Here is a 114,566-nt window from a genome sequence, read left to right on the forward strand (position 1 = left end):
GGGGCCAACGGGGTGGTGTGTGTTTCCTGGCAGCAGGTCTCGGTGGGCAAGCACCATGCCGGCGCGCGCTGTGACGTCCAGGTCGGGGAGGAACTGCTGCAGTTCTGGATCGGCAACGAACTCTGCAAGTCCGTGGCTCGCACCAGTCGAGGGGAGGTCCGCAAGAAGCGGGCATCAGTCCCGCACCAGACGACCTGAGCGTCAAGGATCAGCCGAAGACGATCCGTCAACCATCAGCCGACGCTGGACAGCCCCACCGACTCACCGCGAGCCGATGTAGCACTGCGCTTCCGACCACGTCTCCTGCTTCTGGACGCAGCCCGTGATGACGGTGGCGCTCGCGTCGAAGGTCAGGTGGATGCCCGGGCCGTAGTGCTGCACGAAGAGGTCGGCCGGCACCTCGAGGACCTCTGAGCTCATCGGTCCGTCGGGTCCGGCGAACCATCGGCGGATCACCCCGGCGCTCTCCAGGACGAACAGCTGCTCCGCCGACCCGTAGGCGATCGGCTCCGGGGCCGTCGCCAGGTCGGGGTACCGCAGGTAGGGCCCCCTCTCCACCCAGCCGGAGGCAGCCGACCACACCGGACCGGGAGCGGTTCCTCCGCCCGCGTGGACGCCACCACCCCTGCACGTCCACCCGTAGAGCTCGTCATAGGTCAGGCCTCGACCGGCGTCCGGCACCGGCGCCCACGCGCCGTCGACCAGTCGCCGGATCTCGACGTCGTACACCGGGCCGGGACCCTCCGCGGGGATGAACAGTTCGCCTGCGAAGTAGTCCTCGTCGACCACCACGAGGGTGTAGAGCCCGTCCGCCAGGGCGCACACCTGGCCGCCCGGCTCAGCCGCTTCGGCGACCGTGGTTCCTCCGGTCGTGATGTCGTAGCCGATCAGCTGCCCAGCGTTGCGGACCCAGACGACGTCGTCCTGGACGCCGATCAGCTCGACCCCGGGGCCTTCGCCGCCGCTGACCAGACCGCCGAACTCGCGCGCGAACTGCCCCTCGGCGAACGTCGCTCCCCCGCGGTCCACCACGGAGACCTCGACTGCGGTCTCCTCGCAGTCCTCCGCAGCACAGGCGCGGCGCGTGACGACGACGCCGCCGCGGTAGGGCGCCAGCTCGAAGCTCTGACCGGGCAGGCGGACGACGTCTGTGGAAGCACCCGTGTGGTCGATCCGCGACAGCGCCGCGCCGGATCCATCCGGCGTCAGCACCCATGCCTGCCCGTCCCCCGCGACCAGCCCGATCAGCGACTCGACGTCGAAGGTCGACGTGAACTCGTTCGGCGCTTCGGCGACAGCCCGTTTTTCCCCGCCGCGCTCGTCTGCGGGGCTCCCACTCCCGGTGCACCCGGCGACCAGAGCGACCACGAGGGCGCCCGTTCCGAGCGCGAGCCGGCCGGCCCCACGCCGAGTCATCGCACCGCGCTCACTGCGAGTTGATGGAGCACGAGGCCGGCGGCGGGGGCCATGAATCGCCGAACTTCAGGATGCATCCGACGAGGACGGTCGAACTCCTGTCGACCACCAGCCGCGGAACCGGTTCGAACTCCTGGAAGAAGATGTCGGCCGGTACGTCCAGGGTGTCCACGCTCATCGGCCCCTCGGGTCCGGCGAACACCCGGCCGATCACTCCGGGGTTCTGGAGGACGAACCGTTGGTTCCCCTGGCCCTCGGCCACTGCCTCGGGTGCCACCGCGACATCCGGGGGCGCCGTGTAGGGCTGCGCGTCCTCCCAGCCGGAGGCCGGCGACCACGCAGGGCTCGCGGTGTCGGGCTCACCGGTGCGCAGGGCGTCGCCGACGCATTCGCTGTTCAGGAACTGCAGCAAGGGGAAGGTTCGCTGCGTGTCGGGGACCGGGGTCCACTCGTCGTCGACCATGCGACGGATGGCGGTCTCGAACGAAGCGTCTGCCTCCAGGTTGTTGAGGTCCTGGTCAGCGGGCGGCGGCCAGTCGGGCGACACGAGGGTGTAGAGGCCGTCGGACAGGAGACACACGACCCCCATCGGACGCTCCGCCTGGCCGGCTGTCCGCCCGGCCTCCGGGTCGTAGCCGATCAGCCCCTCGGCTGACGTATCCATCCAGATGACTCCGTCGAGGACGCCGATCAACGTGACCGAGTCGACCGTCCCTGACTCGTTGTCGGGAGGGCCTGGTTCGCGCGTGATCTCCTCCTCGGCGACAGTCGATCCGTCGCCGTCCAGGACGAGGACCTCGGTGACCGTCTCCTCGCACTCATCGCCGTCGCAGGCGACATGCGCGACGACGACACCGTCGCCGTAGGCCGCGATGTCGTGCGACTGTCCGGTCAGGCTGACGAGCTCGGTCACCTCGCCGGTGTGATCGACCCGGGACAGCGCCGCACCGTCCTCGTCCTCGTTACCGGTCAGGACCCACGCCTGCCCCTCGCCCGCGACCAGCTCCATCGGCAGCTCGACCTCGAAGGTCGCGTCGAAGTCCGGGGGCGCGCTGGGGCGGGCCTCGTCCTCCGCGGCGTTCCCGTCCCCACCGCACGCCGTCACCAGGGCGAGCACACAGGCAGAGAACCCCAGCGTGAGCAGGCGCGTACCTCGACGGGACATCGGACCTCCGCAGTCGCCGGGCACCAGTTCTACCGCGCCGCCCCACCGGAACGCCTGGACGATGCAGAACCGCAACCGGGAAAGACCAGGCCAGGGCTGCGTTCAGGGCGCCGGAGCTCTCGGGAGGCGAGGAGAGCCGACTCGGGCGAAGCTGCAGTCATGATGACCACGCCTGAGAACGACACCCCGCAGCCGCGCGACATCGCCCTGGAGATGGAGACCCCGGAACAGGCCGCCGAGTTGGAGGAGCAGAGCGAGGCCGAGGGCGACGCAGAGGGTCGCTCCTAGTCGGTCCGGTCTGGTCAGTCCGGCCGGGGGCCGTACTTCTCCTCCAGCGGTGCCCGCTCGGACTCCTGGCCGAAGCTGACCACGCGGCTGACACCGGCCAGCGGTTCCACCGGGTCGTTCACGTACACGGCGAACGAGGTCAGCGGATCGAGGTCGCTCTCCCAGATCAGTCGCGAGCCTTCCTCCGAGAGCGCCTGCGCGTCGGCGCCGGGCGCCACGGTGATCCGCGCGGTCACCGTCGACGGATTCGAGAACTCGTCGAGGTAGTCGACCTCCGCCTCGGCGACGTCCTCGCGCGCCGCGAGCGTCTCCTCGATCTCGGCGGCGATCTCCTCGTTCGACGGCCCAGGCCGGTCCGGCTCCTCGTCCGCGCAAGCCGTCACGAGCAGCAGCGTCGCCGACAGGACGACTCCGCTCAGCAGGCGCGGGGCCACGGGCATGGTCGCTCACTTCCGGCCGATCGCGTAGACGTGCGCCACCACGGTGACCTCCTCGCCCGGCCGGACCAGGAACGCGTCGGCACTCGCCCGGTACGCGGCGATCGAGGGGTCCTCGCTCTGGTCCACGGCCTGGGCGCCGATCCGGTAGGCGTCGCGGATGCTGTGGTTGCGTCCGACGTCCCCGTTCTGGAGGTCGAAGGTCACCGTGGTGACGTTGGCGTCGTCGTCGTTGTCGCGCCCGTCGAGGTGCGGGACGACGTCGGTCGCGTTCTCCAGGGCCAGCACCTGCACCGAGTCGGGGATGCCCGCACGGGCCACCGGTGAGCCGGCCGTGACCACGTTGGTCACGTTGAAGTCGAAGTCGGCGGTGCCGGCGTCGTGCGCCGCCTGCGCGGCGACCATGCCGCCCTGGCTGTGGCCGACCAGCATCACCGGGTCGGTCGACGACGCCCCCGCCCGCCGCAGCGCCTCGGCGATCGCCGCCTGCCGGGTCGTCACGTCACCCCCGAGCACCCGCACGTTGGTGCCCAGATCGTTGGTGGCCGGGTTGACGCCGCCGCCGGGCATGGTCCAGTCCTGCGTGCCGGGGATGTCGACGATGTAGGCCCTCGTGCCGTCGGCCCGGGTGAGCACCCGCACGCCGATCTGGTCCTCCCCCGCGGTCGCTCCCTTGCCGTTGCGCGCGTCGAGGCCCCGCATCAGGTCGGCGATCCCCCGCGGCGGGGCGACGACGTCGAGGTCCGTGTCGTCCGGGAGCGTGGTGACGACGGGGCTCCCGTCGGGCCAGAGCCGCCCCAGCCGGGCGGCCGCGGCGCGGACGTCGCTGCCGCCCAGCCACGGGAGCCCGGGCACCAGCGTGCCCACCAGGCCGGCGAGGCCGGGTGCGGCGTTGGCCGCGGCGTCGACCAACCCGGGGTGCTCGGTGAGCCAGCGCTCCGGGTCGTCCAGGAAGGTCGCGACCTCGAGGGTCGCACCCACCGGGTCGTGCGCGGCGGCGCCGAGGAGTCCCAGCAGCAGGGCCGGCACGGTGACCGGCGCGAGGTAACCCGCCGCCCAGTGCAGCCCGTCTGCCAGTTCGGCCAGGGCTGCGTCGGCGGCCTCGTACGCGGCGGCCGCGGCCTCCAGCGTGACGGCCCGGGCGGTGAAGGTCAGCGCCAGGACGGTCAGCCCGCGCGGTCCGTCGAGCGCCTCGAGCAGCGCCGCCTGGAAGCGCGCCGTGCCCACCGGGTCGAGCAGCGCCGAGGCCAGGACGTCCGGGTCGACCAGCACCCCGTGGCAGCTGACGCCGGTGGAGGCGAGCAGCTCGGCCAGGTCCGCACTGCTGCGGGCCAGCGTTCGCAGGTCGGCGAGCTCCGCCTCGATGCCTCCGGCGCCGCCGCTGACCGCGAGCTCAGGACTGCTCATCGGAGCCCTCCAGCAGCGCGGCGAGGGTGGGCGCCAGCCAGGTGCCGAGGTCGGCGGGTTCCACGGGCACCAGGTCGACCATCCGCTGCGGCGAGCCGTCCGGGCGCGGCCGCAGTCCGACCCAGCCCGCGTCGGTCGCGAGCCAGGAGACCTGCCCCGCCCCCACCTGCTCCCCCGTGCGCCCGAGGACCAGGCAGGTCAGCGAGCCGGCCGTCCGCCGCTCCAGGTCCTGGACCAGCGCCAGGTCGTCGGCGTCGGCCGCGCGGTGCGCGTCCGGCTCGTCGGCGAGCACCACCCACGGAACGCGCCCCGCCGGTGGCCGGGATCCGGCGGACTCCTCCCCCGCGCCGGTGACCGAGGCGGCGTCGGGCACCGCCCGGGCCAGCTCCTCGCCCAGCCGCACCGCCGGAGCCACGGACAGCTCGACGCCGCCGTCGACAGCCGTCAGCACGCTGACCACGACACCGGAGCCCACGGCGATCCACGTTCGCCGGGCACCGCCACGCCCGTCCACGTCCAGTCGCACGGTCACCGCCGGCCGACGCAGCACCACCAGCTGCGCGGCCACCGCCGGCACCGGCTCCGCGTCCGGGGTGATCACTCCACGCTCGACCAGTGCGGCCACCGCGGCCCCCGCGTCCACCCGCTCGATCTCCGCCGGCCCGAAGCCGGGGGGCGCGTCGGGCAGGCGCCCGTCGGCCAGCACCGTCCACTCCGCGGCGCTCAGGACCAACCGCCGGGCAGGCCGCGCCTCCGTCGACGGGCGTCCGACGCGCAGGGACGGCAGCGGGCCTCCGGTCGGTGCGCTCACCACAGCCCCCTCCTGCTCAGCTGCCCGGCGAGCCCGCGCCAGGCGTCCGCGCCGGCCTCCGGCAGCGCGCCGAGCAGGTCGCCGACGTCCTCGAGCTCCTCTCCACCGCGCTGGACCTGCTCGGAGAGCCATCCACGGACGGCCTGCTCGGCGCGGGCGACCGCGGCGAGCCGCTCGCGCACATCGTCGGCGTGCCGGCGCAGCAGGTCCGCGGCCGCCTCCAGCTGGTCCGCCGCGGCGTCGACCGTCGCGCAGTCGGCTGCCAGCTGCCGCCGGTAGGCGGACGCGGCATCGGAGACCCAGCGGGCGCGATGGGCCTGGGCGCGGTGCTCCTCACCGGCCGCGCGCACCTGCCGGGCGCGCTGGTCGAGCTCGGCGGCGAGCGCGTCCAGGGCAGCGGGATCGCCGTACAGCCCCATCGCCACTCCCTCCCGCTCGGACGCCGGGGAGCCTATGTGGATACGGCACGGCACGCGGTCGGATCACCGCCTGCCTGGGGACGGCCGGAGCCTGTCCACAGCGCACTCGTTCGCGCCCCGCACGCGTCCTGAGCACCTGGTTCGGGTAAGGGGCCCCCGTGAGCGCTGACACCGGACCACCGCCCCGCGTCGTGGCGGGCCGCTACGCGCTCGGCGAGATGCTCGGCCAGGGAGGCATGGGCACCGTCTGGCTGGCCACCGATCTCGTCCTCGAGCGGCAGGTGGCCGTCAAGGAGGTGACCTTCTCCATCCACGTCACCGAGGAGGAACGGGCCCTCCTGCGCGAGCGCACCATGCGCGAGGCGCGCGCCGCCGGCCGCCTGGAACACCCGCACGTCGCGACCGTCTACGACGTCGTCGAGGAGGGCGGCAAGCCGTGGCTGGTCATGAAGCACGTGCAGGCGCGCAGCCTGCAGGAGATCGTCGAGGAGCGCGGCGCGCTCCCTCCGGCCGACGTCGCCCGCATCGGGCTGGACGTGCTCGACGCCCTCGGGGCCGCCCATGCCATCGGCATCGTGCACCGCGACGTCAAGCCGGCCAACGTGCTCGTGGGGCCGGACGGCTCGGGGTGCCTCACGGACTTCGGTATCGCGACGACGACGGGTGACTCCAGCCTCACCACGCAGGGCGCTCTCATCGGCAGTCCGTCGTACATGGCGCCCGAGCGGGTCAACGGCGCGGAGCCTCGGCCACCCGTCGACCTGTGGTCCCTCGGCGCGACGCTCTACGCCGCCGTGGAGGGTCGCCCGCCGTTCGACCGCGGCGACGCCTGGCCCACCCTGATGAGCGTCGTCTCCGAGCATCCGGCGCCGATGCTGCGCGCCGGCGCCCTCGGACCGGTGCTGCTGGGCCTGCTGACCAAGGACCCCGCGCAGCGCACCACCGCCGCCACCGCCCGGTCACAGCTCCGCGCTGTGGTCGACGGGCGCGCCCCGGCGCCGGCCGCGGCCCCGGCGCCGGCGCCGCCACCTCCACCGCCGCCGGGACGGATTGCCGGGAACTCCGTGGAACGGATCGACGCCGCCGACCTGCTGGCTCTGGCGTCGGCCTCCCGCTCCCTGCTGGGTTCGGTGGCCCGCGGCGCGCGGGAGCAGGTGCGCGACGCGGCCGACCGGCGCCGCGACCGCAAGGCCGAATCCGCCCCGGCGCCGCCGATGCCCGTCCTCGCGCCCCCGCCACCGCGTGGTCGGCGGTTCAAGCGCCGCTGGGTCGTCGTCCCGGTCGTCGTCACCGTGATCCTGCTGCTGGTCCTCCTGATCGGAGTGGCCCTCGTCCTGGGCGAGTTCTTCGAGGTGGACGACGTCGGGGACCTGGACTAGTCCGGCCGTGCCCCACGTCGCCTCGGGGGCGATTCCGATCCGCACACCGAGCGGCCTGCCCCGCGGCGTCGTAGCGTCCGGCTCGTGAGCGAGCCGAGCACCGACTTCTACGCCCTCGACGATCTCCTCGAGCCCGAGGAGATCGAGATCCGCGACCGGGTGCGGGCCTTCTGCGCCACCGAGGTCACCCCGCACATCAACGAGTACTGGGACCGCGCCGAGTTCCCCTTCGAGATCGTGCCCAAGCTCGCCGGGCTCGGGATCGTCGGCGGGACGATCGAGGGCTACGGCTGTCCGGGCATGAGCGCGGTGTCGGCCGGACTCGTGGCCGCCGAGCTCGCCCGCGCCGACGGCAGCGTCGGCACGTTCAACGGGGTGCACAGCTTCCTCGCGATGCAGTCCATCGCCCTGCTCGGCGACGAGGAACAGCGCGAGCGGTGGCTGCCGGCGATGGCGCGGCTGGAGACGATCGGGGCCTTCGGGCTCACCGAGCCCCAGCACGGCTCGGACGCCGTCGGCCTGGAGACCTCCGCGCGACGGGACGGCGACTCCTACGTGCTGAACGGTCAGAAGAAGTGGATCGGCAACGGGTCGATCGCCGATCACGTCATCATCTGGGCGCGCGGCGAGGACGGCGCCGTCGGCGGGTACGTCGTCGACAAGGGGACTCCCGGCTACGAGGCGACGGTGATGACCGGCAAGACCGCGCTGCGGGCGGTCTGGCAGGCCGAGATCACGCTGACCGACGTCCGGGTGCCGGCGGAGAACAAGCTGGCCAACTGCCACTCGTTCAAGGACGTCTCCCAGGTGCTCGACCGCACCCGCTACACCGTGGCGTGGCGGGCGCTCGGCCTGGCGACCGCCGTGTACGAACTGGCCCTCGCGCACGCGATGCAGCGCGTCCAGTTCGGCCAGCCGATCGCCGGCTTCCAGCTGGTGCAGGACAAGCTGGCCCGCATGCTGGCCGAGATCACCTCCATGCAGCTCATGTGCTGGCGGCTGTCGCGGCTGGCCGACGCGGGCAGGATGACCGCCGCGATGGCCTCCCTGGCGAAGATGAACCACGCGGCCAAGGCCCGGGCGATCGTCGCCGACGCGCGCGACATCCTCGGCGGCGACGGAATCCTCATCGAGCACCACGTCGCCCGCCACCACGCCGACATGGAGGCCGTGTTCACGTTCGAGGGAACCGATTCGGTGCAGGCGCTCATCGTCGGCCGGGAGATCACCGGCCTGTCGGCGATCAGCGGCCGGAAGCCGAGCTGATCGGCGACGCCTGCGTCAGCGGGCGGAGGTGAGGGTCCTGCCGACGGCGGTCAGCCGCGCACACGTGGGGCAGGCGGTGCGCCCGGCGCCCACCCGCTCCCAGCGCTGGGATCCCCAGATCTGCACGATCGCCCCGCAGATGGCCAGTTCGATCTCCCCGTCGAGCTCGGCGGGTGCGCGGTGCGCCTCCACGGCGTGCCAGGGGTGCTGTTCCTCGGCCGGCTCCCCGCCGGACCAGCGGTCCGGGCGGGCGAAGCCGACGGCGTACGTGTCCACGAAACCTTGTGTGCCCGGCTTCACAACTGGTCAACCCCCGTACGAGGGCGAATTCGGCTCCGGTCCGTCCGCCCCGGCGCCAGGGCAGGATCGCGGGCGCGCAGTGGCACCGCCGCGCTACCGTCGGAGCGGCCGGCGAAGGGAGTGCGCACGTGGATCCGCTGACACTGCTCGTCGGTGGCGCGCTGCTCGCCTCCGGTTTCGTCGCGGGCCGGCTCGGCCGCAGACGGCCTGCCCCGCCTCCCCCGGTGGCCCCGGTGTGCGGCTGCGGCCACCCGCTCAGCCAGCACGACCGCGACACGAACACCTGCTACGCCGAGCTCAAGCGCGACAGCTACGACAAGCGCGGCCGCTGGGCCGGGCACAGCTGGGTGCCCTGCACGTGCCGCCAGTACGTCGGCCCTCGCCCGATCGACGAGGTCTTCGCACCTCGCCTGCTCCCGCCGTCGGCCGACTGACGCCGTGACCGAACGCTCCGCGGTGCCGCCGCGACGACGTCGTCGTCCGGGTCTGCTGGCCGCCACCGAGCCCGTGCGGGCGCTGGCCAGCGCCGGCGCGTTCGCCGCCGGCCTCCCACTGCTCCAGCTCGCCCCGCGCGGGGAGCCGCACCCGGTCCTCGTGCTCCCCGGACTGATGGCCTCGGACACCTCGACCCGGGTGCTGCGCATCTGGCTCCGGCGGCTCGGCTACCCGGTCGTCGGGTGGGAACTGGGCCGCAACCGGGGCCCGACGCAAGAGATCGTCGACGCCCTCCCCCGCCTGCTCGACCGGCTGGCCGCGGAGCACGGGACGGCGGTCAGCATCGTCGGCCAGAGCCTCGGCGGGATCTACGCCCGCACCCTGGCGCGGCGGGTTCCGCGGCAGGTGCGCCAGGTCATCTCGCTGGGCTCACCGTTCGGCAGCGGGAACGTCGACGACACCGCCGCCGCGCGGGTGTACCGGCGCTACTCCTCCCAGCACGCGCCGAATGCACGGACGACGCAGCGCCGCTCGACCGCCCGGGGCTCCCTGGCCGGCCCCCTGCCCGTGCCCAGCACCGCCGTCTACTCGCGGTGGGACGGCGTCGTCGACTGGCGGGCGTGCCGCCAGGAGCCCGGCCCGCGGAGCGAGAACGTGGCCGTGCACGCCAGCCACCTCGGCATGGGCCACGACCCGGCCGTGCTCTGGGTGATCGCCGACCGGCTCGCCCAGCCCCGGCACGAGTGGCAGCCGTTCCGCCGGCCCACCCGGTTCGGCCTGGGCGCGCTCTTCCCGCCGGAGGGCTGACCGGCTCAGCGCACCATCGTCAACGACCCAGGCGCCGCGCCAGCTTCCGCACCCCGAGGACGGCCGCACCGGCACCGGCCACCCACGGCCCGGCGACGATGACCGGATCGACCAGATGGTGTCGGGCGTCCACCCGGCCCTTCCGCGAGCGCAGGCCACCGTGGGTGAACTCCGCTCGCACGCCGGTCTCGGTGATCGGGTTGTCCGGCCTGGTGGTGGCGAAGGAACGCAGGTGCTCCTCCATCGCGTCCACCCGGTCGCCGAGGACGAGCAGCAGCCAGTGCGCCAGGCGCCCCTCGCTGAACCGCGCGTAGGAGAGCCTCCGGATCGCCCCGGAGAGGCCCTTCGGGGGCTGCCCCGTCCCGAACACCGGGGTGACGAACGCGTGCTCGATCGACCGTTCCCGCGGCCACTTCTCCGGCTGCCGCTCGGGGAAGTCCCAGTGGGCGCCGGTCGTCTCCGGTGCGTAGTGCAGCTTCGGGTGCGAGGGGCGGTCCGCCGGGTCGAGGTCGACGCCCCATCCGGGGATGCGGGCCCGTAGTTGCTCTGGGGTCTCGCGGGTCGTCCGCTTGTCCCTGACGTACGCGCTCGGGATGCCGGGCTCGGTCATCGTCGCTCCCTCAGGCCGCGCTGGGCAGGATCAGCGGCTTGATGCAGCCGTCGAGCTTGTTGGAGAACACGTGGTAGGCGTCGGCGATCTCCTCGAGCGGGAACCGGTGCGTGACCATGTCGGCGGGCTTGAGGTAGCCGTTGCGCACGTGCTCGAACAGCCGGGGCCACTGCCGCTTCACCGGGCACTGGTTCATGCGCAGCGTGAGCCCCTTGTTCAGTGCGTCACCGAACTTGACCGCGTTCGGGATCGGCCCGTAGGCGCCCATCACCGAGACGGTCCCGCCCTTGCGCACCCCGTCGATCGCCCAGTTCAGCGCGACCGCCGAGCCACCCTGCAGCTTCAGCTTGGCGCCGGTCACGTGCTGCAACAGGTTGCCGTCCGCCTCGGCGCCCACGCACTCGATGGCGACGTCGGCGCCCAGGAAGTCGGTCTGCTTCTTCAGTTCGACGACGATGTCGTCGTATTCGGCGAAGTTCAGCGTCTCGGCGTGGGCGAACTCGCGCGCCTTCTCCAGCCGGTAGTCCAGGTGGTCGACGACGAGAACCCGGCCGGCGCCCATCAGCCAGGAGGACTGCGCCGCGACCAGCCCCACCGGGCCGGCCCCGAACACGACCACGGTGTCGCCCTCGGCGATGTCGCCGAGCTGGGCGCCGAAGTAGCCGGTCGCCGTCGCGTCGGTGAGCAGGACGGCGTCCTCGTCGCTCATCCACTCGGGGATCTTCACCGGGCCGACGTCCGCGAAGGGCACCCGCACGAACTCCGCCTGCCCGCCGTCGTAGCCACCGGTGGTGTGCGAGTAGCCGTAGATGGCGCCGACCGCCGTGGCGTTGGGGTTCACGTTGTGGCAGTTGGAGTACAGACCCCGGGCGCAGAACCAGCACGAGCCGCAGAAGATGTTGAACGGCACCATGACGCGGTCCCCGACCTGCAGGTTCTGCACGGAGGAGCCCACCTGCTCGACGACGCCGATGAACTCGTGGCCGAAGGTGTGCCCGACCCGGGTGTCCGGCATGAGGCCGTGGTAGAGGTGCAGGTCCGAGCCGCAGATCGCCGCCAGCGTGACCCGGACGACGGCGTCGTTCGGGTGCTCGATGACCGGCATCGGCTTGTCCTCGACCCGGATCTTGTACGGGCCGCGGTACGTCATCGCTCGCATGCAGCGGTGACTGTCCCCCGACACCGCGCGCTAACCCTGCTCCGGGAGGGAACCTCCGGCAGGGCCGGTCAGCGCAGCCGCTGCGGCAGCCCCGCGGTGACCAGCCACACCCGCTGCGAGTGCGCCGCGACGCGGGTGTTGAGGACGCCGAGCTCGTCGCGGAACCGCCGTCCCGAGGGGGTGGCCGGCACGATGCCGCTGCCCACCTCGTTGCTGACCGCCACCACCCGGCGGCGAGTGCCGGACCACGCGGTCACCAGCCCGTCGACAGCAGCGGCCAGCCGCCCGTCGGCGCCCGGCGTCTCCGCCCACACCCCGCACTCGTCCATCGTCCCGGCCAGCCACGTGGTCAGGCAGTCGACGAGGACCGGCGGGCCGGAGCGGTCCAGGACGTCGGGCAGGTCGAGCGTCTCGACCGTGCGCCAGGACGCCGGCCGGCGCTCCCGGTGCAGCGCGACGCGATCGGCCCACTCGGGATCGTCGTCGTCCGGCCGTGCTCCGCAGGCGACGTAGTCGACGGTCCGCTCCCCCGTCAACAGTTGCTCGGCGTACGAGGACTTGCCCGAGCGCGCCCCACCGAGCACGAAGACGCGGCGTGGACGGCGGAGCAGCACATGCGGAAGTCTGCCGCACGCGTCACCGGGACCTCGTTTGCCCACGACGACGGCGAGGGCATGGAGCCGGGATGCATGCGGAGCAGGTGACCGACCCGGTGGCGTACCACGGGGAGGGACCGGTGTGGTCGCCCTCCTGGGGCGGGCTGCGCTGGGTGGACATGCTGGCGGGCGACGTGCTGTCCCTGGCCGAGGACGGCTCGGTGGACCGCAGGCACGTCAGCGACGTCGTCGCCGCGATCCGGCCCCGCCGGGCAGGTGGCGCGGTCCTCGGGATCGAGCGGGGCTTCGCCCTGGAGGACGCCGACGGCGAGCTCACCCTGCTCTCTCCGGTCTGGGACGACGAGCGGATCCGGATGAACGACGGGGGCTGCGATCCCGACGGCCGCTTCTACTGCGGCTCGATGGCCTACGACCAGCGTCCGGGCGCCGCCACGCTCCACCGGCTGGACCCCGACGGCACCACGACCGCCGTCGTCGGGGGCGTCACCGTGTCGAACGGGCTGGACTGGAGCCCGGACGGCTCCCGCGCCTACTACGTCGACACCGCGACCCATCGGATCGACGTCTTCGACTACGACCGCGACCGCGGGCTGCACGGCCGGCGGACGTTCGCGGAGGTCCCCGATGGCGGCCTGCCCGACGGACTCACCGTGGACGAGCACGGCGGGATCTGGGTGGCCCTCGCCGACCGCGGCGAGGTGTGGCACTTCTCCGCCGCGGGCGTGCACGACGAGGTGGTGGAGGTGCCCGTCGGCATGGTCACCGCCTGCACGTTCGGCGGCGCCGACCTCGACCAGTTGTTCATCACCACGTCCCGGGAGAACCTGCCTCCCGGCGCCGATCCACTGGCCGGCTCGCTGTTCCGGGCGGCGGTCGGGGTCCGGGGACTTCCCGTGCGCGAGTTCGGCGGCTGATGCCCGCCCCGGCCCGGCCCGATGTGCCAGGCTGCTCCGGGTGAGCGACGTCCAGGTGATCACCAGTCGTGATGTTCCGCTGGGTGGGCCGCGCGCCATGACCGTGCGCCGCACCCTGCCGCAGCGGGCGCGGTCGCTCATCGGTGCCTGGTGCTTCGCCGATCACTACGGCCCGGACGACGTCGCGCACACCGGCGGGATGGACGTGCCCCCGCATCCGCACACCGGCCTGCAGACGGTCAGCTGGTTGTTCAGCGGCGAGATCGAGCACCGCGACACCACCGGCGCCCACGAGATCGTGCGCCCCGGCGAGCTCAACCTGATGACCGGCGGCTCCGGCGTCGCGCACTCGGAGGTGTCCACGCCGGACTGCGGCACGCTGCACGGTGTCCAGCTCTGGACGGCGCTGCCCGAGTCGGCCCGGCACGCCCCGCGGTCGTTCGTCCACCACGTGCCGGAGGTGCTGCAGCTCGACGGCGCCACCGCCCGGGTGCTGCTGGGGACGCTGGCCGGACACACCTCGCCGGTGCCCACCCACAGCCCGCTGCTCGGGGCGGAACTGGTGCTCGAGCCCTCGGCGACGGTCGTCCTCGACGTCTCCCCCGACTTCGAGCACGGGGTGCTCGTGGACGAGGGTCCCGTCGTCTTCGGCGACGTCGAGCTGGCCCGGGCGGAGCTCGGCTACCTGCCCCCGGGTTCCGCGCAGCTGAGCACCCGCAACCCCGGGGACCGGCCGGCGCGGGTGATGCTGCTCGGCGGCGAACCGTTCCGCGAGCCGGTGGTGATGTGGTGGAACTTCATCGGCCGCACCCACGAGGAGATCGCCGGCTACCGCGCGGAGTGGGAGGCCGGCTCCGCCCGGTTCGGGCAGGTCGAGGGGTACGGCGGCGAGGTGCAGCACCTGCCGGCTCCGCCGCTGCCCACCGTGCGGATGAAGGCCCGGATGAACCCTCCGGCGCCCGGTGACCCCAGCGCCTGGGGCTGACCTTCCGCCGGGTGCGCCGCGCCGGCTACTTCGGGACCTGGCGCATGAAGATCGACGGGTGCAGCCCCTCGGCCAGGGGGCGGAACTCCTTCTCCATCTGCTGCCCGAGGTCCTCGAGATCCCACGGCCCGTCGGAGGAGATCGAGGCCCGGACCTCGGGGTTGTTCCACAGCGTCACGCCGTAGCCGGCCGCGCCGAGAGTGCGCCCGGAGATCCAGTCCGAGGCCTCGCTCGCCAGGTAGCTGACGAGCGGCGCGATGTTGTCCGGCGACCTGGAATCGTCCTCTGCCGGCCGGTCCCCGCTGAGCCGCTTCTCCTGCGGGATGGTCGCGGTCAGGCGGGTGGCCGCCCCGGGCGCGATGGCGTTTGCGGTCACGCCGTACCGCCCCAGCGCGTTGGCCACCGAGGCGGTCAGGCCGATGATGCCCATCTTCGCCGCCGCGTAGTTGGGCTGACCCGGTGAGCCCTGCAGGGCCGAGTCCGAGGTGAAGTTGATGATCCGGAAGTGCCCGTCCGGGTTGCGCTGCTGACGCCAGTAGGCGGCGGCCGGCTTGATGGTGCTGAAGTGCCCGCGCAGGTGGACGCGGATCACCGCGTCCCAGTCCTCGTCGTCCAGGTTGAAAATCATCTTGTCGCGGAGGATCCCGGCCACGTTGACGACGACGTCGAGCTTGCCGTAGGTGTCGAGCGCCAGGTCGACCAGTCGCTTGCCGGTCGCGGTGTCGGCGATGTCGCCGCCGTCGCTGACGGCCTCTGCCCCGCCCCGCACGATCTCGTCGGCGATGTCGCGTGCCGGGCCGTCGTCGCCCCCCGTGCCGTCGGGGCCGGCGCCGAGGTCGTTGACGACCAGCTTCGCGCCCTGCTGCGCGAACAGCCGGCTGATGGAGGCACCGATGCCCCGACCGGCCCCGGTGACGATGACGACCCTGCCGTCGAGTGTGCGGCTCATGAGAACACGTTCTACTACTTCGTGACGGCGGCCACAAGGGTGCCTCCGGGCGATTGACAGCCCGCGACACGAGCCCGGATGCTTCGGCAGAACTTGTTCTCTTTGCGCTCGTCGAAAGGACGGCCGATGCCCGGGCCGACACCCGTTCCCACGCCCGACACCGCCCCGTACTGGGACGGTGCGGCGGCCGGCGAGCTCCGCATCCAGCAGTGCACCGGCTGCACCGAGCACTACTTCTACCCGCGGCCGTTCTGCCCGCGGTGCGGCTCGGCGGACGTCGAGTGGAGGACCACCAGCGGCCGGGCCACCCTCGTCTCCTACGTCATCAACCACCGGCCGCTGCCGCCGTCGGAGGGGCCGCTGGTCATCGCCCTCGTCCAGCTCGAGGAGGGCCCCCGGATGATGTCCAACGTCGTCGGGGTCGAGCCGGAGCCTGCGAACCTGCCGCTCGGGATGCCCTTGCGCGTGACGTTCGAGCAACGCGGCGAGCACGCCATCCCCGTGTTCACCCCGGCGGAGGCGGCCCGATGACCTCGATGCACGGCGGTGACATCGCGATCGTCGGCGCGGCCGAGACCACGGAGATCGGCAGCCTGCCCGGCGTCTCGATGCTCAACCTGCACGCCGACGCCGCCCGGAACGCCCTCGCCGACGCCGGGCTCACGGCCAAGGACGTCGACGGGATCGCGACCGCCGGCCCGCTGGCGATGGAGGTCTCCCACCACCTCGGCATCACCCCGCGCTGGCTGGACGGCACGATGGTCGGCGGCTGCAGCTTCATGCTGCACGTCCGCCACGCCGCCGCGGCCATCGCAGCGGGGGCTGCCGACGTCGTCCTGGTGACGCACGGGGAGTCGGGGCGGTCACGCGTCGGCGTGGGGCCCCGCGGCCCGAACCCGTCGTCGGCACAGGGTCAGTTCGAGGCCGTCTACGGCGCGCAGACCCCGTACTCGACCTTCACGGTGCCGGCGCTGGCCTTCCTGCAGGAGCGGGGCCTCGAACGGGAGGCGCTGGCGCAGGTCGTCGTCGCCCAGCGCGCGTGGGCGGTGAACAACCCGCGGGCGTCCCGCCGGACGCCGACCACGGTGGAGGCGGTCCTCGACCAGCCGCCGATCGCCTGGCCGTTCACCAAGGACATGTGCTGCGTGGTCACCGACGGCGGTGGCGCGCTCGTGCTCATGAGCGCCGAGCGGGCGGCGGACCTGCCGGCCGCCGACCGGGCCGTGTACCTGCTCGGCTCGGGTGAGTCCGCCGAGGCCCCGATGGTCTCGCAGATGGCCGATCCCGGGTCCTTCGAGGCGTTCCGTCGTGCGAGCGCCGAGGCCTTCGCGACGGCGGGCATCACGCACGCCGACGTCGACCACCTCATGGCCTACGACGCCTTCGCGCACCTCCCCCTCTACATGCTCGAGGACCTCGGCTTCGTCGGGCGGGGCGAGTCGCGCGACTTCATCGCCGACGGGCACACCGGCAAGGGCGGCAGCCTGCCCATGAACACCAACGGCGGCGGGCTCTCCTACACCCACACCGGCATGTACGGCATGTTCGCCATCCAGGAGGCGGTCCGTCAGCTCCGGGGCGAGGCCGTCGAGCAGGTGCCCGGGGTCGGGATCAGCTTCGTGCAGGGCGTCGGCATGTTCTTCGCCGCCGCCGGCAGCCTCGTCCTCGGCAACCGCCGGCCATGACCGAGCAGGTGGAGGAGCGTCTGTCCGGGCGCACGTCGGAGGCCCAGGCGGCCCGCACCGACCGCATGATCCGGGCGGCGATCGAGCTCGCCGGGCAGGGCGGGTACGAGGCGGTCCAGATGCGCGAGGTGGCGCGGATAGCCGGCGTCGCCCTGGCGACGCTCTACCGCTACTACCCGTCCAAGAACGAGCTGCTGCTCGCGGCCGTGCGGTACGAGATGGGCAAGCTCAGCGACGACGTCCACACCCGCCCGCCCCGGGCCGCGACGCCGGAGCGGCGGGCGGGTGAGGTCTTCGCCCGCGCTTTCCAGGCGATGCGCAACGACCCCGGCTTCGCCCACGCCGCCCTGTCCGTCCGCCAGTCGCCGGCCCCGTTCGGCGCCCACGAGGCGACGCAACCGGCGCCGACCGGCACCGAGTACACGTTCGTCGACATGGCCGCCCGTGCCGCGTGGGGCCGCGGCCACCGGGTGACGGCGGCGCAGCGCCTCGCCCTCCAGATGGTCGAGTCGCTGTGGATCAGCGGCACGATCGACTGGCTCAACGGCCGGCTGACCGCCGACGCTGCGGTCCAGCGCATCCGACTCGCCGCCGAGAAGCTCCTCACCTGACCTCCACCGCGGGCTCCTTGACAGCCCTCGGAGCCGGTATGACGATGACCACAACCCCGCAGGTAGAACGCGTTCTATCAATCCCGCAGGAAGGCGCCACCAGCATGTCGACCGAAGAGTTCCGGGCCAAGGCCCTGGCCTGGCTCCAGCAGAACGCCAAGCCGTTCGACGAGAACGAACCGGGCGGCGGTGGCGCGACGCTCGAGGAGTCCAAGGCCTTCCAGAAGGGCCTGTGGGAGGCCGGCCTCGCGGGCATTACCTGGCCGAAGGAGTACGGCGGCCAGGGACTCGGCACCGCGGAGCAGCTGGCGTTCAACGAGGTGGCCGCCGACTTCCGGCTGCCGGTCGGCCCGTTCGTCATCGGGCTCGGCATGCCCGCGCCGGTGCTGCTCGAGTTCGGCACCGAGGCGCAGAAGAAGCGCCACATCGAGCCGATGCTCAAGGGCGACGAGATCTGGAGCCAGCTGTTCTCCGAGCCCAGCGGCGGGTCGGACGTCGCCAGCCTGCAGACCTCCGCGACGAAGGTCGAGGACGGCTGGCTGATCAACGGCCAGAAGGTGTGGACGTCGGGCGCGCAGTACAGCGACTTCGGCGCCGTGCTGGTCCGCACCGACCCGACGCGGCCCAAGCACCAGGGCATCACGATGTTCATCGTCGACCTGCACCACCCCGGTGTCACCGTGCGCCCGCTGGTCGTGGCCACCGGCGACGCGCCGTTCAACGAGGTCTTCTTCGATGACGTGCACGTCCCCGACGACGCGGTCATCGGCGAGGTGAACAACGGCTGGGCCGTGGCCGTGGCGATGCTGCGCTACGAGCGGGTCACGATCGGCACCGGTGTGCGCGGGCGCTCCAACCCGCTGGGCTACGACGCGCTGGTCGAGCTGGTCCGCGCACGGGGTCTGGACTCGGACCCGTCGGTGCGCCGGACCCTGGCCCAGGTGTACGCGAGGGAGAGCGCCATGCGCACGTACGCCTCGGTGCTGCACCAGGAAGCGAAGGCCGGCGTGCCGATCGGCGCGCGCGGATCGGCGGCCAAGCTCGCCGGCGCCACCTTCCCGCTGTGGGTCTCCGACCTCGTGCAGGACATCTTCGCCGAGGAGCTCGCGCTGCAGACCCCGGACACGCTGCCCCTGACCCGGGCGATCCTGGCCGCTCCGGGCTACGCGGTGGCCGGTGGCTCCAACGAGATCCAGCGCAACATCATCGCCGAGCGCGTCCTGGGCCTGCCCAAGGACGCCGGCGTCGACAAGAACATCCCTTTCAACCAGCTGAAGCTGTCCAAGTGACCGCCGCGCCCGCCCGAGGAGCAAGCGACGTGACCCTCATCGACACCGACGACCAGCGCGACCTGGCGAGCAGCGTCTCGCGCTTCGTCTCCGGCCAGGCGCCGATGTCCGCCGTCCGGGAGACGCTCACGTCGGGGGCCTCCTTCGACCCGGCCATCTGGCGCCGGCTCAGCCAGGAGCTCGGCGTCGCCGGCCTGGCCATCCCCGAGGAGTACGGCGGCGCCGGAGCGTCGTGGTCCGACCTCGTGGTCGCCGTGCGCGCGCTCGGCGCGGGGCTCGTGCCGACGCCGCTGCTGGCGACCAGCGTCCTGGCCGCCGGCACGCTGCTGACCCTCGACGACGAGGACGCCCGGCGCGAGTGGCTGCCCCGCTTCGCCGAGGGCACCGCGATCGGCACGCTCGCCGTCAGCGAGGGCGGCCGGGGCTGGACGCCCGCCCGCTCGTCCGTCGTCGTGTCCGACGGGGCGCTCACCGGCACCAAGACCGGCGTGCTCAACGCGGCGGAGGCCGACGTCCTGCTGGTCAGCGCGGCCGACGGGATCTACCTGGTGGAGAAGGACGCTCCGGGTCTCACCGTGGCGCCGGTCGAGGGCCTGGACCTGACCCAGGGCCTCGCGACCGTCACCCTGGAGAAGACGCCGGGACGACTGCTCGCCGGGGACGCTCCGGCCGCCCTGGACTCGGTGCTCGACGTGGCCAACCTGGTGCTTGCCAGCGAGCAGGCCGCCGCCACCAAGGCCTGCCTGGACATGACGACCGAGTTCGCCAAGATCCGCTACAGCTTCGGCCAGCCGATCGGCATCTACCAGGGCGTCAAGCACCCGCTGGCCAACATCTACACCGACTGGGCGCTGACCGATGCCGCCGTCCGGAAGGCGTCGGAGTCGCTCGCCGCGCGCAGTGAGAAGGCCTCGCTCGACGCGGCCGTCGCCCGGCACCTGGCCTCCACCGGATACGTCGAGGCGGCCAAGCAGACGATGCTGCTGCACGGCGGCATCGGCTTCACCTGGGAGCACGACGCGCACCTCTTCTACCGCAATGCGATCACCGGCAACGTGCTGCTCGGCGGACCGACGTCCCAGCAGGACCGCATCGCCGAGAAGCTGGGGGTCTGACACCCATGTATCCCGGAGCCTGGGCGCAGAAGACGCCGGAGAAGACCGCGATCGTGATGACCGGCTCGGGCCGGTCGCTCACCTATCGCCAGCTCGACGACAACAGCCGACGGACGGCGCACTTCCTGCGCGACACCGTCGGCCTGCAGACCGGCGACGCCGTCGTGGTGCTCAGCGACAACGTCCCCGAGGCGCTGGAGCTGTACTGGGCCGGCGTGCGCATCGGTCTGTACGTGACGTTCGCGAACAGCCACCTCACCGCGGCCGAGGCCGACTACATCATCGAGAACTCCGGTGCGCGGGTGCTCTTCGTGTCGGCGAACCTGGCCGACCTCGCGTCGCGGCTGCAGGCCCCGGGCGTGCAGCACCGGCTCGCCTTCGGCGGCGAACTGGCGGGCTTCGAGAGCTACGAGTCGGTGCGGGACGCCTCCTCCGACGCGCCGATCGAGGACCAGCCCCGCGGCGACACGATGCTCTACTCGTCCGGCACCACCGGGCGGCCGAAGGGGATCAAGCGCCCCCTGAGCGGTCAGCAGGTGGACGAGATGAGCAACATGTCGGCGGTCCTGCAGCTGCTCTACGGGATGACCGAGGAGACGGTCTACCTGTCGCCGGCGCCGGCGTACCACGCGGCGCCGATGGCGTTCATGGCCGCGGTCCAGTCGCTCGGCGGGACCGTCGTCATGATGGAGAAGTTCGACCCCGAGGGTGTGCTCGAGGCGGTCCAGCGGTTCGGCATCACCGAGACGCAGATGGTGCCGACGCACTTCGTCCGGATGCTCAAGCTGCCGGAGGAGGTCCGCACCAGCTACGACCTGTCGTCGCTGAAGATGGTCATCCACGCGGCCGCGCCGTGCCCGCCGGACGTCAAGCGGGCGATGATCGACTGGCTCGGGCCGATCATCATGGAGTACTACTCCTCCACCGAGGCGGCCGGATCGACGTTCATCGACTCCGCCACCTGGCTGGAGCACCCGGGCTCGGTGGGCCGCCCCACCACCGAGGGCTCGCTGCACATCTGCGGTCCGGACGGCAGCGAGCTCGGCCCGGGCGAGGTCGGGATCGTCTACTTCGCGTCCGCGACCGGTGAGCGGCCGTTCAGCTACCACGGGGACGAGGAGAAGTCCGTCAGCGCTCAGCACCCCGAGCACCCGGGCTGGACCACGGTGGGCGACCTCGGCTACGTGGACGAGGACGGGTTCCTCTACCTGACCGACCGCTCGACGTTCATGATCATCTCGGGTGGGGTCAACATCTACCCGCAGGAGATCGAGAACGTCTTCACCCTGCACCCCAAGGTGTCCGACATCGGCGTCATCGGCGTACCCGACGACGAGATGGGCGAGCGCGTGGTGGCCTTCGTGGAGCCTGCTGCCGGTGTCGTGGGCGATCCGGAGCTGGCCGCCGAGCTCGCCGCGTTCGCGCGCGAGCACCTGTCCGGCTTCAAGGTCCCGCGGGAGTTCCACTTCCGCGACGCCCTGCCGCGGACGCCCACCGGCAAGATGGTGAAGGGCAAGCTCCGGGACGAGTACGCCACCACGGTGGTCTGACCCCCGTCACCGGCCTGCTGGCCGCGGCCCTGCGCCGCGGCCAGCAGGCCGAGGGTGAGGACAGCGGTCAGGCGCTGCGGACCATGTCGGTCTCGTGACGATGCCGCGGAGCCCGGACGTGCACAACCGATGTTCGGTAGGTTCGCGATCCAGGTCACAGCTCGCGCCGCCGATCGGAGACGCTCGTGCAGGAGTACTCCAGCCCCGCCACGTTCGACGTCCCGCCCACCGCCGCACTGCCGGACGCGGTCACCGAGCACGCCGCTCGGACGCCCGAGCGGGTCGCCCTCAGCCGCAAGGTCGGCGACCGTTGGGCGCCGGTGACCAGCGCAGAGTTCGCGAGCCAGGTCACCGACCTGGCTCGCGGGATGATCGCCGCGGGCGTCCAGGCCGGCGACCGGGTCGGCATCCTGAGCAGAACCCGCTACGAGTGGACCCTGAGCGACTACGCGGTCTGGACCGCCGGCGGCGTCCCGGTACCCATCTACGAGACGTCGTCGGCCGAGCAGGCGCAGTGGATCCTCTCCGACTCCGGTGCGGTGGCGGTCGTCGTCGAGAACGCGGCCCACCAGGCGCTCGTCGAGTCGGTGCGCGCGGAGCTGCCCGGCCTCCGCGAGGTCTGGCAGATCGAGGCCGGGGACCTCGACGCCGTGTCGGCCCGCGGTGACGGCGTCGGACCGGAACAGCTGGCCGAGCGGCGGGCGACGCTGTCCGTCGACTCGCTCGCCACGATCATCTACACCTCCGGGACGACGGGGCGGCCCAAGGGCTGCGCGCTCACGCACGGCAACCTGCTCTACGTCGCCGAGTTGGCACCCACCGTCATCCCGTCGATGACCGACACGGACGCGAGCTCGCTGCTGTTCCTTCCCTTGGCGCACGTCTTCGCGCGGATCATCGAGATCAGCTGCGTCCAGAACGGCGCCCGCCTCGGCCACACCAGCGATCTCGCCGACTTGCTCACGGACCTGGACACCTTCAAGCCGACGTTCCTCGTCGCGGTCCCGCGAGTCTTCGAGAAGGTCTACAACGGCGCGCGCCAGAAGGCGCACGCCGGCGGCAAGGGCGCGATCTTCGACCGGGCCGAGCGGGTCGCGGTGTCCTGGTCGAAGGCACAGGACGCCGGGGGCCCCGGCCTGCTCCTGAACCTGCAGCACAAGCTGTTCGACGCCCTCGTCTACGGCAAACTGCGGGCGGCCATGGGCGGTGAGGTCCGGTACGCGCTGTCCGGTGGGGCCCCGCTCGGCGAGCGGCTCGGCCACTTCTTCCGAGGCATCGGCGTGACCATCCTCGAGGGATACGGGCTCACCGAGACCAGCGGCCCGGCCACCGTCAGCGGACCCGACGCCCTCAAGGTCGGGACGGTCGGCCGCCCGGCACCGGATTCGGCGGTCCGCATCGCCGAGCACGGGGAGATCCTGGTGCGCGGCCCCCAGGTGTTCCCCGGCTACTGGAACAACGAGAAGGCCACCGCCGAGACGATGCGCGATGGCTGGTTCGCCACCGGCGACGTCGGCGAGATCGATGCCGACGGCTACGTGAGGATCACCGGCCGGATCAAGGAACTGATCGTCACCGCGGGCGGCAAGAACGTCTCCCCCGCGGTCCTCGAGGATGCGATCCGTGCGCACCCCCTCGTCAGCCAGTGCATGGTCGTGGGCGACAACCGGCCGTTCATCGGTGCGCTGATCACCCTCGACGTCGAAGCGCTCCCCGGCTGGCTGGAGAGCAAGGGGCGCCCGGCGGGCACGGCACTGACCGAACTGGCACACGACCCGGAGGTCGTCGCGGAGATCCAGGCCGCCGTCGAGACCGCCAATGGCCGGGTGTCGAAGGCCGAATCCATCCGCTCCTTCGAGATCCTGCCCACCGAGTGGACGGTGGAAGGCGGTCAGCTGACGCCGTCGTTGAAGCTGAAGCGCTCGGTCGTCATGAAGGAATTCGCCGACGAGGTCGAGAAGATCTACGCCGGCTGACAGCGCCCTCGGCGGGAGAGGACCGACGCTGGACCGGGGTCGTGGCACCTTCCCGCGTCCGCCAGGGCATCCGCACGCCCTGGCCGTCGGTAGGGAGGTCGTCCCGGCGAGCGTGGATCTCCCGGGGTGCGGCACGATCGCGAGATGTCACCTGACCCAGAGACTTCGTCGCTGCCGTTGCCGGAGTTCGTGAAGTGGTCGATCTTCCCGTTCGAGGGTGAGCTCCGGGTGCGACAGCCCAAGCCGCTGTACCCGACGGACCGGCCACGCACGGGCGAGCCGGGCGGGGGACCCTGTACCGCCTGTACCGCTGCCGATGACGAGTACATCTGGGTCGATCAGCACTGGCGGGTCAGCGCAGCCAGGCCCTCAGGGGTGCCGGTGCAGGTGTTCCTCGAGACCCGTGAGCACCTCGACATGGACGACCTCGACGACGAGCGGGCCGGCGAAATGGGGCAGATGATCGTCCGGCTCGACCGGGCGATCCAGGCCATCGGTGGCATCGGCCGGGTCCATGTCGCCCGCTGGGGCGACGGTGGCTCGCACTTCCACATGTGGTTCTACGGCCGACCCCGCGGCGCCGGACAGATGCTCGGCTTCTGCCTGCCGATGTGGGCGGAGATCCTGCCGCCGACCCCGGAGGAGCTGTGGCAGGCCAACATGGCGGTCGTCGCCGCCGAGCTCGCCACGGTGAGCGGCACGGCGATCGCCAGGCCGTAGCGGCGGCGCTCCAGTGCCCCCACGGGGCCTGCCAGGTGACGGGACTGCGGAAAAAGCCCCTGATCGGCGTCTCCGCCGGCCAGAGGCTTGCCTGCTCCCCCGACTGGACTTGAACCAGTAACCCTGCGATTTGATCTTGAGGCGTTTGCTCGCGTTGACCCGCGCTGAACGCGCAGGTCAGAAGCGGTTGGGAGCGTTGGCTGCGACGGTTACGCGCGGCTGCTTGCGGGAGTATTGGGTGCCTAAAGAGTGCCTGTGGCAGGCCCCCGATGCCAGTGACGATCACCGGCCCGGTGCCTTGGTGAGCCGCCGTGGCTCCACTCATCACCACTGACTCCACCCCTTCCTCGACGGGCTCCTGCGGGACGCAGCGTGATACCAGCGACTGACGTCCCGTCGTTGCGACCGAGACGGATCCGGAGCCCGCGCCGGCGCTCCGCTCACGGACCTCGAAGGCCTGACGTCAACCACCCCGACCGCAGCTTCGACACACATCTGGTTGAGCGCCTGCCGCATTCAATTCTCCGCGGGGTGTCACCAAACGGCTCCGAATAACGCCTTCTCCCGGTGAGAGCGATCACTCACCAGCGGGAGCAGGGATGTGCGGTCAGCCGGGACGACGGACAGGGGCAGGCCTTGCGTCGGCACCGTCCCACGTCTCCTCTGCTTGCTGCGGCGTGCTGCAGAGCCTCGTCGACAGCTACGGCGGCGACACCCACCGGCTGCTCACCGACCTGGCCGACGCAATCGGCGCCAGCATCGCCTACGTCGACCGGCCCACCGTCGAGGCCCACCTCGAGCGGCCCCTGTCGGACCGGGAGTGGGCCGCCACCGCTCAACGGTTCACGGCCATGGCCTTCGACGACCACGTCGGAGACGCCGGCTGCCTCCGCACCGACTGGATCGAGGACGTCCTCGCCCGGGCCGGCGTACCCGGTTGTGGCCACATCGGTCAGTCGGTCGCCGCATCTCCATTGGGCGGGGCATGAGCGCCACCCGGGCCTGCCCGGCCTGCGGCTACAGCGGCACGTACGCCAGCGACGCCCTCGCCGACGTCCACCACGCGCGCCATTCCTGTGCGAAGCACCGGCAGGCCATCGAGCGAGCACGTCGCCGCGTCCAGCGCACCCAGGGTCGGGTAAGACGGGACTGCACTCATCCGCGTGCTCGGCACGTGCACGGAACCCGTGCCGCCTATGTGAAGGACCGCTGCCGATGCACCGACTGCACTGCCGCCAACACCGCGGCCGGCCGTGCCGTGCAACGCGCGCAGACCTTCGGCCGATGGCGGCCGTTCGTAAACGCCGCCCCGGTGCGCGAGCACATCCGCGCGCTACGCGCAGCCGGCATCGGCGTCGAGCAGATAGCCGTGCTCGCAGGCATCTCTACCAGCCACGTCCGCGAGCTGGCCGACCCCGGGCGCAACGGCAACCCACGCATCCGGCGGGTCCGGCCCGAGACCGCCCACCAGGTCTTGCGCATCCGAGTCGACCAGGCCAACCGGGCGCCGCGCAGTCACGTCATCGCCACGGGCACTCGTCGCCGGCTGCAGTCCCTGATCGCCGTCGGCTGGCCTCCCGACGAGCTGGCCGCCAGGCTCGGCCGAAGCTCTGCCGGCCTCCGACGCAGCATGCTCAGCCGCTCCGTCACCGCGCAGACCGCGCAGGAGGTCAGCGCCCTCTACGAGCAGCTATGGAACCTGCGCCCACCGCAGTCCACCGACCATCAGCGCGCCGTCGTTGACGCCGCCCGAGCCTTCGCCGCGGAACACGGCTGGCTCCCACCTCTGGCCTGGGACGACATCGACACCGACCCAGACCCCCGACACCACACCGAGCACGCTGAGACGGACGACGGCCTCGACGAGATCGCGATCGAGCGCGCCCTCGCTGGCGACGGCGTCCGCCTCGAGCACCTGACCCCGGCTGAGCAGGACGAGGTCGTCCGGCGCCTCACCGAACGCGGCAAGTCCATCCAGGACATCGCCCAACAGCTCGCCACGACCAAGCGCACGATCTCTCGCCGGCGTGCCTCCATCAAGGCCGCATGACAATGTCCCGACCAGGTCGCCTTGGGATGCCGGTAGCACGGTGCTAAGCGCGTGCTCGCACTGGCTCTGCCCGGAGTTCTCGGAACCGCTCGAGCAGCCAGGCGGCAGCGACTCTGGCGGACTGTTCGACGTCAGGCATGTCGGCGTACCGAACCCCATCGGCGGCGTACTTCCAATCCAGAGACAGGGACGGTAACGGCCACCGACGCCACCTCTAGCCCGGCCGGGCGGCCAGCAGCACCCGGTGCAGGAGCTGGGCGTCGGCGGGCGCGGCGGCCAGCCACTGGTCGAAGGTGCACTCGGGCAGGCCTGCGGCCCGTTGCGCGGCCGCCAGGTGGGCGGTCAGCGCCGCGCCGGCCGGCCCGCAGCAGGGGTCGGGGTCGCCGCTCATGCGCAGCAGCTGGTCGGCTTGTCGCCGCGGTAGAGCCCGGCGGCGATGCGCAGCGCCTCGCTCATCGTCAGATACGGCGCCCAGGTGTCGGCGATGTCGTCGATCGTCATGCCTGCCTTGATCGCGTAGGTGGCGGCGAGCATCACGTCACCGGCGCCCTCCAGGGCGGCGTGCACGCCCAGCACCCGCCCGGTGTCGGCGTCGGCGACGATCTTCAGCGCCCCCAGGGTGTCCTGGTTGGTCAGCGACCGCGGGATGTCCTGCCCGCCGAGCACCCGGCAGTCGCAGGCATGCCCGGCGGCCAGCGCCTGCGCCTCGGTCAGCCCGGCGCTGGCCAGCTGCGGGCGGGTGAAGATGACCGCCGGCAGGCCGGTGTAGTCGACCTCGTGCTTGCCGCCGAGGGCGTTGACCGCGGCGGCGCGGCCGGTCGCGGCGGCGACGTACACGAACTGGGGTGCGCCGGTCACGTCGCCGGCCGCCCACACCTTCGGGTTGCTGGTCTGCTGCCGGGCGTCCACGGCGATGAACCCACGCTCGTCGACCGCGACGCCCGCCGCGGCCAGGTTCAGCCGGTCGGTCTGTGCCCGGCGTCCGGTGGCCACCAGCAGCCGCCGGCCGGTCACCGTCTGCCCGGCGTCGGTGACCACCTGCACCCCGCCCGCGGCCGCGGCCACCCGCACCGCGTGCTGCTCGAGCACGGTGATGCCGGCCCGGGCGAACGCCTGCCGCATCAGCTCCACCAGCTCCGGCTCGGCGCGCGGCGCGAGTCGGCCGACCAGGGTCACCCGGGTGCCCAGCCCGGCGAACAGCTGCGCCTGCTCCATGCCGACGTAGCCACCGCCGATGACGATCAGGCTGTCGGGCAGCTCGGCCAGCTCCATCGCGGTGGTGGAGGTGAGCGGGTCCGTCTCGGCGATGCCGGGCAGGTCCGGGTTCGCCGGCGCGGCGCCGGCGGCCAGCACGTAGGCGGCGGCCGGCAGCGGCCGCCCGTCGACCAGCAGCGTGTCCGGATCGGCGAACCGGGCCTCGCCGCGGCGGATCTTGAAGCCGTGCGCGGCCGCCACGTCCACGTACTTCTCCGCGCGCATCCCGGCGATCAGCGCGTCCTTCTGCGCCACCACCGCGGCCAGGTCGACCGGCCCGGCGCTGGTCGGCACGCCGCGGAACGGGTTGTGCAAGGCGTGCGCGCGCTGCCCGCCGGCGGCCAGCAGCGTCTTGCTCGGGACACACCCGATGTTGACGCAGGTGCCGCCGACCACGGCCCGCTCCACCAGCACGACCGACCGCCCCGCCCGGCGGGCGTGGATGCCGGCGGCCATCGCCGCGCCGCCGCTGCCGACCACCACCAGGTCCAGTTCCTCGCTCATGCCCGGACGCTAAACCCTCCCCTGCGCTAGAGGGTCAAGCCGTAGTCTGGGCGCATGCGCATCGGTGAGCTCGCCACCAGGACCGGGCTGACGGTCAAGGCGCTGCGGTTCTACGAGGCCGCCGGCGTGCTGCCCGCGCCGGAGCGCCGGCCCTCGGGATACCGCGACTACGACGAGGCCGCGCTGACCCGGCTGCGGTTCGTCAGGGCCGCCCAAGCCGCCGGCCTCACCCTCGCCGAGATCCGGCAGATCGTCACCGTCCGCGAGCACCACGGGCCGCCGTGCCGCCACGTCACCGCCCTGCTCGAGGACCACGCCGTCGACCTCGACCGGCGCATCGCCGAGCTGACCGCGCTACGCGAGGAGGTCCGGCGGCTCCGCGACCGCGCCGACCGCCTCGACCCGGCCGACTGCGACACCACCGCCGTCTGCCACGTCATCCCGACCGACGGGTGAACGGGCGGGGCGCCCGGCACATCCCGTGCGGGCGCCGTCGGCGAGCGGTCATCGACCGCTACGGAGGGACAGCTGGCGGCGGTGGTGCTCGAAGTGCCGGGTCGGGTAGCGGTACACCTCCGCCAGCGTCAGGTACCCGAAGTACGGATCCCAGCCGGCCGGGAACGGCATCCCGCGGCGTAGTGCGGCCTCCGGCTCCCGCGCCAGGTGCCGCTGCAGCGCGGCGATGGTGCGGTCGGCGAGCGGCCCCATCCGGACATAGTTGAACACCCGAGCCGCGCCGACCGACCCCCAGAAGTTGACGACGTGGAACGGCCGGGTGGCGGAGTTCAGCAGCGCCGCCCAGCCGCGGCCGCCACGATCAAGGCAGCCATCGAAAGCAGCGCAACCACGTCGCCCTCCTCGCCTTCCGACGGGATCAGCAGGGACTGGGCCGCGAGCGGCACAGCATCCGCACGAACGTCCGGGTGTGGCCGACTGTAGGGGTGGCAGAGGACGTTCGCGCGGCGACAACCGCCCCCGCCTGGCAACTGCGCCGGACCCGACACGCCAACTGTCAGTCGTCGTCCGGCGCCGCTTCCGAGAGAACGACCAACTGACGCAGGCAGTGCTCTCGCAGTGGCTCGGGGAACCCCTCTGCCAAGCGGTAGTACACGACGCGCCCCTGCTTCCGGTTGGTCACCAGTCCCGCCGTGCGCAACAACCGGAGCGCGTACCCCACGGCGTCCTCGTTGGCCTCCAGGGCCAGCGCGAGATCGCCGACGCAGAGCTCTTCGACCATGTCGAGGGCGAACAGGACCCGGGCCCGGGTGGGGTCGGCCATCAGGCTCAGCACGCTGGTCAGCTGGGCGGCTTCCTCTCGGCTAGGCAGCCGGGCTCGGGCATGCGCGACACGCTCCGGGTCGACCGGATGGGCGTGGCCAGGTTCAGTCATTCGAGAAACACCTCCGGACCATTCATACCCGTACGGGTCTGCGGGTACGCCGAGTTCGTCGGCGACAGTCCCGAACGGCATCCGAGCCGTTCGGCGCCGGGAACCCGAGGAGTAGCCATGACCGTGGCAGCCCAGATGCTCGACACCTACCCCAAGGACCTCGGCGGGGTGGACAAGCAGAAGCTGCTGGTCTGCATCGAGGCCTGCTTCGAGTGCGCCCAGGCCTGCACCGCCTGCGCCGACGCCTGTCTCAGCGAGGACATGGTCGCCGAGCTGACGAAGTGCATCCGCACCAACACCGACTGCGCCGACATCTGCGACACGACCGGCCGCGTGCTCTCCCGGCACACCGGCTACGACGCCAACCTCACCCGCGCCGTCCTCGAGGCCTGCGTCGCCGCCTGCAAGGCGTGTGGTGACGAGTGCGAGAGCCACGCCTCGATGCACGAGCACTGCCGGGTGTGCGCCGAGGCCTGTCGGCGCTGCGAGCAGGCCTGCCGGGATCTCATCACTTCGCTGGGCTGACCCACCACGGGCCGACGGGGCGCCCGACAGCACGCTGTGCGGGTTCGGGCGCTCTGAAACGCTTACGCCCCCGGCCGTGACTGCTTTGGCCGGTGAACCTCCTGGACTCGACGAGGGGCGATTACGAACGCCGAGATTAGCGGTGCGGTCTGGCAGCCGGCCGCTACTGGAACTGGCTCCGGCCGGTCGTCTCGTCGCGAGGCCGCGGCAGCGGAGGCGCCAGATCGGGCGCGCTACGGGGCGCGTAGTCGAGCCGTGCCCACACGTGCTTGCGGTCGTCCTGAACCATCCAGCCGTGCGCGGCACTGAGCCGGGCGACGAGGTAGAGACCCAACCCACCCTGGGCAGCGTCCCGGCCGACCGCCAGCGTGGGCGGGCGGTCGGCCGCGGCGTCGCTCACGTCGATCAGCCGCCCGGTTTGGATGGTGGTGACCACGACCCGCACCGACGTTTGCCCGTGCCGCAGCCCGTTGGAGGTCAGTTCCTCGAAGACCAGCAGCAGTCTCTCGATGTCCGCGTCGTCGGCGTCACCACGGCGGGCGGCATCAGCGAGCCCTCGCGCAGGTGCAGGCGCAACTCTGTGACGTCGGCGAGAGTGCCGGGTTGCCCGTCCCAGACACCGAGGGAGTCCACGGGGCCGGCAGGCAACGGCCGCCGCTGGCTCCACATCGCTTCGTTCATGGACCTCTCCCGGGTCGAGCTCACCCCACCTGGGCCTCTATCTCTACTGACCGGCGACGACCGTGACAGGAAATCCTCCGGCACCTGAGCAGTGTGTCCGATCCACCGCTCGGTTGTCCCGAACCCAGAGCGACTGGGCGGCGGACGGCCGCGCCCGGGCCGACGGCCGAACTGGCTCACTGCGTTTACCCGTACGACCGTACGGGCATGCGGACGGCCCGGCATGACCAACACCGCGCACGGGGCCCGACGTCCGCATTGAACGTCGCCAAGGCAACCAGGCGCATGCGCCTTCACCGGGCGCGGCGAACGGCTCTCGTGGCGATGAAGTGACTGACCTGCGAATTCCTCGCCAACCGACATCAAGGACGGAGATTCGATCCATGGCGACGAAGAAGAACGACGAGGCAAACGAGCACGGTGACGGCGGCAAGATGTCGCCCGACATCAAGATGTACTTGCGCTTTGGGGCCATGATCTTGACGGCCATGGTCGTGATGTACGGGGTCATGTTCGTCAGCTCTTATGAGTGGAGCCACATCCGCTTCAGTCAGAGCCGCATGTTCATGGCGATCACCATGGGCGGAACCATGGGGCTGGTCATGCTCGGCTGGATGCTCAACATGTACAAGAACATGAAGGGCAACATCGCCATCGTGGCGGCGAGCCTCGTGCTGCTGGGAGCGGGAGTGTTCCTCGACCGCAGTCAGACGACCGTCCAGGACGGCTCGTGGATGAGTGCGATGATCCCTCATCACTCGATGGCCATCACCCGGTCCGAGCGAGCCGAACTGTCCGACATTCGCGTATGCCAACTGGCCGTTGAGATCAGCGAGGCGCAGCGGCGGGAAATCGACGAGATGGACTGGCTGATCGAGGACATCGAGCGCAACGGAATCGCCAGTACGCCCGAGGAAGCCGAGGCTCGACCTGTCCCTGACTTCCAGGCGTCCGCAGAGCGGAACTGCCCCCCAGAGTGACCGCGGCGGAACCAGATCAGCGACGTCCGAGCGTGGCCGGCTCTTTGGCAGACGTCTTCTGGCGCGGCGACCCATCCGTCCCGGCTGCGGCGACGCTGGCCTCGGGGCTCAGGTCGAGGCGCCGCAGCAGCTGGGCGTTGAGGGCGACGACGACGGTGGACAGCGACATAAGGATCGCGCCGACCTCCATCGGGAGAATGAAACCGATCGGGGCGAGCACGCCCGCGGCCAGCGGAACCGCAGCGAGGTTGTAGCCGGCGGCCCACCAGAGGTTCTGCTGCATCTTGCGGTAGCCGGCCCGAGAGAGCTGGATGACCGAGAGCACCGAACGGGGGTCGTCGGAGGCAAGGATGACTCCGGCCGAGGCGATCGCGACGTCGGTGCCCGCGCCGATCGCGATGCCGACGTCGGCCTGCGCCAAGGCCGGGGCATCGTTGACCCCGTCGCCGACCATCGCCACCGCACGACCCTGGTGCTGCAGCGCGGCGACCTTTTCGCTCTTGTTCTCCGGTCGTACGCCGGCGAAGACCTGGGCGATGCCCAGCTCGGCGGCCACGGACCGGGCGACCGGCTCAGCATCCCCGGTGATCATCACGACCTCGACGCCGAGGCGGTGCAGGGCGTCGACCGCCTCCCGGGACTCCTCGCGGATCTCGTCGGCCAGCGCCAGCGCCCCGACGACGGCGCCGTCGACGAGGACGTGCAGCACCGTGGCCCCGGCCTCGACCCAGGGCTGCGCGGTGGGCAGCGGCGGCAGGTCGTGTTCGGTCAGCAGGTGCGGGCCTCCGACGGCCACGGTGCGACCGTCGACGGTGGCGGTCACCCCGACGGCGGCCGATGCCCGGAAGTCGGTGGCCGGCTGGATGCTCAGCCCGCGGTGCCGGGCTGCGGCGACGATGGCCCGGGCGAGCGGGTGCTCGCTATCGGCCTCCGCCGCTGCGGCCAGCGCGAGGACCTCATCGTCGGGGGCGCCGGTGGTGGCGACGTGGTTCAGCGCCGGCTCACCCTTGGTCAGCGTCCCGGTCTTGTCGAACAGAACGGTGTCGATCGTGCGCATCCGCTCCAGCGCAGCGCGATCCTTGACCAGCACGCCGCCCCTGGCTGCGCGCTCGGTCGAGATGGAGACGACCAGGGGGATCGCAAGGCCCAACGCGTGCGGGCAGGCGATGACCAGCACCGTGATGACCCGGACCAACGCGCTCTCCGGAGCCCCGAAGGCCGACCAGACGACCGCGGTGATCACCGCCGCCACCACGGCGTACCAGAACAGCCACCCGGCGGCCTTATCCGCCAGCAGTTGCGCGCGGGTGGAGGAGGACTGGGCCTCGGCGACCAGCCGCTGGATCCCCGCCAGCGCGGTGTCCTCTCCCACCGCGGTGACCCGCACCCGGATGGCAGTGTCGGTGGCCACCGTGCCGGCCACCACCGAGTCGCCCGGTGCCCGACGGACCGGCTTCGACTCGCCGGTGATCATCGACTCGTCCACGTCGGCGGTGCCCTCTACGACCTCGCCGTCGGCGGGCACGCGCCCGCCCGGCCGGACGACGACCACGTCGCCGGTGACCAACTCGGCAGGGGCCACGCTCACGACGCGGTCGCCCTCGACCTTCTCCGCCTCGTCGGGTAGGAGCGCAGCCAGCGAGTCCAGCGCGGAGGAGGTCTGCGCCAACGAGCGCATCTCGAGCCAGTGCCCGAGCAGCATGATCACGATCAGCAGGGCGAGTTCCCACCAGAAGTCCAGCTCATGGGAGAGCACACCCAGGCTGGCACCCAAGGACGCGACGAAGGCCACCGTGATGGCCATGCCGATCAGCAGCATCATCCCGGGCTTGCGGGCCCGGATCTCCCCAACGGCGCCGGTCAGGAACGGGCGCCCGCCCCAGACGTACATCACCGTGCCCAGCAGCGGGGCAACCCACGTCAGGCCGGGGACGTCTGGCAGGGAGTAGCCGACGATCGAGGCGAACATCTCGCTGAGCAGCACCGTCGGCACCGAGAGCGCCAGCATGATCCAGAACAACCGCCGGAACATCGCCACGTGGTCGTGGGCGCCGCCGTGTCCACCGTGCCCGCCGTGCCCGCCACCGCCTGTGTCGCCGTGGTCCCCGTGACCGCCTTCGTGCGCGGCGGGCATATCGCCGTGAGCGTCGCCGGTGTGCCCGGCCGCTGCGTTCAGTGGATCCTCGACTTCCGAACCGACAACGGCCGCGTCGGCCGTGTCCGGCATGCCCTGCCCGTGGGTGGATCCGTGATCGCCTCCCGGCGTGGCTTCATCCCCGTGCCCCGAGTGCTGGTGACCAGAACGGCTCGTGCGTTCAGACATGACCGTGCAACCTTCGCGTTGAGAGTCTTCGATCCGATGAGCTCCCCGTGCCGACGATCCGGCTAGGGGTGCTGCCGAGGTTTTAGGGGCGTCGACCGGTCATCGTTCCGCCTTCAACCCTGGCGGTGCCCCGTGACCGGCTTCCGGGCGCAGACTGTCAGCTGCAGCCGCAGCCACACCCGGACGTCTGGCCGCCAGCCTCTGCGAGCAGGTTGGCGGGCTCGGCTACCTGATAGCCGGCCTCTTCAACGGCGGCGCGCACGGCACCGTCGTCCACATCGGCCACCGTGCTGACGGTGAGTCCACCGGTGGCGAGGTCGACGTTGACGTCGGTGACGCCGGGAACCTGGCTGACCTCTTCGGTCACGGAGTTGACGCAGTGGCCGCAGGTCATGCCGACGACCTTGTACGTGGCGGTGCTCATCTCGGATGGTCCTTTCGATTCCTTGTGGGCGTGCATTGCCGTGGGTGTTGGTTCGGGTGGTTCCGTCTCAGGAGCGGACCAGGCGGGCGATGGCCTCGGTCGCCTCGCGGATCTTCACGTCGGCTTCGGCGCCGCCGACTGCGGCCGCCCGCACAACGCAATGAGTCATGTGCTCCTCGATCAGTCCGAGCGCGACTGATTGGAGAGCCTTCGTGGTTGCCGACACCTGCGTGAGGATGTCGATGCAGTACTGCTCCTCTTCGACCATGCGCTGGAGGCCTCGAACCTGCCCTTCGATCCGGCGAAGGCGCTTGAGGTAGTCGTCCCTGCGCTGGATGTAGCCGTGAGCACTGCCCGCCCCTGCGTGGTCCATCTCATCCTCCTGCGCCGGTTCGGATACCCCCCACCGGTATCGGCAAGGCGAACGTTATACCCCCGGGGGGTTAAAGCGCAAGACACTCTCAGCGCTCCCCGAGGAGGACCCGTGCGGCACGGTCCCGGAGGGCTTGCGCGGGCGCCCTGCAAGGCGCCCGGCGCCCCGCCATGCCTCAGTTCTGCAGGACGACATCGAAGGTCAGTCCGCCGTCGTCCGACTCCATCAGCGCCGTGGTCGTGACGACGGCGATCCGCAGCGAGCCCCCCGCCGAGGAGGTCGCCGCCACTGCCTGAGGGGGTGATTCCAGATCGGGCCCCGCCTGCCAGGTCACGGCTCCGTCGGCGCTCGTCCACACCAAACCGGAGGGGTCCACCCCCGCGACGTTCATGCCGTCGTCAGCCCAGTCGACCACCTGGAGGAGCGGCGCACCGTCGTTCCGGACCCACGAGCCCCCGCCGTCGAGGGAGCTGAAGAGACCTCGTTCAGTGGTGGCGAGGACCGTCCGACCGTCCGGTGCGGCGGCGAGTGTCGCCGGAGCTGCCGGAATCCGTAGTTGCTCCCACTCGTCGCCGTCAGAGCTACGCACGAGTGAGCCGTCGTAACCGAGGACCCCCGCGTCGCTGACCGTCAGCGCATGAAAGTCGGACTCGCCCTGCCGGGATCGCGGTTCCCACGTCCGGCCACCGTCCGTCGACTCGATCAGCCCGACCGGCTCTGGCAGGTCCACGTCCGGTCCGGGATGCCCGGAGGCGAGGAAGTGCCCCGGTCCGCGGACTGCGAAGCCCATCAGGTCGATGACCGGCCCGATATGGGTCGACTCTCCGTCATCGCCCACTTCGAAAAGCCCGTCGTGCGTGGCCAGGAGCAGTCGCCCGTCAGCTGGGTCGATCGCGACACCGTGGATGTGGCTGGACGGCAGCATGCCGGCCGCCGCTCCAGTTGCCTCGGCTTCCGACTGCGCGGACGAGGAGGTGCAACCAGCGACGAGCAGCGCGGTGGCGGCCGCTGCTGCCGTCACCGCCAAGGGGCGCCGCAACATCCCCGCCAGCGAGTACTTGTCGGTCACAGAAATGACTCTCCCCATCCCGTGGCCGCGAGCCATGCCCGAAGCCAGAACATCAATCCATCCCAGTACCCGCTGACGAGCAGTAGGCCGAGCACGATCAACAGGCCGCCGCCGATCCGTGTCACGGTGCGAGCATGTCGACGCGCCCAGGCCGACACGCCCACGACGCGGCGGGCACCGAGCGCCATCGCCACGAAAGGGATTCCCAAGCCGAGGCAGTAGGCCAACCCGAGCACTGCACCGCGAAGCGCGGAGGCCTCTGCGTAGGCGAGGGTGTTGACTGCGGCGAGCGTGGGCCCCAGGCACGGCGTCCACCCCAGCCCGAAGACGACGCCGAGCACCGGCGCGCCAGCCAGGCCGCCGGAGGGCCGGTGGTGCAGACGGCGTTCCCGCTGCAGCCAGGGAAGCGCGCCGAGGAATGCCAGCCCCATGCCGATGGTCACGACACCGGCCACCCGGGTCAGCACCGGTGCCCACTCCAGCAGGAGCCGACCCAGGCCACCGAACAGGGCGCCGAAAGAGATGAACACTGCGCTGAAGCCGGAGACGAAGAGCAGGGATCCGATCAGCATCCTTCGTCTGCCGGGGCTGCGGACCGCCGTCCTGACGGCGCCCGTACCGGCCTCAGCAGCTGCGGCTACCGGTGTTCCTGTCCCGGGAGCGGGTCCGGCCCTCCTCCCCCCCGGTTCTTCCGCTTCGACGGCCGTTCCGGCAAGCCCCGCGATGTAGCCGACGTACCCCGGGACCAGGGGCAGACAGCAGGGGGAGGCGAAGCTGATCAGTCCGACCAGCGCCGCCACGGCGAAGGCCACCAGCAACGACCCATCGGTGACGATGCCGGCGAACATGTTTCCGAGCTCGGTCATCCTCCGGTCTCCTGCAGGAGGCTCGACAGCACCGACTGAAGGTCTTCTCGTGCCACGGCCCCGGTATAGACACCAGCCACTCGTCCCTCCGTGTCGAGCACGATGGTCGACGGGACGACGTTGGCCGGGAAGCCACGGAAGGCCATGGCGACCTCGCCCCGCGGGTCGAACATCGACGGATACTCCGCGCCCACCTTGGTCATGAAGGCGCTGGCCATCTGCCGGTCGTCTTTCACGTCTACGCCGAGGAACTGCACGCCTTCGTCACGGCGCTCGGCGTAGACGTCCTGGAATTCGGGAGTCTCGACGCGGCAGGGCGCGCACCACGATCCCCAGAAGTTGATCACGGCGATATCCCCAGCCAGGTCGGCCGAGTCGAACGGGGTGCCATCGAGAAGTTCGCCACTGAAGGAAGGCGCGACCGCGCGACTGGTGGCTTCGATCGCCTGGCCAGCAGGGGTAGCGCCGTTGAACTCGTACCGAGTCCCGGGCGTCGTCTGGTCTACGTCGCTGGACGAGCAGCCGGTGAGGGTGACGAACAGGGCCGAGACGGCCACGAGTGCGAGACGGCGAGACGCACGAACAGATCCAGCTGGGCGACGCATGTCAGCGCGCATGGGTAGTCCTTCGAGACGGAGAGGCCGACGTTGAGGGAGCGCTCCGGCTCTTCGGCCGAAGCGCGCGAAGCTGTCGACGGGTGGCGCTGTCCCGAATCCGGAACAGCGCCCCCCGTCGCGGCGTCAGCCGCCCAACTCGGTCAGCAGCGTCTGCATCTCCTCGATCTCAGCGGTCTGGGACTCGACGATCTCCCGGGCCATATCGACGGCGTCCGGATTGGAACCGTCGGCGATCTCGGTCTCGGCCATGTCCACGGCGCCCTGGTGGTGCGGAATCATCATCTCGAGGAACATGCGATCGAACTCAGCGCCGGAGGTGGAATCCAGCGCTGTCATGTCCTCCTCGGTCATGCCTTCCATGTCCATGCCGCCGGAGCCGTGGTCCATGCCGCCCATGTCCTCCTCGGGCAGCGGCTCGCCCCACTCCTCGAGCCACCCGGTCATCGTCTCGATCTCCGGCCCCTGCGCGGCCTCGATGCGATTGGCCAGGTCGATCACCCTCGGGTCGTAGGCCCGGCCATCGGCGAGCTGAGCCATGCGGAGGGCCCCCTCGTGGTGCGGGAGCATGCCCTGGACGAAGGCCACGTCGGCGTCGTTGTGGGCGGTGGCGTCGTCGGCCGAGGTGTCGGCGGCGGCGCTGCTCTCGGAGCTACTCCCGGTGCTGGAGCCTTCGCCGTCGTTGGAGCAGCCCGCCAGCACGATGGCGCCTGCCATGAGGCCGCCGGCAAGGCGGACAAGTCGAGCGGTGGTGCGCGTCATTGCAAGTCTCCTGGGTTGGTGTCATAGGCGTGCAGAACGGACCCGACCGAGCACATGGGCTGGCGGGTCTGGGCACTCGGCCTAGATCCGGAGGAGACAGAGAGCGGAGAGATCCGGTGGCCGCGGGAGCCTGGACCACCAGGTGTGCCACAGCGCAGAAGGCGCCCTGGCGCGGACGATGGACACTGGCGCTCGTCGGACCAGCGCAGCCACGCCGAGCAGGACCACGCCGGTCAACAGCACCGCGAGACAGACCGCCCCGACGGCGGCACCGGGCATCAGCGGATTTTCGTGCGGCAGACCGGACATGGCGGCGACGGAGACCCCGCCCGGGACGACGCCGGACAACTGATGCCCCACGACCGCGGACGCCGGCCAGAACGGCTCTGCCAACGCGGCGCCGTGGACCACGGTCATCGCGGATGCCGCCGTCCCGTGGCCGGCGTCCATGTCGGCCGCCATGCACTGAACACCGTGCATGGAGAAGACAGCAGCGAGCAGCAGCAGCACCCACATATGTCGCGCCGACATGCCACCTCCCAAGACCGCCCCAGACTACTAGGCCGCGTAGTACTTACATCGCCAGGAGGCGGGCCGGCGAGGCGGTCCGTCGTATGGCGACTGTTCTCGGCCCGGCCCTCAGACGATGCGTCGCGCCCCCGCGTAACCCGACATGTCGACGGAGCCGACCTTGACGGGTTCACCGAACGTAGATGCGTGGACCATCTGTCCACCGCCGATGTAGATGCCGATGTGGCTCACCGGGCTGTAGAAGTAGACGAGGTCCCCCGCCTGCAGCTCGGCCCTCGAGACCGCCTGACCCATGGTGGCCTGCATCCTGCTGGAGTGCGGCAGCGAGATCCCCGCTGCGGCGAAGGCGTATTGGGTCAGCCCGGAGCAGTCGAAAGAGTCGGGTCCCGCTGCGGCCCAAACGTAGGGGTCCCCGAGCTGGGCCATCGCGGTGTCGACGGCAGTTTGCGCCGCAGCGCTGTTGGCCACCACTTCACTCGGCGGCGGTGCCGCCAGCGTCCGTCCGCCGTGCGCGGCGTCGGCCTCTTCCTGCTGAGCGGCTGTCAGCGCCGTGTACCGGGCCTGGTACTCGGCGATCTCGGCCTGGAGGTCCGCCTGCTTCGCGGTCACCTCGTCAACGTGCCGCTGAGCCTCGGCTGCGGCCCGCTCGGCCGAAAGCTGCGCTTTCTCGGCCACAGCCTGGGCGCTGGCAACCCGGTCGACCACATCGTTGTGGTGACCCGCCACTGACTCCAGGAGGGCGACTCGATCGAGGAACTCCTCGGGGGATCCGCTGGTCATAAACGCCCGGAGGGCGCCGAATCCGTCCCCGGTGTATGCGGTCTGTGCGACGCCTGCCAGTTGCTCACCGAGCACGACTAGCTCCGCCTCCGCCGCGGCGACTTCGTCCTCGGCCGCCGCCGCGGCGGCCTGCTGGGACTCGAGGTTCTCCCGCGCCTCGTTGAACTGCTCGGTGAGGACTTCCAGCTGATGGCCGCGCTCGGCGACGAGAGAAGCTGCATCCTCGGCTGTGACGGGGTCACCCGGGGCCGCTGCGGCGGCAGGGGCGGAAGCGAGATCGATCCCGACGACGGCGATGACAGCAAGCAGCAGGCTGCGCTTCCGCCAGTGTCGGGTGGATCGGAGAGAAGGCGTGCAGGGGCGGTGGGCAGTCGCCACGATGGGCGGCTCTCCTGTCTTCCAGTGCCGCCTACCGAGTTAGCTGACGGATTCGGGCTGGAAGACGCCCTACCTGCGGCCGGCAGTTCGGCGCGCAGGATTCACCCCAGTACTGCGATGGGTCCCCGGTCCCGGACGGTCGCCCATCCTGGGTTCGGCGGCGCCCGGACGGGCCTCCATGTGCGGAGGACGACTGCCGAACCGGGCTTGGCCAACATAGGTCCGTGACCGTTCCGTGACAACTATGCGGGGCAAATAGTTGTCGCTCAGTTCGCCCGAGTTTCGCGACCGCCCTGTGCGTCCCGCCGAGGCCCTCTTGGGATGAGGTCCTCTCTCACTGACTGCCAGTAGGGTGCGACGACCGATGAACCGCCGGGCGCACACGCCCGATCCGGACACGACTCCACCGCTCCATCGCATGGAGAGCGTGCTCGGGCACTCACGAAGGAGCACCGGTGCCACCGCTCGGCAAGCTGGAGGCGGCCGTCATGGGCGTCCTATGGTCGGCCGACGGCGCACTGACTGTGCGGGAGGTTCTCGAACGGCTGCCCGTGAAGCGGAACCTGGCCTACACGACGGTCATGACGGTGTTGAGCACGCTGCACCGCAAGGGGATGGTGGATCGCGAAGCGGTCGGCCGCGCGTACAGCTACCTCCCGGCACGGAGCCGGGAAGCAGCGGCTGCGGCGTCACTGCGAGAAATTCTCGAGGCGTCGGAGGATCCCCGGTCGGTCCTCCTGCACTTCGCCGAAACCGCGACCGACGAGGAATCCGAAGTCCTGCGTGACGGCCTCGCCAAGCGGAGCTCCGAACTGTGACCGGGCTCGTTGCTCTCGTCGCCGGCACTCTGCTGTTCGGCTGGCACGGCCACCGCGTGCTGATGTGGCTCGCGGATCGGCGCCTGGATCCAACGATCCTGCTCACCGGCTGGGTTCTGTCGACGCTGGGCTTCGTCGCCTCGCTGTTCGTCATGCTCAGCCTGGTGGCCCTGCCCGTCGACGAGCATCATGCCGGCGCCTTCGGTCTGGCCGGAAACTGCTGGATGGCCCTCTCCTCCGGAGTCCTGCCGGGGACCGCGGAGGCTGTCGCCGCCGCGGGCGTGGTGACTGCCACGTTCGTCCTCGTCAGAGTCGGCCTCGTCATCCACGGGAGACTTCAGCGTCGGCGACGCAACGCCCCATACATGCAGCAGCTTCGCCTGCTGGCCGCCGGCTGCCGGGCGCATGACCCACTCTGGATCGAGGACGAGCGCCCCATGGCACTCTCCATCGGCGGACGCTCCGGTCTGATCGTCATGAGCCGGGGATTGCGGGATCAACTGACGCCCGCGGCCGTGCACGCCACCCTCGAGCACGAGCGCGCCCACCTCAGGGGCCGACACCACCTCATCCTGGCCATCGTCGAGACGCTCGCCCTGGCTCTGCCGTGGTGCCCTCTGCTGCGTGCAGCGCCCGAAGCGGCGCGGGACCTCGTCGAACTGGCCGCGGACAGCCGGGCCGCCCGCACCTGCGGGCCGTCCGCGGTCCGCGAGGCCCTGTCTCGTCTGACTGGTCAGCCGCTGCCCGTCGGAGCTCTCGCCATGGCCGGGCGCCTGACTGCGGCGCGACTCCAGCGGCTCGCCACAGGCAGCATCGGGGGAAGCGGCCTCAGCCGTCTGGCTGGCTGCTCCGCGGTCGCGGCCGGCGCACTCCTGTTGCCCACCGCCGCGGCAACGCTCGCCGTGAGCGCCGTGCAGTGTGCCTTCGCCTGACCCACCCCGCGCTCCATTCGACCGGAACGGCCTGAACCGACACTCGAGTCACCTCAGCAGCCCGTGCGCCACTCGGGCGGCTCGGGCTCCGGCTGCGGCCGTCAGGAAGTCAGCGTCGCGACCGGCTGTGCGGCAGCGGGCGATGGTCGGTCGGCGGCCTTCACCAGCCGCCGAACCTCGGCGGTGTCCAGCTCCAGTAGGGCGGCTGCCCGCTCTGCGGGCACGTCCTCAGCGAGCAAGGAGCTCAGCGTCTCGCCGAGCGCCGCCGTCGCCGTCGCCAAGGCCCGCTCGGCCTCGTTTCGCGCCTCCAGGGCCACCAACGCCTCCGCCGTTGCCTCCTCGACCCGACGGTCGTGCTCATCGCGGGCGGCGTCCAACGCCCGTCGTCGCTCCCGCGCCTTCGTCAGCGCCGCCGCCTGCCGACTCACCGTTCTGGCCACCGCTTCCTCCGCTCGTCCAGCTGACCGACCGCCGGATCGTCACACGGCCTCATGACACGGCTGCCGACCCGAGCGTCACCCCCAACAGCCCGCCGACCGGAGCAGACGTCACCCCACCCCCTCCGACCTGACACACCTCATGCATCTCAGGTAAGGATGGCCCTCGCCCCGGCGCGGTCGGGGTCCGCGCCGCCGTCGGGAAGGCTCTACCTTTTGCTGCCCGGCTTCGGCCGAGGCTCTCTTGAATGGGTGCCTCCCGGCGGCGGTTCAGTCCGGGCAGGTGACGCTCGATAGAGGCGTGGGGGCGCCAACCGTGACCCCTTGAGATGCCTGCGCTCTGCCCGGCAGCGGTTCTTCCGAGCAGTGGAGGTTCGGTGTTCGCAGGGATCGATAGCCACAAGGACACGCTGGCGGTCGCGGTGATCGACACCGCCGGGCGGGTGGTCACCGCGCGGCAGATAGCTAACGAGCCCGACGGCTTCACCGTCCTGGCCCACCTGGTCGCCGAGCACGCGGTGGTGCGGGTCGGGATCGAGGGGTCGACCAACTTCGGCTGGGCCGCCGCCATGCACCTGGTCGCCGCCGGCGCGACGGTGGTGGAGGTGCCGCCGCTGATGACCTCCCGGGAACGACTCTCCCGCCCCGGCCAGGGCAAGACCGACCCGGTCGACGCCGTCGCGATCGCGCGCATCACCGCCCGGGAGCCGTTCCTGCCGCCGGTGCGGCCGATGGACGGGCTGCCCGCCGACCTTCGGGTGCTGATGGACTACCGCGAGCAGCTCATCAACGAGCGCACCGCGCTGGCCAACCGGATCCACGCCGACCTGGGCTGGCTGCGCCCGGGCTACCAGCACAAACTCCCCCGGCTCACCCAGCCCGCGCATCTGCAGTCCGGGCTGGCGCTCCTGGAGAACGACTCGAGCATCCGGGCTGCGGTGACCCGCCGCCGGCTACAGCGGATGGTGGAGATCAACGCCGAGCTGGCCGGCCTGCGCAGCCAGATCGCCGAGCTGGTGCAGCAGTCGGGCACGACGCTGACCGGCATCTACGGCGTCGGCGTGTTCGTCGCCGCCCGCTTTCTGGCCGAGGTCGTCGACGTTCGCCGCTATCCGACCCGGCACGCCTTCGCCGCGGCCAACGGCTCCGCCCCCATCCCGGCCTCCTCCGGGCGGACCGTCCGCCACCGCCTGAACCGCGGCGGCAACCGGCAGCTCAACCGGGCGCTCTACACGATCGCGATCACCGAGATCCGCGCCGACACCGAAGGCCGCTCCTACTACGAGCGCAAACGCGCCGAAGGCAAGACCAGCCGCGAGGCGCTGCGCTGCCTCAAGCGCCGGCTCTCCGACGTCGTCTACCGCACCCTCCGCGCCGACCAGGCGGCCGACAGACCGCTTCCGCTGGCCGCTGCCGCCTGACCTCTGGGGCGGTGGACGCGAGGTCGGCAACGGGACGCGACTAACGGCCAAGGCCAGCTGCGCGACAGGACTTGCAGTCCCGATCCTGCTCTTCGCTCAAGCCAGACACCCGCGCCCACCGCGGTTTCAACCTAGACCGGAACGGCGCTAGACATAGAGGCCCATCACGGCCCGATCCGCCCCTTATCGATGCGCCGCGGCGCCGGAGCGTGGCAGAGGTGCTCGCGAATGTCGGGTCGTGATGACGCTGCACAAGCTCACCGCGGGGGACGGATACACGTATCTGACCCGCCAGGTTGCTGCGCACGACGCCACGACCCGCGGGTTCGACAACCTGGGCGACTACTACAGCGAGAAGGGCGAGGCTCCGGGCCTCTGGATGGGACGCGGGCTTGCCACCGTGCCTGATTATCCGGTCGGTGACAGGGTCACCGAGGCCCAGATGGTCGCGCTGTTCGGGGAGGGGCGGCACCCGAACGCCGATCAGATCGAGCGCGACGCGCAGCTGGCCGGCAGGGACCCCCAGCAAGTCGATCGGGCGAGCCGCCTGGGCGCGCCCTACCGCATCCACGAGCAGGCCAACGCGTTCCACCGCCGCTCGGCCGGGGCGTTCCGCGACCACAACACCGCGCTCGGCCTGCCCGCCGACACTCCCGTGGCGGCCGAGGAACGAGCCCGCATCCGCACCGAGCTGGCGTCGACGATGTTCGTCGAGACCTACGGGCGTCCGCCGGCCGACGCCCGCGAACTCTCCGGTCATCTGGCCCGCATCTCCCGGCAGGCGACCACCGCGGTCGCCGGGTACGACCTGACATTCAGCCCGGTCAAGAGCGTCTCCACGCTGTGGGCGATCGCCCCGCCAGAGGTCGCAGCCGTCATCGAGCAGGCGCACGCCGACGCGGTGGCAGACGCCCTGACCTGGTTGGAGGACCACGCCGCCTACACCCGCACAGGCCGCAACGGAGTGGCGCAGGTGGAGGTACGCGGGCTGATCGCGGCGGCGTTCACCCACCGCGACTCACGCGCCGGCGACCCGGATCTGCACACCCACGTGGCCGTCAGCAACAAGGTGCAGACTCGCGACGGGCGGTGGCTGGCTTTGGACGGTCGACTGCTCTACAAGAACAACGTCACAGCCTCCGAGCGGTACAACACCCGCCTGCAGGCCCTGCTCACCGAGCGGCTCGGCGTCTGCTTCGCCGACCGGCCCGGTGCGGATCCGAACAAGCGGCCGGTGCGAGAAATCGTCGGCGTCGACGGTGAGCTCCCCCGCCTCTGGTCGTCGCGGCGGGCCTCGATCGCTAACCGCCGCGCGGTGCTGTCGGCACAGTTCCAGGCCGACCACGGGCGACCGGCGACGCCGAAAGAGGCCGTATTCCTGGCGCAGCGGGCCAACCTCGAGACCCGGCAGCGCAAGCACCAGCCCCGCTCCTACGCCGAGCAGCGCGCCGCCTGGCGCAACGAGGCGCTGGCGGTGCTGGGCGGGGAGACCGGCCTGAGCGACTACCTCCGCGGTGCACTCAGCCCCCGCCGCGGACCCCAGGCGAAGCGCCCGACGCGTAGATGGGTCGACCAGACCGCCGAGCACGTGCTCTCGACGGTGCAGAGCTCGCGCGCGACCTGGCAGGTGAACAACGTGCGCGCCGAGGCCGAGCGGCAGGCCCGCGCCGCCGCGATCCGGCTGACCGACCTCGACCGAGCCATCGACGCCGTCGTCGACAGGGCGCTGTCCCTGTCCACGCCGTTGGGCAGCCGCGAACCGGTGACCGAGCCCGCGGCGCTGCGCCGCTCGGACGGCAGCTCCGTCTACACCGTGGCCGGCTCGACGCTGTACACCTCGACCACGATCCTCGCCGCAGAGCGGGCCATCCTCGCCGCGGCCGGACGCCGCGACGGACGGGTGGTGCCGGCCGCGACCGTCGACGTCGCGCTGCTGGAAGCCACCGCCAACCAGGTCGAGCTCAATCCCGGCCAGGTGCAGCTCGTCCGCGAGCTGGCCACCTCCGGCGCCCGTGTGCAACTGGCACTGGCCCCGGCAGGCACCGGCAAGACCACCGCCCTTCGCGCGCTCGCTGCGGCGTGGCGGGCCGACGGCGGGAACGTGGTCGGCCTTGCTCCCTCGGCAGCTGCGGCGGCGGTGCTGGGTGAGCAAGTCGGCGGCGACACCGACACCCTCGCCAAGCTGATCCACGCACTGGCTACCGGCAACGCCGTCCCGCCCTGGTTCGAGCGCATCGGCCCGGACAGCCTCGTGGTCATCGACGAAGCCGGCATGGCCAGCACTCCCGACCTGGCCCGGGCGATCGCGTTCGTCAACGAGGCAGGCGGGTCGATCCGGCTGATCGGTGACGACCAGCAGCTGGCCGCGATCGGCGCCGGCGGAGTGCTGCGCGACATCGCCGTCACCCACGGTGCCGTCACCCTCTCGCAGGTCCTGCGCTTCACGGACCCCGACACCGGCGCCCCCGACCACGCCGAAGGCGCCGCGTCCCTGGCACTACGCGACGGTGACCCGGCCGCCCTCGCCTACTACATCGACCATGGACGGGTACACGTCGGCGACCTGGCCACGGCCACCGACGACGCCTACACCGCCTGGTCGACCGACCGAGCCGCCGGCCGCGACGCCATCATGCTGGCGCCCACCCGCGAGCTGGTCGCCGAACTGAACAGCCGCGCCCAACGTGACCGCCTCGCCCTGCAGGACGGCCCGGCCGGATCCCAGGTCACCCTCGCCGACTCGTCGCAAGCCTCCGCCGGCGATGCGGTCATCACCCGCCGCAACGAGCGCACCATTGCCATCAGCGCCACCGACTGGGTCAAGAACGGCGACCGGTTCACGGTCACCGACGTCCGCGACACCGGCGCCCTCGACGTCGTCCACCAGCGCACCGGACGGCGCGTCACCCTGCCTGCCGACTACGTCACCGACCACGTGAGCCTCGGCTACGCCACCACCGTGCACGGCGCACAAGGCCTCACCGCCGACACCTGCTACACCGTCGCCACCGGCGAGGAGTCCCGCCAGCTGCTCTACGTCGCCCTGACCCGAGGCCGGCACGCCAACCACCTCTTCCTCACCACCGCCGGCGATGGCGACCCGCACAGCGTGATCACCCGCGACGCGCTGCTGCCGCCCACCGCCGTCGACGTCTTGACTCGCGTGCTGGCTCGCGACGGCGCCCCGACCTCGGCCACCAGCCAGGCTCGCGAACTGACCGATCCCGCCGCTCTGCTCGCTTGCGCCGCAGATCGGTACTACGACTCGCTCAATACCGCCGCGAAGGACCGCCTCGGGCGGAAGGCGCTCGAAGCCATCGACGCCGCCGCCGACGCTGCGATACCGGGCCTGACGACGCAGGCGGCCTACCCCGTCCTGCGCGCACACCTGGCGCTGTGCGCCGTCTCCGGTCGTGACCCCTCCGACGTCCTCCGGCAGGCCCTGGCCTCGGATCGACGTCTGGACGACGCCCGCGATGTGGCCGCGGTCCTGGACTGGCGTATCGACCCCACCGGGCGACACTCACCCGCGACCGGCCCCCTGCCGTGGCTGCCTGGCCTTCCAAAGACGCTCGGCGACGACCTCGAGTGGGGCCCCTACCTCGCCGACTCCGCCGACCAGGTCAGCTCACCGGCCGTCGATGTCGCCGCCCGTGCACGCGCCTGGACCCCCACCAGCGCTCCCGCGTGGGCGCTTCCGCTCATCGACCGCGATCCCCAGCTAGTCGCCGATCTCGCCGTCTGGCGCATCGCCCACGGCGTTGACGACGCCGACCGCCGTCGCACCGGCCCGGCGGTGCCGCGCGCCACTGACGCCCGCGCCCAGCGGGCGCTTGACGACCGCGCCACGCGGCTGCTCGGCGACGGGCGCGCGCTCACCGCGCGCTGGGCGCCGCTCGTCGACAGCATCGACCCACGCATCGCCGGCGACCCCTACTGGCCGGTCCTCGCCGAGCGGCTCGCCGCCGCCGACCGCGCCGGCATCGACATCACCGCGCTCACCCGGGGCGTCGCCGCCGAACGTCCCCTGCCGGACGAGCAGCCCGCCGCCGCGCTGTGGTGGCGACTGTGCGGGCACCTCTCCCCTGCCGCGATGACCGCCACCGACTGCTCCGTCTCCGAGGCGCTGCGCCCGGACTGGATCCCGGTTCTGGCCGACGTCGTCGGCCCCGCAGCCGCCGAGCGGGTGGTCGCCGACCCAGCCTGGCCCGCGCTGGTCGCCGCCGTCACCTCTGCCGGCGACGCCGGCTGGCAGCCCGACCAGGTGCTGTCCACAGCACATGACCTGCTGCCCGCCGGTCATCCCGACGACGACCAACTGCGCCCGGACGAGCTGGCCACCGCCCTGGTGTGGCGCGTCGGCGTGCTCATCGACCCGGCATCCGCCGCACGCCCTCACGCGCCGACGCCGCCGGCCGACCTCGACCAGCTGCCCTCTGCAGATGGAGTTGCCGACGACGACTGGCTGGCCAGTCTTGTCGAACCCGACGACATCGAACTGCTCCACGAGGAGCTCGACGGCGACGACCCAGCCACTGCCGAGCATCCCGTCTCGACAGAACTCAACGATCGAACTGTCGACGCCAGTCGCCCACCCGCAGCCGACAGGGCGGACGAAGAGGGCATCGGATTTGGCAGGGAGCGCCTCCTGCAGCTCAACCATCAAGCAGCCGACTTCTTCACCGCCCGCTACCGCGGTTCCTGGGCACCGGCCTACCTCACCGACCGGCTCGGCACCGATCTGTCGGGAGACGACCGGTTCACCGTCGGCTACGCACCCGATCGCTGGACCGCACTGACCAGCCACCTGCGCCGCCTCGGCGCCACCGACGCCGAGATCGTCGCCGCCGGCCTGGGTAGCTACGCCTCCACCGGACGGGTCATCGACCGCTTCCGCGACCGGCTCGTCTTCGCCATCCGCGACGGCGACGAGGTCCACGGCTGGATCGGCCGCCGCAACCCCGACCACGACCAGGACGGGGACCGCGCCGTCCCCAAGTACCTCAACACCGCTGAGACCGAGCTGTTCACCAAGGGCCACAAGCTGTACGGCCTGACCGAGGGCGCAGCGGCGCTAACCGCCGGCGCCATTCCTGTCCTGGTTGAGGGCCCCTTCGACGCGCTGGCAGTCACCCTGGCCGGCGACAGCGACTACGTCGGCATCGCCCCACTGGGCACCGCCTTCACAGACGCGCAGGCCGAGGCGCTACGCGCATTTCTCGGCGACGGAAAGCCTGGCGTCATCGTCGCCACAGACGCCGACCGGGCCGGACAGCAGGCCGCACAGCGCATCTTCTGGCAGCTCGCCGCCCGTGGCGACGATCCCCGCTCCCTCGACATCCCGACCGGCAAGGACCCCGCCGAGCTGCTGCAGACGACCGGCGCCACCGCTCTGCGTCAGGCCCTCGCGGCCTCCCCCAGCCTGGCCAGCGCGCTCATCGACGGCCACATCGACGCCTACGCCGACCGGCTGGACACCGTCGAAGGCCAGGTGCACGCCGTCCGTCGCGCCGCCGAGGTCATCGCCGTCGTTCCGTCCACCAGTTGGCCGGCGCACCTCACCCACGTGGTGGCCCGCACCGGCATCGCGCCCGACATCGCGCTGTCAGAAGTCTTCGACGCAGCCCGGGGTCGGACGAAGGATGTTCACGCGCCGGCGCGCACAGCGCTGCGCGGCGGAACGCCCACACCTTCTACTGACCCGGGGACGGAGCTCTCCACCTCTGTGACATCTGCAGCGGAGCTAGGGCGAGGGACGCTGACCGACAGCCAGCAGGCGGCCCGGCGTGCTGCTGCCGCAGCACGCCGTTCGCGCGTCTCAGCCCCGCCGAGGCCACCCCGACATTAGAGGGATCGGCTCAGAGCATCAGTCTGCTGTGAGTCGCCTCGGGTAGGAATGTCGGCCCCGCCTGGTACGACTGCAGCCGTGCCACGTCCTCCGCTCACTGACCGCCCGGCATGAGGTTCCTGCGCCGTCGTCCTCACGGCCGCCCTGCTCCGGAGCCGATCCCCGACGACGTCCCGGTCGAGGTTGATCCCGCCCGCCCGTGGGAGGTGCTCAGCTTGGTCAACGAGTGGGTCCGCCATGCAGAGGCCAAGGCGGGCACGATTCTCGCGGCGGCCGGCGTCGTGGCTGGCGTGCTCTACAGCTTGCTCGACAAGCAATCCCAGCCGCCGTGGACCTTGACTGTTCCGGCCGCAGCCTGCGGGCTACTGGCAGCTCTGGCCGGATTCATGTCGATCATCGCGCTGTGGCCTCAGCTGCGGGCACGGGAGGCGCCGACGAGCCTGTTGTATTTCGATCACATCGCGCGGGCTTACAACACCCCGGAGGCGTACGGGCGAGCCTTGCGGGGATTGGTCACCTCCGGCGAAACCGAGTTGCAGCAGGTGGCTCAGCAGGTGTGGGTCAACGCAACGGTCGCTCGACGCAAGTACCTCTGGGCTGGCCGCGCTCTCGTCTTACTCATCGCATCGATCGTCGCCTGCAGCTGGACAGGGACATATCTTGCTCTCAATTCGATTGGACTGATCGGTGGATAGCAACTACAAGACCTACAGCTACACCAACTCGTTCAACCGACTGGACCAGTACCTCGATGCACCGGCAGGCAACTACGAGGAAACCGACTCCCTCCCGAGTCGGGACAAGCTGACGTACGGCAACGGCTACTACGCCAATTGCGCGGCAATGTTCGTCGATCTCCGTGATTCATCGAGCCTGCCGGCTAGCTATAAGAGACCCGTCCTGGCCAAGATTTATCGATCGTTCATCTCTGAGGTCGTCGCAATCATGAACAGCGACCTCGATGCGCGAGAAATCAACATCGTTGGAGACTGCGTCTGGGGGGTCTTCGATACGACCTTGAAGACCGACGTCGACGACCTCTTCTCAAGGGCGGCCGAAGTCAATTCGATGATGAAGGTGCTGCGCTACAAGATGGAGAAGAAGGATTACAAGACTCCAGTCAAGGCGGGCATCGGGCTCTCATACGGCCGCGCGCTCATGATCAAGGCCGGCTACAACGGCAGCGGCATCTCCGATGTCGTCTACATGGGGGACGTGGTCAACCAGGCAGCCAAGCTGGCGGCCCAAGGCTCCAAGGGCTGGAACCAGCCCATTTACGCCGATGGCGTCTTCTACCAGAACCTTAACGAGTACAACCAGGGCTTGCTGAAGCAGATCACCTGGGGCGGCCCCTACTCGGGATGGGTCGTGAATATCGCGATGGAAAACTGGTACACCGAGAACTGCAAGTAGCGCCTAACTACGAGGCGGAGTGGGGATGGCCACACGAGCGAACTCGCGGCAGCTGCGATGGTCCCGTAGTAGAATACCGTGGGTACACGCTGTCGATGTGGATGCGATCAGCCAGAGCAGTCGATAGTCGTACCGTCACAAGCGCCATGGATGGATGGTCCTGGGGTCAGGATGCTTAGGGAGGACCATGCTCCCTCGAGCCAGCTCACGGTGTGAGACGAGTACAGCTGGTACGCCCTGGCGCGCAGCCCCTACGGCCGGCTGGTCAGCAGGTTGGCCACCGTGCTGGTCGCCTGAAGGTGCTGGCCCAGTTGGGCATCGAGACGGGCGGCGAGGCCGAGCATGTCGGCCAGCCGACCAGCGACGTCGGTGGACAGCAGGGGTTCGTGGTGGGCCACGCGGTTGCGCAGTTCGTGCAGGCGGCCCACCGGGCCATCGACATGAAGGGCACGGTCGGTGCCCGGCGGGAAGGCGCGGTGCAGCGCGGGCACCCACAGCGTCTTCTCGTGCGCCGCGGAGCTGAGGTAGCGCCAGAAGCCGAACATGAGCTCGGCGACGATCTTCCCTGGCGGGGCGCCCGTACCGCCCGCGTTGGCGATGGCGTGGCGCAAGCTTTCCCGCGGCCTTTCGTTGACGTCGACGCGGCGTCGTCCGCGCCTGCGATAGACCGGAGCGAAGACGGCGTCTGCAGCCAGCGCCCAGTGCGGAGGCCCGGGCCAGTGAGCGGACAGTGCACCGTCGTAGGCGTTGCGCAGCCCGACCTCCACGTGCGCCAGGTCGTGCATCAGCGCGGCGCTGAGCTGGGCGTTCCACTCATACAGGGCCAGCGCCCGGTCTCGGTCCACGCCTGTGGCGGCAAGGTAGACCGAGAATCGCGGGCTGCTCAGCCAGGCCTCCACCCAGGGACCGGCTGGTGGGAGGCCCGGTGGCGTCGGCATTGTCATCCCGCCCCATCCTGGCGTAGAGTGGCCGTGAAAGCCCCGGTGGACCGCTGACCTTTGGTCATGTCGCCGGGGCTACGTCTTTTCCTGGGCTCCGTCCGCCCTCGCCCTCGCGTTAAGCCGTTGGCGCCTGCGCTGATCGTCCAGGGGAGGCGTCGAGGAAGGCGGTGTAGCGGCTTTCGGCGGGCCAGTCCTGGTGCCGGCCGGTGCGGCAGGTGCTCTCCCCGAGTCGTTGGGCCATGCGGTCACAGAACATCGGGAAGGCGTAGCGGTTCCACTCCTCCATCAGCTGAGGACCCGCGGCGTTCTCTGCTTCCCACCGCAGCACCGCCAGAACGGGCAGCTCCCGGGCGATGTGGGCGTGATGGGACCAGCAGGCCGGGACCATCTGCGCGGGCCGCCACGCGTACTCGTGATTGATCCATGCGACGACGTCGCGACACCAACTCCAGACCGCTGCGCTGAGCTCGCCGCTGCAGCTGGCCGGCTCCCAGGGGCGCTCGAGGTCAGCCACGCCGCCAGCCTCTGCCACTCCCCCGCGAATACTTTGACGCGCGCTTTCCAGGAGCTCCAGCGCACGCAGCAACGCGAAGGGTGGCGCCGGGAACGGCAGGACGATCACCAGGACCGCGTCCCGGAGTGCGGTGCGGCCGGCGGGTCGGCCGGATCGACGTGTCGGCTCGGGACGAGCCGGTGGTCGCGGGCGTAGGCCAGCGCAGCAGCCGTGCGCTGCTCGACGTCGACATCGTCGGCACGGGCACCGTCGACCCGGGCGCGGGCGGCGTCGAGCTCGGTGGCGAGCTGCTGACCGGCCTTGCCGTCGAGGCAGCGCCTCAGCCGGGCGATGATCGGCGGCGCGGTGCCTGCGACGACGAGAGCGTGCCGCTCAGGGATGCGACGGATGTCGCCGGGGCGCAGCACCCGCACGTCTTCACCCGAGCGGGACGTGCCGATGCCGCCGGGCCCGTCGGTGACGGTCCGCCGGCTGATCCGCACATCGTCGAGCAGGTCGGACAGTTCCCGGTAGAAGTGGACGTCCTTGCCGCCGCCGAAGATGACGAGGTTGTTGGTGAGCCCGAACAGCGAGCGGGCCTCGTCCTCGCCGTAGGAGACGACCATCTGTTTCCAGGTCTGGGCGGCGTAGATGAACGACAGACCGAGCGCGCGCTCGTTCGCCATCCGCACCCGCAAGGTCGGCAGCGGCGTGGTGGACGGCAGTTCGTCGAGACACGCCAGGAAGGACGGCGTCAGCCGCCCGTGCGGCGAGGTGGTGGCGACGTGCAGGGCGGTGTCGAGGACGTGCTCGGCGACCGCGGTCATCAGCGGTGCCGCCGAGGCGTAGGGGTCCTCCCGGCCGAGTAGGTACACCGTTCCCTGCCGGGCGATCAGGTCGGCCAGATCGGTCGTCGGCCGCCCGCGCGAAGGCACACAGCGAGCCCTGATGTCCGGCTGGAAGAACAGCGCCATCGCTTGCTGGACCGTGGTCACCGTGTTGCCAACGGTGTCCGGGCTGCCGTGTAGGGCGCCGATCAGCAGCCCGTCCCAGAACCGAGCTGCGTGCGGATGCTGCTGCAGGATCTCAGCGGGCTGCTCGGCGGCGACCGGGTTGGCGACCCACTCCAGGACGTGCTCCAGGGTGCGGCCGGTGAGTGCCGCCGCGTGCAGGAATCCCTGCAGAACCTTGGCTGTCTCCGCGGCGTAGAACCGGGCGGCGTTGTCCTGCCGGCCTCCGGTGACCGCGCCGGCGACGGTGCCGGCGGCGAACGCCTTGGCTCGTCGCTCGGCGATCCGAGGATCGACGCAGCCGGCGACCGGATCCCACACCAGCTCCGGCAGCCCCGGGGCAGCGCCGAAAGGATCCAGGACCGCGACCGGGCGCGACGGCTCGTGGGGGCCAGAAGGCCGCTGCCGCCGCCCGGCGGTCAGCAGCAGGTCGTCGACCTTGGTCAGCGTCGCCAGCCCGGCGCCGCGGTGGGCCAGGAGGGCGGGAGCGAGCAGGTCAAGGGTCTTGCCGGAACCCTGCTCGCCGTAGACGCCGGTGGTGCGGTCGAACCGGCACCACAGTTCCACCCCGTGCGGCTGGACGGAGCGGCCCAGCCGCCAGCCGACGTCGTTCGGGTCGAACCCTGATCTGAGCATCCGACTCCCCTTTCAGCGTCCCCGGCTGGGCCCGGGCCGCTGGGCTCGCGCCGCCTGCAGCTGCTGGTGGGCCTGCTGAATGGCCACGCCGAGCGCGACCGGCGTCTGCGGGTCGTCCAGCAGCGCTCGATTTGCAGCCCAGGCCCGGCGCGGGAAGCCGGCCGTCGTGCGGGCGTCCGGACCGGCTGCCCGGTCGGCGACGGCGAGGGAGAGCAGTCGGGCGTTGTGCAGAGCGCCGGCGACCGGTTGCAGGTCGGTGGCGTTGACGCGGACCAGCCCGCCGGGCTGATATCCGCGCAGGTAAGCGGCCACCCGCTCGTCCCGCGGAGGTACGTCGCGGGCGTAGGCAATCAGGGATCCGTTGTCGGCCCAGGATCGGACGGTGCGGTACAGCAGCTGCGTGGCGAGAGTGGGCAGGTGCTGGGCTGCGGACGTGACCGATGCGCGCAGGGACGCCGTCCAGGTGGCCGGGTCAGGTTCGGCAGAGCGGAGAGCGGCATGGAGTCGACCGGCTGCGGTGACGCCGGATGGTGCGTGCTGGTGGAAGTGGCGGCTGCCGTCGTCGTACGGACGCAGGGATGCTCGGACGGCACGCCAGGCGTCGGCCGCCGTCGTCTGACCTGCGAGTGGTGGCGCGTCGGTGGAGCCGAGGCGCTCCGCGGCTGAGCTGAGTGTCTGGGCGGCGATTGTGTAGGCCAGGACCTCGGTGACCGACGGCGGATCATTGGCGCGGGCCGTGGCCTGGAGAAGGACGCCGATGGCGTCGGGGACCACGCGTGCCGGATCCGCGGACGTAACGACCGCGGGTCCTGGAACGGGGCGGTCGAGGATGGCGACGTCGGCACGCGTCGGCGGTTGCAGCGCGGCTGACTGCTGGACCAGAGCCGCCTGGCGCTCAACCTCGGCGTGCCACTGCGTCGCCGGACCGGCAGGCAGGCGGTGGGCGACCACCTCGGCCAGCGGCGTCACTGTCTCGGCCACGGCGGTGGCGACGGCCCACCGGCTGGTCACGGAGGTGTGGTCGTACAGGACGCCGACGGTGTCGGCGGCGGCCGCCGCTAACCGGGTCAACGCCGACTCGGTCGCTGGAGCACGGACGCCGAGCTCGGTGCAGGCGACAGCCAGGGCGGCGACCTGCTGTTCCCGGCGGTCGCCGGCGAATGGGGAGACGCCGTCGTGGCGCAGGTGAGCCAACGCCCGGCCCAAGTGGCCCAACGCGGTGCCTGCATCGGCGCGCGCGGCTGCGCTGTCGTCCGTGGTCCGCGCTGTGTCGGCGAGGGCGTCGAGCAGCTGCCCGAGCGAGGTAGCCATCAGCGTGGCGCACGCAGCGCTCGGTGGCCGTGCTGAGCGGCGGCGAGGACGTCGGGGTGCGCGAAATCAGCGGCAGGCAAATTGCCGAGGATGCGCAGCGCCTGCTCGACGAGCCGGTCGGGGTCGATGGCGTCGTCCGTCGCGGGCACGGGGGCGCTGGGCGCGCGGAGGGCGGTGGCGGCGGCAAGGCAGTGCAGCTGCGCCGTCGGCCCTGCCTGGTCGTTGCGGGAAGCGGCGGCGAACAGTGCCGCAGCCTCGGCGCGGGCGGCCAGTAGGTCGGAGTTCTGGCTGTCGTCGGTCGAGCTCATCGCGGGTTCTCCTTCACGGTGCGGACGGGTGATGCCTGGGTCGACGGTGCTGGGAGGTCGGTCGGGAACTGGGGCTCTGGGCGGATCTGTGGGTACGACCGCGGATCGCGCCGCCGCCTGTGGACAGGAATCGATGAAGGCGTCCTTGTCTGCCTCTCGACGGGTAGCGGTCCGGGCGGATGACCGCTCGCCCGGCGCGAAGCTGGCGCAACCCCAGGGCTTGCTCGGCCTCCCTGCGGGTGGCCATGCCGCCGCGGGCGTCGCCCGGGCGTCGGTAGCGGGTGACCAGGGCAGCGGTGATGACCGCGGCGGTCAGCAGGACGAGCTCGGCGGCGGCAACGCACGCGTACACCGGGATGGGCGCCGCGACCTGACCCAGTTGGTCGGGCGGCAGGCCGCGGCCCGGTTTCCCCTCCAGCAGTCCGCCGAGGACGCGGGTGATCGTCTCGGTGCCCCGCGGCCACACCCAGCCACCGCCCCACAACGCCGAGGCGAGCCCGAGGCCGAGCAGGGCCGTCAGCGCGACAGCGATCAGGGCGCCGCCGGCCGCGGCGACGGCCAGTTCCCATCCCCGGGCGATCGGCTGCGGATCGCGACGCCGGAAGGGCGTGGTCACGCGGCGACCCTGGGTCGGTGATGGATGTCCACGTCTTGATTCCCTCTCTGCCGGTCAGCCCGCGACGGTGGCGGCGTGCAGGTCGACGCCGCGGTCGGCCAGCCACGGCACGGGATCGACGGACGCGCCGTCGAGGCGGACCTCGAGGTGCAGGTGGACGCCCGTGCTGTTGCCGGTGGACCCCTGGAAACCGAGCAGCGCCCCGGCGCTGACGCGCTGCCCGGCCGTAGCGGTGTAGGCCGATAGGTGCGCGTAGCGGGTGGTCACCCCGCCGCCGTGGTCGAGTTCGACGAGGTTCCCGTAGCCGGCCAGGCTCAGGCTTCCGTCGCGGTCGCAGTAGGCGCTGGTGCACGCGGCGGTGACGACGGTGCCGTCGGCTGCGGCGTAGACCGGGGTGTCGCGGGGTCCGGCGATGTCGACCCCGGCGTGCAGGGCGCCGCCACGGGGCCCGTAGCCGGAGGTGACGCTGCCGGCGGTGGGGCGGATCCACGACCCGGCAGGCACCGGCAGGTCCGGGCAGACGCCGGCCACCGTGCCGCCCGGGTCGGCCGCGGTGGCCTGGGCGGCCGGCCACAGCATGGCGGTCAGCTCGCGGGCGAGCTGCGCCCAGCGAGCGTAGGCGTCGCCGGCAGCCGAGATCTGCACGGCCTGTGCGGCCTGAGTGAGCGGGACGGTCTGCCAGTCGGGCACCTCGACCAGCCGACGGTAGAAGGCCTCGGCGGCGTAGACGGGGTCCATCAGCTCGGCGACGGTGCCCCAGCCGGCGAGCCACCGCTGCTGAAAGGTGTTGACGCTGTCGTGGTCGGAGCCGAGCCCGTCGTGCGGGTACTGCAGGCTGGTGGCGGTCACCGCGGCCTGCTCGCCGGTGAGTTCGTGGCTGCTGCCGTCGTTGGCCAGCATCCGGATGCGGGACTCCTGGTAGGCCGTGGCCAGCGCCACCGTGGCCGCGTAGGCATCGAGCCCGCGGGCCGCAGCGACGTCCGCGATGGTTCGCGCGTGGCCCATCTGGACGGCGTCCAACTCGATGCCGGCGACGGTGGCGCCGGTGCCGCCGATCGAGCAGGCCGCCGACGCCGCCGCCGTCGACGCCGCCGGAGCGGCGAGAACCGCGAGAGGGATCAGCAGCAGCGTCAGTACGCAGAACATCGGGACGGCGACGGGAGCGGCGGCCTTCCACAGCCACCGCTTCGCGTACGCCCGCGCCAGTCCTGCCGCCGTCCCGCTCATGCCGGAGGTCCTGTGAGGGCGTCGTTGGTGTCGGTCAGGGCCAGCTCGGGCGCCGTGAGGACGGTCTGCACCTTGAAGGCCCGGTCGCCGACCAGCCACAGGGCACGGCCCTTGCCGGCGATCGCCCAGCCGGTGACCACCCGCTGGGCGATCGGGGCCAGCCCGAGCATGCTGCCGAGCTCGTCGGCGACGGCCTGGTCCTGGCCGTGCAGCACCTTGACGTCGCACAGGTGCAGCAGGTCGCGGGCGATGGCCACCGCCTGGGAGGAGGCGTCGCCGGCGGTGAGCATGTCCGAGGGCTTGTGCGCCAGCAGGATCTGCACGTCGGCGTCGCGGCGGGACAGCCGCAGGTTGGCGTCCAGGCTCTTCATCGCCTCGGCGCCCAGGCGCATCTGCCGCCACGTCTCGTCGCGGACGACGATGCGCAGGTCACCTGGGTCGGCGATCTCCCGCATCGCCTGTCCCCAGGAGTTCAGGCAGGTCAACGCGATGCCGACGGCCTGGTCACCGAGCGGCTCCAGGCGGGACAGCGACAGCGACTGGATCGGCGCGCGCCAGTCGACCTGGATCGACGTGTGGTCGTCGAACAACCCGGTCAACGAGCCCTTGACGAGGGAGCCGAGAGCATCGCGCAGGGTTCGCGTGGCGTCGAGAAAATGCCGCCGGTCGGCGTAGCGGCAGCAGACGACGAGTTCGTCCGTGGGCTCGTCCAGGGCTTGCCACAACTGCGGGATGGTGGGCTCGGTCAGCCGGGTGGCTCCGCTGCGGTAGCCGGTGAGCAGTCGCAGCGCCTCGCCGACGTCGGTCTCCTCCACGGGGCCGAAAGGGACGTTCTGCGAGCCGACGAGGCCGCGGATCAGCACCAGCCAGCGGGCGAACATGATGGCCTCGCGGCGGCGGGCCTCGGCGGCGCCGAGATGCTCCCAGCCGTGGCCGAGCGGGCCGAAGGCCAGTGGGTTGACCCGGGCGGAGAGTCCGTGACCGATGACGAACGGCTCCACGCCCAGCGCGCGGCACAGCGGCTCGTACTCGTCCTTGGTGTCGCCGAGGACGAGGGTGCGGTAGCCGTAGGCCAGCATGCGCAACGCGAAGGCCTTGACGGTGGCGGACTTGCCGCGGCCGGGCTTACCGAAGACCACGACGTTCGGGTTGGTGACCGGGATGTCGTCGTCGGTGACCCAGCCGACCGGATCGCAGTAGAACGCCCCGCCCGACAGCAGGTCGATGCCCATCTGGGCGCCCGTAGGCGGTAGCCCGCTGCTGGCGATCAACGGCCACACCACCGGCGTCTGCTCCGACGTCATTCGCCACACCGACAGCGGCGCCGGTGTCGCCGCCCGGCCGCGGCCCCGCCCACGCGGCCCACGGCGGGGCACCAACTCGATGAACGGCCCGCGCTCTCGTCGCCCCGCCTCCACGGCGGGGACGACGGGGAGCCGGTGACCGAAGTCGTCGAGCAGGACGGCGACGTCCCGGCCCCGGCGAGAGCCGCGGCGGTTCATCGTCGTCCCCTGCGATCGGGCAGCCCGACGCCGAGGGGAATGGCGGCGGCGGCGAAGCCGGAGTCCTGCGCCAGGTCCAGCCGCAACGGCACGAAGCCGGCGGCACGGATGGACGCGGCGAGCCGGCGGCCGTGCTCGTCCACCGGCCAGGACGCCGGGACGGTGACACAGGCTGCGACGGCCGGGCGGACCAGCGCACGCCCGGCGGCCAGCTTCTCGTCGGCGGCACCGATGCGCTCGGTGTCGCGCCGCTGTCGGGCCCGCTGCCGAAAGCCCATGCGGGCGCGCAGCTCGTTGCCGGTGGTGGCACTCATGTCCTCCCGCCCGACCAGCCGGGTGGCCCGGTCCAGCGGCAGCGGGGCGAGGAACACCGTCAGACAGCGCCGCTCCCCCGCCGTCGTCGGCACCAGCACCGGGGCCAGTGCGCCGAGCACCGCGCCGGAGTCGGGCAGCAGGATCGTGTCGGTGACCGACGCCCACGCGTCGTGCACGTAGTGCCGCACCTCGGCGCGAGCCTGGGTGGGTCCGGCGGCGGCCATCGGCACCCCGGTCGCCATGTCCGGGTTCTGAGCTGCGGCGAGGTCTGCGGCGATCATCTGGCCCCGGTCGCCGGGGGCGAAGCCGGTGCGGACCGCGCCAGCGAGTGCTGCTGAGTCCAGCCAGGTCACCGCGGTGCAGCCGACCGGGCCACGCAACGCACTCTCGACCTCGGCCATCACCCCGTGCAGCACCCGGGCGCGGCCGTCCACCCCGCCGCCGGACTCCTTCGCGGCACGGCCGATCCGTCCCTCGCCGACGACGACGGTCACGAAGGCCTCGGTACGCACCGCGGCCGCGGTGAGCGTGGCACCAAGCAGCGCATTCACCCGGACGGCCAGAGGGGCGGCGTCGGACCGGGTGCGGGCTCGTTCCCACGCGGCGCGCTCGGCCCCGTCGTCAGGCACCGTGCGCACCTGCAGGGCCAGCACGTCGATCAGTTCGGTGCGCGCGGCGATCTCGCACAGCTCGGCCAGGCCGGCGCCCATCCGGTCCCGCTCGCCCGGCTCGGCCAGGCCGATGCCGGGATGGTCGATCCGCGCCACGGCCGCCCACGTGCGCGCCGCGGAGTTCTGCACGATGACTGGACGGGTGAACAGCTGCCCGTAGGGCGGTCCGTCGTGAGTGCGGATGCCGGCGAGCACTCCGGGCAGGTCCGCCTCGGACAGGTCCTCGGCCGTCCCGGACGCGGCCCGGGAGCCGAACAACGTCCAGCCCGTCGCACCTCCGATCGCGTGCAGGCAGAGATCGGCAACCCAACGGCCCGCGGCCCGTCCTCGGATGGAAACCAGCAGCACGGTGGCCAGCAGCGCCCACACCGGCAGCCAGATGGCGAACAGCACCCATGCCTGCCCATTCAGGGCCAGCAGCGCCGGTACGCCCGCGAGCGTGACGAGGGCCAGCTGGGCACCGGTCATCCCGAGGAACCAGCCTGAGACGTCGCGGGAGTAGTCGCCGTAGCGAACGGCGTTCATCGGGCGTCGTCCTGGTGAGGACCGCTCGGACCATCCTCGCCGGGCCGGTCTGGTGCCATGCCATCGAGGCGTTCGACGGGCCAGCTCGCCGGAGGGCCGTCCTCGAGGTGCTGGCCCCGCCCGTTCTCGGTCCGTCTCGTCGGCATTGTTCCGCCGTCGTCAGGACGATGGCCACTGCCCTGCCCGCCGCCGGTCGCCGCCCCTCCGGCGGCGCCGTTGGCGCGCGCCGCCACCCGGGCGGGCAGCGGCTGCCCGTAGTAGGGGTGGGTGTGCCCGACTCCGGCGCCCGACAGCACGTCGGACGCCGAGGCGGCCACCCCCGCGGCCAGTCGGCCGGCCGTGGAGGTGCCGGTGGTCAGCGCACGCAGCGCGCCTGCGAAGCGGCCGCTGGTCGCCGCGTCTGCGGTCGACTCGCCCTGCGCGCGGTCACCGGCCTGCTGCGCCGCGGCGCCTGAGGCAGCCACCCCACCGGATGCGGCACCCGCCGCCGCGGTGGCCACGGCCGCTTGCCCGCCACCAGCCTTCTGCAGCGCGCCCATCACTCCGCCGGACGCGGCCAGCGAGGAGCGCAGCGCCGCACCACTCGACGTGCCCGGGTCGACGAAGGCCAGCAGCCGGAACAGCGCCAGCGGACAGATGGCGCCGAGCAGGATCAGCAGGCAGCCCACCACCGCCATCCCGACCGCGGCCTCGGTGCTGGTCTCCTCGGCCCCGGTGACGATGCCCTCCGTAATGGTCACTCCCACGCCGAGCACGAGCACGGCCACCGGGGCGACCAGCAGCGCGGCCAGGAACCAGCGCAGGCTGCGCCAGAACCAGGTGCTCGAGGACTGCGCGAGCAGGCCGCCGGCCGAGATGGCCGAGGTCGCCGCCAGCACGATCAGCGCCGCCTCGCGGACCAGCATCACCAGCAGGTAGCCGACGCTGGCGGGCACCAGCAGGAAGATCGAACTGACCCCGAGCACCGTGGCGACCGTCCCGTCGACCAGGTCGCGGCTCACGCTGATCGACGGGTCGAAGGCGGCCATCGTGTCGATGTCCAGCAAGCTGCGCAGCAGGGCGGTGGTCAGTCCGGAGACGCCGGTGACCAGCAGCGCCGCCACGCCGACATAGCCGGCCCAGACCAGCCCGAACTGCACCAGCCCGATCAGCAGCCGGCCCAGGGTCTGCCCGTCCCGGCGCACCGCTGCCGCGCCCAGCTGCACCATGGCCATCAGCGCGGCCACGGTCGCGCCGATGCCGAAGGTCACCGGGTATACCGCGGCAAGCGGACCGCCGGCGGACAGATCCGGAGTGGCCAGAGCGTCGATGACCGAAAAGGCCAGTCCGAGCAGCCAGAGCCCCGCCTCCCACAGCGACAACATGGCGTTGACCCAGACGTCCTCGACCACCGCGCCGGCTGCTTCACCGACCGCGCAGAACGGATTGATCGGCAGGCACGGCAGCGAGCCGCCCACCCCTGGAACCGCTGGGAAGGCCATCACCGTCTGGTCCGCGGCCGCCGCCGGACCTGTGGACATCAAGCAGATCGCCAGCGCCGAAAGAAGCACCGCTCCCACTCGGGGACACCAGCTGCTACGCCCTCCGCGTCGCTGCTCAGACATGGCGCAGGTCCCGATAGCCGGCTGCGATGGCCGCGTCGGTGCCTGGCCAGACCGAGGGGGCCGGCGCTGGCTCCTCCCCCGGGCCGATGAGCCACCGGTCCCCGACCCAGGCCATGCGCTGGCAGTCGGCGATCGCGATCCGAGACGTCTGCTCAACGGTGACGGTGAACTCAAAGTTCACGCACACCACCGCGAAGTCTTCGCCCACTGTGCCCTTGATCAGCCCCATCACCGGACGGACGACGATCGCCAGCTGCGGCGACCCCGCACTCGACAGGCCGGCTGCAGACAACAGGTTGGCCATTCCGTCCGCCCCGGACCACGTCTCTGAGGTCGGCCCGCCAGGAGCGGCCCACTCGGCGATCACCCGCCGCACGCCGTCCATCGAGCCGCTCTGCATCGCCGTCACGTCGATCGCCGCCAACTGCGCCAGCGCACCCTCCGGAGTTCGCGGAAAGCCGGTGGGCACGTCCGCGGGGCCTACGCCGGTGGCGCGCGGCAGCTCGAGAACGCCCGCAGCCTGCCTGGATACGGGGCCAGGCAGCGCCTCATCAGGGTCGGCGGTCGGCATCGGCGCCGCGGCCAGCGCATCCTGCCGCGACATGTCCGGTGAAGGAGCCGCAGCCTGTCGTGCGGCGTTCCTCTCATCGGGCGCCTCGATCAAGCCTCCGATAACTGCCAACACCAGGCCGGCCAGCACCGCCAGCGCCACCACCGCGCTGACCACGAGCACCACCAGGAGACGCGCCGGGCTCCACTCCGGCGCACCGCTCCCCCGGACGTCGGGACGGCGGCGCATCAGGTGCACCCACTGCCGGTAATGGAGTCGAGGATGACCAGGATGACCGTGTAGGTGATCGCCACCATCACGACCACCGCGACGCCCATCGCCCCAAAGCGGGAAGCATGCGGATGGGAGAACATCCGGCCAACCAGGACCGAGCCCAGCGACACGACCGCGGCGATTCCGATCAGCGCCAGCACGCCCCACTTCACCCACGCCGTCACTTGATCGGCGAACGCCTGCACTCCCGGCGGTGCCTCCGGGCAGACCGCCGCAGTGAGCTCGACCGGCGCGGCGGTGGCGGGCCCCGCCGTCAGCACGACCAGACCCACAGCGACGAGCGGGACGGTCGAGACCGCCCGTACCGCTGCTTTCCTGTAGGGGCTCACTGGGTCTCCCCCGCCGCGCCCGGCTGGACCGCTGCCGCCCGATGCCGATGCCGATGCCGCGGTGGCACGGCCGGCATCAACAGCGCGGCCAGCGACCGGCCCGCGGCCTCCACTCCTCTGGGCAGCCGGTCCCCCGTCAGACCGGCGGTCTGCAGTCGTCGGTCGATCGGAACTCGGACCACGCGCCCCTGCGACCGCAACTCGCGAAGCCGCGGACCGCAGTTGGCGTGCACCGCCGGGGGCCAGCGCGCCGGGCCCACGACGGCCACCACCACCGGCTGCTCGGCGAGCTGGCTCAGAGCGTGCTCGGTCAGTCGCATCCCGGGCACGGTCGGCCGACAGACGACGACGGTGCGCGTGCGGGCGGCGGCCAGTTGGGCCAGGTTCTCCGGAGCAGGCAGCCCGAGATCGAGGACAGTGACCGTCGGCTCCTCGCTGATCGGGAGGGCCGGCCAGCCGCCAGGCTCCACGTCCGCGACGCAGCGGTCGATCGTGACGCGGCCGCGGGAGCCACGTCGCCACGCGCCGGCGGCGTCGGTGCCCAGCTCCGCCGACGCCGCGGCAATCAACCCCGACCGGCGGGGATGCGCGGTCTCCACCAGGTGCACCCGCCGGTCGGTGGTCGCGGCAGCGTCGCTGATGGCCAGCGCCACCGTGGAGGCGCCGGCACCGGCGTGTGCCGCTATGACCGTGATCCAGCCGGCCGCCAGCACGTCGATGTCACCCCTGCGTAGACCAGCCGCGGGTGCGCTGTCACCCCTGCTCACGCCTCGCTGCAGCGCTCTGTCACCGCTGCCAGTCCACAGCTCTTGGAGACGCGTCGGCGCGGCCGGCCTGCTTGCGGCAGGTCGCGGACGATGGGCACGCAGCTCGCGGAAGGCCTGCTGGATCTCCGCAATCGACAGCAGTCGCTCCTCTGGGTCGACGTCGCCGCCATTGGCAACACCGCCCGTCACGGCGTAGGCCTCATCGACGTCCTGCAGCAGAGGGCTCACGCGACGGCCGCCAGATACTGCGGAGCCACACCGCGCAGGGCGGTCAGCGTGCGGTTCCGCCGGCGGTACAGGGTGCGCGTCGTGATGCCGTGTGCGGCGGCGACCTTCTGGTCGGCGCGCCGGTGTCGACGGTCGCGGTTGCACTCGGTGGCAATCAGCAGTGCAACGTCCTCGGGGTCGACCCCTGAGCGCACCGCCCACTGCAGCAGGTCGACGACGTCGAGGTCCTCCCCCTCCTCGCCGGCGGTGACAGATGCAATCCGAGTGATGTCCCCCGTAGCGGTCAGGACCTCGACCCGGTCGGGGTGGTAGCGGCTGCTGGGGCGCAGTTCGGCGAGTACCGCCCGCCGGGTCTCGGCGCGCAGGTTCGCCGCGATCGCACGGGGCCGGCGTCGCCACGGGTAGCGGCGGATCTGGCAAGCGAGTTCGCCGACGACCACGGCGAGGATGTCGGGGTTCAGGTCTGCGAGCTGCCTGGCCATCGTCCGCACCAGACCGCTGAGCAAGTGGAGCGTCAGCAGTAGCGCGTCGTCGTCGCGACCATTGTCGACAGCGGCCAGCCGGACGAGCGCGGCGAGCACGACGTCGCGGCGCTGCTCCCCGCTGCCGTCGGCCCAGACTGCGAGCAGGTCATGGACGCTGCTCAGCCCGGCGAGGGCCGGCTCGGTGGCGGCCCAACGGACGAGGATTTCGTCGCCGTCCAGGCGTGCCGCGAGCGCCGGCCAGCTGCCGACGATGGTGGGGTCGTGAAACATGTGCGGTCCTCCGGCATCGGTGTGATGCCGTCGACGCTCCGCAGAGACGTTCAACGAGCCGTCACCCTCGGCAGGGGTGACAGTGCTGGTCACGTCATCGCGCGACCAGTTGTGTGCCGCTATTGCGTCCGGGGACGCCTCGGCGTCCGCGGACGAGGGGTGACGCACGCCGAGGCGTGACGACTAAGGCGGCGCGTCTAGGGGTGACGCTCCACCGTGTGCGAAGTCGGCGCGTCGCCCTATACGCCGAAGGTTGCTCGCCTACGGCGATACCCGATCGGCGCTGCTGCACGACCGAGAAAGAGGGCGGCCCCGATTGACATCTGACACCGGCCGATGTGACATGCACTAGTGCGAGTAGTAGACGATCGGAACATCAGTGCCGGTGCTCTCGATGCCATCCTCGCCGTTGACGGGCTCGCCGTCATCGGAACGATCGGCTTCTTCGGGCCAGCGGCCGTCCTCCTCGCAATCGTGACGGGCGCAGTAATCCGGGACCGCCGTCTGGCCGCACGCGAGAACGCGGAAGCCGAGCAGCGCAGCGAGGCGCTCGAGTGAACCGGAATCTGCTACGTGCCATCGTCGAGACTGTTCTGGAGCCCACTCAATGACTGCCTCCACCGCCCGGTTCCGCCGTGTGCCGGCGGCCCTGCTGCTCGCGTCCGTCGTTTCCCTCACCGGCTGCGCTGGAACCGACGAGTCGGAAGCAGGCGCGCAGACCAGCGCTAGCCCGCCGGCCAGCTCTGCGGCGAGCACTACCCCATCGGCTACGTCAGCCGCCCCCAGCACCACCCCTGCGCCGGCAGGCACGAACGTCGCCGTGTCATACATGGGCGGCCAGGTGACCGGAGATACCGGCCGAATCCCGGTCGCTTCTGGGGACCAGGTGACGATCACCGTCACGAGCGATGCGACGGACGAGATCCACCTGCACGGTTATGACCTCTCCGCGCCTGTCGGGCCGGACGCGCCGGGCACGTTGACGTTCCAGGCGTCGATTCCGGGAGTCTTCGAGGTGGAGCTGGAGGAGCTCGGCACGCTCCTGTTCACCCTTCAGGTCGGATGACGCTCCTCGCCCACGGGGTCGGCTCCAGAACGGACCTGCCCATCCCACTGGGACTCGCGCTCTACGGCGGCGGGGCTGCTGTCCTGATCAGCTTCGCCGCGCTGCTGCTCTTCTGGCGCAAGCCCAAGATGGGCGGATCGTCTTCCGGTCGAGCGCTGCCAGCCGCGGTACAGGGGGCCGTGGACAGCCCGGCTGTACGCCGGGTGCTCCAAAGCATCGCGCTGGCGGCCGCAGTCTTCGTCACGGTCGTCGCCTTCGCAGGGCCGGACGAGACCTCCCGCAACATCGCGCCGTGGGCGGTCTACGTCACCTTCTGGGTGGGTCTTGTGCCCGTGAGCCTGCTGTTGGGTCCCGTGTGGCGGATCGTCAATCCGCTGCGGCTGGTTCACCGGGTGCTCCGTGGCATCGCCGGCCCCGCTCGCGGAGCTGAGACGCTTCCCCGGCTGGGCCTGTGGCCGGCAGCCGTGTCCCTGGCGGTCTTCGTGTGGCTCGAGCTCGTCCCGCCGCAGCGTGCCGAGCCTGCGACCGTCGGCTGGTTCCTGGTTCTGTATGCCGCCGTCCACACCGCTGCCGCGCTCTGGTTCGGCGAGGGTTGGTTCGCCCGTGGTGACGGCTTCGAGGTGTACTCGGCTCTGCTGGGTCGCCTCTCGCCGTTCGGACGGCGGGACGACGGGCGCTTGGTGTTCCGCAACCCCCTCACCAATGTCCTGACGACGCCGGCCGAGCCGGGCCTCGCCGCCGTCGTCGTGGTGCTGCTCGGCTCCACCGCCTTCGACGGCCTGTCGCGAACGGTCTACTGGCAGACCGGCCCCGGGGAAGCGGACGACGTCTTGTCCGGAACCCTGGGTCTGCTAGCGATGATCGCCCTCGTCGCTGTGCTCTACGTGGTGGGCACGCGGCTGTCCGGCCGCCTCGGTCGGGTACCGCTGGGGCCGCAACCTCGCCTGTTCGCGGCCACGGTCATCCCGATCGCCCTCGGCTACACGATCGCCCACTACTTCAGCCTGCTTCTTCTCGACGGCCAGAGCACGTGGATCCTGGCGAGCAACCCCTTCGGCCTCGACGGAGTCGACCTGTTCGGGACCTACGGCAACCGAGTCGACCTAACAGCCGTGTCAGCGGACACGATTGCTTATGTGCAGGTCGGCGGGGTGGTCATGGGCCACGTCCTGGGAGTCACGCTGGCGCACGAGCAGGCCCTCCGTGTGGCGCCCCGCGCCCCGGCCTCTGACCAGTTGCCCCTCGTGGTCGTGATGGTCATGTTCACGTTCGGCGGTCTGGGACTGTTGTTCGGCTTCTGACCCGGCCGTGCGCAGCAGTACCCAGCACTCGCGTCACCTCCGGCGGTGCGCTGTGGCTGCTCCGCCGGAGGTCACGCGATAGCGACCCAGCCGGTTCAGGTCGTGGTGTGCCGCCGAGCCGAGAGCGCCAACACGAGCCCTGTCAGCCCAGCCAGTAGTCCGGCGCCGCCGACGACGAGCGCGGTCACCGCCAGTCCCGAGCCATCAGAGTTGTCGGCGCTGTCGCTCCCATCGGCCTCGGTCGCCACCCCATCCGCCTCGTCGCCGTCAGCTGCGCTGTCCACGAGGGACAGCACGGGTGCCGGGTCCTCGGGCTCGGGCTGGCCGTCGAGCGTGGGCTCGATCCACGCGGACTCCTCACCGTCGTCGTAGGTCTGCAGCGTCGGGAAGGTGATCGTGTCGACGTCCGGGAAAGGGCCGCCGTTGATGGCGAAGGTCTGATACTGACCCGGGCCGATGCCCGCCCCGGGGTCGGCGGTCCAGACGATCTCCGTGACGGCTTCGCTGACCTCGGTGCCGTGCACGTCGACCGGCGGATCGATCGGGCTCCGCGTCAGGGTCGCGGTCCACCCGGGAACCGGCTTCGTCCGCACCGATGCCAGCGGCGTCTCGGCCGGGATCTGGACCCGCAGCGAGATGGTGGAAGCCGTCTGGCTCTCGTTGGGCACCCGGAGGGTCACCTCACCGAAGCCGCCGGGCGCAGCGTCAGCGGAGCTGACGCCCACGTGAGCTGACGCGGAGGTCACACCGAGGGCCAGCACGGCCGACATCGAAGCAAGGCCGACGGTCATCGTCCGGGCCAGTCGGGTTGTCACGAGTGCGCTCCTTCGCCTGAGTCGGACCCGGCCGGCCGCCGAGCCCGTCCTACTAGATCAGTTAGTCGCTGCTGCTCACGAAGCAGTTCCCGCGATGACTCAGATGTGATGCAGGACATGCCGCCTGGCAGGATGTGACATCGAGAGGTGTCACATTGATGGGCACGGGGTATCTATGACTCACGTTCACGTCTACATAGGCGTTACCACTATTGAGACGAGAGGCAGGCACGATGACCGCCGCCGACATCGCCACCACCACGACGCGCGAAGGCTCCGTGGCCGAACGCCTATTGGCATCGAGCGCCACGCTCTCCTACGACCCGAGTGTCGAGGTTGACTGGGACAGCCCCCTTGACCCCGGCCACCACGGCGCCAGCCCTGAGTGGTCGACGCTCTACGGAACTCCCTACTGGCAAGAGCTGAGCGAGAGCCAGCGGGCCGAGCTCACCCGTCAGGAGTCAGCGTCGGTCGCGTGCACCGGAATCTGGTTCGAGATCATCCTGCAGCAGATGATGCTGCGGGACATGTACACCGCCGACCGCACGTCGCCGGAGTTCCAATGGGCGCTCACGGAGATCGCTGACGAGTGCCGCCACTCGATCATGTTCGCCCGTGGTGCGGCGAAGCTGAATGCACCGGCCTACCTACCGAAGAGGCGGGTCGTGGAACTGGGACGTCTGTTCAAGACGATCGCCTGGGGCGAGACGGCCTACGCCGCCATCCTGGTCGCCGAGGAGGTGCTGGACGTCATGCAGCGCGACTGGATGCGCGACGAGCGGGTGGCACCGTTCGTCCGGACGATCAACAACATCCATGTCGTCGAGGAGTCCCGGCACATGAAGTTCGCCCGGGATGAGGTGGTCAAGCGCATGCAAGGCGCTGGGCCTCTGCGCCGGCAGGCCACCGCCCTGCTCGTCGCTGCATCCGCGTACCACATCGTGACGAGCATGGTGAGCGACCGCGCCTACGCCGAAGCGGGCTTGGACGTCGCACGCGCCAAGCGGGAAGCGGCCGGCAACGAGCACTACAAGTCGATGCTTCGCTCGAGCTGCCGGGGCCTCATGGAGTTCCTCCACTCGGCCGGACTGCTGACCGGCCCTGCGTCGGCGATCTACCGGAAGGCCAACCTGCTGTGATTTCACGCTGCGGCGCGGGATGCGATCTGGGGCCCCGGCACTCATGACCTACGTCATCACGCAGAACTGCTGCAAGGACGCCTCCTGCGTCGCGGTCTGCCCGGTCAACTGCATCCACCCGGCACCCGGCGAGAACGCGTTCGGGTCCACGACGATGCTCTACATCGACCCGAAGGTGTGCATCGACTGCGGAGCGTGCGCCGACGCCTGCCCCGTCGACGCTGCCCTGCCCGCGGACGTCCTGAGCGGCGCAGACCGGATCTACGTCGACCTCAACGCCGAGCACTTTGCGCGATCGACGGAGCCTGCGGGCCAAGGCGCCTCTCGCACAGACCCTCTGTTCCACGCATGGGATCGACCGGCCTTCGACTGGTCCCTGCCCAGTGACTTCCGCGGCCTGGACGTCGCCGTCGTCGGGACCGGCCCGTCCGGCCTCTACGCGGCCGAGCTGCTGCTGTTGCACACCCGCTCGCGCGTCACTCTCATCGACCGGCTGCCGGTGGCGGGAGGCCTGATCCGGTACGGCGTCGCGCCGGACCACCCTCGCACCAAAGGCATAACTCACAACCTGGGCCGGCTCTACACGCATCCTCGGGTCAGGCTGCTGCTGGGCATCGATGTGGGCGCTGACCTGAGCGTGGACACACTGGCGCAGCACTTCGACGCGGTGATCTACGCCGTCGGCGCGGCCAGTGGCAAGCCGCTCGGCGTCCCAGGGGAGCGCCTACCCGGTAACCACACAGCTCCTGAGGTCGTCGGCTGGTACAACGCCCACCCGGACATGCCCGCCGACGCAGTCCGCCTGAGGGACGAGCGGGCGGTCGTCGTCGGCACGGGCAACGTAGCTCTCGATATCGCCCGGATTCTCAGCCGCGATGCCGACGAGCTGGCACGCACCGACATGGCAGACCATGCGCTCGCGGCCCTTCGGGCAGCGTCAGTGCGCGAGGTGGTTCTGCTCGGCCGGCGCGGTCCAGAGCACGCCGCCTACTCCGCGCCGGAGCTGCTCGCGCTGCGCCACCTCCCTGGGGTGGAGCTGGTCATCGACGACACCGATCCACGCACCGGGGAGGCCATCGACGCCGCGCCTCAGGGCAGCCAGCAGGACCTGCTTCGCGGGCTTCCGCGCGCGCTGCTCGACTACTCATCCAGTCCTCAGCCGGGACGGCGCATCGTCCTGCGATTCCACAGCACCGTCGAACGCGTACTGGGTGATTCCGTCGCAGAGGGGGTCCGCCTGGTCGACGGCACCGATGTCCTGGCCAGTCCGGTCGTGAGCGCCATCGGCTATGGCGGTCGGGCGATCCAGGGCTTGCCCTTCGAACCCTCCACCGGACGGGTTCCGCACGTGGCGGGCCGAATCGACGGGGCTCCGGGAGCCTATGCCGTTGGTTGGTTCAAGCGCGGGTCCACCGGCGGCATCGGAGACAACCGAGTGGATGCCGCCGAGACGGTGCGCACGTTGCTGGACGACGCGATCGCCGGCCGGCTATCCACCCCTCAACGGACACCACGTGCCCTCATGAGGTCCGTCCGTCGTTCTCACTCGGGCCTGGTCGACGCCACCGGGCTGGATCGGATTCTCAGCCGCGAGCGTGCGCGCGGACAGGCAAGCGGCCGACCCGCCGTCAAGTTCGCCACTGTCGAGGACCTGCGGCGCGCCAGCCGTCAGCGTTGACTCCGCGTGGGGCACGGCCGTGTCGCGGGCGCGCCAGCAAGGACAAAGAGCAGCCACAGGCCGATCACGGCGGTAGATGGAGCCGCCGGGTCGACGTCCCCCGTAGTCAGGTCTCCCGGCGGAACATCGACGTGAGTCCCATGACGCCCAGCATCTGGTCGAAGTAGGGGTTGTCGCCTCGGATGACCGCGTGGCCGCCGGCCCGAGAGGTGCGCTTGGCCCACCGCTGCAGGGGTGGGAACGCCACGGAGTCGATGTAGGTCAGTCCGCGGACATCGATGGCCACAACCGCCAACTCCTCCAGACGCCGCTGGAGCCCTAGTCGGTCGACGGCCGGAGCGTCGATCTCACCCCGCAGGTGAACCACCCAACCGTCTCGCTCCTGTTCCACAGAACTGGGGGCCTGCTCGACGGGAGCAGCTTCCCGCTCGACGGCGACGACGTCGCTGCGGCGCTCGGACAGCCAGCTGACGTGATCCGGCAGCTTGGCCAGCTCCGAGTCCACGGTCTGCTGCACCATCCGCTGCATCGCCTTGCGCTGCAGCACCTGCCGTAGGCGATTGCCGCCCTGGGAGTCGTGAGACACGGTCACCGTGACGCGCGTGACACCCGGCGAGGCGTCAGCGAGTTCGACGCGGGTCTGCCAGTTCTCCGACGCCAACTCCAACCGGGTCCCGATGCGTTCCTCCGCGACCCATTCGACGACTTCCCCGCTGACCGCGCCCGGAGGCGGCGGCATATCGTCCAGCCGCCCCTGCGCGCAGACGAAGCGAGTCCCCTTGCCCATGACCGCGTCCGCGTCTGTCCCTACGCCCTCCGAGAAGACGTAGGAAACGTCGCACACCGGGCAGTACGCGGTTAGGGCGGTCAGTGCCCGCCACACGGACTGCCGAGCGAACGGAACCTCGCGTGTTCCTGAGGCGGTCGTCATCCCGTTCCTTCGACTTCGAGGGGCCGGTCAGATCTCTGGGCCGGCACTAACAAGACTAGTAGGAGCTGGCGACACTCCCCTATGCCGACTCTCGCTCGTCTACGATCCACGTTAGGAGAATGTGGATCAGCGCCGTGGAGGAGGTTCCGTGGAGCACGGGCGACACTCGGGCATGTGGGTGCCCGACGAGCCACCGACGTGGGGGCGGATGTTCCTGCCACACCTGGAGGCCTCGTCGGTCCTGGCAGTGCTGAGCCTCGTCGCGCTGGTGGTGTACCTGGCCGCGGTCATGCGGTTGCGCCGAACGGGCGTCTCCTGGCCCTGGTGGCGAACGCTCTCCTGGCTCGCCGGGACTGCGTCTCTGTTCGCCGTCACCGGCACCTGGTTGAACGGCTACAGCATGGTGCTGTTCAGCGTCCACATGACCCAGCACATGGTCCTGTCACTGATCACGCCACTGCTGCTCCTGGTCGCCGCACCGGTGACTCTCGCGCTGCGGACCCTGCCCCGAGGCCAAGGCGTGTCCGGCGTCCCGCGGGCACTGCTCCTCAACGGGCTACACAGCCGCCTGGCACGGCTTCTCGCCCACCCGCTGTTCTCTATCCCGCTGTTCCTTGCGAGCCTCTACGGCGTCTACTTCACGCCACTCTTCGACGCTTTGATGAGCAACCCCGCCGGGCACCAGCTGATGTTGGCGCACTTCGTCGTCACCGGGATCCTGTTCTTCGGGCCGATCGTGGCGCAGGATCCCTGGCCCCGGACGCTGAGCCACCCCGGCCGGATGCTCGAGCTCTTTCTGCCCGTGCCGTTTCACGCGTTCTTCGGCGTCGCGATCATGATGGCCAGCTCACTGGTCGTCGACACGTTTGCCCAGCCCCCGGCCGGTTGGGGCATCGACCCGCTGCGAGACCAGGGCGAGGCCGGCGGCATCGTCTGGGCCTTCGGAGAACTGCCCACCGTGCTGGTACTGGCAGTCGTCTTCTTCTCCTGGGCCAGTTCCGACGAGCGGCGCGGCAAGGCCCTGGACCGGGCAGCCGACCGGACCGGTGACGCCGAGCTGGCGGAGTACAACGCTCGACTTCGCGCCATGGCGTATTTGAACAGGTGAGGCGCGGCGGCGCCGTTCCAGACAGACGGGCAGATTCGAGACCAGGACTTGGCCCCCGCCGGGATCCGAGCCCGCGGGGTACGTCAGCCCCCGCAGGCACCGACAGAGATCCCACGAGCGTTCAGCCACGCAGCCGGGTTTGAGGCTCCGCTGTACATGGCCCCGTTCGGATGCACCTCGAAATGCACATGCGGCCCGGTCGAGTTACCCCTGTTTCCCACCTCGGCGATCTGCTCGCCGGCCACCACACGGTCGCCGGCGCGGACGAAGTAGTCGTTGATGTGCCCGTAGACGTACACGGCACCGTCGTCGCCGAGCAGGTAGACAGCCAGCCCGAAACCGGTGGCCGGCCCAGCACGCTGGACGGTTCCCGAGATGGGGGCGTAAAGCGGCGTGCCGATGGGAGAGGCGACGTCTAGCCCGTTGTGCGAGGTTCCCCAGCGTGCGCCGAAGCAACTGGTGACGCGTCCGGAGAAGGGCGCGGTATAACCGGAAGACCCGCCGGAGCCAGCATTGCTGGGCCTGTTGCTCCGCGCCGCCGCCGCGGCCTCGGCGACTTTCCGGGCCGACGCCTCGGCTGCGGCAGCGGCGGCGGCCTCCTCGGCCTGCTTTTGGGCCGTCCACTGCTGATAGGCGTTCCGTGCCCCCTGCAGCTCGAGAACTCTGATCTGGGCGGCCTTCAGGTCCACCTCGTGCGTCGCCCTCTGTGCGGCCACCTCGGCGTAGACACCTTGCTGGGCGGTCAGCTGCGCGTCCGCCTGCGCTTTGGCGGCCTGGGCCGTCTCCTCGGCGGCAGCCATCTCGTCGCGGGCGGCGCGAGCGGAGGAGTCGGCGTTGGTCTGAGTCACCTTGGCGAACTGGAGCTGGCCGAGAACGTCCACCTCGTTGACTGCGACGTAGTCGAGCAGAGCGGCGCGCTGGATCAGTTCGCCAGGTCCCTCGGAGCTCAACAGCGCGGCCGTCCTGGAGATCGTCGACCCGTTCATGTAGCTGTCACGGGAGAATTGGGCGATGCGAGCTTCCGCTACGGAGACGGCAGCCGCCGCTGCTTGGAGCTCGGCTGCTCGCTGTTCAGCCATCGCCTCGGCCTGCAGGAGCGCTTCCTCGGCGATCATGTAGGCGGTCCCTGCGGCCTCGGCCTCGATGCCGACGCGTTCGAGCTGGGCTTCGGCGACCGCTACCAGGCCGGCGATACGGCCGACCTCGGCCGCCGCAGTCGCCTGCTCGGCCTGCGCGGCACCGATCTGGCCGTCCGTGGGGTTGGGAGGCGCGGGCGCGGTGAGACCAGGCGTTGCCAAGCCGACGAGCGCAATGCTGGCGAGCACACCGATCAGCGTGCTCCGCACCGGACGGCGACAGCCCGGACGACTCACTGTCGGCCAGCGGTGACCTGGCCGTCCAGCGACTGTCGGGCCGGCCCGTCGGAGAGAACGGTGATGGGACATGGCTCGCTCCCTGGGGAAGAGGGTGGCGGTATGGATGAGCCAGAGCAGAGTCCCACTAACTCAGATAGTAGCGATGGCAACACGCGGCACACATGTCACTCACTTCCCACCGCTGAGTCACGCCTTGGGCACTCAGAGTGGCCGCCATACCGCGTCGGCTGCCCCGGGGTCCTGCGCACACCCGTGCGACCCGGTGCCACGTCGTCTCTCGACGTGGCTACCGATCAGCCACAGCCGCCACCGAGCGTGATGCCGCGGGCCCCCAGCCACGGCGTTGGATCGACGCGGTCCTGGTAGAGCCCATTCCGATGGGTCTCGATGTGCAGGTGGGGTCCCGTCGACTGCCCCCGGTTGCCCACCTCGGCGATCTGCTGACCGGCAGTGACCACCTGACCCGCGTTCACGAAGTACTCGTTGATGTGGCCGTACACGGTGATGGTGCCGTCCCCGTGCTGGATGTAGACGGCCAGGCCGAACCCGCTCGCAGGCCCCGCGTCCAGCACCACTCCGTCATCCGGTGCATAGATGGGCGTACCGATGGGAGCGGCGATGTCCACGCCGTTGTGCTTGGCGCCGGACCGGCTTCCGTAGCAGGACGTCACCCGACCGGCCACGAGCGCGGCGGTGCCGGCGCGCGCCATCGCAAGTTCGCCTCGCTGCTGCTCGTCCCGCGCGGCAACCGGATCTGCCACTCCCTGCGCCCCCAACAGCTTGATCTCCGCGTCGCGGAGCTGCGCGTCGAGGGCGAGCTTCTGGCCAGCAGCAGCGTCGTACGCCTGCTGAGATGCCGCGAGCTGCGCCTGGGCTGCAGCCTCCGCCTCGACCGAGGCGCGCACGGCCGCATCGCGCTCCGCGACCGCAGCCTGGGCCGCCCGATCAGCGCGCTCCTGCCGCCCCTGGATCACCTCGAACTCCTCGAGCCGCTCGGCGCGGTCCTCACCCAGGAGGTCGAGCATCGCAGCCCTCTCCAGCACCTCGTCAGGTCCGGCCGCGTCGAGCAGCGCGGCCGCATCGCCCAGCGAATCGGCACCCATGAAGGCATCGCGGCCGAGAGCGGCAATGCCGCCCCGAGCGGCATCGACCGCCGCGCGAGTCGCCTCCAGCTCAGCGGCAGCGGCAGCGGCTTGCGTCTCTGCATCCACAAGCGCAGCCTGCGCAGCGCGGGAGGCGTCGGCCGCAGCCTCCGCTTCCACGGTGGATCTCTCCAGATCCTTCTCAGCCGCGGTCACCAACCCCGAGATCCTCTCGACCTCAGTACTCAAAACAGCCTCCTCCGACTGCCCTTCGGCGGGGGCAGCAAGTGCCGTCACGGCCGACAGTCCGATGACAAGCGCTGCCGTGGCGGCAACAAGGCCGGTGCGCCGGTGGCGGATGATCGCGGAACCGACTCCGGGGAGACCCGTTCGACTGTCTCGGCGGAGTCGATCGGAGCGGACTACGGACGGGACGACGGACGTGCGGACGGATCGGTTGTGCAGCGTCGCCAAGGCGGCGGATCTCCGTTCTTCCTCGCCGCCTACCGGGTTAGCTGACGGGTTCGGGCGGGAAGGCGCCCTACCCGCGTGCTCGCAGTCGCGCTCACGCGGGATTCACCCCAGGGGAACGGTGGGTCCCCGGTCCGTCCGGCCGTGTGGCACGGGCAGTTAGGCGGGGTCCGACCGAGGCTCTCCGGTCGAGAGGCACAGCTCGGTAGGACCGCCCGGAACCGTAGTACGAAGTTCCTTAGTTGTCACGGTTGCATAACGACGGCTGACGAAGCTGCTGGTCAACAACACCTGCACCGAGGACATCCCAGGGGCCGTCGCGCTCACGAGACGCCGCCGTAGGAGTGCAGACCGGTCGACACCAGGTTCACGAACAGCAGGTTGAAGACGAGGCTCGCGAAGGCGACCAGGTTCACCCACGCGGCCGGGCGGCCTCGCCACCCGGCGGTGGTTCGGGCGTGCAGGTAAGTCGCATACAGAGCCCAGGAGATGAAAGCCCAGGTCTCCTTCGGGTCCCATCCCCAGAACCGCCCCCAGGCGCTCTCCGCCCAGATCGCGCCGGCGATGACCGCGAACGTCCAGACGGGGAAACCGAAGACCGCGGTGCGGTGCGCCACCCGGTCGAGCACGGCCACACTGGGCAGCTTGTCGGCGATCCCCCCGCTCCTACGGCCGCCGTCCCCCAGCGTCCTCTCGCGGTGGACCGCGACCAGGTACAGCGCACTGGCGACGGCGCTGACGATGAAGATGCCGAACGAGATGATGGCCGCCGAAACGTGCACGGCCAGCCAGTCCGAACGCAGGGCGGCAATCAGCGGACCGGATTCCGCGTAGAGGTAGAGCCCGATGAGAACCAGCCCGAGCACCACGGGCCCGAGCACAAAGGCTCCGATGCGTCGCACCGCCGGCACCCGGACTGCGAACACGAGGTAGGCGACCACGCCGGCGAGTACCGAGGCAGTTGCGAACTCGTACATGTTGCCCCACGGCACCCGCCCGGTCGCCGCGCTGCGGGCGACGAGCACACCGGCGTTGGCGAGGGCGCCGGCACCCGTGAGCCCGACGCCCAGGAGCCCCCAGCGGCGACCGGCCGAGCCGGACGCCGCCGCCGGCGGCTGGGCTCCGTCCTCCGGAGAGGACAGGGACGTGCCGACACCGACGGTGGCCAGCTCCTGACTCGGCCGGAAGGCGCGCCTTCCGAACGCGAGCTCGCCACAGAAAGCGAGCGCCGCGAGGGCATAGATGATGATCGAGGCGCTGAAGAGGGAGTCGGACAGGGCAGAGAACTGGTCGGATGTCATCGGGATCCTTGCTTGTCGGTGTGGACATCGCGTGGCACGGTCTCGTGGCGAGCGCTCGAGGGCACGTTCGACCGATGTGGCTCACGTCGGCGGAGCACGACGGCGGCGAGCAGCGCGGCCAGGCCCGTGGCGGTGGCGGCCCACTCGGCGCCGGCGCCGATTCGGCTCGCCAGGGTGGTGTTCTGCCGCAGGGCGATGGCGCCGCTGAACAGGTAGGGCGTGAAGAGTTCGGACCGGTCGATGACAGTGCCGTCGGGTGCGACGACCGCGGAAATCCCGCTCGTTGCGGCGACGATGACCGTCCGGCCGTGCTCGATGGCACGCAGGCGGCTCATCGCCAACTGCTGCTCGCTCTCGGCGGTGTAGCCGAATGTCGCGTTGTTGGTCTGCACCACCAACAGCGAGGCGCCGCCGTCCACGACGTCGGACACCAGTCCGTCGTAGGCCACCTCGAAACAGATGAGGTCTCCGATCCGCACTCCCCCGACGTCCAGAACGCCGGGCTCATCCCCCGCGACGAAGTCCCGACGCAGGCGATCGACCTGATCGCTGAACAGCCGGAAGAACGAGCGGGCCGGCATGTACTCGCCGAACGGCACGGGATGCCGCTTTGCGTAGCGCTCGCCAGGACCCTCCACCGGATCCCAGACCACACCGACGTTCGTCAGCTTCTCCCCGGGCCCGTCCAGGACGGCACCGATCAGGATCGGCACGCCTACTGCGCGCGCCGCTCGGTCGATGGCGGCTGCCGCGTCCGGGTTCTTGTAAGGATCGATGTCGGAGGAGTTCTCCGGCCAGATCACGAGGTCCGGCCGCGAGGCCGTGCCGGCAGCTACCGCTTCGGCCAACTCCAGCGTCTGCTCGACGTGGTTGTCGAGAACTGCGCGACGTTGGGCGTTGAAGTCCAGGCCGGCCCGGGGCACGTCGCCCTGGACAACAGCGACCGTGGCCGTCGGCCCGCCGGCCGTCAGGCTGGACCCGGGCAGCGGTAGCCAGGCAAGCGCCCCGACCACCGGGACGAGTAAGGCTGCAGCGACGAGTATCGCGACGGCGCGAGGCTGGCCGGCGCGGCGTTCACGTCGCCCGAGCAAAGAGCGCCAGACAGCGCGGGCGAGCAACGTGCCGGTGAGCGCCACGGCGAAGGTCACCAGCGCCACGCCGCCGTACGCGGCGAAAGAACCCAACGGCCCGTCGGCCTGACTGAACCCGAGTCGTCCCCACGGAAAGCCCCCGAACGGAATGCGGGAACGGGCGGCCTCCTGCCCCACCCACAACGCCGCCATCCAGACCGGAGCCGCCGGAAGCCGACCGACCAGTGCCGACGCGCCCCCCAAGGCGGCGTAGAAGACCGCTTGGAAAGTCGACAGCGCCAGCCAAGGAAGATCGCCGACGAAGACGCCGGTCCAGCTCAGCAAGGGGAACAAGAAGCTAGAGCCGAGCAGCATCCCCAGCGCGGCGCCCCACCGTGCACTACGGCCGCGCGTCGCCAGCGCGAGGGCGAAGGGACCACCCACAGCGAGCGGCCAGAGTCCGTACGGCGGGAAGGCCAGCCACAGGCACACCCCGCCGCCCGCGGCCAGGAGAGCGGCCACCGGCCATGGGACCACCGCCTCGACCCGGCCCTCGTGGGTCCGCACGTCACCCCCGTCCGCAGCACGCCTGACGCCTTCACCTCCAGACATTCCTACGTAGGGTAGTAGATGCGATCGACACGCAAACGCCCACGAGCAGACTGGCGACGAGCCAACCGCCTGTACCCTCCTAGGCAGCTTCGTAGAGCGGAGCTTCCAGCTAGTCGGCCGGCTACACCCGCCGGATGGCCGCGGTCGGCGCTCGATCCGCCGGACCGGATCAACGAGGAGAGCGGTTGAGCACCAACCTGAAGATTTCCGCCGCGCTGGTGGCGGCCTTCGTCGTGACCGTCGCCGTCCTCCTCGGGGTGAACAACTCCGGGGCGGACGACACCGGCACGGCCGAAGCAGGCGGCGCGCCCGTCGTGCGCGAAGACAGCCACCAACTCTCCGCCGCCGCCGACGACAGGGTCACGCTGGTGGAGTTCCTGGATTTCGAGTGCGAGGCCTGCAAGGCCGCGTACCCGTTCGTCGAGCAGCTTCGCGACGACTACGACGGGCGGGTCACCTTCGTCGCCCGCTACTTCCCGATGCCGGGCCACGCCAACGCGGAGAACGCGGCCGTGGCGGTCGAGGCCGCAGCCCGACAGGGCCGGTTCGAAGACATGTACCACCGCATGTACGAGACGCAGACGGAGTGGGGGGAGCGGCAGGACTCTCAGGCGGATGTCTTCCGCGGCTTCGCCGAGGGAATGGGCCTCGACATGGCCGACTACGACGCAGCGGTCGGCGATCCCACCACTCTCGAGCGGGTGCTGCGGGATCGCGAGGACGGTCTCGCGCTGGGCGTGGAGGGCACACCGACGTTCTTCCTCAACGGGGAAAAGGTCGAGGCGCAGACCACCGACGAGTTCATCGAACTGATCGATGCTGCGCTCGCCGACTGAGACGACCCTGACCGTCACCCCCACTGAGCACTCGAAGCAGCTCTCCGGTTCGAACGGCCGGGAGGCGCCGTCGGAGCGCGGGCTGGCTTGGCTGCTCCTGGTCGGCGGGCTGCTCGGGCTCGTTGCGTCCTTCGTTCTCGCCGTCGAGAAGTACGCGCTCCTGGCTGATCCGTCCTACGTGCCGACGTGCAGCCTCAATCCCGTCCTGAGCTGCGGCTCCATCATGTCCAGCGCTCAGGCCGAGGCCTTCGGTTTTCCCAACCCGCTGCTCGGCATCGCCGGCTTCGCCGTCGTGGCCTCGACCGGCGCGGCCCTTGTCGCCGGGGCACGGGTCGCGGGCTGGTTCTGGGGCGGCCTGCAGGTCGGCGTATCCCTCGGCGTCGTCTTCGTGCACTGGCTGATCTTCAGCAGCCTGTACCGGATCGGCGCACTCTGCCCGTACTGCATGGTCGTCTGGGCGGTGACGGTTCCGATGTTCTGGTACGTCACCGTGCACAACGCCACCGCAATCACATCGCGATTGCCGCCTTGGCTCGCCCGCGCGGTGGCGCGGGCACGAGCCCATCACGGTGTCGTGCTCACGATGTGGTTCCTCTTCATCACCGCCGCCATCCTGGAGCGGTTCTGGCTGTACTGGAGCACTCTCGTTGACTGACATCGGATCCCGTCGCGGAAATCTGGCGCTCTGCGGCCTGATGATCGCCGCCGCCCTGGCCGGCTGCTCCGGAGAGAGCGCTACCAACGCCAGCACGGCCACAGAGAGCTCGGGAGACTTCGACTTCGCGGGCAACACGCCGCTCGGCGAGGTCATCCCTCCGGCAGAGCGGGAATCGGCGCCGACCTTCACCGGAGAGCTCCTCGACGGGACTGCATTCGAATCCGCGGAGTTGGCCGGCGAGATCACGGTGCTCAACTTCTGGGGATCGTGGTGCGCGCCCTGCCGCGTGGAGACGCCGGAGTTCCAGGCCGTGTATGCCGACGTTGCCGATTCGGGCGTGGAGTTCCTCGGCGTCGACGTGAAGGACAACCGCCAGATGGCGCAGGCCTTCGTCGAATCCGTGGGAGCGGAGTACCCGTCGCTCTTCGATCCACGAGGAGAGGTGGCGATGGCCTTCCGAGGCTTCCCGGCCAACGTCGTGCCCAGCACCATCCTCATCGACCCCGCCGGCCAGGTGGCCGCCGTCTACGTGGCGGTCGTCCCGGAAGACGACCTGCGGCGGGCGATCGATCGACTCCTGGCCGAAGAGACCCCACGGTGAGTGAGCTCGGCGACGCGTTCGCCACCATCGTCAGCGACGGCTCACTGCTGCTCGCCGCAGGAGTCGCCGCACTGGTCGGCCTCATCAGCTTCGCCTCGCCGTGCGTGCTTCCGCTCGTCCCCGGCTATCTCGCATACGTCGCCGGCCTGACCGGCGCCCAGACCGGCGCCGCTGCAGCACCCGCCGTCAACCGCAGCGAGGCCACCGCGGCGGGCGACCGTCCCGGCTCGACCATCACTGCACCGCCCGGTCAACGGCGCCGAGTGGTCACCGGCGCCCTGCTCTTCGTACTGGGTTTCACCGCAGTCTTCGTGTCCTTCGGAGCACTTTTCGGGGGCCTCGGCCGCCTGCTCCTCGAATGGGCTCCCCTGCTGACCCGACTCATGGGCGTCGTCACCATCATCATGGGGCTAGCCTTCCTCGGCGGGCTCCACTGGCTGCAGCGCGAGCGACGCATCACCCGGCGCCCTCCGGCCGGCCTCCTCGGCGCCCCCGTACTGGGCGTCGTCTTCGGGCTCGGGTGGACGCCGTGCCTAGGGCCGACGCTGTCGGCGGTCAACACGCTGGCCTACACCGAGGCCTCGGCCGCCCGGGGCGCCGTTCTGGGTCTCGCCTACTGCCTCGGCCTGGGAATCCCCTTCGTGCTCGTCGCACTCGGCGCCCGCCGCGCCCTCACGCTGTCCTCGTGGGCCCGCCGGCACGCCCAGACCGTCATGCGGATCGGCGGCGTGCTCCTCATCCTGCTCGGCATCCTGCTGGTCACCGGCGGCTGGGACCACATCATGGTGTGGCTGCGCTCCTGGCTGGCTTCCACCGGCTTCGGCACCTCTGCCTTCTGACCGTCGAGCGCGCGGTCAGGACACGCCCACTACTAAGCTGCTTAGGTTACCGTTCGATCACGGTGTGCTGTTATCTCTCTCGGAATCAACGGCGAGAGCATCGGGACGGTGAGCGGTGATCGGGCGACTGCGCAGGCCGGCGATTGCGACATCCCGGCACTCCCGGCCCGCCCCCGGCCTGCGTCAGCGGCCGCGACTCCTCCTCAGCACGATCGTCGTCGGCGCTGTAGCAGCAAGCCTCTGGGAAGGCGGCTGGTGGCTGGACACTCCGGTCGCGCACGCCCACGAGGGTCCGGCCGGGTCGGTGGTGCTCACAGAAGGAACGCTCGACATCCTGGCCGACGAAGCCGCTCGGCCTCAGATCGCAGAAGCCCAGATGGCTGCGCGCAGCCAGGAGCTAGCCGCTTCTCGTGCTGCGCGGGAGGAGGCAGCGCGACCCAAGGCTGTCATGCCCGTGGAGGGGCGCCTGACCAGCGCCTACGGACGCCGATGGGGCTCGATGCACTACGGACTGGACATCGCGGCGCCCATGATGACCCCGGAGTACGCCGCCGCGGATGGCGTCGTCCTGCGCGCAGGGTCCGCCCAAGGTTTCGGGCTCGCGGTCTACATCCTCCACGACAACGGTGATGTCACCGTGTACGGCCACATGGAGCAGATCCTGGTCGACGACGGCCAGACCGTCAGGGCCGGTGACACCATCGCCCTGCTCGGCAATCGCGGCCAGTCGACGGGCCCGCATCTGCACTTCGAGGTGTTCGAGGGTGGGCTCGACGGGCGCCGCGCTGATCCGGCCTCATGGCTCCGCGAACGGGGCGTCGACATCTAATAGGTCTCGAGGGAATCGCAGCCGGATAGACCGCAAGGACAGTATTGGCTGTATTCAGCTAACGCTGTACGGTGATGTCGTGATGCCTGTGCTGCACGCTGAAGTGCTCGCCCGCTTCGGCCACGCCCTGTCCGACCCCACCCGTACTCGTCTCCTGCTCGCGCTGCGCGAAGGGCCGGGGTACCCGTCCGAGCTGGCCGAGATGCTCGGCGTGACGCGACAGAACCTCTCCAACCACCTGGCTTGCTTGCGCGGGTGTGGCTTGGTTGTGGCGGTTCCGGAGGGCAGGCGCTCTCGGTACGAGTTGGCGGACGCCCGGCTCACTCACGCCCTCGGTGATCTGCTGGGCGTCGTCCTGGCCGTGGATCCCGACGCCTGCCCGACCGCGGCGACGGACGAGTGCTGCTGATGCTCCCTGCGCCCCGGTCAGGCACCGATCGCTGGCTTGTGCGGCTCACAGGCAGCGGCCGACGGTCTCATCCGGTCGGGGCCGCAGGTCATTTCAGGTCCGCCGTCCGACCCGGCGACGTCCGATCCGGCCGGGATGGCTGCGCAGGCCCCGCCGACCTTCAGGGGGTATGACATGTCCGACCTCTGCTGCGGTAGCGACGACGAGCGCCGCCCGGCCGTCGGCACAACCGGGCGAACGAGCACCAAGACCGCGATCTCGCTCGGGCTCGCGCTGAGCCCAGCAGTCGCCGACGCGCCGCCCGGCTCGGAAGGCTGCGCGGACGGCTGTGCCTGTTGCGGCCCGACAGCGACGCGGCCAGGAGACACGCGGGTGCCCCCCGCGCAGGGCGGGGACGGCTGCGGGGACCCCACCTGCTCGGCGCCGGCACCGGGCGGCGATGAGCAGGCGGAAGCGACCACGCTGTGGCGGTCGCGTTCGGCGCAGCTGGCGGGCCTCGCCGGGTTGCTGTGGCTGTCCGCTCAGCTTCTCGCATGGGTGACCGACGACGGGGCCGCCGCTACGGCGTCGACGGTGCTGGCGGCAGGTGCAGTGCTCAGCGGCGGTGCAACTTTCGTGCCCGGCACTGTCCGCGCGCTACGGCGTGGCCGGCTCGGCGTGGGCACGCTGATGACCGTGGCGATGGTCGGGGCGATCGCGCTGGGTGCCATCGGCGAGGCCGCGATGCTGGCGTTCCTGTTCTCCATGGCCGAGGCGCTGGAGGACTATGCGGTAGCCCGGACCCGCCGCGGGCTGCGCGCACTGTTGGACCTGGTTCCGCCCCGAGCGACGGTGGTGCGCGCCGGGGTCGAGTTCGATGTCGATCCGGCCGAACTCGTGGCCGGTGACGTGCTGGTGGTCAAGCCCGGTGAGCGGCTGGCCACCGACGGGCTCGTGCAGACCGGGCGCTCCGCAGTCGACACCTCGGCCGTCACCGGGGAATCGGTGCCGGCCGAGGTGGGCCCCGGTGACGAAGTATTCGCCGCCTGCATCAACGGCGGCGGCGTTCTGCAGGTGGTGGTCACCGCCGGGGTGGCAGACAACTCCTTGGCCCGCGTCGTGCACATCGTCGAGGAGGCCCAGGAGCGCAAAGGCGCCGCGCAACGTCTGGCCGCCCGCATCGCCCGGCCGCTCGTGCCTGCCATCTTCGTCGTCGCGACCGCGATCGCCGTCCTCGGCAGCATCCTGGGCGACCCCCAGGTGTGGATCGAACGCGCTCTGGTGGTGCTGGTTGCTGCCTCACCGTGCGCTTTCGCGATCGCGGTCCCGGTCACGGTCGTCGCCGCCATCGGCGCGGCTACCCGCGCCGGCGTGCTCATCAAGGGTGGGGCAGCGCTGGAGGCCCTCGGCGGAGTGCGCGCCGTGGCGCTGGACAAGACCGGGACGCTGACCCGCAACCGGCCTGCCGTGGTCGCCATCGAAGCTCTGCCCGGGTACGACCAGCGTCGGGTCCTCACTGTGGCGGTGGCGCTGGAAGCGCGGAGCGAGCATCCCCTGGCCGGAGCCGTGCTGGCCGCCTGGCCGGCGGACGAGCCTGCAGTCGAGCCCGCTGCGGACACCCAGGCGCTGGCTGGCAAGGGCGTCACCGGCTCCATCGACGGACGATCGGCACGCCTGGGCAAGCCCGGCTACATCGACCCCGGACCGCTCGCCGCGGTCGTGACTGCCCACCAGGACGCCGGAGCCACGGTGGTGCTCGTGGAGCTCGACGGTCGTCTGCTGGGAGCGCTCGCTATCCGCGACGAGCTCCGTCCCGAAGCTGCCGAGGCCGTCCGTGCACTGCACCGGCTGGGCATCAGCACCAGCATGCTCACCGGGGACAATGGCCGCACCGCCGCGCAACTAGCCACCGCCGCTGGGATCGAGCAGGTGCACGCCGAGCTTCGTCCTGAAGACAAGGCCACCCTCGTGGAGCAGTTGGGCCGCCACGGCAGGGTCGCGATGGTCGGCGACGGCATCAACGATGCACCCGCGCTGGCCACTGCCGACGTGGGCATCGCCATGGGCGCCATGGGCACCGACGTGGCGATCGAGACCGCCGACGTTGCGCTCATGGGCGAGGACTTGCGCCAGTTGCCCCGGACGCTCGCGCACGCCCGTCGGGCGCGGCGAATCATGCTGCAGAGCCTGCTGCTGTCGGCGGCGATCCTGGTCGTACTCATCCCGCTGGCCGCCTTCGGCGTCCTCGGACTTGGCACTGTCATCGTCACGCACGAACTTGCGGAGGTCCTCGTCATCGCCAACGGCGTACGCGCCGGCCGGCCGCAGGCCTACCGGCGGCCACTTGCCCACGCGTTGGCGCCGACCACCGCCTACGTCACCCAGCGGCAGCCCGCCAGTAACGGAGTTCCCCAGTGATCGCTCGACCCGGCACGTCAGCTGCACTGCTGCCCGCGCGCCATGACGTACTGAGCAGAACATGGCTGGCGACGGCGGTAGCAGCCCGGTGAGCGGCGGACATTCCCACGGGCACGACCACGGAGGGACCGCGGGGAACGCCGCAGGTCACCGTCGCAGGCTCGCGATCGTCCTGGCTCTCACCTCCACCGTCCTCGTGGTCGAGGTGATCGGTGCACTCATCTCGGGCAGCCTGGCGCTCCTGGCAGACGCCGCACACATGCTCACCGACGCTGCCGGGCTGGCGATCGCGCTCATTGCCGCAACTCTGGCGATGCGCCCCGCCACAGCGAAGCGCACGTGGGGCTACCGCCGCGCGGAGGTCCTCGGCGCCACGCTGCAGGCGGCGGCGCTGTTCGCCGTGGGCACGTACGTCCTCATCGAAGGCGTCAGACGACTCTTCGAGCCCGCGGAGATCGCTACGACACCGGTCCTCGTCTTCGGCGTCGTCGGCCTCGTCGCCAACGCGATTGGCATCGTCATCCTGACCAGGGGCGGACGCAGCTCGAACGTCAACATGCGGGCGGCGTTCCTCGAGGTACTGAACGACACCCTTGGCTCGGTGGCCGTCATCCTCTCCGCCATCGTGATCGTGCTGACCGGATGGCAGCAGGCGGACGCCGTCGCCTCCTTGCTCATCGCCGTGCTGATCATCCCGCGGACGATCAAGCTGCTGCGGGAGACCATTTCGGTGCTGCTCGAGAGCACGCCGCCGGGGCTGGACCTCGTCGACGTCCGTGGTCACCTGCTGGGTGTTCGGCACGTGCTGGACGTACACGACCTGCACGCTTCGCAGATCACCAGCGAGCTGCCCGTGCTGACGGCGCACGTGGTGGTCGAGGACTCCTGCTTCCAGGACGGGCACGCGCCGCAGGTGTTGGACCAATTGCAGGCGTGCCTGGCCGAGCACTTCGACGTGAGCATCGCGCACTCGACGTTCCAGCTGGAGACCCCGGCGCACGCCTCACACGAGCTTGCGGCGCACGACTGAGCGTGACCTCGTGAAGCTGTGGTCACCCTCGCGCCCTTCGGGGAACAACGCGACGTCTTCCCCGTTGACGCGACACCGGCACGCATCAACGGCAGTACACCTGCCGCCGTTCATGCCAATTGCCGAAACGTCGGGGTCGCGCGAGGTGTAGAGCTCGGTTGGCGAGACATCGGCTCTACCAGAAAGGGCGCCGCGCAACTGCGATCACAAGACCGCATCGCTGCCGTAGGAGACGGGCACCTGCTCGGCCGCAGCCGCGGTCGCGTCGACAACGGGCGGGGGCGTGGGGGTGCGCGCCAGCCCGACGGCGAGCCCGATGGTGGCGGCGAAGAGGACCACTTCGACGCCGGCCAGTCTCAGGAACGCCCGCGGTTGACCCGCCCGCAGCGCCGGAAGGGCCCGCCGGCGGTGCCATGCGGCCAGCGCCAGCAGTCCCACGAAGGCGACGATCTTCGCCAGCAGCACGATCCCGTAGCCGGTGTCGACCACCTGGCCGAGGCTGGAGAAGCGCGTGAAGGCGGTGGCGGCGCCGCTGCCGGCGACGACCACGGCCAACGGTGCGGCGAGGCGGCTGAACCGTTCGACCGCGGTGGTCCGCGCCGGGCCGGTGAGCCTAGCGGCGAGCATCAGCGCCAGCAGGCCACCGGCCCACAGCACGACGCCGAGCACGTGCACAGCGACGGCGGTGACGGCGAGGTCGTGGTCGGCCTCGTCGGCGGAGTGCGAGGTGAAGGCCGGCGGAACAGTCGCGGCCAGGGCTACGAGGAGCAGCACCCGCGCCCCGGCCGGGCGCCACACGGTTCGGGCGAAGATAGCCACGACGGCGGCGAGGGCGGCGACCACGACCAGGTCCCGCCCCTGCTCGACGCTTTCGACGAAGCTCCAGACGCTGCGCAGCGAGATCGCCGAGAACCCCGTGCCGAGGAAGTCGGCCAGCAGCACCGGCAGAGAAGCCAGCGAGGCCAGGCCCCACGCGACTGCACCCCAGCCGGCCAGCCGCACCCACCGGTAGCCGACCGTACTCAGAACCGTGTCTCCCGGCACGAGAACCACGGCTCCGAACAGGCAGCCCACGGTCAGTACCGCTGAAGCGTCGGCGATCAGCCGCAGGGCGGGGACCAGCCAGGCGACAACCGCCGGCGGGGCCGGAATGCCGGGGACCGAGACGACGGCGGCCGCGCCGCCGGCCCACAGCGTGAGCGCACAGACCGCGATGGCCACCAGCGCGGAACCGAGGACCAGGAGGCCTCGGCGCACCGTCGCCGGCGGCGAGGAGCTCTCGTCCACCCGCGGCTCAGCCACCGGTGTCGCTGCGCCGGCGCAGCGCGAGCCACGTGGCCACGATGAACAGCAGGCCCACCGCGGCGAGGAGCAACCACAGGCCCCAGCTGCTGTCTGCGTCGCTGTCGACGGCCGGGGAGACCGCGCTCGCCGTGTCCGGGCTGGGAGCGGGCGTGGTCGCCAGAGTCGGCTGAGCCGGGGCCGTCTCCGTCGCCGCACCGCCGGAGCCCGTCAGGGTGAAGGTGAGCTGGCCGGACACGGGGTGGCCGTCATCAGAGACGACCCGGTAGGCCACCACGTAAGCGCCGTCACCGCTCGTGCTGACCGGCTGTGACACGACCGCACCGTCGATGGCGGCCTCCCCGGAGGTGACCGACTCCCCATCCGGGCCGGTGACAGCCACCTGGGCGAACTCCGAAGCGACCGCCGAGGAGAACGTGAGGCTGATCGCGTCCGGAGCGACGGTCAGCGTCTGCCCGTCAGCCGGCGTCGAGGACTGCAAGCCGGTGTGGGCCGCAGCCGGACCGCCGCTGAGGACGAGCAGTAGCGAGGCGAGGACCGTCGCAGCGGCTAGAACGAGACTGCGTGGAACAGACGACACCATGGGGGCCTCAGTAGCGTTTCGGATAGGAGCGGGCTGAGCGTGAACGTGATCTGGCGAGTGGAAGCGGTCTGGCTACCTGCGTCCGTGACGTCAGGCTGACGTGACGGTCATCGTCCCGATCTGGCCCAGAGCGACATGGAACGAACACTCGAACTGGTAGTCGCCCAGCTGGTCCACGGGGAACTCCATCGTGTCGCTTTCGCCCGGTGCCAGGATGGGAATCTCTTCGGCGATCTCGGCCGGCCCGACGCCGGGCGTGAACCGGAAGTTGTGCGTCAACTCCTTCGCCTCGCTGATGAGGGAGAGCCGCACCCGCCCGGTGGTCACCGTGAACGCGGCAGGGTAGAAGTCGTAGTCGTCGCGCACCAGCACTGTGACCTCCTGGGTCCCGTCCGGGGCGATGGAGACCGTTCCGTCGACCGCCACGTCAGCCGGCGCGTCGTCGGACGACTCGTCCGGGTCCGAGCCGCAGGCGGACAACGCCATGGCGCCCACCCCCGCCAGACCGGTCAGCAGCACCGTTCGCCGGCTCACGATCAACTCAGCCATTGGTCACTGCCACCCCGGTCGCTGTCACGGGATGTTGCAGATGTCGCTCAGCGCGGCACACACGGCGGGGTAGCCGGCGATGAGCAGCGGCGCTACGACGACGGTCAGTGCACCGACGACAGCAACGCGGTACCGCCACGGATTCAGCGGCGGCTCCGGGGACAGGAGGCGTGAGACACGAAGAACCGCCGCATCCTGAGCCATCGCCAGGGCAGCAGCAGGTGCCTTCATCTCGGCAAGGCTCACGATGGCCGAGGCCAGGTTGACCCGGTCGACCCGCTGCAGCGCCGCGTCGTCCGCCAGCAGCTCGATCAGCTGCCGGGTCTCCCGGGTGGCCACCTGGAACAAGCGGACACGAGGGAAAGCGCGCGCCAGGATCTGCGACAGCGCCACAGCCAGGTTGTGGCGGCCACGGAGGTGAGCCGCCTCGTGGGCCAGCACCCCATCCAACTCACAGCTGGACAGATTGCTCAGCGCTCCCCGTGTGACCACGATCTGCGCCGACCGTCCCGGCAGGCAGAAGGCGGCAGGGGCGGGCGTCTCGATGACGGAGATGCCCAAGCCGGCGTCCGTCTCGGTGATGAGGCTGAGAGAACGGCGTAGCTGACGGCGACTCCACCAGCCACCGCCCAGAACGCGCACTCCACAGATCAGCACCCACATCGGGAGCGCACCGGCCAGAAAGGCACCGAAAAGCTTCCCCGGCAGCAACTCCGACTCGCCATAGGCGTCCGCGACACTCATGGCACAGGCGTGCACGACTGCGCCGAGATCGCCGGCAAGCGCCGTGATCGGGATCAACAGGGTGACGCCGGCGAGGACGACCGTGATCACCGCGCTGATGGTCAGAGCCTGCCAGGTGAAGATCGCCACGCGCGGTGCCTGCCGGGTCCAGGGCGCCGATGCCAGCCGCGGACCCACCAGGAGGATCGCGGCCGCCACGCAGAGCAGACTCAGGCTGGCGATCATGGTCCGCCGCCCTCAGCCTGCTGACCGCGCCGGCGCGCGCTCTCCACTGCCGACCTGAGCTGGGTGACGCTGTCGGAATCCAGGTCGGCGACGAAGTGCATGAGCACCTCCTGCCGATCTGCGGACTCCGCCAGCACGTCTTGAAGCAGGGCCGCTGCGTGCTGGGCCTGCGTGCGCACTGGCCGGTACAGCCACGCCCGGCCGCTCATCTCACGGGTCACCTGACCCTTGCGGTGCAGGTTGTCCATCACCGTCATCACGGTCGTGTAGGCGAGTTTGCGGGACGTGCTGAGCGAGGCCAGCACATCTCGGACGGTCGCAGGCTCCGCTCGCTCCCACAGATCCCGCATGATCGCCGCCTCAAGTTCTCCGAACGGTCGCATGGACCCACTTCCTCTCGCCGCGACTCCGCCGAAGCACCGTGACGGCCGCACGCAGGGGACGCGCCCCTCGTCGACCCCTTCTACGATCCTACTTAGGAGATACCTCTACGATTCAGCTTAGAAGATCGATCAGCTCGCCGGGCGCAGCCCCAGCTGATCGTCGGCCCCCGCCTCCGTGAAAGTGAGCCGCGACGATGACGATCGCCCCAGCCCCGATCGTTTCCCGGCCAAGTCTGGCTCCGCCACCGACCAAGGGGTCGCGACTGACCAGCCTGCTGCGAACCACCGACCACAAGACCATCGGCCTGATGTACATGGTCGCGTCGTTCGGGTTCTTCATGATCGGTGGCCTGATGGCCATGTTGATGCGCGGCGAGCTAGCCCTTCCGGGCCTTCAGTTCACTTCCCCCGAGCAGTACAACCAGCTGTTCACCATGCACGGCACCATCATGCTGCTGATGTTCGCGACGCCACTTTTCTTCGCGTTCGCAAACCTGATCATGCCGCTGCAGATCGGTGCCCCCGACGTAGCGTTCCCACGGCTGAACGCGCTGTCGTTCTGGTTGTTCCTCTTCGGCAGCCTGATCGTGGTCTCCAGCGTCGCCACCCCCGGCGGGGCCCCGGACTTCGGCTGGACAGCCTATGCACCGCTGTCGAGCGAGCTGCACTCCCCGGGCGTGGGCGGTGACCTGTGGATCACCGGCCTGGCGGTCAGCGGTCTCGGCACGATCCTGGGTGCGGTCAATTTCATCACCACGATCGTGAGCCTCCGCGCCCCCGGCATGACGATGTTCCGGATGCCGATCTTCGTCTGGAATACGCTGGTCACCAGCATCATGATCCTGCTGGCCTTCCCGATCCTGACCGCGGCGCTACTCGCCTTGCTCGCCGATCGCAACCTCGGGTCCCTCATCTTCTCGGCCGAGAACGGCGGGCCGATGCTCTGGCAGCACCTGTTCTGGTTCTTCGGCCACCCCGAGGTCTACATCATCGCGCTGCCGTTCTTCGGCATCGTCACCGAGATCATCCCGGTCTTCGCCCGCAAGCCGCTGTTCGGCTACAAGGGCATGGTCGGGGCGACTCTGGCCATCGGCTTCCTCGCCCTCGCCGTCTGGGCGCACCACATGTATGCCACCGGCGCGGTGCTGCTGCCCTTCTTCGCCTTCCTCACCTACCTGATCGCGGTACCCACCGGGCTGAAGTTCTTCAACTGGATCGGCACCATGTGGCGGGGTCAGATGACCTACGAGACGCCGATGCTGTTCTCCATCGGTTTCATGGTGACCTTCCTGCTCGGTGGTCTGACCGGTGTGCTGCTGGCCTCCCCGCCGCTGGACTGGCAGGTGCACGACTCCTACTTCGTCGTGGCGCACTTCCACTACGTCGTCTTCGGCACCGTGGTGTTCGCCGCCTACGCCGGTATCTATTTCTGGTTCCCCAAGATGTGCGGCCGGATGATGGACGAGCGACTGGGCAAGCTGCAGTTCTGGATGACCTTCGTCGGCTTCCACGGCACGTTCCTCGTGCAGCACTGGCTGGGCAACCAGGGCATGCCGCGCCGATATGCCGACTATCTGCCCACTGATGGGTTCACCACGCTGAACATGATTTCCACAATCTTCAGCTTTGTGCTCGGCGCCTCGGTGATCCCGTTCATCTACAACGTGGTGCGGTCCTGGAAGTACGGAAAGCTCGCCCTGCGCGACGACCCGTGGGGTTACGGCAACTCGTTGGAGTGGGCGACGTCGTCCCCGCCGCCGCGGCACAACTTCGTGGAGCTTCCGCGGATCCGCTCCGAGCGCCCCGCGTTCGAGGCGCACTACCCGCACCTGGTCGAGCGGCTGCAGGACGAGGCGCACGCGGGCAAGCGCCACGCCCCCTACGTCAGCGAGCTCATCCCAGGCACGGGAAAGCGTCAAGGCCCGAACGACCCTGACGTCACCTGAGCCACTGGGAGGAACGACACCGACCATTCGCCGGCGCCCCGGTCCGCCTGTCTCGCCCCGGGTTCAGTGGAGACTCGGAACTGACGCGGCGACGGTAGTCGCCACGGGGTTGTGCCGGTAGAACTGGTCCTCGTGCTCGGCCGGTGGGATCAGGCCGATCTCGCCGTGTAGGCGTCGGTGGTTGAACCAGTCGACGTATTCGGCGACGGCGATCTCAAGGTCGTCGATGCCCTTCCAGGGGCCGCGGTTGCGCACCAGCTCGGCTTTGAACAGCGAGTTGAACGCCTCAGCCAGCGCGTTGTCATAGGAGTCGCCGGTCGAGCCGACCGACGCGACCGCGCCGGCCTCGGCGAGGCGCTGGGTGTAGCGCACCGCGACGTACTGCACGCCCTTGTCCGAGTGGTGAATGAGGCCGCCGAGGTCCCGGCCGGTCCGCCGGCGGGTCCAGATGCCCATCTCCAGCGCGTCCAGCGCGAGGTCGGTGCGCAGCGAGCGGGACAGCTGCCAACCGACCACCCGGCGGGAGTAGACGTCGATGACGAAGGCGGCGTAGACCCAGCCGGAGAACGTCCGGCAGTAGGTGATGTCGGCAACCCACAACTGGTCCGGGCCGGTCGCGGTGAACGCCCGATCGACCAGGTCCGGGCGGGTGTCCGGGCCGGAGCCGGGCACGGTGGTGCGCGGGCCCTTGGCCCGCGTGATGCCGCGCAGGCCGGCGGAGCGCATCAGTCGCTCGACGGTGCAGCGAGCCACGGCGTGGCCCTGTCGACGTACTTCGGCATGGACCTTGCGGGCGCCGTAGACGCCGTAGTTGTCGGCGTGGACCTTCTCGATCACCGCGGTGGTTGCGGCGTCGGTGACCGCCCGCGCCGACGGCGGCCGGGTGCGGTGGGCGTAGTAGGTGCTCGGGGCGATCTTCGCGCCGGCCTCGGTGAGGACGCGGCAGATCGGCTCGACCCCGTGTTCGAGCTTGTGCTGATCGATGTAGTCGACGATCAGCGGGAGGGGCGGTCGAGCTCCGCCGCGAAGAAAGCCGACGCGCTCTTCAGGATCGCGTTCGCCCGGCGCAGCTCCCGGTTCTCCCGTTCGAGCTCGGCCAGCCGAGTGGCGTCATCGGTCGTTGTCCCGGGCCGGTGCCCCTCGTCGACCTCGGCCTGGATGACCCAGTTGCGCAGCGTCTCGGGGTTGATGCCCAGCTGCTCGGCGATCCGCTTCAACGCTCCAGTCCGAGTGGCCGGGTCACGCCGGGCGTCGACCGCCAGCCGGATCGCCCGCTCCCGCAGCTCGTCGGGGTACTTCCTCGGTGCCGCCATGACTCTCATCCTCACGTGGATTGAGAGCCTCCATCAAACCCGGGGCGAGACAGCCTTTCGAGACGGGGTGGGTCGCTGCAGGCCCACCCCGCCCGCTCGACCCGCTGCACGGGCATTGACTGCGTCCGCCCCGTGGCGCCTGCTGTTGACCCCTCGGTAGCGCCTCGGCAAACCCGTGGCGTAGGCGGTCAAGCCTCGAACAGAGTCCTTCCCCACCAGTCGTCGGCATCGCGAGCTCCCGGCGGGCAGGCGAACACGGCGGAGGACCTGTGCTGGATGAACCGGTTGAGCGCATCCGCGGCAAGGTTTCGCTGCACCTGCACGAAGCCGGTATCCGGGTTGCGCTGGTAGGCAATGAAGAAGAGGCCGGCATCGAGACGGCCGGAATCGTCTGTGCCGTCCACGAAGCTGTACCCACGCCGCAACATGGCCGTTCCTGAATTGGTGGGATGAGACAGGAATACATGCGAGTTATGCGGGATGGCCGGACCATCGCCCCTGACGGCGCCGAAGTCGGTCGGGTCGAATTCCTTTCGCTGACCCAGCGGCGCGCCCGCGGTCTTCGTGCGTCCGATCACCGCCTCCTGGTGGGGTGCGGGCACCTGGTCCCAGTCCTCGATCAGCATGCGGATCCGACGGGTGACCAGATAGGAACCGCCGGCCAGCCAAGCGACGTCGTCCTCCCCCACCCATACGAACTGCTCGAGTGCGCTGCCGTTCTCGGCCTTGAGGTTGGCCGTGCCGTCCTTGAAGCCGAGGAGGTTGCGCGGCGTCGCCTGCGCCGTACTGGTGGATGACGTGCGGCCGAACCCGAGTTGGGTCCAGCGCACACGCACCACCCCGACGCCCAGGCGCACCAGGCTGCGCACGGCGTGCACCGCCACCTGGGGGTCGTTGGCGCACGCCTGGACGCACAGGTCCCCCCCGCTGATGGAGGGATCGAGCGCGTCGCCTGGGAACACTGGTAGCTCGACCAGGGATTTCGGGCGACGAGCCGCCAGTTCGAAGCGGTCGACTCCATCGCCCGTCATGAACAGCGTCGGTCCGAATCCGACGGTCAGCGTGAGGCCGGACGGCGGTAGTCCCTGCGCCTCACCACTGTCGTCCGGGCCGACGATCTCACCGGCGGTCAGTCGCCGGGCGGCCGCCGTCCACGACGCCAGCATTGCCACGAGCGCCTCACGGCTGTCGGTGACGACGTCGAACGCGACGAAGTGGAGCCGGTCCTGCGCCGGCGTCACGATCCCCGCCTGGTGAGTACCCGTGAACTCGACCGGCGTGGGAGACTCCCGCGCTGTCGACGGCGACACGACGGGCGACGGCGGCCTCGCGGCGGTCGTGCGACCTACTACTCCCCCGACTGCCCCGGACGCCAGGACGCCCGCGGTCCCGAGCCCCGCCATGCCGAAGAGCTTTCGACGGGACAGGCCGCGCTCCTGCCTCTCCGCCGGTCGGTCCGCCGGCGGCGACTCGTCAGTCACGACAGGATCCGCGGAGCTTCGCACGTTGAAAACTGAAGGGCGCACACCACGGCCAGGCTACTATCCGACATAGGAGTCTGGTCCGCTCGGCACCCAGACTTAAGGCGGGCTGATGATCGGGTCGGGCAACGCCGAGGCCAGTTTGGCAATCGCGACAATCCGCGACCGCGGATTCGTGCGGTGACCTGCGTTGCGGGCTGCGACACGCCGCGGCCCGCTCTCGGCCCAACCAGAGAGGAACGCCGGCAGCGAGCCGTGCCGGCGTGCCGCATCGACGGCTACTACCTTGACTAGTCGTGACGTCTACGCACTCCAGGACGATGGGACCCACTTGTTCCGGCAACACTTGGGCCTACCTCGACGCTGACCTGCGGACCGGTGCACGACAGCGGGAGACCTGATGATGGATGGAATGTCGCAGGTGCAGTCACGCATCGCCGAGATTCAGGCGCAGCTCGCGCCACTGGGTGCGCGACCGCGCGCGACCGCGGCCGACTGGATGTCCGCTGCGACCGCTGCCGGTCTGGTGGACGCCTCACGGCCGCCGGCTGTGGCCACGAGTTCGCCTGCCGGCGCGACCGATGCGGCGCCGATGGTCGCCGGAACGGACCGCGAGTCCGCCATCACGGGAAAGGCGCTCCAGTATCTCGGAGTGCCCTACCTATGGGGCGGCACCGACCCCTCGAAGGGTCTCGACTGCTCCGGATTCACACAGTTGGTCTACAAGAGTCAGGGCGTAGACCTCCCCCGCGTCTCCTCTCAGCAGGCGACCGCTGGACGAGCTGTCCCGTCGATGGCGGAGGCCCGCCCGGGGGATCTGCTGTTCTTCGACTACTCGCCCGAGAGGCCAGGTATCGACCACGTGGGGATCTTCATGGGTGACGGCAAGATGATTGCCGCGCCACAACCCGGCGAGGTCGTCAAGATCCAGTCGGTGGGCGATCCCACCGTGATTCGCCGGGTGCTCTCGTAGGCAGTCGCCTCGAGCGAGGAGACAGCTTCGTCGGACGGCGCTGACAGCAGGTCCCGCCTCTGCTCGCTGGCGCAAGTCTGCTCACCTCGCCGAGACGCTTCTGGTCGATGAAGACGGCCCACCGCTGCATCCCGCCACACCGACTGCGTGCACTTCGGCTCTGCGCTCCAGCGATCCCGCCCGCAAGTCGCATCGAACCGATGGACCGCATCGGTGCCGTCTGCGCGGCTCGCCGTCGGTAGCTGATGACCCGTCGCTCCTATCTACTAAAGCGCATCGTAATCTATCGGCGGTCGGCACTCCCACCAGCGCTCGACCACGCCGTCGGCCACGGTCCGCATGGACCGCGGCGCGCGCAGGCAGCCTGCAAGAAGGAGCCGCAGTGAGTTGGTGCTCGAGCGTCCGGACGAGTTCAACGACCCCTCTTCAAGGCACGGGTACAGCGAGGACGGCATGACCGACCTGCAGACCCAGCCCGACCGAGCATCGGTCGCCGCCCATCAGAACTCGGTGCTGCGCCGACCTGGACGGTGGCTGGTGCGCCGCTGGCGGTGGTTGACCAGCATGCGGACGGCGGTGGTGCTGCTGTTCCTGCTGGCGCTGGCGGCTGTGCCCGGCTCGCTGTTCCCGCAGCGGTCGTTGACCCCCAGCGCGGTGGCCCGGTACTTCCGAGAAAATCCCGACCTGGCGCCTGTCCTCGACAGGTTGTGGATGTTCGACGTCTTCGCCAGCCCGTGGTTCTCGGCGATCTACCTCCTGCTCTTCATCTCGCTCATCGGCTGCCTGGTCCCGCGCTGCACCGAGCACCTGCGGGCCCTACGGGCCGAGCCGCCGCCCGTACCTCGGCATCTGCACCGGCTCCCGGTTCACACGGAGAACACGGTGTCACTGCCCTCGGAGACGGTGGCTGAGCAGCTCGAGGCCGATCTGCGATCGGCGCGGTTCCGGGTGTCCCGACGCAGCATCCCCGGTGGTGTGGAGATATCGGCCGAGCGCGGTCGGGTGAAGGAAACCGGCAACCTCGTCTTTCACGTCTCGCTCTTGGCCCTGCTCGTCGCGCTGGCCGGCGGCAAGTTGTGGGGCTACGAAGGCAGCATCCTGGTTACCGAGGGAGACGGCTTCTGCAACTCCTTCCAGCAGTACGACCGGTATGTCGCAGGGCCGTTGGTGGATCCGGACGGCCTGACGCCGCTCTGCTTCGACCTGGAGGATTTCCGCGCCACGTACGAGCCGAACGGCACGCCGGCCTCCTTCACCGCCGACATCGGGGTGCAGGCAGAGCCGGGAGCGGCCACGGAGCAGACGACGATCGGGGTCAACGACCCGTTCCGCTCCGACGGGGACCGTCTGTACGTGACGGGGCACGGCTTCACACCCCTTTTCACAGTGACGCTGCCGGGCGGTCAGGTCTTCGAGCAGCTGTCGGCACCGTTCCTGCCCCGGGACAGCACGACGTTCGCCAGCGAGGGGGTCGTGAAGTTGCCGGATCTCGGTGACGGCTCCGGTGACGGGTTCGCCCTCGAGGGCTTCTTCGCTCCGACCGGCCTGATCCAGGGCGGCGTCCTGACCTCGGTGGATGCGCGGCCGCTCAACCCGCAGGTCGCCATCGTCGGCTATCGCGGCTACCTGGGGCTGGACAGCGGTGCGCCACAGTCGGTCTTCACGCTGGACCAACGACAGATCGACGTCGGTGCGCTGAACCAGATCGGGGAGGCGAACTTGGACATCGGCGAGAGCGCAGAGTTCGAAGACGGCACCGTCGTCCGCTTCGACGGGTTCCGTGAGTTCGCGGCCCTGCAGGTGTCGCACGATCCGGGGCAGGTCGCTGTCCTCATCAGCGCCATCACCATGCTGCTCGGACTTCTGGTCACACTGCTGGTGCGCCGGGAGCGGGTCTTCGCTCGAATTGCCAGCTCGCAGGTGTCGAGCTCTGTCGACGACCGGTCGACGACGGTGTCGATGGCGGGACTCGCACTGGGTGGGAACGGTGACATCCGCGAACGACTCCACGGACTCACCAGCAGCCTGCTCGGTGACAGCCAGCCGGGACAACACCACGGCCGTTGAACCGCGAGGCCGTCCGCCCTCCCATCCCGCGCCTTAGCAGCAGAAGCGGGACTCCGGGCTCACGGAGGTCGTCCACCGGAGGCGTCGTGAGCACGCCACTGACGTCGTCGTCTGTGCCGGGACGCCATCAGCCGCCCACCGTCACGTCGTTGAACGGAAGGCGCGGCTCCATCCACGGGAAGACGACGAACAGCAGCAGCGCGCAGACCACAAGCACCAAGGCCAGCGCGGTCACCGCCCTGGTCGCCGTGCCACCGGGCAGGTGACGCCACATCCAGAGGTACATGCGGGTCCTCTCAGCTCTCGCGCAGGGCCGGCGGGCCGTCGGGCATCTCGGTCTTGGTCAGGCCGTCGCCCTCCAGCCCGGCGTGGATGATCAGCCGCTGCCGCGCGGAGTACTTCGGATGGCACGTGGTCAGCGTCAGATATGCCCCGCTCGGTGGACCGTCCTCGGCTCCATTGGGCGTCGGCGAGATCACTTCGATGTCGGACGGACGGACGATCTGTTGGCCGGGAATCCCGCTCGGGTCGGTGGTGAAGTCGCCCGTCACAGGGTCCCCGAGTACCCGATAGACGAACCAGCGGTCGGCCGTCTCGATGACGATGGGGTCACCCGGACGCAGCCGGTCAAGATCCAGGAACGGCGACCCTTGGCCGACCCGGTGACCCGCGAGCGCCACGTTGCCCTGCTCGCCCGGCAACGCCGTCCCCTCGTAGTGGCCCGGCCCCTGCGCCAGCTGCTCCTCGGCGGTGCCCTCGAGCACGACCTGCTCGTAGTCAGCACCCAGCCTTGGGATGTGCAGAACGGCGAACGCGTCGCCCAGGATGCTGACGCGCGGCGCCGGACGGGCTTCTGCCTCCGCCGTCCATCCCTGACGCAGATCCCTCTTCAGCTGGTCCTGCCTGCGGTCAGTGAGCACGTCGGTCACGAACAGCTCGTAGACGACGAATAGAAGCACCACGAGGCCCCCGGTCACCAGGACCTCTCCGATCGAACGGGCAACGGTGCGCCATCGAGACTGAGCGCTAGTGGATTGCGTGCCGTGCACTCAGTGCTCCTAGGTCGGATGCCATGTAATCGAATCGCGTTGTGAGGCTGCTGGAACGACGAGGCGGGATGCCCAAGACGTAGAAGAACGAGCCGCTTGTCCGCGTACCTGGCGGCCCGCCGACATCCCCCTGCACAACATCCACTACGACGGATAGTAGTAGCCGAGCTGTTCAACGCGTTGGATCTCGATGCCCCGGGCGGGAGCGCGTCGTCGCGGCGTGGTCCCCCGACGATCCTGCGAGACGCGATCCCGTCCCCGGACACCACGCCGTCGGGATCTCTGTCGCCGCCCACCACACACCCATCGCACCGCCGGCCGGTCGCCTCACACGGCGGGGCACCGTTGCCGCTCCGCCTGCAACGCCGGCGTCACCGGAATCACGCTGCCGCCGACCGCCCTGGTCAGCTGGCTCGGTTGGTCCACCGACGGCGGAAGAGGATCTCAGCGGTTCTGGGTGGAAGATCTTCTTCGACCTCGGCGTCGTGGTTGGCCAGGATGCGAGCGACGTATGCATCGGCTTCGGCCCGGTTGTCCAGGGCATCGCAGGCGGCGACCAGGTCGAGCAGCGGCACGTCCTCGTAACTGCCGGCTCTCAAGGCCACCTTGGCGGCGGCCGCAGCGAGCTCGGGCTCGCCGGCGGCAAGGTGGTGCGTCGCGACGGTGTGCGCCACGTCAACGATCATGGCGGCGTACTCGTGGTCCAGCCGGGAGTTTTCCTCGACCAGCCAGCTGTAGCCGCCGGGCGCACCCTGCCGCGACGTGGGCAGGTCGAACGGCTGCCCGGTGACCATGTCGAGAGCGGCCTGTAGGTCTGCTATCCCGTCGACACCGCGGGCCAGCCCGCGGACTCGCAGTCGACGGAACAGCTCGGCGTCGATGAGGACATCGTCGATGCGGTAGCGGCCAACTCCGCCTGCGGTGACCCCTGACGGGAGGTAGTCCGCGCCGGTCACGGGGTTGGTGCCCAGCCATGCGCGCACGATCGAGATCGACTGCCGCACCTTGGTCTTGCCGACGACATCGGGCTCGTTCGGCCAGATCGCGGTGGCGTAGCGCTCGCTGGTCACGCTGCCGGGCCGGGTGGCCAGGTAGGCGATGATCTCGGTGTAGAACTGCCGCCGCGGGTTGCGCTCGGGCAGCGTGCCCTGCGCCCGCACTTCGACCGGTCCGAGCAGGGTCAACTTCGGCCGTGGACACGACGGGTCAGCCCAGTCGGCGAGGTCGGCGTCCAGGGCGGGATCGGCAGCCTCGACCTCGTGGCGGATGCCCACGTCGGTAGCGGGAGCCAGTGCCTGCAGATCCTGCTCGGTGGTCGCGGCGCGGTCCAGATAGGTCTGCTCGGACAGCGGTAACACCGAGTTGGTCATCCACGGCGAGGTGTCTGCCAGGCCGGACACCGGGCCGACGTCCGCTCCGGCCGTACCCGACGGCTGCAGCCGCGCGGCGCGGGACAGGTCGACTCGAAGGCCACCGCAGGCGTCGGCGTGCTCGTCCCAAGGCTTGTCCCCGTGGGCCGGTGGCATCGGCCGGTCGTCGGTGACGGCCGCCAGCGCGAGCACCTCGGCCAGCTGCGCGGCCTCGTCGGCCGGGATCTGCTGCGCAATCACCTCTAGGCCCAGCGCCGGGATGCGGAGTATCCCGGCCACATCGATCGTCAGCTGCCATCGGGCGGCGTCCCCGAGGGCCGGGTCGTCGATGAGCACCAACGCTACCGCGCCGCGGCCGCGCTGCTGCTGGATCGCAGCCATCAGTCGTTCCAGCCCGGCGTCGTCCTTGGCCACGTCCGGGGCGATGAGCAGCACGTGGGGCGCCCACGCATCGCCGGCCACATCACGCAACCGGCCCGACAGCACGTCGACGTCGGCGACATGCATGGCGTCGGTGACCGACTCGAGCTGGCCGCCGAGCACCGCGATCGCCTTCTCGACGTCGTCGGTGTAGGTCAGCCGCTCGGGATTGATCTGGGCCAACTCCTGGCCGAAGCCGACCAGGGTCACCTGCAGCATCTCCGACCACGTGTTGTGCGCCAGCTCGGCAGCGAGGAACCGGGCCAGGTTGAGGCAGCGTTCGACGTCCCCGGACAGGGACAGGGTTGCGACCCGTTCCAGGTCGACCAGCCAGCGCTCGCCCTCAGCCGTGTAGCCCACCGACGCGAGCATGGGGAACGGTGCAAAGAAGTAGGCCCGCTGCTGCTCGTCGTAGGTCAGCGGGTCGTCGCGCCGGATCGACCAGCGCGTGCCAACCGGGTCCACCGTCCACGGCTCCGGGGCCTCCAAGGCCGGCTCGGTGAGTACCAGAGTCAGGACGTCGTCGGTCATGCAGACCGCCACCACGTCGGGCAGGCGAGCACCGTCGACCCTCGCCAATGCCTGCACCAGGGCCCGCAGCGTCTGGTCCAGCCAGGTGACGTCCGCACTGCCGACACTGCCGGCCACCTGCAGTGCTCGTTCGACGTGCAGCAGCTCTGGTGGTGTGCTGCCGATCGTGCGGCCGGGACGTCGCTGCCGGAACTGACTGCGGCGGTAGCGCAGCAGCGCGGTCAACGAGGCCCCGGCCAGCAGCAGCCCCCCACCGGCAGCGAAGGCGATCGTCGGCAGTTCCGAGGTGCTCCCCGTCGGGGTCTCGTGAGGCTTCGCGGACGACGGCTCGACGCTGTTCGGGGCAGCCGTGGGAGACGAGGTGGGGGCGTTGGTCGCCGGACCCGGCGCGGGCGGAGGCGGCGCATCGGTGCCCGGCGGGGTCGGGTCAGCGGCAGGCGCGGTGCTCGGGGCTGGCGCCGATGGCGGTGCCGGCTCGCTCGTGGGCGGTGCCGACTCGTCTGGAGGCTGCCCGGGTGCGCCGGGCGCGGGCGTCGCGGGACTGGTTGCGTCCGGGATGCTCAGCGTCCACCCCGGTCGGATCAGCGACGGGTCGGTGAAGGTGGCGCCTCCGGGTTGGGTGCGTCCGCGGTTGAGCTCCCAGGCTTGGTGCCAACTGTGCCCATTGCCGGTGATCTCCTCGGTGAGGTCCCACAGGGTGTCACCGGATTCCACCGTGACGTCCTCTACAGTCATCGCGGTGGTCGGGGCTGAGCCAATCGGCGGCAGGCCGACCGCGTCGGGCGGCAGGACCAGCACCGTGCCCGTGAAGATTTCGTTGTCCGGACCGACTGCGGTCGGGTTGAGCCTGGCGATCTCCGGATACCGCAACGGGTCCCCGAGATGCCGCTCGGCCAATGCCCACAGGGTGTCCCGGCGCTGCACCTGGTAGGTCGCGGTCTCAGCCGGGGGCGCTTGCTCGTCCGGCATCGAGTACGTGACCGGCGCCTGCTCCGTGAAGAGCGGGCTGGCGTACTCCACCGAGGGCGGGACGGCGGTGGATGTGGCCGCGACCGGCAGTGGCGGCGCCGTGGTGATGGATGCGGGACCGCCGGCGGCCAGTGGAGCGACAGTAAAGCCGACCGCGACGGCGGCGACCAGGGCGGCGGCCGGCCGCTGGAAGATCCCGAGCCCGGGCAGCGCCCGAACCGGCCGCGCGCGGGCGAACGCCACGACCTCCGCCACTGTCGCGACGGTGAACAGTGCCCAGCACACCCACACGCCGGCCGCGAGGACGAGTCCGACGAGCTGCCCGTCGTCGCGAGACGTCAAGAGGGCGCCGATCTCGTCCAGCGACGGCAGGCTGTCCGGAACCAAGTGCAGCACCGCCATCAGCACAGGTACGCCGACGACGACGGCGAGCAGCGCCACGAGGGCACCCACGGCCTTGAGCAGGCGGGCGGCGTGGCCCGTCACGACAGGCCCTCACCGGAGGTGACCCCGACCAGCAGCTGTGCGGTGTGCGCGCGAGTCTGGCTGACCGGGATGCCGAGCATGGGTGTCGAGTCGGTGACGGTCACGCTGACCTCGACGATGCCGGGACCGGTGATGATCACCGTGCCGGTCGCGCCGGCTTGGTCGAGGTAGGAGCGGGCCGCGGTCGCCGCCAGTTGCGCGTCGATGCCGCCGCCGGTGGGCACCGGCCCGATGGCAATGCTGGCTGCGCGGGCTGCTTCGGCCGAGTACGTGTCGGCACGGTTGGCGGCCTGGATGGCGGTCCCGGCGTCGACAAGCGCGGTGACCAGGACGCCGACGATGAGCACGATGAAGCAGAACAGCACGGCCACCGACCCGCGGTCGTCCCGGAGCCGGGCGCGGGCGTGCGGGCGGGGTGTCACGACAAGTCCCGAGCTGGGTCGAGCGGGCTGGTGGCGCTGTCGGTAAGAGTCCGCGAGCCGGGCAAGCCGGCGACGCCGACGTCGGACAGGTCGACGGTGCACGACACGGCGACGGTGACCGATGCCGAGGTGCCCGGCGGCGCGGAGAACCCGGAGGTATCGACGCGGACCTGGACGTCGATGCAGTGCAGGCCCTGGCTGGTCAATGCGGCGGTCGCGGTGTCGGTGGCCATCTGCTGAGCTGCGACGGCCGATCGGGCCAGCGAGGCGTCCCGCGCCGCTATCCCGGCTACACCGCTGATGCGGTCGCCGGCCAGCGCGATACGAGCGCCGACCACCAACATGGCCACCAAGAGAAGTCCAATCGGCAGCAGGATCGCCAGCTCCACCGACTCCGAGCCGCGGTCGTCGCGCCACCACCATCGGCGGCGGTTCGTGGCCGGCTGCAGGTCGCGGCTCATGGCGAGTCCGGGGTGGTGAAGCGCTCCTTGCCGCGCACCACGATGACGTCGACGGTCGGGGCGAAGCCGGGCAGCGGGATCACGTTGGGCACGCTGGCGGTGACGTGCACCGAGACCGTGGTGGCGGTGCCGGACTCGGTCACCGAGTAGCCGGTGATCGTGCCGGTACCGAGGCTGTCCAGGTACGTGTCCGCCGCCGCCCGCCCCACTCCCCCGGCCGCCCCGTGAACGCTGGCGGCGCGGGCTCCGGCGTGCGCCGCGGCGTCGGCCGCTTCCCGGGCGAAGTACCACAACGCAAGCTGCGGGCCGGCCAACAACAGCGCGACGATGACGGGGAACAGGATCGCGAACTCGACGCTGGATGAGCCCCGCTCGCTTCTGCGGCCGCGGTCTCGGCGGGAACCTGAGCGCGCCACGGGACCGCGCGGCGAGGACGCCGCACGGTTCGGAGTACGCGCCACGAGCATGGGATGGCTGCCGGTTCTACTGGAACAGCGACGTCTTGCTGGCCACGAACGCAATGGCCGCTGCGCTGACCGCGCCGCCAAGAGCGATGGCCAGGATCACCATGAACGCCTTCTCCGAGGAGTCCGAACCTCTGTCGTCGGTGACGCGTTCGGCCCGCAGCCAAGACAGGACCGACAGGGCCATGACAGGCAGGGCCGTGACGCACTGCGCCACGACGGCCTGAGCACCTCGGCGGATGGTGGGCTGGAGCATGGGAAACCTCCCGGTAGGCGGTGCAGTCAGGACGAGATCCCGAACATGCGGAGCATGAAGGGGACGAGCACGAAAAGGGTCAGTCCCGTGACCAGCAGGGCCAGCGGACGGGACATCCGCTCACTGACCTGGTTGGCCTCGGTACGGGCGTCGGATAGCTCGGCGTGGCGAAGCGTGCGGGCGCTGGCCAGCAGGGTGTTGTAGACCGAGGCGCCGTCGGCGGCCACTGCCGCGATGTCGGCGAGGTTGCGCAGCTCGGCGACCTGTAGCTCCTCACCGAGGTCGCGCAGCTCGCCCCACGGCTTGCGGCCGGACAACGCTGCGCGTCGGATGGCGCGGCGCATCCGAACGAACGGCATGCTTCCCGAGATCTCGGCGGCCTCCTCCAGCGCCTGCTCCACCGAGCCCCGCGCCCGACGTTCACCGGCCACCAGAGTGAGGAAGGACTCGAGGTTGCTCCGGAACTCCACCCGCGCCTTGTCCGCCGCCTCACGGGCCTCGGCCGAGGGCAAGAACCACCCGACGACGGCGATCCCGAGCCCAACCGCGGCGGGCAGGACGAAGGGCACCGGAACGTCGACCAACACGAACACCAGGCCGAACAGCGACGGAGTGAGCAAGCCGGCGAGTGCCAGGGTCAGCTTGCGGGCCGCCAGCTCAGCGCGGGTCCAGCCGATAATCGCCAGGTCGGCGTCCGAGACGCCCAAATGCCCGTCCAGCACCCGCGCCACTGACACGGGCAGCCAGTCCCACCGGTTCTGAATGGACGCCGGCACCGACGGCGCCGTTCGCACGGTCGGCTCGGCCGCCAACTGCTCCAGTGCGGCCACCAACGACGGCGGCGCCGGACGCAGGGCACGGACCCCGAGTAAGAGGCCGCCGGCGATCAGCATCCCGGCGAGGGTTGCCGTCTGCAGCCCGGTCACGGACTCACCGGAGCCGGGGCCGGATCGAAGAGCACCCGCGGGGGCTTGACCGGCTCGGACAACCGGCGCATCCACCGCAGCGACGTCGCGAAGATCGCCACCACTGCCAGCAGGGCGATCTGCCCGACCGGCGTCGAATAGCCCGACAGGAAGGTCCGGGCGAACAGCGTCATCCCGACCACCAGCACCAGGGTCACCACGACGATGGTGCGCATGTTCGAACGCGGCTTGGCGCGTTCGGCCTCCACCTCACGGACCATGCGGGAGCGGTCGTCGAGGTCTGCAGCCAGGGCGGTGAGCACCTCGGCGAGCCCCGGCCCGCCGTTGCGCTCCCGCAGGATGAGCACCATGGCGATCTTCTCGGCGGCTGGATCGTCGATCTCGCGAGCGAACTGGCGCAGCGCGGTCTCGGTGCCCTGCGGCCCCATCCTGGTCACCAGGTTGGTGACCGCCGGGGCGAGCGGCTCCGGCACCGAGCTGAGGGAGCGGCGCAGAGCATCGCGCGTCGAGCCGGCGGCGCCAGAGCTGATCAGGTCGGCCAGCCGCCGCGTCCAGTCCGCCAGCGCCTCGGACGTAGCTATCAGTCGCTTGGCTGCCTGACCGCCGCCGAGCACCTTCGGGATGAATACGACGCCGCCCGCGGCGCCCAGCGCCGCGGCCGGCCAGCCCGTAACAAGCAGAGTGAGAACGCCGGCGGCCAGCCCACCGAGGAGCAGTGGAGTGGCTCGCCGCCGGGAGGACGAGCGCACCGACGGCGAACGCTCCGGCAGGAAGGAGACGCCGCGCACCGCCCCGACGACGCCGACCAGGCCGGCCGAGAGCAGCAGCCCGGACAGGGTCAGCAGCAGCGCGCCGGCGGTCACGACGCACGCTCGCGGCGGTGGAAACCTGTGCGCCAGTCCGAAACGCCCGGCTGCAGCCAGTTCAGATCGAAGCCGACCGCGGTCAGCCGCTCGGCCAGCGACTCGCTGAGCATCCCCGGCCCCGTGGCCTGCGCGCGCCCGTCCTCGGCGCGCGGCGCAAAGATCGGCTTGAGGTCGGGCCGACCGGAGTCGCCGATCGGGCCGAGTTCGTATATGCCCGAGACATACCGGGCGTAGTCACGGTCGCGATGCACGTGCACGACCAGGTTCAGGGCGGCCAGCGAGCGCAGCACCAGCTCCGGGGACGGGGCCGGATGCGCCTTCAGCGCGTTGATCAGCACCTTGTCGAACACACCGGCGGCCGACGGCGAATGGATCGTGCACATGACCGACGAGATGCCGCTGGTCGCTGCCTCCAGCAGATAGGTGACATAGGCGCCGCGGACCTCGCCCACGAGCACCCAGGTCGGGGACGCGCGCAGCGCCAGGTGCAGCGCATCCCCCATGTCGAACCCGCCTCTGCCTTCGGCGTTGGGCAGCCGGGACTCGAACGGTCGGCACACCGCGTGCCGCCTGACCAGCTGCCGGCGCTCGGGATCCCACCGAGGCAGGTGCAGACCCAGCTCCCGCTCGTCCTCCACGGTGATGACCACGTTGTTCCACGGGATCGCGTTGCCCAGCGCACGCAGCAGCGTTGTCTTGCCGACCCCCGGCGCTCCGCTGACCAGCGGCGATGCGCCGGCAAGGATCGAGGCATGCAAGAAGGCTCGGACCGGTGAGTCGACCATGTCCATACCGTGCAGGTCGTCGAGGCTCGGATCACTGAACCGGTGCACCCGGATCACCCCGGCCGGGCGCGGCAGCACGTCCATCGCCGCCTGCAGTCGGGCGCCCAGCTCGGTCACGCCGTTCAGCCGCACGTTCAGAATGGGGTTGGCCGAAGAGAACTCACGGCTGGTCTGCCCGTCGTCCGACCGGGAACCGATCGACCGCAGCAGCTGCTCGAGCTCCTCGTCGCTGGAGGCGATCGCCGGCCCGGGCACCAGTTGGCCACTGGCCATCCGCAGCATCGTCGGCTCGCAGCCCTCGAAGTGGATGTCCTCCACGTCGTCCATGGCCATGAGGGGAGCCAGCCGCCCCAGCCCGTCCAGCTCGGCCAGCACGGCCGCAAAGATCGTGTCCTCGGTGGTCACCGTCGGCGCCGGACGGCCACGGTTGGCCTCGTGCAGCAGCCACTGGTCGTACTCGTCCCGGATCAACTTCCGCGTCAGCTCTCGCCGCGGTCCCGGGGCGTAGTTCCTGTCCTCCACCGTCAACCGGGTCGACACCCGGTCACGCAGTTCCACGACGACGCGGTACTCCGTGCTGTTCAGCTCCCCGGTTTCGTTGGGCGGAGCGTCGACCGGCCCGGCCGCCGGCCGCAGCACGTCACGGCCGGGCGGGACTTCCCACTGCGGTGACGCGGTGTCCGCGCTGCTCATCCGGCCACCGCCTCGGCGACACGAGACGCCTCCACCGGACTGGTCAGCGTCTGGCCCAGGGAAGACGCCGCGCGCAGCAGCGCGGACCGTCGCAGCGTCTTCGGACTGACGGTCGCGCCGTCGGAGAGCGCCTGCGCTGTAGTCCGGTCATAGGGCAACGTGCCCGCCAGCGGCAGGTCCAACGCCTTGGCAACTTCGCCGGCGGAGTACGGACCATCCCCGACCACGAGTGCGGAGACCTTCGCCAGGTCGCCGAGTTCGTGGCGCAGTCGTTGCGTCGCATCCTGCGCCGCGTGCACCGACCGCACGCTGGGCCGCACCGCCAGCAGCACCCGATCGGCGGCCCGCAGCACCGGCCAGCATCCGCGGTCGGTCACCAGTCGTCCGGCGTCGACCAAGGCGTCCCGCCCGATCGACGCACTCGACGTGTGCAGGGCCGACGCCAGCCGCTCCCATGCCTCGGCGGTGAACGAGGTGCCCTGCGCGGCGGTCGTCACTCCCGGAACCAGCCACACCTGCGGCTGCTCGGGGACCTCCACCGCATGCTCGACGAGCATCGTGGCGGCCTGCCTCGCCGGGACACCCCGCCGGGCCGCCGTCGACCATGACAGCAGTCCCCGGTCGACGCTGACCCGGCCGGCCAGCAACCCCGGCGCCATGTCCCCGCCGGCCGGGTCACAGTCGGCCACCAGCAATGGCCCGGGCCACGCCAGGGCCAACGCCCAGGTCGAGGTGGTCACCCCAGGCGCGGCCTTTCCCGAGGTCACGACGGTGAGCATCGGTTCACCGCCCCGCCGGCAGCACGATCAACGCCAGGTTGCCGGTCGATGCGAGTTCGGCCACCCGCACGCCGTCGTCCGCGCTGACTCGCACGTCGACCACCGTCACTTGTGTGGCCTGGTTCAGCGGACCGACCTCGGCGACCGTCGCGTCGACCTGCTGATCGCGGGCACCGTCCGTGTCCGCAGCCGGGGTACCGCTGCCGATGGTCGAGCCGGTGCTGCCGGGCGTCGCCACGATCAGTACCTGCTGGCCTGGGCTCAGCCCGCCGGCCGGAAACTGCCCTTCCTTCAATGGCAGGGCTACCAACATCTCCCCCGCCGTGAACCCGCTGTCCGGGCCGACCTGCGCGCCGGTCAACAGCTCTCCCCGGCTCAGTGGGACCTGGGCGACCATCCCAACGATCTGGGACCGCTGCGACGCAGGGATCGGCGACAGGTTGGGATCCGACGTCACGTTCGCGACCGCCAGGTCCTCCGTGGTGATCGTCGAGCCAAGGGGCACGTCATGGGCGACCGCCAGCACCTCCGTGCGCGCGGTCAGCATTTGACCAGCGGCGAGAGCCAGCAGCCCCCCGAGCAGCACAAGCAGCACGCTCAGAACCAGCGACTTGCGGCTGGTCCGTCGTCGCGCCGCGGCGCTACGCACCGGAGGAGCCGGCGGCGGCGCGACCTCTGGCGCCGGAGCCGGATAACGCCCGGCCGCCGACGACGCCATCCCGTCGACCCGCGTCGTCACCTGATCACCACCGACTGCACCTCCGCCACTGCGAACGCCGCGTTCGCGGTCGTCGTCAGATCCGGCAGCGTCCCGGTGGCCCCGGTCGACGAGGTCCAGGTGACCGACCACTGGATTCCGTACGTCGCCATCACCCGCCCATCGGGCTGGTGGATCGACGAGTGCGGGTACCGGTAGTCGCAGCCAGCCGGCGACGGGGTCCACACCCCGTTGCCCGGCCGCCAGGCCACGCCAGGACCGGGGCACGACACCGCGGCGGCCCCATCGCCCGGCGTGAAGGACAGCGCCGCCGGAGTCACGCTCACTTCCGCCCACACGCCTCCTGCGTCGGCACGCGCGGTCAGCGCCCGGAACGACCCCGGGTCCGTCCAGAACCAGGTGTAGGCGTTGACGACCGTGAACGGCTGCCCGTCCTGCAGCGTCCCAGCCGGATACCGGCCCGTTGTCGGTGACGGCACCGTCAGTGTGCTGAGCGCCTGCTGCGCGAGCTGCGCTGGATCGATCACGGGCGGAGCCGCTGGCGGGGTCGCCGACCAGAAGCTGAAGCCGTTGGTACCGGGGAACGCCCCACCGCCGGTATAGGAAAGGCAGCTGTAGATGGCACCATCCGTGCGACCGCCCCAGATGGGCGAGTCCTTCGGAGGCTGATGCGTCATCGCCTCCACGTAGCACTGCATGTCCTGTGCCCACCATGCTTGGCCGTCCTGGCATGGAATGACGGTGCCGGAGGGGCTGACAGTGCAGACAGCCGGCGAGGTACCGCCACCGGCGGCGGGAGTTGTTGCGCCCGGTGGGGCCGCCGTCCCACCGTCATCCTCGGCCGTCTCGACTTCGACCACACAGATGCCGTGTGAGTCGTACTGCTGGCAGGTCGCCGGATCAGCGACAGCAGCCGGCGAGAGGACCAGCGAGGCGCCGACGCACAGCAGCGCACCCGCCAAGGCAAGAGCTACTCGTCGCATGACTGCGCCTGCCGGTTCGGAGCCTCGCTGACCCGCCACGACGACGTGTCCGGATAGTTCGGGTTCACCACGGTGAGTTGCTGGATGAGGTATCTCGGACGACCTGACGGCACGATTGACGACCCGGAGGCATCGATCGCGTCCACCTCGCCCACGTCGACGCAGGCGGTGACGACGACGGTCGGCAATACGGGTGACGGCGAAGCAGCGGGACTGTTCGAGAGGTCGGTGCTGGCGGCAGACGCGGTCACCAGCTGCGACCGGCCGGTCTGCCGGTAGCCCTGAGAACGGAACTTGCCGATCGCTGTGGCCTGGGCTGTGGCTTCCGGAGCCACAGCGACCTGGTGGATCCCGTCGAGCGGGAGCGACGGGTCGAGGTACAGGTCGTCGATGGTCTCCAGGTAGTCCGGAACGAGCGCGATCGCCAGTGCCTGCGCTTCCTCGACGGGGCCTGGAGTGGGCGGTGAGGGGCTCGGCGTCTGGGAAGGCGCTGTCCCAGACGTCGGCGAACTCGACGAGCCAGGGTCGGACGACGACGAACAACCCGAGGCCGTCAGCGCCAGGAGCACCGCGGCTGCCCCCGCCGCCGTCCGTATCACCGTCACGCCTGATCACCTCCCAGCACGTCACCGTCCGTCGACCGAGGTTGCCCTCCCGGCCGAGCGGACGTGTGACCGTCGTCTCGTTCCCACCCTTTCGGGTGACAGGTTGTCCCTGAGTCCGTCACTCGTCCTCCGCGTCTGGATGTATCGCGTGGTCCTGACACGCTCCCGCACCGGAAGCTGGGATGGCGCAGATATCCACAGGGCTGCGCAGCGAAGGGCAAACAGACCCCTGGAGCTCGAGGGTGGCCGCCAGCGGATGAACGGCACGTGGATGGCGGCGTCGGCGGCGGCAGCGTTGATCGGCGCCGCAACCACCCCCTGGCTTGCTTCTCGTGGGCTTGCGCAGCTCGCGCGGCTCGACGCTGCCCGTCCGGGCCTGGCGCTGGCCAGCGCCGTCGCCGGCGGTGGGGCGGGAGCCGCTGCGATCGTGGCGTCTCACCGTGCGGGGACGTGGTGGCTCGTGCCTGCCCTGATGGTCTGGGGATGCGCCCTGGTCGCCGCGGCCTCCTGCGATGCGGTCACCCAACGCATCCCGACACCACTCGTCCGCCAGGCCGCCGTCGGCACCGGCGTGCTGCTGACCGTCGGTCTCGCCGTGCACGGTGACTGGCGCGGTCTGCTGCTCAGCGGCGTCGCTGCTGCGGCGGCGGGTGCCGTCCTGCTGGTGTGCTGGCGGTTTGCGGGAGCGGGCTTCGGTGACGTCCGACTGGCGACCCTCGGTGGGCTAGGCCTTGGACACGCCACGCATCACGGCTTGTTGTTCGCGCTCGTCGCGTTCACCGTGATCACCTCGACGCAAGCCGTGATCACGTTGATGCGTGGCGGGGACCGCCAGAGCACCTTTCCCTACGGCCCTGCCCTCACGGTGGGCTTCCTGCTCGCGGCCACCTTCTGACGGTGACGTCCATCCGGGACCGGGGCAGCGGGTTCCCTCAACGTCTATGGCACGGCGGCAGGGCGCCGATCCCCACAGGGCGATCCCATCGCGGATTCCACAGGGCGCAGCGGCGAAGGACCGAGCCTGGCCACGCTGCTCCGGTGTCAGTCGCGGGTCTCTCCGGTTCCTGTGGCCGTGCTCTCGCCTCGGCGCCGTGCGCGTCCCGCGGGTGACTGGGGGCGCCGCGTCTTGGTAGTCACGGCGTTGTCGAGTCTGGCTTCGGCTCGGTCGGCTCTGCTGCGCTGCACGCGGGCTTCATCGCGCGCCGTGTTGAGCTCGCCGCGCAACTCGGCGAGTTCCTCGCGCAATCGTCGGTTCTCCTCGTCGTGACGGGCACGCAGGTCCTCGACTCGCTGGTGGCCATGGGTCTTCTCGCGCTCGGCGTCGTGTATGGCGGCATCACGCTGCGCGGTCATCGCCGCCAGCTTCTCGCGCAGATCGCTGATCTCGTCACGGAGGTCCGCCCCTCGCCGTTCAGCCTGCGCCAGGCCCCGGCGTACGGATTCGACCGCATCCTCAGCTCGGGCAGCGCGCGCCGACTCGGCGTCGGCCCGTTCAACAGCGTTGCGGGATCGCTCTTCCGCCTCGGACTGCGCAACCATCGCGGCTTCCGCTCGTCGGATCGCAGCGTCGCGGTCGCCGTGTGCCTCGACCAGCCGCGCTTCGACGGCAGTCAGCTTCTCTGCAAGATCGATCAACTTCGCGGCGGACTGCTTTCGTTCTGTGTCAACGGCCGCGAGGGCGTCGGCCAGCTCGGCGTTCAGCCTGTCTCGCTCGGTTTCGGCCTCCGTTAGCCGCTGGCGAGCCTCTACGAGCCCGGTACGGAGCTGCTCGCTCAGGGCAGAGGCCTCCTCAGCAGCGGAGTCAGCCTCCGCGCGCTCGGCCTCGGCGCGCTGTCGCGCTTGCTCGGCCCGGCTGGCGTGAGCCGCGGCGGTCGCCACCTGCTCTGCCGCCTCGCTCGTCACAGCATCGATCTGTAACTCGGCGGCCTCGGGATCGGCCACCGTCCGCAGCTCCTCGAGCAACACTTTCAGCTGCTGATTCAGGTGCTCAATCATGCCGGCGACCTGGCCGTGCAACTCACTGGCCCGCTGTCGCGCGGCATCTATCGGCCGCTGCTCCATCCCCGCCGCGTGCCCGGACTGCTCTGTCCGCAGCCGGCGGCGGGCGTGCCAGGCGGCGGTCCGATTGTGCGCGCTGTCGTCGCAGTACTCCGGCGGGCGGCCTGCCCCGGATTGCGACTCCGCCGCCGGACGACGGCAGTCCGGGAATCGGCAGATTCGCTGTTCGGTCTCCGTTGCGTCGCTCATAACGTAAAGCTGCACCGACGTAATGACGACAGAACGCTTCTCCAGCGGTCTGTGGACAGTGAGCCTGCTTCCACATCTCCGGATGCAAGGCGCCTTCCGCGCCTGTGCCGCGTCGTTGCTAGAGCCCGAAGGCACCACCCTCGACAAGAATGACGACACCGAGGCCGATGAGGACCAGCGGGAACAGCACGTGCTCCCACCGCTCGAGGAACTCGGCGATCGTCTTGCGGGTGGCGACGAACCGGGCGGCGACGACCAGCACGGCGACCAGGGCCAGGAAGACGACGCAGTAGGCGACGATGCCGGCAGGACCCACGGTGGCGAACACCGGCACGTAGACGCCGATGTTGTCCCCACCGTTGGCGAAGGTGACCGCGGCGACGGTCAGCGCGCTCACCGACTTGCCAGAGACCTTGCCCTCGTCGTCGTCGTCATCATCGTCGTCGCGCCATGCCCGCCACGCGGCGAGCAGGCCCAGCACCAGCGGGATCAGCCCGAAGTACGGGATCGCCTCCTCGGGCAGGAAGCTGCGGGCGCCGAGCGCGACGAGGACCGCGGCGGCCAGGATGGCGCCGAAGCCGAGGTACTGCCCGGCGAGGATCGCCGCGGTGGTGCCGCGCCGGCCGGCGCCGCGGGCGTAGAACAGCGACAGCACGATGATGTCGTCGATGTTGGTGGCCACGAACAGGCCCACCGCCTGCAGGACCCAGGTGGCGATCTCCACGTACTGCTCTCCGATTCTGTGGGGCGCGGTCTGCGCCGTCAGGCACGGCCGCGACGGTCAGGCGACGGTCAGCTGGGGCCGTGATCGGACCGGCGTGCTCGCCGGCGGCGAATGGATCCGGCGGTGACGGTTCCTCTGCCCTCCGGCCTCCGCGGCCGGTGGACGGCGGTCAGCGGTGCGCGGCGAGTTCGTGATCGGCGTGTGTGCGGGCTTCCAGCTGGAACGTCGAGTGCGCGACGCTGATCGGGAAGTGCTCGGCGAGGCAGTCCTGCATCTGGTCGAGAAGCTGCGGTGCCCGCGCGTCCACGAAGCAGGCGTCCTCGACCACCACGTGCGCCGTCAGGACCGGCAGGTCGTCGCTGATCTGCGAGGCGTGCAGGTCATGGATTGCCACGACCCCGGGCAGCTCTTCCAGATGCGCGCGGACTGCCTCGAGGTCCAGGCCCGGCGGAGTGCTTTCCAGGAGCACCGACACCGTTCGCCGCAGCAGCCCGATGGTGCGCGGCACGATCATGGCTGCGATCAGCAGCGAGGCGACCGAGTCCGCGGCCTGCCAGCCGGTGACCGCGATGACCGTGGCGGCGACCAGCACCGCGACCGACCCGAGCGCGTCGTTGATCACCTCCAGCAGCGCCGCCCGCATATTCAGGTTCCCGTTGCGTGCACCGCCGCGGGTGAGCACCCAAATGCCGAGGGCGTTGGCCGCCAGGCCGATGCCGCCGAACACCAGCACCGGAGTCGCCGCCACCTCTGCTGTCCCGGGCTCGAGCAGCCGGCCGACCGCCTCGACGGCGACCAGCACGCCCACGGCCAGCAGCACCGCCGCCTGCAGGGTGGCGCCGAGCACCTCGGCGCGCCGGTAGCCCCAGGTGCGCCGGGCCGTCGGCGGGCGCAGCGCCAGGGTGGCCGCGACCAGCGCGATCACCAGGCCG

At 70.7% G+C, this 114,566-nt stretch carries 114 protein-coding genes, 1 pseudogene, 2 riboswitches and 1 other annotated feature (1 of these 118 only partly in view); of the genes and pseudogenes, 44 read left to right on the plus strand and 71 right to left on the minus strand.

The features are described from left to right. Positions 1-198: pseudogene (locus tag BN344_RS20545) on the plus strand (hypothetical protein); the annotation flags it as partial. A gap of 63 nt (positions 199-261) precedes the next feature. On the opposite strand, the gene BN344_RS02400 reads toward BN344_RS20545, so the two are convergent. Together BN344_RS02400 and BN344_RS02405 are read right to left on the minus strand one after the other, a co-directional pair. Next, positions 262-1,416, minus strand: coding sequence for a hypothetical protein (locus BN344_RS02400; protein WP_040336847.1), 1,155 nt, complete (start codon positions 1,414-1,416; stop codon positions 262-264). A 10-nt stretch (positions 1,417-1,426) separates the two neighbouring features. After that, complete coding sequence (locus BN344_RS02405; protein ID WP_155858724.1) at positions 1,427-2,581, minus strand: hypothetical protein; 1,155 nt, start codon at positions 2,579-2,581, stop codon at positions 1,427-1,429. Between the two features lie 159 nt (positions 2,582-2,740). On the opposite strand from BN344_RS02405, the gene BN344_RS20975 reads away from it, so the two are divergent. Continuing rightward, a complete protein-coding gene (locus BN344_RS20975) occupies positions 2,741-2,869 on the plus strand; it encodes a hypothetical protein (RefSeq protein ID WP_269319870.1) in 129 nt (42 codons plus the stop codon). Positions 2,870-2,883: 14 nt separating this feature from the next. Here BN344_RS20975 and BN344_RS02410 read toward each other — a convergent pair whose 3' ends face one another. Genes BN344_RS02410 through BN344_RS20070 form a run of 4 tightly spaced genes read right to left on the minus strand, consistent with a single transcriptional unit; the run spans position 2,884 to position 5,943 of the window. Continuing rightward, positions 2,884-3,309 (minus strand): hypothetical protein, encoded by a 426-nt coding sequence (locus BN344_RS02410; protein ID WP_040336849.1) that lies wholly within the window; start codon positions 3,307-3,309, stop codon positions 2,884-2,886. A 6-nt stretch (positions 3,310-3,315) separates the two neighbouring features. After that, positions 3,316-4,713 (minus strand): esterase/lipase family protein, encoded by a 1,398-nt coding sequence (locus BN344_RS02415; protein ID WP_051515479.1) that lies wholly within the window; start codon positions 4,711-4,713, stop codon positions 3,316-3,318. Next, positions 4,700-5,524: an ESX secretion-associated protein EspG gene (locus BN344_RS02420; protein ID WP_166518176.1), complete on the minus strand. Its 825-nt coding sequence runs from the start codon at positions 5,522-5,524 to the stop codon at positions 4,700-4,702. The genes BN344_RS02415 and BN344_RS02420 overlap by 14 nt, the downstream gene beginning before the upstream one ends. Continuing rightward, positions 5,521-5,943: a hypothetical protein gene (locus tag BN344_RS20070; protein WP_040336851.1), complete on the minus strand. Its 423-nt coding sequence runs from the start codon at positions 5,941-5,943 to the stop codon at positions 5,521-5,523. Before BN344_RS20070 ends, BN344_RS02420 begins: the two co-directional genes overlap by 4 nt. A 158-nt stretch (positions 5,944-6,101) precedes the next feature. On the opposite strand from BN344_RS20070, the gene BN344_RS02430 reads away from it, so the two are divergent. Beyond that, complete coding sequence (locus BN344_RS02430) at positions 6,102-7,322, plus strand: serine/threonine-protein kinase (RefSeq protein ID WP_051515480.1); 1,221 nt, start codon at positions 6,102-6,104, stop codon at positions 7,320-7,322. A gap of 84 nt (positions 7,323-7,406) precedes the next feature. Then, positions 7,407-8,588 carry an acyl-CoA dehydrogenase family protein gene (locus BN344_RS02435; RefSeq protein WP_040336852.1) on the plus strand — a complete coding sequence of 394 codons (1,182 nt, stop codon included), beginning with the start codon at positions 7,407-7,409 and terminating at the stop codon, positions 8,586-8,588. A 15-nt stretch (positions 8,589-8,603) separates the two neighbouring features. Here the strand turns inward: BN344_RS02435 and BN344_RS02440 are convergent, their stop codons facing one another. Further along, on the minus strand, positions 8,604-8,864 hold the full coding sequence (locus tag BN344_RS02440; protein ID WP_040336853.1) for a hypothetical protein: 261 nt from the start codon (positions 8,862-8,864) through the stop codon (positions 8,604-8,606). Positions 8,865-9,016: 152 nt separating this feature from the next. Here BN344_RS02440 and BN344_RS02445 point away from each other — a divergent pair, with 152 nt between their 5' ends. After that, a complete protein-coding gene (locus tag BN344_RS02445) occupies positions 9,017-9,322 on the plus strand; it encodes a hypothetical protein (protein ID WP_040336854.1) in 306 nt (101 codons plus the stop codon). 4 nt (positions 9,323-9,326) lie between these two features. After that, positions 9,327-10,130 (plus strand): esterase/lipase family protein, encoded by an 804-nt coding sequence (locus tag BN344_RS02450; protein ID WP_155858725.1) that lies wholly within the window; start codon positions 9,327-9,329, stop codon positions 10,128-10,130. Positions 10,131-10,149: 19 nt separating this feature from the next. On the opposite strand, the gene BN344_RS02455 is transcribed toward BN344_RS02450, so the two are convergent. From BN344_RS02455 to cobU, 3 genes are all read right to left on the minus strand, one after another. Further along, the gene (locus tag BN344_RS02455; protein ID WP_040336855.1) at positions 10,150-10,740 is read right to left on the minus strand and encodes a hypothetical protein; all 591 of its coding nucleotides are present in this window, start codon (positions 10,738-10,740) and stop codon (positions 10,150-10,152) included. Positions 10,741-10,750: 10 nt separating this feature from the next. After that, positions 10,751-11,899 (minus strand): zinc-dependent alcohol dehydrogenase, encoded by a 1,149-nt coding sequence (locus tag BN344_RS02460; RefSeq protein WP_040336856.1) that lies wholly within the window; start codon positions 11,897-11,899, stop codon positions 10,751-10,753. Positions 11,900-11,967: 68 nt separating this feature from the next. Continuing rightward, a complete protein-coding gene (gene cobU, locus BN344_RS02465) occupies positions 11,968-12,513 on the minus strand; it encodes a bifunctional adenosylcobinamide kinase/adenosylcobinamide-phosphate guanylyltransferase (RefSeq protein WP_231486431.1) in 546 nt (181 codons plus the stop codon). A 71-nt stretch (positions 12,514-12,584) separates the two neighbouring features. Here cobU and BN344_RS02470 point away from each other — a divergent pair, with 71 nt between their 5' ends. Both BN344_RS02470 and BN344_RS02475 read left to right on the plus strand, forming a co-directional pair. Further along, a complete protein-coding gene (locus tag BN344_RS02470; protein ID WP_040336857.1) occupies positions 12,585-13,430 on the plus strand; it encodes an SMP-30/gluconolactonase/LRE family protein in 846 nt (281 codons plus the stop codon). A gap of 40 nt (positions 13,431-13,470) precedes the next feature. After that, positions 13,471-14,415, plus strand: coding sequence for a pirin family protein (locus BN344_RS02475; protein ID WP_197022215.1), 945 nt, complete (start codon positions 13,471-13,473; stop codon positions 14,413-14,415). 25 nt (positions 14,416-14,440) lie between these two features. Here BN344_RS02475 and BN344_RS02480 read toward each other — a convergent pair whose 3' ends face one another. Next, positions 14,441-15,364, minus strand: coding sequence for an SDR family oxidoreductase (locus BN344_RS02480; protein ID WP_040336858.1), 924 nt, complete (start codon positions 15,362-15,364; stop codon positions 14,441-14,443). Positions 15,365-15,490: 126 nt separating this feature from the next. Between BN344_RS02480 and BN344_RS02485 the strand changes: the two genes are divergently transcribed. From BN344_RS02485 to BN344_RS02530, 10 genes are all read left to right on the plus strand, one after another. Further along, positions 15,491-15,895: a Zn-ribbon domain-containing OB-fold protein gene (locus BN344_RS02485; protein WP_040336859.1), complete on the plus strand. Its 405-nt coding sequence runs from the start codon at positions 15,491-15,493 to the stop codon at positions 15,893-15,895. Further along, entirely contained in the window at positions 15,892-17,049 is a 1,158-nt protein-coding gene (locus BN344_RS02490; RefSeq protein ID WP_040336860.1) for a thiolase C-terminal domain-containing protein, read from the plus strand. The genes BN344_RS02485 and BN344_RS02490 overlap by 4 nt, the downstream gene beginning before the upstream one ends. Continuing rightward, positions 17,046-17,660 carry a TetR family transcriptional regulator gene (locus BN344_RS02495; RefSeq protein ID WP_051515481.1) on the plus strand — a complete coding sequence of 205 codons (615 nt, stop codon included), beginning with the start codon at positions 17,046-17,048 and terminating at the stop codon, positions 17,658-17,660. Before BN344_RS02490 ends, BN344_RS02495 begins: the two co-directional genes overlap by 4 nt. Positions 17,661-17,764: 104 nt before the next feature. Further along, complete coding sequence (locus BN344_RS02500) at positions 17,765-18,949, plus strand: acyl-CoA dehydrogenase family protein (protein ID WP_040336861.1); 1,185 nt, start codon at positions 17,765-17,767, stop codon at positions 18,947-18,949. A gap of 29 nt (positions 18,950-18,978) precedes the next feature. Then, complete coding sequence (locus tag BN344_RS02505) at positions 18,979-20,064, plus strand: acyl-CoA dehydrogenase family protein (RefSeq protein WP_040336862.1); 1,086 nt, start codon at positions 18,979-18,981, stop codon at positions 20,062-20,064. Between the two features lie 5 nt (positions 20,065-20,069). Beyond that, a complete protein-coding gene (locus BN344_RS02510; RefSeq protein WP_040336863.1) occupies positions 20,070-21,614 on the plus strand; it encodes an acyl-CoA synthetase in 1,545 nt (514 codons plus the stop codon). A 185-nt stretch (positions 21,615-21,799) separates the two neighbouring features. After that, complete coding sequence (locus BN344_RS02515; protein WP_040336864.1) at positions 21,800-23,590, plus strand: AMP-dependent synthetase/ligase; 1,791 nt, start codon at positions 21,800-21,802, stop codon at positions 23,588-23,590. A gap of 144 nt (positions 23,591-23,734) precedes the next feature. After that, complete coding sequence (locus BN344_RS02520) at positions 23,735-24,310, plus strand: hypothetical protein (RefSeq protein WP_051515667.1); 576 nt, start codon at positions 23,735-23,737, stop codon at positions 24,308-24,310. Between the two features lie 677 nt (positions 24,311-24,987). Then, on the plus strand, positions 24,988-25,299 hold the full coding sequence (locus BN344_RS02525; RefSeq protein ID WP_040336865.1) for a hypothetical protein: 312 nt from the start codon (positions 24,988-24,990) through the stop codon (positions 25,297-25,299). After that, on the plus strand, positions 25,248-26,360 hold the full coding sequence (locus BN344_RS02530; protein ID WP_231486433.1) for a helix-turn-helix domain-containing protein: 1,113 nt from the start codon (positions 25,248-25,250) through the stop codon (positions 26,358-26,360). The genes BN344_RS02525 and BN344_RS02530 overlap by 52 nt, the downstream gene beginning before the upstream one ends. A gap of 214 nt (positions 26,361-26,574) precedes the next feature. On the opposite strand, the gene BN344_RS19795 is transcribed toward BN344_RS02530, so the two are convergent. Next, on the minus strand, positions 26,575-26,751 hold the full coding sequence (locus tag BN344_RS19795; protein ID WP_155858726.1) for a hypothetical protein: 177 nt from the start codon (positions 26,749-26,751) through the stop codon (positions 26,575-26,577). Further along, positions 26,748-28,118 carry a mercury(II) reductase gene (gene merA / locus BN344_RS02535; RefSeq protein WP_040336867.1) on the minus strand — a complete coding sequence of 457 codons (1,371 nt, stop codon included), beginning with the start codon at positions 28,116-28,118 and terminating at the stop codon, positions 26,748-26,750. The genes BN344_RS19795 and merA overlap by 4 nt, the downstream gene beginning before the upstream one ends. Before the next feature lie 54 nt (positions 28,119-28,172). Here merA and BN344_RS02540 point away from each other — a divergent pair, with 54 nt between their 5' ends. Then, positions 28,173-28,574 (plus strand): heavy metal-responsive transcriptional regulator, encoded by a 402-nt coding sequence (locus BN344_RS02540; RefSeq protein WP_040336868.1) that lies wholly within the window; start codon positions 28,173-28,175, stop codon positions 28,572-28,574. A gap of 48 nt (positions 28,575-28,622) precedes the next feature. Here the strand turns inward: BN344_RS02540 and BN344_RS02545 are convergent, their stop codons facing one another. Further along, on the minus strand, positions 28,623-28,826 hold the full coding sequence (locus BN344_RS02545) for a DinB family protein (RefSeq protein WP_137160521.1): 204 nt from the start codon (positions 28,824-28,826) through the stop codon (positions 28,623-28,625). A gap of 304 nt (positions 28,827-29,130) precedes the next feature. Next, the gene (locus BN344_RS02550; protein WP_231486435.1) at positions 29,131-29,409 is read right to left on the minus strand and encodes an ArsR/SmtB family transcription factor; all 279 of its coding nucleotides are present in this window, start codon (positions 29,407-29,409) and stop codon (positions 29,131-29,133) included. A 216-nt stretch (positions 29,410-29,625) separates the two neighbouring features. Here BN344_RS02550 and BN344_RS02555 point away from each other — a divergent pair, with 216 nt between their 5' ends. Further along, positions 29,626-30,033 (plus strand): four-helix bundle copper-binding protein, encoded by a 408-nt coding sequence (locus BN344_RS02555; RefSeq protein ID WP_040336870.1) that lies wholly within the window; start codon positions 29,626-29,628, stop codon positions 30,031-30,033. A gap of 163 nt (positions 30,034-30,196) precedes the next feature. On the opposite strand, the gene BN344_RS21115 is transcribed toward BN344_RS02555, so the two are convergent. Beyond that, the gene (locus BN344_RS21115) at positions 30,197-30,700 is read right to left on the minus strand and encodes an ATP-binding protein (protein WP_331279626.1); all 504 of its coding nucleotides are present in this window, start codon (positions 30,698-30,700) and stop codon (positions 30,197-30,199) included. 397 nt (positions 30,701-31,097) lie between these two features. Here BN344_RS21115 and BN344_RS02565 point away from each other — a divergent pair, with 397 nt between their 5' ends. Further along, a complete protein-coding gene (locus BN344_RS02565) occupies positions 31,098-31,694 on the plus strand; it encodes a DUF305 domain-containing protein (RefSeq protein ID WP_081788324.1) in 597 nt (198 codons plus the stop codon). A 16-nt stretch (positions 31,695-31,710) separates the two neighbouring features. Here BN344_RS02565 and BN344_RS02570 read toward each other — a convergent pair whose 3' ends face one another. The 9 genes from BN344_RS02570 to BN344_RS02610 all read right to left on the minus strand — a co-directional run bounded on the left by BN344_RS02570 (position 31,711) and on the right by BN344_RS02610 (position 39,814). Continuing rightward, the gene (locus BN344_RS02570; RefSeq protein ID WP_051515669.1) at positions 31,711-33,828 is read right to left on the minus strand and encodes a heavy metal translocating P-type ATPase; all 2,118 of its coding nucleotides are present in this window, start codon (positions 33,826-33,828) and stop codon (positions 31,711-31,713) included. Positions 33,829-34,174: 346 nt separating this feature from the next. Next, positions 34,175-34,441, minus strand: coding sequence for a heavy-metal-associated domain-containing protein (locus BN344_RS02575; protein ID WP_040336871.1), 267 nt, complete (start codon positions 34,439-34,441; stop codon positions 34,175-34,177). Positions 34,442-34,508: 67 nt separating this feature from the next. Further along, entirely contained in the window at positions 34,509-34,814 is a 306-nt protein-coding gene (locus BN344_RS02580) for a metal-sensitive transcriptional regulator (protein ID WP_040336872.1), read from the minus strand. Positions 34,815-34,989: 175 nt separating this feature from the next. Continuing rightward, complete coding sequence (locus BN344_RS02585; RefSeq protein ID WP_231486436.1) at positions 34,990-35,883, minus strand: F510_1955 family glycosylhydrolase; 894 nt, start codon at positions 35,881-35,883, stop codon at positions 34,990-34,992. Then, the gene (locus BN344_RS02590; protein ID WP_197022217.1) at positions 35,880-36,749 is read right to left on the minus strand and encodes a cytochrome c biogenesis CcdA family protein; all 870 of its coding nucleotides are present in this window, start codon (positions 36,747-36,749) and stop codon (positions 35,880-35,882) included. The genes BN344_RS02585 and BN344_RS02590 overlap by 4 nt, the downstream gene beginning before the upstream one ends. Continuing rightward, positions 36,746-37,306, minus strand: a complete 561-nt coding sequence (locus tag BN344_RS02595) for a TlpA family protein disulfide reductase (protein ID WP_231486437.1) — start codon at positions 37,304-37,306, stop codon at positions 36,746-36,748. Before BN344_RS02595 ends, BN344_RS02590 begins: the two co-directional genes overlap by 4 nt. A 183-nt stretch (positions 37,307-37,489) precedes the next feature. Then, positions 37,490-38,125, minus strand: coding sequence for a DUF305 domain-containing protein (locus tag BN344_RS02600; RefSeq protein ID WP_040336873.1), 636 nt, complete (start codon positions 38,123-38,125; stop codon positions 37,490-37,492). A gap of 81 nt (positions 38,126-38,206) precedes the next feature. Then, on the minus strand, positions 38,207-38,656 hold the full coding sequence (locus tag BN344_RS02605) for a hypothetical protein (protein WP_155858728.1): 450 nt from the start codon (positions 38,654-38,656) through the stop codon (positions 38,207-38,209). Positions 38,657-38,764: 108 nt separating this feature from the next. Then, on the minus strand, positions 38,765-39,814 hold the full coding sequence (locus BN344_RS02610; protein WP_040336875.1) for a C40 family peptidase: 1,050 nt from the start codon (positions 39,812-39,814) through the stop codon (positions 38,765-38,767). Positions 39,815-39,827: 13 nt separating this feature from the next. Then, positions 39,828-39,984: riboswitch (cyclic di-AMP (ydaO/yuaA leader) on the minus strand. Between the two features lie 285 nt (positions 39,985-40,269). On the opposite strand from BN344_RS02610, the gene BN344_RS02615 reads away from it, so the two are divergent. Beyond that, entirely contained in the window at positions 40,270-40,632 is a 363-nt protein-coding gene (locus BN344_RS02615) for a BlaI/MecI/CopY family transcriptional regulator (protein WP_081788325.1), read from the plus strand. Further along, entirely contained in the window at positions 40,629-41,564 is a 936-nt protein-coding gene (locus BN344_RS18860) for a M56 family metallopeptidase (RefSeq protein ID WP_051515485.1), read from the plus strand. Before BN344_RS02615 ends, BN344_RS18860 begins: the two co-directional genes overlap by 4 nt. Positions 41,565-41,665: 101 nt before the next feature. Here the strand turns inward: BN344_RS18860 and BN344_RS02625 are convergent, their stop codons facing one another. Beyond that, complete coding sequence (locus BN344_RS02625) at positions 41,666-42,004, minus strand: hypothetical protein (protein ID WP_155858729.1); 339 nt, start codon at positions 42,002-42,004, stop codon at positions 41,666-41,668. Between the two features lie 374 nt (positions 42,005-42,378). On the opposite strand from BN344_RS02625, the gene BN344_RS02630 reads away from it, so the two are divergent. The 4 genes from BN344_RS02630 to BN344_RS02645 all read left to right on the plus strand — a co-directional run bounded on the left by BN344_RS02630 (position 42,379) and on the right by BN344_RS02645 (position 50,683). Then, the gene (locus BN344_RS02630; protein WP_051515486.1) at positions 42,379-43,422 is read left to right on the plus strand and encodes an IS110 family RNA-guided transposase; all 1,044 of its coding nucleotides are present in this window, start codon (positions 42,379-42,381) and stop codon (positions 43,420-43,422) included. Positions 43,423-43,663: 241 nt separating this feature from the next. Then, positions 43,664-49,270 (plus strand): MobF family relaxase, encoded by a 5,607-nt coding sequence (gene mobF, locus BN344_RS02635; protein WP_231486620.1) that lies wholly within the window; start codon positions 43,664-43,666, stop codon positions 49,268-49,270. 110 nt (positions 49,271-49,380) lie between these two features. Beyond that, on the plus strand, positions 49,381-49,965 hold the full coding sequence (locus tag BN344_RS02640; protein WP_155858730.1) for a Pycsar system effector family protein: 585 nt from the start codon (positions 49,381-49,383) through the stop codon (positions 49,963-49,965). Beyond that, positions 49,958-50,683 carry an adenylate/guanylate cyclase domain-containing protein gene (locus tag BN344_RS02645; RefSeq protein WP_040336879.1) on the plus strand — a complete coding sequence of 242 codons (726 nt, stop codon included), beginning with the start codon at positions 49,958-49,960 and terminating at the stop codon, positions 50,681-50,683. Before BN344_RS02640 ends, BN344_RS02645 begins: the two co-directional genes overlap by 8 nt. A gap of 251 nt (positions 50,684-50,934) precedes the next feature. On the opposite strand, the gene BN344_RS02650 is transcribed toward BN344_RS02645, so the two are convergent. The 15 genes from BN344_RS02650 to BN344_RS20550 all read right to left on the minus strand — a co-directional run bounded on the left by BN344_RS02650 (position 50,935) and on the right by BN344_RS20550 (position 65,596). Next, positions 50,935-51,582 (minus strand): Abi family protein, encoded by a 648-nt coding sequence (locus tag BN344_RS02650; RefSeq protein WP_040336880.1) that lies wholly within the window; start codon positions 51,580-51,582, stop codon positions 50,935-50,937. A 157-nt stretch (positions 51,583-51,739) separates the two neighbouring features. Then, positions 51,740-52,246, minus strand: coding sequence for a hypothetical protein (locus tag BN344_RS02655; protein ID WP_040336881.1), 507 nt, complete (start codon positions 52,244-52,246; stop codon positions 51,740-51,742). Next, a complete protein-coding gene (locus BN344_RS02660; protein ID WP_040336882.1) occupies positions 52,243-53,763 on the minus strand; it encodes a type IV secretory system conjugative DNA transfer family protein in 1,521 nt (506 codons plus the stop codon). Before BN344_RS02660 ends, BN344_RS02655 begins: the two co-directional genes overlap by 4 nt. Before the next feature lie 12 nt (positions 53,764-53,775). After that, the gene (locus BN344_RS02665; protein ID WP_040336883.1) at positions 53,776-55,074 is read right to left on the minus strand and encodes a hypothetical protein; all 1,299 of its coding nucleotides are present in this window, start codon (positions 55,072-55,074) and stop codon (positions 53,776-53,778) included. Further along, positions 55,074-55,382: a hypothetical protein gene (locus tag BN344_RS02670; RefSeq protein WP_040336884.1), complete on the minus strand. Its 309-nt coding sequence runs from the start codon at positions 55,380-55,382 to the stop codon at positions 55,074-55,076. Before BN344_RS02670 ends, BN344_RS02665 begins: the two co-directional genes overlap by 1 nt. A 13-nt stretch (positions 55,383-55,395) precedes the next feature. Continuing rightward, a complete protein-coding gene (locus BN344_RS02675) occupies positions 55,396-55,998 on the minus strand; it encodes a conjugal transfer protein (protein ID WP_197022218.1) in 603 nt (200 codons plus the stop codon). Between the two features lie 54 nt (positions 55,999-56,052). Then, a complete protein-coding gene (locus BN344_RS02680; protein ID WP_040336885.1) occupies positions 56,053-57,225 on the minus strand; it encodes a M23 family metallopeptidase in 1,173 nt (390 codons plus the stop codon). Beyond that, a complete protein-coding gene (locus tag BN344_RS02685; RefSeq protein WP_040336886.1) occupies positions 57,222-58,727 on the minus strand; it encodes an ATP-binding protein in 1,506 nt (501 codons plus the stop codon). Before BN344_RS02685 ends, BN344_RS02680 begins: the two co-directional genes overlap by 4 nt. Further along, complete coding sequence (locus tag BN344_RS02690; RefSeq protein ID WP_040336887.1) at positions 58,724-60,238, minus strand: SCO6880 family protein; 1,515 nt, start codon at positions 60,236-60,238, stop codon at positions 58,724-58,726. Before BN344_RS02690 ends, BN344_RS02685 begins: the two co-directional genes overlap by 4 nt. Beyond that, on the minus strand, positions 60,235-61,758 hold the full coding sequence (locus BN344_RS02695; protein WP_231486438.1) for a hypothetical protein: 1,524 nt from the start codon (positions 61,756-61,758) through the stop codon (positions 60,235-60,237). The genes BN344_RS02690 and BN344_RS02695 overlap by 4 nt, the downstream gene beginning before the upstream one ends. Before the next feature lie 76 nt (positions 61,759-61,834). Continuing rightward, the gene (locus BN344_RS02700; protein WP_331279627.1) at positions 61,835-62,578 is read right to left on the minus strand and encodes a hypothetical protein; all 744 of its coding nucleotides are present in this window, start codon (positions 62,576-62,578) and stop codon (positions 61,835-61,837) included. A gap of 62 nt (positions 62,579-62,640) precedes the next feature. Further along, positions 62,641-63,015: a hypothetical protein gene (locus BN344_RS02705; RefSeq protein ID WP_040336889.1), complete on the minus strand. Its 375-nt coding sequence runs from the start codon at positions 63,013-63,015 to the stop codon at positions 62,641-62,643. Then, positions 63,012-63,782, minus strand: coding sequence for a hypothetical protein (locus BN344_RS02710; protein WP_155858731.1), 771 nt, complete (start codon positions 63,780-63,782; stop codon positions 63,012-63,014). Before BN344_RS02710 ends, BN344_RS02705 begins: the two co-directional genes overlap by 4 nt. 224 nt (positions 63,783-64,006) lie before the next feature. Continuing rightward, positions 64,007-64,765 (minus strand): hypothetical protein, encoded by a 759-nt coding sequence (locus BN344_RS02715; RefSeq protein ID WP_040336890.1) that lies wholly within the window; start codon positions 64,763-64,765, stop codon positions 64,007-64,009. A gap of 348 nt (positions 64,766-65,113) precedes the next feature. Then, on the minus strand, positions 65,114-65,596 hold the full coding sequence (locus tag BN344_RS20550) for a hypothetical protein (RefSeq protein ID WP_231486439.1): 483 nt from the start codon (positions 65,594-65,596) through the stop codon (positions 65,114-65,116). Between the two features lie 55 nt (positions 65,597-65,651). Between BN344_RS20550 and BN344_RS20555 the strand changes: the two genes are divergently transcribed. Next, entirely contained in the window at positions 65,652-65,831 is a 180-nt protein-coding gene (locus BN344_RS20555) for a cupredoxin domain-containing protein (protein WP_231486440.1), read from the plus strand. Beyond that, positions 65,828-67,132: a hypothetical protein gene (locus BN344_RS02730; protein ID WP_040336892.1), complete on the plus strand. Its 1,305-nt coding sequence runs from the start codon at positions 65,828-65,830 to the stop codon at positions 67,130-67,132. The genes BN344_RS20555 and BN344_RS02730 overlap by 4 nt, the downstream gene beginning before the upstream one ends. A 95-nt stretch (positions 67,133-67,227) precedes the next feature. Here BN344_RS02730 and BN344_RS02735 read toward each other — a convergent pair whose 3' ends face one another. After that, on the minus strand, positions 67,228-67,947 hold the full coding sequence (locus BN344_RS02735) for a YcnI family copper-binding membrane protein (protein ID WP_231486441.1): 720 nt from the start codon (positions 67,945-67,947) through the stop codon (positions 67,228-67,230). 233 nt (positions 67,948-68,180) lie between these two features. Between BN344_RS02735 and BN344_RS02740 the strand changes: the two genes are divergently transcribed. Together BN344_RS02740 and BN344_RS02745 are read left to right on the plus strand one after the other, a co-directional pair. Continuing rightward, a complete protein-coding gene (locus tag BN344_RS02740; protein ID WP_040336894.1) occupies positions 68,181-69,086 on the plus strand; it encodes an AurF N-oxygenase family protein in 906 nt (301 codons plus the stop codon). A 43-nt stretch (positions 69,087-69,129) separates the two neighbouring features. Next, positions 69,130-70,764, plus strand: coding sequence for an FAD-dependent oxidoreductase (locus tag BN344_RS02745; RefSeq protein WP_040336895.1), 1,635 nt, complete (start codon positions 69,130-69,132; stop codon positions 70,762-70,764). 106 nt (positions 70,765-70,870) lie between these two features. Here BN344_RS02745 and BN344_RS19370 read toward each other — a convergent pair whose 3' ends face one another. Further along, positions 70,871-71,551 carry an STAS domain-containing protein gene (locus tag BN344_RS19370; protein WP_197022219.1) on the minus strand — a complete coding sequence of 227 codons (681 nt, stop codon included), beginning with the start codon at positions 71,549-71,551 and terminating at the stop codon, positions 70,871-70,873. 292 nt (positions 71,552-71,843) lie between these two features. On the opposite strand from BN344_RS19370, the gene BN344_RS02755 reads away from it, so the two are divergent. After that, complete coding sequence (locus BN344_RS02755; protein WP_040336896.1) at positions 71,844-72,803, plus strand: cytochrome c oxidase assembly protein; 960 nt, start codon at positions 71,844-71,846, stop codon at positions 72,801-72,803. Positions 72,804-72,886: 83 nt separating this feature from the next. Here BN344_RS02755 and BN344_RS02760 read toward each other — a convergent pair whose 3' ends face one another. The 4 genes from BN344_RS02760 to lnt form a co-directional block, all read right to left on the minus strand. Further along, complete coding sequence (locus BN344_RS02760; protein WP_231486444.1) at positions 72,887-74,128, minus strand: M23 family metallopeptidase; 1,242 nt, start codon at positions 74,126-74,128, stop codon at positions 72,887-72,889. Positions 74,129-74,472: 344 nt separating this feature from the next. Beyond that, positions 74,473-75,477, minus strand: coding sequence for a M23 family metallopeptidase (locus tag BN344_RS02765; RefSeq protein ID WP_231486445.1), 1,005 nt, complete (start codon positions 75,475-75,477; stop codon positions 74,473-74,475). A gap of 269 nt (positions 75,478-75,746) precedes the next feature. Beyond that, positions 75,747-75,894: riboswitch (cyclic di-AMP (ydaO/yuaA leader) on the minus strand. Positions 75,895-76,055: 161 nt separating this feature from the next. Beyond that, positions 76,056-77,033 (minus strand): c-type cytochrome biogenesis protein CcsB, encoded by a 978-nt coding sequence (gene ccsB / locus BN344_RS02770; protein WP_051515490.1) that lies wholly within the window; start codon positions 77,031-77,033, stop codon positions 76,056-76,058. Next, a complete protein-coding gene (gene lnt, locus BN344_RS02775; RefSeq protein WP_231486446.1) occupies positions 77,030-78,625 on the minus strand; it encodes an apolipoprotein N-acyltransferase in 1,596 nt (531 codons plus the stop codon). Before lnt ends, ccsB begins: the two co-directional genes overlap by 4 nt. Before the next feature lie 275 nt (positions 78,626-78,900). Here lnt and BN344_RS02780 point away from each other — a divergent pair, with 275 nt between their 5' ends. From BN344_RS02780 to BN344_RS02815, 8 genes are all read left to right on the plus strand, one after another. Beyond that, a complete protein-coding gene (locus tag BN344_RS02780; RefSeq protein WP_040336899.1) occupies positions 78,901-79,551 on the plus strand; it encodes a DsbA family protein in 651 nt (216 codons plus the stop codon). Then, entirely contained in the window at positions 79,532-80,206 is a 675-nt protein-coding gene (locus BN344_RS02785) for a vitamin K epoxide reductase family protein (protein ID WP_040336900.1), read from the plus strand. The genes BN344_RS02780 and BN344_RS02785 overlap by 20 nt, the downstream gene beginning before the upstream one ends. A gap of 40 nt (positions 80,207-80,246) precedes the next feature. Further along, positions 80,247-80,810, plus strand: coding sequence for a TlpA family protein disulfide reductase (locus BN344_RS02790; RefSeq protein WP_040336901.1), 564 nt, complete (start codon positions 80,247-80,249; stop codon positions 80,808-80,810). Further along, entirely contained in the window at positions 80,807-81,649 is an 843-nt protein-coding gene (locus BN344_RS02795) for a cytochrome c biogenesis CcdA family protein (protein WP_040336902.1), read from the plus strand. The genes BN344_RS02790 and BN344_RS02795 overlap by 4 nt, the downstream gene beginning before the upstream one ends. 115 nt (positions 81,650-81,764) lie before the next feature. Next, positions 81,765-82,478: a M23 family metallopeptidase gene (locus BN344_RS02800; RefSeq protein WP_040336903.1), complete on the plus strand. Its 714-nt coding sequence runs from the start codon at positions 81,765-81,767 to the stop codon at positions 82,476-82,478. A gap of 82 nt (positions 82,479-82,560) precedes the next feature. Continuing rightward, on the plus strand, positions 82,561-82,887 hold the full coding sequence (locus BN344_RS02805; RefSeq protein ID WP_040337853.1) for an ArsR/SmtB family transcription factor: 327 nt from the start codon (positions 82,561-82,563) through the stop codon (positions 82,885-82,887). A 372-nt stretch (positions 82,888-83,259) separates the two neighbouring features. Continuing rightward, the gene (locus tag BN344_RS02810; protein ID WP_081788329.1) at positions 83,260-85,284 is read left to right on the plus strand and encodes a heavy metal translocating P-type ATPase; all 2,025 of its coding nucleotides are present in this window, start codon (positions 83,260-83,262) and stop codon (positions 85,282-85,284) included. A gap of 61 nt (positions 85,285-85,345) precedes the next feature. Beyond that, positions 85,346-86,314 carry a cation diffusion facilitator family transporter gene (locus tag BN344_RS02815; protein WP_166518177.1) on the plus strand — a complete coding sequence of 323 codons (969 nt, stop codon included), beginning with the start codon at positions 85,346-85,348 and terminating at the stop codon, positions 86,312-86,314. Between the two features lie 204 nt (positions 86,315-86,518). Here BN344_RS02815 and BN344_RS02820 read toward each other — a convergent pair whose 3' ends face one another. The 5 genes from BN344_RS02820 to BN344_RS02840 form a co-directional block, all read right to left on the minus strand. After that, positions 86,519-87,616 carry a copper resistance D family protein gene (locus tag BN344_RS02820; RefSeq protein ID WP_137160793.1) on the minus strand — a complete coding sequence of 366 codons (1,098 nt, stop codon included), beginning with the start codon at positions 87,614-87,616 and terminating at the stop codon, positions 86,519-86,521. Further along, the gene (locus tag BN344_RS02825) at positions 87,609-88,097 is read right to left on the minus strand and encodes a copper resistance CopC family protein (protein ID WP_166518178.1); all 489 of its coding nucleotides are present in this window, start codon (positions 88,095-88,097) and stop codon (positions 87,609-87,611) included. The genes BN344_RS02820 and BN344_RS02825 overlap by 8 nt, the downstream gene beginning before the upstream one ends. 192 nt (positions 88,098-88,289) lie before the next feature. Beyond that, positions 88,290-88,718, minus strand: coding sequence for a cupredoxin domain-containing protein (locus tag BN344_RS02830; protein WP_231486448.1), 429 nt, complete (start codon positions 88,716-88,718; stop codon positions 88,290-88,292). A gap of 54 nt (positions 88,719-88,772) precedes the next feature. Then, entirely contained in the window at positions 88,773-89,717 is a 945-nt protein-coding gene (locus tag BN344_RS02835) for a M56 family metallopeptidase (RefSeq protein ID WP_051515494.1), read from the minus strand. Continuing rightward, positions 89,714-90,100 carry a BlaI/MecI/CopY family transcriptional regulator gene (locus BN344_RS02840; protein ID WP_040336907.1) on the minus strand — a complete coding sequence of 129 codons (387 nt, stop codon included), beginning with the start codon at positions 90,098-90,100 and terminating at the stop codon, positions 89,714-89,716. The genes BN344_RS02835 and BN344_RS02840 overlap by 4 nt, the downstream gene beginning before the upstream one ends. A 194-nt stretch (positions 90,101-90,294) precedes the next feature. On the opposite strand from BN344_RS02840, the gene ctaD reads away from it, so the two are divergent. Further along, positions 90,295-92,046, plus strand: coding sequence for an aa3-type cytochrome oxidase subunit I (ctaD, locus tag BN344_RS02845; protein ID WP_040336908.1), 1,752 nt, complete (start codon positions 90,295-90,297; stop codon positions 92,044-92,046). A 63-nt stretch (positions 92,047-92,109) separates the two neighbouring features. Here ctaD and BN344_RS02850 read toward each other — a convergent pair. Beyond that, a protein-coding gene (locus BN344_RS02850; protein ID WP_231486449.1) for an IS3 family transposase occupies positions 92,110-93,359 on the minus strand; the annotation gives its coding sequence in 2 pieces (ribosomal slippage) (positions 92,110-93,080 and positions 93,080-93,359; 1,251 coding nt in all). Further along, positions 92,953-93,081 (minus strand) — a sequence feature (AL1L pseudoknot). It overlaps the preceding gene by 129 nt. A 188-nt stretch (positions 93,360-93,547) precedes the next feature. Further along, positions 93,548-94,840 (minus strand): iron uptake transporter deferrochelatase/peroxidase subunit, encoded by a 1,293-nt coding sequence (gene efeB / locus BN344_RS02860; protein ID WP_040336911.1) that lies wholly within the window; start codon positions 94,838-94,840, stop codon positions 93,548-93,550. Between the two features lie 412 nt (positions 94,841-95,252). Here efeB and BN344_RS02865 point away from each other — a divergent pair, with 412 nt between their 5' ends. After that, a complete protein-coding gene (locus BN344_RS02865; RefSeq protein WP_231486450.1) occupies positions 95,253-95,813 on the plus strand; it encodes a C40 family peptidase in 561 nt (186 codons plus the stop codon). A gap of 390 nt (positions 95,814-96,203) precedes the next feature. Further along, positions 96,204-97,880, plus strand: a complete 1,677-nt coding sequence (resB, locus tag BN344_RS02870; protein ID WP_231486451.1) for a cytochrome c biogenesis protein ResB — start codon at positions 96,204-96,206, stop codon at positions 97,878-97,880. A gap of 127 nt (positions 97,881-98,007) precedes the next feature. Here the strand turns inward: resB and BN344_RS20075 are convergent, their stop codons facing one another. From BN344_RS20075 to BN344_RS02935, 14 genes are all read right to left on the minus strand, one after another. Then, the gene (locus BN344_RS20075; RefSeq protein WP_097195608.1) at positions 98,008-98,166 is read right to left on the minus strand and encodes a hypothetical protein; all 159 of its coding nucleotides are present in this window, start codon (positions 98,164-98,166) and stop codon (positions 98,008-98,010) included. 10 nt (positions 98,167-98,176) lie between these two features. Beyond that, positions 98,177-98,929 carry a class E sortase gene (locus BN344_RS02875; RefSeq protein ID WP_040336912.1) on the minus strand — a complete coding sequence of 251 codons (753 nt, stop codon included), beginning with the start codon at positions 98,927-98,929 and terminating at the stop codon, positions 98,177-98,179. Between the two features lie 404 nt (positions 98,930-99,333). After that, the gene (locus tag BN344_RS02880) at positions 99,334-102,705 is read right to left on the minus strand and encodes a LysM peptidoglycan-binding domain-containing protein (RefSeq protein ID WP_040336913.1); all 3,372 of its coding nucleotides are present in this window, start codon (positions 102,703-102,705) and stop codon (positions 99,334-99,336) included. After that, the gene (locus BN344_RS02885) at positions 102,702-103,127 is read right to left on the minus strand and encodes a hypothetical protein (protein ID WP_051515497.1); all 426 of its coding nucleotides are present in this window, start codon (positions 103,125-103,127) and stop codon (positions 102,702-102,704) included. Before BN344_RS02885 ends, BN344_RS02880 begins: the two co-directional genes overlap by 4 nt. After that, positions 103,124-103,588, minus strand: a complete 465-nt coding sequence (locus BN344_RS02890) for a hypothetical protein (protein ID WP_051515498.1) — start codon at positions 103,586-103,588, stop codon at positions 103,124-103,126. Before BN344_RS02890 ends, BN344_RS02885 begins: the two co-directional genes overlap by 4 nt. Beyond that, positions 103,585-104,004, minus strand: a complete 420-nt coding sequence (locus BN344_RS02895; protein ID WP_040336914.1) for a TadE/TadG family type IV pilus assembly protein — start codon at positions 104,002-104,004, stop codon at positions 103,585-103,587. The genes BN344_RS02890 and BN344_RS02895 overlap by 4 nt, the downstream gene beginning before the upstream one ends. A 67-nt stretch (positions 104,005-104,071) precedes the next feature. Continuing rightward, entirely contained in the window at positions 104,072-104,308 is a 237-nt protein-coding gene (locus tag BN344_RS02900; RefSeq protein ID WP_040336915.1) for a hypothetical protein, read from the minus strand. Between the two features lie 26 nt (positions 104,309-104,334). Beyond that, on the minus strand, positions 104,335-105,234 hold the full coding sequence (locus BN344_RS02905) for a type II secretion system F family protein (RefSeq protein ID WP_040336916.1): 900 nt from the start codon (positions 105,232-105,234) through the stop codon (positions 104,335-104,337). Beyond that, the gene (locus BN344_RS02910; RefSeq protein WP_040336917.1) at positions 105,231-106,097 is read right to left on the minus strand and encodes a type II secretion system F family protein; all 867 of its coding nucleotides are present in this window, start codon (positions 106,095-106,097) and stop codon (positions 105,231-105,233) included. Before BN344_RS02910 ends, BN344_RS02905 begins: the two co-directional genes overlap by 4 nt. Further along, entirely contained in the window at positions 106,094-107,578 is a 1,485-nt protein-coding gene (locus BN344_RS02915; protein ID WP_040336918.1) for a CpaF family protein, read from the minus strand. The genes BN344_RS02910 and BN344_RS02915 overlap by 4 nt, the downstream gene beginning before the upstream one ends. After that, complete coding sequence (locus tag BN344_RS02920) at positions 107,575-108,357, minus strand: P-loop NTPase family protein (protein ID WP_040336919.1); 783 nt, start codon at positions 108,355-108,357, stop codon at positions 107,575-107,577. Before BN344_RS02920 ends, BN344_RS02915 begins: the two co-directional genes overlap by 4 nt. 4 nt (positions 108,358-108,361) lie before the next feature. Continuing rightward, on the minus strand, positions 108,362-109,096 hold the full coding sequence (locus tag BN344_RS02925) for an SAF domain-containing protein (RefSeq protein WP_040336920.1): 735 nt from the start codon (positions 109,094-109,096) through the stop codon (positions 108,362-108,364). Continuing rightward, positions 109,093-110,037: a hypothetical protein gene (locus BN344_RS02930; protein ID WP_231486456.1), complete on the minus strand. Its 945-nt coding sequence runs from the start codon at positions 110,035-110,037 to the stop codon at positions 109,093-109,095. The genes BN344_RS02925 and BN344_RS02930 overlap by 4 nt, the downstream gene beginning before the upstream one ends. Before the next feature lie 8 nt (positions 110,038-110,045). Next, positions 110,046-110,627, minus strand: a complete 582-nt coding sequence (locus tag BN344_RS02935; protein ID WP_040337861.1) for a hypothetical protein — start codon at positions 110,625-110,627, stop codon at positions 110,046-110,048. A 292-nt stretch (positions 110,628-110,919) separates the two neighbouring features. On the opposite strand from BN344_RS02935, the gene BN344_RS02940 reads away from it, so the two are divergent. Beyond that, positions 110,920-111,558, plus strand: a complete 639-nt coding sequence (locus BN344_RS02940) for a prepilin peptidase (RefSeq protein WP_040336922.1) — start codon at positions 110,920-110,922, stop codon at positions 111,556-111,558. Positions 111,559-111,704: 146 nt separating this feature from the next. On the opposite strand, the gene BN344_RS02945 is transcribed toward BN344_RS02940, so the two are convergent. The 3 genes from BN344_RS02945 to BN344_RS02955 all read right to left on the minus strand — a co-directional run. After that, entirely contained in the window at positions 111,705-112,910 is a 1,206-nt protein-coding gene (locus BN344_RS02945) for a coiled-coil domain-containing protein (protein WP_137161822.1), read from the minus strand. A gap of 118 nt (positions 112,911-113,028) precedes the next feature. After that, entirely contained in the window at positions 113,029-113,634 is a 606-nt protein-coding gene (locus tag BN344_RS02950) for a cadmium resistance transporter (RefSeq protein WP_040336924.1), read from the minus strand. A 169-nt stretch (positions 113,635-113,803) separates the two neighbouring features. Further along, on the minus strand, positions 113,804-114,566 hold the 3' portion of the coding sequence (locus tag BN344_RS02955) for a cation diffusion facilitator family transporter (RefSeq protein ID WP_040336925.1). Its footprint extends 176 nt past the window's final position; only the last 763 of its 939 coding nucleotides appear in the window; its start codon lies off the right edge, out of view — the gene reads right to left on this strand; it ends in the stop codon at positions 113,804-113,806.

Source organism: Candidatus Blastococcus massiliensis AP3 (assembly GCF_000582785.1).
Lineage (GTDB): Bacteria > Actinomycetota > Actinomycetes > Mycobacteriales > Geodermatophilaceae > Blastococcus > Blastococcus massiliensis.

Coding starts and splice junctions, on each gene's coding strand:
- BN344_RS02400 (WP_040336847.1), bottom strand. CDS start 1,416: ATGACTCGGCGTGGGGCCGGCCGGCTCGCGCTCGGAACGGGCGCCCTC.
- BN344_RS02405 (WP_155858724.1), bottom strand. CDS start 2,581: ATGTCCCGTCGAGGTACGCGCCTGCTCACGCTGGGGTTCTCTGCCTGT.
- BN344_RS20975 (WP_269319870.1), top strand. CDS start 2,741: ATGATGACCACGCCTGAGAACGACACCCCGCAGCCGCGCGACATCGCC.
- BN344_RS02410 (WP_040336849.1), bottom strand. CDS start 3,309: ATGCCCGTGGCCCCGCGCCTGCTGAGCGGAGTCGTCCTGTCGGCGACG.
- BN344_RS02415 (WP_051515479.1), bottom strand. CDS start 4,713: ATGAGCAGTCCTGAGCTCGCGGTCAGCGGCGGCGCCGGAGGCATCGAG.
- BN344_RS20070 (WP_040336851.1), bottom strand. CDS start 5,943: ATGGGGCTGTACGGCGATCCCGCTGCCCTGGACGCGCTCGCCGCCGAG.
- BN344_RS02455 (WP_040336855.1), bottom strand. CDS start 10,740: ATGACCGAGCCCGGCATCCCGAGCGCGTACGTCAGGGACAAGCGGACG.
- BN344_RS02460 (WP_040336856.1), bottom strand. CDS start 11,899: ATGCGAGCGATGACGTACCGCGGCCCGTACAAGATCCGGGTCGAGGAC.
- BN344_RS02470 (WP_040336857.1), top strand. CDS start 12,585: ATGCATGCGGAGCAGGTGACCGACCCGGTGGCGTACCACGGGGAGGGA.
- BN344_RS02480 (WP_040336858.1), bottom strand. CDS start 15,364: ATGAGCCGCACACTCGACGGCAGGGTCGTCATCGTCACCGGGGCCGGT.
- BN344_RS02485 (WP_040336859.1), top strand. CDS start 15,491: ATGCCCGGGCCGACACCCGTTCCCACGCCCGACACCGCCCCGTACTGG.
- BN344_RS02490 (WP_040336860.1), top strand. CDS start 15,892: ATGACCTCGATGCACGGCGGTGACATCGCGATCGTCGGCGCGGCCGAG.
- BN344_RS02495 (WP_051515481.1), top strand. CDS start 17,046: ATGACCGAGCAGGTGGAGGAGCGTCTGTCCGGGCGCACGTCGGAGGCC.
- BN344_RS02500 (WP_040336861.1), top strand. CDS start 17,765: ATGTCGACCGAAGAGTTCCGGGCCAAGGCCCTGGCCTGGCTCCAGCAG.
- BN344_RS02510 (WP_040336863.1), top strand. CDS start 20,070: ATGTATCCCGGAGCCTGGGCGCAGAAGACGCCGGAGAAGACCGCGATC.
- BN344_RS02520 (WP_051515667.1), top strand. CDS start 23,735: ATGTCACCTGACCCAGAGACTTCGTCGCTGCCGTTGCCGGAGTTCGTG.
- BN344_RS19795 (WP_155858726.1), bottom strand. CDS start 26,751: ATGAGCGGCGACCCCGACCCCTGCTGCGGGCCGGCCGGCGCGGCGCTG.
- merA (WP_040336867.1), bottom strand. CDS start 28,118: ATGAGCGAGGAACTGGACCTGGTGGTGGTCGGCAGCGGCGGCGCGGCG.
- BN344_RS02540 (WP_040336868.1), top strand. CDS start 28,173: ATGCGCATCGGTGAGCTCGCCACCAGGACCGGGCTGACGGTCAAGGCG.
- BN344_RS02545 (WP_137160521.1), bottom strand. CDS start 28,826: ATGGGGCCGCTCGCCGACCGCACCATCGCCGCGCTGCAGCGGCACCTG.
- BN344_RS02555 (WP_040336870.1), top strand. CDS start 29,626: ATGACCGTGGCAGCCCAGATGCTCGACACCTACCCCAAGGACCTCGGC.
- BN344_RS02565 (WP_081788324.1), top strand. CDS start 31,098: ATGGCGACGAAGAAGAACGACGAGGCAAACGAGCACGGTGACGGCGGC.
- BN344_RS02570 (WP_051515669.1), bottom strand. CDS start 33,828: ATGCCCGCCGCGCACGAAGGCGGTCACGGGGACCACGGCGACACAGGC.
- BN344_RS02575 (WP_040336871.1), bottom strand. CDS start 34,441: ATGAGCACCGCCACGTACAAGGTCGTCGGCATGACCTGCGGCCACTGC.
- BN344_RS02580 (WP_040336872.1), bottom strand. CDS start 34,814: ATGGACCACGCAGGGGCGGGCAGTGCTCACGGCTACATCCAGCGCAGG.
- BN344_RS02590 (WP_197022217.1), bottom strand. CDS start 36,749: ATGACCGAGCTCGGAAACATGTTCGCCGGCATCGTCACCGATGGGTCG.
- BN344_RS02600 (WP_040336873.1), bottom strand. CDS start 38,125: ATGACGCGCACCACCGCTCGACTTGTCCGCCTTGCCGGCGGCCTCATG.
- BN344_RS02605 (WP_155858728.1), bottom strand. CDS start 38,656: ATGTCGGCGCGACATATGTGGGTGCTGCTGCTGCTCGCTGCTGTCTTC.
- mobF (WP_231486620.1), top strand. CDS start 43,664: ATGACGCTGCACAAGCTCACCGCGGGGGACGGATACACGTATCTGACC.
- BN344_RS02640 (WP_155858730.1), top strand. CDS start 49,381: ATGAGGTTCCTGCGCCGTCGTCCTCACGGCCGCCCTGCTCCGGAGCCG.
- BN344_RS02660 (WP_040336882.1), bottom strand. CDS start 53,763: ATGCTCAGATCAGGGTTCGACCCGAACGACGTCGGCTGGCGGCTGGGC.
- BN344_RS02665 (WP_040336883.1), bottom strand. CDS start 55,074: ATGGCTACCTCGCTCGGGCAGCTGCTCGACGCCCTCGCCGACACAGCG.
- BN344_RS02670 (WP_040336884.1), bottom strand. CDS start 55,382: ATGAGCTCGACCGACGACAGCCAGAACTCCGACCTACTGGCCGCCCGC.
- BN344_RS02680 (WP_040336885.1), bottom strand. CDS start 57,225: ATGAGCGGGACGGCGGCAGGACTGGCGCGGGCGTACGCGAAGCGGTGG.
- BN344_RS02685 (WP_040336886.1), bottom strand. CDS start 58,727: ATGAACCGCCGCGGCTCTCGCCGGGGCCGGGACGTCGCCGTCCTGCTC.
- BN344_RS02690 (WP_040336887.1), bottom strand. CDS start 60,238: ATGAACGCCGTTCGCTACGGCGACTACTCCCGCGACGTCTCAGGCTGG.
- BN344_RS02695 (WP_231486438.1), bottom strand. CDS start 61,758: ATGTCCACAGGTCCGGCGGCGGCCGCGGACCAGACGGTGATGGCCTTC.
- BN344_RS02715 (WP_040336890.1), bottom strand. CDS start 64,765: ATGTTTCACGACCCCACCATCGTCGGCAGCTGGCCGGCGCTCGCGGCA.
- BN344_RS20550 (WP_231486439.1), bottom strand. CDS start 65,596: ATGTATGACACGGCGACGTTCGTGCCTGCCGGCGCAGGGGTGGTGCTG.
- BN344_RS02730 (WP_040336892.1), top strand. CDS start 65,828: ATGACGCTCCTCGCCCACGGGGTCGGCTCCAGAACGGACCTGCCCATC.
- BN344_RS02740 (WP_040336894.1), top strand. CDS start 68,181: ATGACCGCCGCCGACATCGCCACCACCACGACGCGCGAAGGCTCCGTG.
- BN344_RS02745 (WP_040336895.1), top strand. CDS start 69,130: ATGACCTACGTCATCACGCAGAACTGCTGCAAGGACGCCTCCTGCGTC.
- BN344_RS19370 (WP_197022219.1), bottom strand. CDS start 71,551: ATGGGCAAGGGGACTCGCTTCGTCTGCGCGCAGGGGCGGCTGGACGAT.
- ccsB (WP_051515490.1), bottom strand. CDS start 77,033: ATGACATCCGACCAGTTCTCTGCCCTGTCCGACTCCCTCTTCAGCGCC.
- BN344_RS02785 (WP_040336900.1), top strand. CDS start 79,532: ATGCTGCGCTCGCCGACTGAGACGACCCTGACCGTCACCCCCACTGAG.
- BN344_RS02790 (WP_040336901.1), top strand. CDS start 80,247: ATGATCGCCGCCGCCCTGGCCGGCTGCTCCGGAGAGAGCGCTACCAAC.
- BN344_RS02805 (WP_040337853.1), top strand. CDS start 82,561: ATGCCTGTGCTGCACGCTGAAGTGCTCGCCCGCTTCGGCCACGCCCTG.
- BN344_RS02815 (WP_166518177.1), top strand. CDS start 85,346: ATGGCTGGCGACGGCGGTAGCAGCCCGGTGAGCGGCGGACATTCCCAC.
- BN344_RS02835 (WP_051515494.1), bottom strand. CDS start 89,717: ATGATCGCCAGCCTGAGTCTGCTCTGCGTGGCGGCCGCGATCCTCCTG.
- BN344_RS02840 (WP_040336907.1), bottom strand. CDS start 90,100: ATGCGACCGTTCGGAGAACTTGAGGCGGCGATCATGCGGGATCTGTGG.
- ctaD (WP_040336908.1), top strand. CDS start 90,295: ATGACGATCGCCCCAGCCCCGATCGTTTCCCGGCCAAGTCTGGCTCCG.
- BN344_RS02865 (WP_231486450.1), top strand. CDS start 95,253: ATGTCGCAGGTGCAGTCACGCATCGCCGAGATTCAGGCGCAGCTCGCG.
- BN344_RS20075 (WP_097195608.1), bottom strand. CDS start 98,166: ATGTACCTCTGGATGTGGCGTCACCTGCCCGGTGGCACGGCGACCAGG.
- BN344_RS02890 (WP_051515498.1), bottom strand. CDS start 103,588: ATGAGCCGCGACCTGCAGCCGGCCACGAACCGCCGCCGATGGTGGTGG.
- BN344_RS02900 (WP_040336915.1), bottom strand. CDS start 104,308: ATGCTCCAGCCCACCATCCGCCGAGGTGCTCAGGCCGTCGTGGCGCAG.
- BN344_RS02915 (WP_040336918.1), bottom strand. CDS start 107,578: ATGAGCAGCGCGGACACCGCGTCACCGCAGTGGGAAGTCCCGCCCGGC.
- BN344_RS02920 (WP_040336919.1), bottom strand. CDS start 108,357: ATGCTCACCGTCGTGACCTCGGGAAAGGCCGCGCCTGGGGTGACCACC.
- BN344_RS02940 (WP_040336922.1), top strand. CDS start 110,920: ATGAACGGCACGTGGATGGCGGCGTCGGCGGCGGCAGCGTTGATCGGC.
- BN344_RS02945 (WP_137161822.1), bottom strand. CDS start 112,910: ATGAGCGACGCAACGGAGACCGAACAGCGAATCTGCCGATTCCCGGAC.